The following is a 115,343-nucleotide window of genomic DNA, read 5'->3' as shown; positions in this document are numbered from 1 at the left end:
CTTGATTGTTTGCTCCATTATTTGTTTCATCTCTAATATTTAATAATCCATTAGTCTCTTCTTCTAACTCATCTTGTTCAGGGATATAATTTTCTCTATCAATTCGATCTTTTTTCATTTTAAACTCCACCTCCTAAAATCTAGTTTGTCATTAATCTCCAAAATAAATGTTAGTAATTTTTTATTATTTAAACTTATCTTACTTAAAATAAAGGAATTAAAGTCAAAATATCAAAATAAATAAAAGAGATTAATATAATTTTTTAGGAGGAATACAATGTCAGCTAAAATTTTTCTTAAATTAGTGGAGATTAAAACCAAAGTCGCCAGTATGATTCCCTTTCTATTAGGATCATTATACACCTTATATCATTTTAACAACTTTAATTTCAAAAACTTTATTTTTATGTTAATATCATTATTAACAATTGATATGGCTACAACAGCTATAAATAATTATTATGATTATAAAAGAGCTAATAAAACTCATGGGTACAATTATGAAAGTCATAATGCAATTGTTAAAAACAATTTAAAAGAAAGTACAGTTAGATTTATTATATTAGCTTTATTGATAATTGCAGTCTTATTTGGGATTATCCTCGTCTTAAATACAAACTTTGTAGTTCTTATTTTAGGTGTTCTTTCATTTTCAGTAGGCATTCTTTACTCTTTTGGCCCAATTCCTATTTCGCAAACACCACTAGGAGAAGCATTTTCGGGAGTATTTATGGGTTTTTTGATAACTTTTATATCAATCTATATTCACGTTTTTAATCAAAATATTGCTTTTTTACTTTATAACCAAGGGTTACTTAGTCTTCATTTAAATATTATTGAGATAACTTATATCTTTTTATTCTCTATACCATTAATAATTGGAATCGCAAATATTATGTTAGCAAACAATATTTGTGATATTAAAGATGATCTAGAAAACAATCGCTATACATTACCAACTTATATTGGTAAAAGTAATTCATTAAAACTCTTTAAAACACTTTATTACCTTGTTTATCTTGATCTAATTCTTTTATTAATTTTTAAAGTTACACCTTTAATTTGCCTAATTACTTTATTAACATTCATTCCTGTAAAAAAGAATATTGATTTATTTATGAAAAAACAGAGCAAAGCAGATACTTTTATATTATCTGTGAAAAATTTCATTATAATAAATGTAGTTCAATTATTAGCCCTAAGCTTAGTAATAATCTAATAAAAAAGTATACTCAATTGAGTATACTTTTTACCTTCTATATAATTTTAATTTCAAATATATCCTAAGTAGTATTACAGAATTTTATGGTGCCGAGAGTGGGAATTGAACCCACACAGACAAAATGTCTATAGCGCCCTCAACGCTACGCGTCTGCCAGTTCCGCCACCTCGGCATTTCCTTAATATTATATCAAATCACTTATAAAAGTCAAGACTAAACTACTAACTCACCTGGTAATACCAGTTGAACACTATTAGCATCAAAATAATAATTTTCGACTCCTACTGGTATTTTATCAATAAAAATTACTCTTTGACTTTTAACAATTGGCCCGTTCGCCTCTATATCAAGTTGACAAGATAAAAAACTATTAGCTCTTTCTACTTGGATAACATTATTTCTAAACTTTAAGTTATTAACCCCTTTACTACCAAATAACTCATATAATGAATTCAAATCACAAATTCTATCTTGATTGATATCAGAACTTAAATAAGTAATGATTTCTTGCAAGCCATAAGCTTTCTGATCTACCATTCGAACTTGCACTATTTTATATAATTCTTCTTCTGGATTAGTTGGAGCTAATTCACCAAACTCAAAATCATCAACTTGCTGTAATTGAACATCACCTGCAGCTATTTCTCCATCTTGTTTTAATAATTGAATAGTAGCTTTTTGCAAATCATCGTGTTTACCTTCTAAACGCTGCTCCATATTCCTAGCATATTTTTCCCTTAAGTCCATCAAAGAAATGTTAGCTTCTGATAAAATAGTTCTTACATATCTAGGAGTTGTCTCTACTCGCTCAGAAATATCACTAATCTTTAAAAATGGATCATGTCTAGCAAAATTAATAATTTGTTCTTTTTTAGTTAGTTCTTCTACTTGCATTCCACTCACTCCTTATATCTCTTATTTGCTAAGTAGTATCCCTAACTTATGCCATTTTATACATTTTAGATACAAAAAATAAAAAAGCAGCCAACTTAAATTGACTGCTTTAAATATTAATCTATTACTGATGACTTGGATCTAACCAAACATCTGTTAACTCTAATGGAGTTTGTGGCGTAAATGTATAACCATGAACAAATGGTTTAACTAGTACATGAGTACTATAATAGTACACTGGAATCCAAGGTGCATCATCCATAATTTTCTTTTCAATCTTTTGGTATAACTCAAGTCTCTCTTTTCCAGGCTTCATTCGTCGTGCTTTTTCTAATAACTTATCAACCGCTGGATTCTTATAGAAAGAGTAATTTCCACCTGATCCAGCATTATCAGAATGGAATAATACATATAAGAAATTGTCTGGATCTGGATAATCCGCGATCCAACCTAATCTGAATATTTGTGTATCTCCTTTATCTACCTTGTTAATATACGTACCCCAATCAGTATTAACTAACTTAACATCTACCCCAAGTTCTTTGAGGTTACGTTGTACTGCTACTGCAATTTTTTGGTGACTCTTGCTTGTATTATAAGCTAATTCGTAAGTTCCCGGTAAACCATTTGGATATCCTGCTTCAGCTAGTAACTTCTTAGCCTTTTTCATATTAAATGTATATCCTTCTAAATCAGGATTATATCCAGGCATTCCAGGTGGCAAGATACCTTGTGCAGGCTTTACAGTACCATGTCTAAGAACCTGAGCAATCACTTGTCTATTTACAGCATAATTAAGAGCTTTTCTTACCTTGGGATTATCAAATGGCGCTTTTTGAGTATTAAAACCAAGGTAATAAGTTCCTAATCGATTTACTAAACTATAATCATCAGCAAATTCTCCATTTGGATCCATAATTCTTTCTACCTGACCAGATGGAATATCTGAATCCATTTGGTAAATACTACCTTGCTCATAACTAGCAAAAGCAGTAGTATTGTCTGCAATTACTTTATACTCTACTTTATCTAAATATGGACGTCCATCAACATAGTAATCTTCAAATTTCTCTAATACAACCTTACTATCATGTTTCCAACTAGTAAACTTAAATGGTCCAGTTCCTACTGGATGTTGACTAAATTGGTCCCCATACTTTTTAACAGCTTCTTTAGAAACAATAGAAGCATTCTCCATTGCTAACACCTGTAAAAATGGAGTAAATGGTCTTTTTAGCTGAATCCTTACAGTATACTTATCAATCTTCTTAAAACCACTAACTTTATCAGCTTTTCCATTTTGATAAGCTTCTACCCCTTTTACATCTTCAAATAATCCAGCTCTTTCAGACATAGTATCTGGATCTACAATTCGAGTAAAGGAATAAATCACATCTTCAGCAGTTACTTTATTTCCATTATGGAATGTAACATCCTTTCTTAAATTGAAAGTCCAAGTTAAACCATCCTTACTCACATCCCAACTTTTAGCAATGGCTGGTACTATTTCTAAATCTTTATTATATTGTACTAAACCATCAAAGATATTTCTAATTACTCGACTAGAAGTAGTATCAGTTGCATGAGCCGGGTCTAATGTTGGTGGATCAGATGCTAATCTACCCTTAAATGTTCCACCGTACTTTTCTTTCTTAGTTATTTTCTGATCTTTCTCTTTTACTTGTTCTCCATTCTTAGCTTCTTTCTTATTTACATCATTACCACCACAACCAACGGCAGCAAATAAAACTACAAATAAAATTAATAATAAACTTATACTTTTCTTAAACATATTTCCTTCTACCTCCTCTAGTTTATATGAATATAAAATTAAAACCTATCACTACAAACATAAGTAACCTTAAAAAATCACAAATATATTGGTTAATAATCACTCTTTACTTCTAATTTAATCCCTTGATAAGAAATTGGATCTAGTACCAATTGGAATTTACTAAAATCACAATAAATCATATCAACCCCACACAATTTCTGATTAATAAAAATCTCTTTCCAGATAACTATTATAGGGGAATTCTCTTTTATATTTAATAATCTAGTTATTTTTTTCTGAGATAAAACAGAACTACATCTAATCTTTGAAAAATGAGCATTTGATTTCTCTTTTAGCTTTGATAAACTATCATATGCTTCCTTAGTAACTATTAAATTACTATTAATTAAACTAACATCATCCTTAAGCTGAAATAGTCTTGTCTTAGCTAATTGGTAATTATTATTCTCTTTAAGTTTATTATACTTATCAATGTTATTTAATATAGCCTCATCAGTCTCTAATTCTACTGTTAAATTATTTAATTGCTTTATATCTAATATATCTAATAACAGTCCATTTCTTTCATCTACCTCTGTATCACTACCTTGAGCATATTCTTTCCTTAATCGAGTTAAAGATAAATTAGCTTCTGAAAGAACTGTTCGTACATAATGAGAACTTGTTTCTGCTAATTGAGCTATCTTTTCAACCTTTAAAAAAGGATCACGTTTAGCCAAATAAACAACTTTCTCCTTTTTAGTCCAATCATAAGGGTTAAACTTATCTACTCTCCTACTTATATCTCTACTCATCTTATACCCTCCAAAAAAATTAATACTCTAAACTAATTAGTTTAGAGTAGCTAAATTCAACAAAAAATAATAAAGTATATGTAACTCACTTTATAATAATTTCTTGTTATATATTCTACTCTACTACTCGCTAATCTTCTAATTTACTCTGGCTTCTCAATTACCTACTATATTTTCTTAATTCTAATAGTCCTCTCCTCATAAAAATTGTATTATAAATAAAACTTATTGTCAAGAGTCTATTCTTTATTCTGCTAAATATTCTCCTTATACATATTACACATATTATAATACAAGTTACATTTAATATCAAGAAATATCCTAATTATCAAAAGAGTAGCTGCATAAGTGCAGCTACTCTTTTTACTCTACTAAATGACAAGCATAGAAATGTCCGTCACCGGTATCTTTAAATTGTGGGGTTTTCTTTTTACAAATTTCTTTAGCAAATGGACATCTGGTATGGAAACTACATCCACTTGGCGGATTAATAGGGCTAGGTACATCACCTTCTAGAAGAATCCTATCTTTATTTGCTTCTGGATTTGGAACTGGAATTGCAGATAATAAAGCCTTTGTATACGGATGTTTGGGATTTTCATATAATTCATCTTTATCTGCTAATTCTGCCATCTCACCTAGATACATTACTGCTACTCGATCACTAATATGGCGGACTACACTTAGATCATGAGCAATAAAGATATAAGTTAAACCTAATTCTTCTTGTAGTTCCTCTAATAAATTTATTACCTGGGCCTGAATAGAAACATCTAAAGCCGATACAGGTTCATCACAGACAATAATCTTAGGATTTACCGCTAATGCTCTAGCAATCCCTATTCTTTGTCTTTGTCCTCCACTAAATTCATGAGGATAACGATTAGCATAATTAGGTTGTAATCCTACTTTATCTAGTAATTCTCTAACTCTTTTTTCCTTTTCCTGACCGCTAGCTAAACCATGAATTTCTAATGGCTCCCCGATTATCTCTCCTACTGTCATCCGGGGATTTAAAGAAGCATATGGGTCTTGGAAAATCATCTGCATCTCTCGACGTAGACTACGCATCTCTTTTTTATCTAAATCATATATATTTTGGCCTTCAAAGACTACTTCACCTTCTGTTGCCTCTAATAAACGTAATAATACTTTTCCGGTTGTTGATTTCCCACAACCTGATTCTCCTACTAAACCTAATGTTTCTCCTCTTTTTACTTCAAAGTTTAATCCATCTACTGCTTTAACAGAATTTATTTGACGCTTGAAAATTCCACCTTTTATTGGAAAGTGTTTCTTTAGATTCTTTACTTCTAAAATAGCATCTTTCATTTTCTCACCTCCTACTTACTTCTTAAGCTCTAATTCATTCCATCTCCAACATCTAACTAGATGGTTATCTTTAATCTCTTCTAACTGAGGCTCCTGCTGCCAACATTTATCTGTTGCATAATCACATCTATTAGCAAACTTACAACCTTTAGGAAAACTAAATGGATCAGGTACTGTTCCTTCAATTGGATCCAATTGACCATTTCTACCTTCTACTTTAGGAATAGAATTAATTAATCCAGCTGTATATGGATGTTCTGGATCCTTAAATAGGGTCTTTACATCAGTCTGTTCTACAACCCGTCCGCCATACATGACTGCTACTTTATCTGCTATTTCTGCTACAACGCCTAAGTTATGAGTAATTAACATTGTAGCTGTATTAAAGTCATCTTTTAATTCTTGCATTAATTCTAAAATTTGAGCCTGAATTGTTACATCTAATGCAGTGGTTGGCTCATCTGCTATTAAAAGCTCTGGATTACAAGATAAAGCCATGGCAATCATTACTCTTTGTCTCATACCACCACTTAATTGATGAGGGTGTTCGTCTACTCTCTCTTCTGGAGAAGGAATCCCTACTTTTTCTAACATTTCAATTGATTTTTCTCGTGCTTGTTCTTTGTTTAAATTTTGGTGTAGCTGGAGTGCTTCGCCAATTTGACTACCAATCGTATATACTGGATTTAAGGCGGTCATTGGTTCTTGAAAGATCATTGAAATTTGGTTTCCTCTAATCTTTCGGATTTCTTTTTTAGATTTTTCTAAAAGATTCTCTCCTTTAAATAAAATCTCTCCATCAGCTATCTCTCCAGGAGGAGTTGGTACTAACTGCATTACTGAAGCAGCAGTTACACTCTTTCCTGAGCCTGATTCTCCTACTACTCCTAATGTTTCTCCTTCTTTTATCTCAAAACTAACCCCATCTACTGCTTTAACTGTTCCCCTATCTGTATTAAAATAAGTCTTTAAATCCTTTAATTTTAAAATTGCATTTTTCATCTTCTCACCTCCAATGCTACTCTTTCATCTTTGGATCTAGAGCATCTCTTAATCCATCTCCAAATAAATTAAATCCTAATACAGTCAATACAATTGCTATTCCTGGAACTAACATCATTCGTGGAGCAGTTCTCATATATTGTTTACCACTATTTAGCATTAATCCCCAACTTGGTTGTGGTGGTTGAGCTCCTAAACCTAAATAACTCAATCCAGCTTCAGCAAGAATAGCTCCTGCTATCCCCAAAGTAACTGTTACAATAATCGGGGCCAAGCAATTTGGAATTATATGCTTAAAGATAATTCGAAAATCATTAGCACCTAAAGATTCTACTGCTTCAACATATTCTTCCTCTTTTAGTGACATAACTTGTCCTCTTACTATTCTAGCAAGTCCTGGCCAACTAACCAATCCTAAAGCAATAAATACTTTATCTACACCTGGATCTTGGAAGACAGCCATAATTGCAATTGCAAATAATAAGAATGGAAAGGCTAAAAAGACATTAATTAAATAGGAAATAATATCATCAACTATCCCACCATAATAACCTGCTAAAGCTCCTAACGTAATCCCAATCACTAAGGATATAATCTGTGTAACAAATCCAACCATTAACGAAATTCGAGCTCCATAAACAATTCTACTAAATATATCACGACCTAACGTATCAGTTCCAAATGGATGAGCTAAACTTGGCCCTTGCATAGATAACTCCACTTTCCCTTCCTGCATAACAGGAGAATAAAAAGGATCATAAGGAGCTATTACAGGCGCAAAAATAGCTACTATCATTAAAATAGCAGTAATTCCTAAACCAAACATCGCCAGCTTATTTCTTTTTAATCTTCTCCAAGCAGCTCGCCAAGGACTATGAACTTCTACTTCTTTCGTTTCAGTAGTCTCTTTAGCATTCTGCTCTACTTTTGGTTGAGCCATATTAATCCCTCCTCTATACATCAATAATTATAAAATATGTCTTATTTAGACAATTTTTAATCAATCATAATTAATTCGTGGGTCTAAGAAGCCATAACTAATATCAACTAATAAATTAACTATAATAAATACCGATGCTAAAAATACTACTGTTCCCTGAATTAATGGGAAATCACGTTTCATTACAGCATCTACTGCTAAACGACCAAGTCCTGGCCAAGAAAAAGTAGTTTCAGTTAATACAGTTCCACCTAATAAATAACCCATTTGAGTTCCAATTACTGTTACAACAGGAATTAATGCATTACGCAGACCATGTTTAATAACTACTATTCTTTCAGCTACACCTTTAGCTCTAGCAGTCTTAATATAATCTTTACCAATTACCTCTAACATACTAGATCTTGTCATCCTAGCAATCTTAGCAGCTTGTCTACTTCCTAAAGCAATAGCTGGTAGAATTAAATGTTGCCAACTACCATATCCTGAAACTGGTAATAAATCTAAATTTAAAGAGAATATTAAAATTAAAACCAATCCTAGCCAATAAACAGGCATTGAAACACCTATCATAGCTAAGGTCATAAATAAATAATCCCAAATTGAGTTAGGCATTACTGCTGAAATAACTCCAGCTGTTACTCCTATTATAATAGCTACTAACATAGCTGAACCAGCTAATTGAGCTGTAGCTGGTAACCTTTCTAAAATAATATTAATTACGGGACGTTGAGAAGTAAAGGATTCACCTAAATCTCCTTGTACTAATCTACCAATAAACCTAAAATATTGAACATATAAAGGATCATTTAATCCCATCTCTTCTCTAATCATCTTAAGGGTCTCTGGGTCAGCACTTTGGCCCATAGCAATTCTAACTGGATCCCCAGGAACAAAAACAAAATTAAGCAAAAAAGTTATCGTAGCAATTCCTAATAAAATTGGTATCGCCATTAAACTTTTTCTTGCTATATACGTCAGCATATTATCACCTCTCTTTATTTTTTGCTTGTCACAGCCTAACTATAAATTATATTTAGATTACTTATTTAAGTCATCTTTAATTTTAAAACTTACTTGTCACCCCCCTAAATAATAAACAAACATCTACAAAAATCAACATTTATAGATATTAAAGCGCAACACAATAATTTTATCCTAGTTTTTATATTTTGTCAAACGATTCTCTAAATGTATCCTTTTTTAGTTCTAGAAGAAGCTATCTTCTCCTTCTTCTTTATAAATAAATTTATATCTATCATAAAATTTCATAACTCTATTAACATAATTTTTAGTCTGGGTAAAAGGAATCTGGTCTGCATTCTTATGCTTACCATCCCATCTATCATTCTCTAACCACTTATCAACATTACCTAATCCACCATTATAAGCTGCTAGTGTAACAGCTAATTTTCTATCAAATCTTTTGTATAACCAAGCTAAATACCAACATCCATATTCAATATTCTTTTTTACAGTATATAAATCACTAACTGAAAAATCATTATCACTCTTCATCTTAGCAATCCATTTTCCTGTTTTAGGCATAATCTGCATTAAGCCCTTGGCCCCTGTATTGGAGGTAGCATGAGGATCAAATTTACTCTCTGCATAAATAACAGCAGCTACTAAATAGGGATCTAACCCCTTATTAGCCGCCTCCCTAAAAATTAAATCTTTATAAACAAGTGGATAAATAACTTTTAAAAATATTTTATAATTGCTAATTAATAAACCTAATACTATTAGGACTAACAGGATAAAAAGAACCTTTTTTAAATCAAAGTTCACTAATAACACTCCTAAAAATATAATAATTTTTAATTGTTAACTACTTCTTTGATCTCTTTCCACACTCTTTTGACTTCATTCTCAAGTTCCGTTGGGGTTCCATTATTATTTATAATTCTATCTGCATATTGTTTTTTCTCATCTAATGGCATTTGAGATTCAATTCTTGTTAATGCTTCTTGATGATCAAAATTACCTCTAGCCATTAACCGTTCAATTTGAACTTCTCTAGATACATAAACTAACCAAATTCTATCAAATAAATCTAACATATCTGCTTCAATTAACAAAGGAACTTCTGCTACTATTAGATTATCCGGGCCAACCTCTCTCATTCTTTCTCTAAGCTCAGCAATAATAGCAGGATGAGTAATCTGATCAAGCTTCTTTTTAGCTTGGATATCATTAAATATTATCTCTCCTAACTTCTTTCTATCAATCTCATTACTGGATAATAAAATTTCTTTACCAAAATTATCTACAATTTTATTCCATACTTCCTTCTTAGGTTCCATTAATTGATGAGCAATCTGGTCTGTATCTATAACTTCAACCCCTAATTCCTCTAATAATTTTGTTACAGTACTTTTTCCACTAGCTATCCCACCTGTTAATCCAATCTTCACTCCCATCGCTCCTTTTAGAATAATTTTGTTAGCCCAAGTAAAATTAAAATTAATCCGGGAAGTAATCTCAACATAGAACTAAGTTTGTTACAAGTAACTTGTTTTCCTATTTGCAATCCACCATTTAACAAAATGAAATTACAACCAATTACTAAAAAAACAGTAGTTAAGGGTGGATAGCCTACCATTACAGCTCCAATTCCAGCTCCAAAAGCATCTAATGATAAAGCAATTCCTAAAAATAAAGCTTCCTGATTATTAATAGCTCCAGAATAATCAAAATCAGCCTTAACTGGTTCATGTAATATATTAACGATTAATCCTAAAGAATTAATCTTAAAAGTAAAGAGTTCTTTAGGAGTATCATCTTTTTCTATATCTTGATTCTTGACCAATAATTGATGGAGTGCATCATAAAATGACCAAATTCCCAGTCCAATTAATATAACTCCTCCTATTTTGCTAGTCCAGACTGAAGCTATAAACTTACTTAAAAAAGATCCTAAACTCATAGATAATAAAATAGCAATCCCGGAAGCAATACTAATAATTAAAGTCGAAAGATAACTTAATTCTATCTTTTTTAAGCCATAAGTTATTCCTACTACAAAACCATCCAGACTAATCGCTAAAGCTAAAACAAAAATAGCTATTAGATTCATAAGACCATCCCCTCTCATCTTATCTACAACTAACATATGAGAATAGGGATGTAGATGTTACTAAATTGCTTCTTCCCATAAACTATAATAGTCATTTAATTCTTCTTTTAATCTTTCGTACTTTTTAGTTAATTCAGCCACTTCTTCCTGGTCATCATATAAATCCTGTTGATTAAATTCTTCTTCTAATTCTTCTACTTTAGCTTCTAACTTCATGATTTCTGACTCTAACTCTTCTAAGTTAATCTGTTGGTCTTTAGGCTTGTTTTGTTCTACTTCTTGTTTTGGTTTTCCTTTTTTTTCTTCCTTTTGCTGGGCCAAGCTTTCTTGATACTGCTGATAATAATCCGAATAATCACCTGCATATTCAACTAGGTCATTATTTTCTAAAGCAAATACTTTACTAATTAACTTATCTAAAAAATAACGGTCATGTGAAATAACTAAGATTGTTCCTGGATAATTATCTAAAGCAGTTTCTAATATTTCTTTAGACTTAATATCTAAATGATTAGTTGGCTCATCTAATAATAATAAATTAAAATCCTGAATTGATAATTTGGCCAAAGATAACCGAGCCTGTTCACCACCACTTAAGGTAGCAACCTTCTTAAAAACTTCATCTCCTTTAAATAAAAAGCGAGCTAAGATATCCCTAGCTTGGCTATCATTAATCTTTTTTACTTTTTTTAATTCCTCAATTAAGTTGTACTCAGGATTTAAACTTTCGTGTTCTTGGTCATAATAACCTATCTTAACTCTAGCTCCTAGATTAACAGTTCCAGCTTCTGCATTTTCTTGACCTAATAGTAACTTAAATAAAGTAGACTTCCCACTACCATTAGGGCCAACCAAAGCTACCTTTTCCCCTCGATATAACTTAAAATCAATCCCTTCTAATACTTTTTCTTGCTGGTATGACTTAGTTAAACCTTTAATATCTAATACCTCTGCTCCACTAGTAGTCTCCATTTCAAATTCAATCTTAGGCTTTTCTAAACTAGGAGGAGGAGCAATCTCTTTCATCCTATCTAATTTTTTCTGTCTGCCTCGAGCCTGCTTCGCATCTACTCCTGCTTTATTCTTTCTAATATAGGCCTTAAGTTCTTTTATTTTCTCCTGTTGCTGTTCATATTCTCGCTGCCATGTTAATAATCTATGCTTTTTTTCCTCAAGGTAGAAGGAATAATCTCCTTTATACTTTTCAAATCTTCCTTTTTCTAACTCCCAAATTCTATTTACTACCTTATCTAAAAAATAACGATCATGTGAGATAATAACTATAGCACCAGGATAATCATTTAAATAATCCTCTAACCATTCTTTAGCAGCTAAATCAAGATGATTAGTGGGCTCATCTAGTAATAATAAATCAGGTTGTTGTAATAATAATTTAGCTAAAGCTGCTCTAGTCTTTTGACCTCCACTAAAATTAATCAGTTGCTCATTAAAATCAGCTTTACTAAATCCTAATCCCCGTAGAATACCTTTGATCTGACTTTCTACTTGATATCCATTCTGATCTTCATAATTTTGACGTAACCGACTGTAACGATTCATTACTTTCTCTAACTGATCACCAGTCAGTTGGCCCATTTTAGTCTCTAAACCTTTTATTTTCTCTTCTAAAGCAAATAAATCAGAAAAAACACTCAACATTTCTTCATACAGTGTTTTATCTAATTTTAAACCAAAATCTTGGGCCAAATATCCCATCTCTAAATCATTACTAGTTAAAATCTCACCTTTATCTAGATACTCTTGGCCCCTTAATATCTTAACTAGAGTTGATTTTCCAGTACCATTGGCCCCAATCAATCCTACCCGATCCTGCTTTTGTATCTGTAATGAAATATCTTGAAAAATAATTTGTTCTGGATACCTCTTACTTCCTTTTCGTAATTGTAACAAAGACATACCTTATTCCTCCTGTTGACAAGATGGACAAAAGTAAGAACTTCGTCCTCCTACTTTAATTCTGTCTAATTCACTTCCACATCTATTACATTCTTCTCCTTCTCGACCATAAGCTCGTAAATAATTTTGATATTCACCAGCTTGGCCACTAGCATCAACATAATCCCACTTAGTTGTGCCCCGATGTTTAATCCCTTCCCTCAACACCTGCTTAATTGCTTTATATAATCTTTCTATCTCTTCTAAGCTAAGTGTATCCGCAGTTCTTAAAGGATGAATTTGAGAAATATAAATAGCTTCATCTACATAAATATTACCTAAACCAGCTAAAAACTTCTGGTTTAATAATAAAGGCTTAATTCTACCTCGTCGAGTAGATAGCATCTCTTTAAAGAGTTCTAAAGTAAATTCATCCGATAAGGGTTCAGGCCCTAGCTTAGTTAAACTACCTGCATCCTCTAAATCTTTAACTAAATAAACTCTAGTAAACTGTCTTTTACTACCTAACCTTAATTCATCAGCACCTCTAAATTTAAAGAAAATATAATCATACTTATCATGCTCTTCGTCTTGTTTAGTATAAACAAATCTTCCTGTCATTCTTAAATGGGTCACTAAATAATATCGATTATCCAATTCAATAATAATATATTTGCCTCTTCTTCTTACTTCTTCTATCTTACTGCCAATTAAAATTTCCTTAAAATCTTCTGGTTTAGATTGAGCTATTAACCTTTCTTGCTTAATCTTAACATCTGTAATTTCTTTATTTAAAATAAACCCCTGTAATGTATCTACTACTGTCTGTACTTCGGGTAACTCAGGCATATTAGCTCCTCCGTTTCCTGTTTTTAATTATACTCGCTACTGAAGATTTCTTCCCATAATTGAGGTCTTTTTTTCTTTAAAAGAATAGATTGGTACTCAAAACTTATTTTAACCCATTTTAAATCTTTGATTTTGGTAATTATTGATATTTGGGCTCTTTTAACATTAAATTTTCTCCTTTAGACCAATCTTTAACAAAATACTCTCTCAGTCAAAGCAATCAGTCTATTATAATCTAGATTACAATCTTGTGAAACTAACTTACACTCCTTTAGATGTTCTTTGCGCCATGCTTCCCACTTTTTACATACACAATCGCCCTCTACTAAAACATTTATCTCTGATAGCTTGCTCATCCCTAACTTATGAAAGTTTGCTGAACCTAAGAAAAATTTCCTTCTATCTATACACATAAATTTGGAATGTACCATCCTATCTGATAAATAAACCTTAACATTTGATTCTTTAATAATTTTTTCTAAAACTTGCTGATTTAAAGCCTGCTGTACATTAGCATCTTTAGAGGTTAATATTGTGACATTAACACCTTTTCGAGAGATTTCAATAATTTTATTTGTTATATCTCGATCCCCAAAATAAGCCATCTCTATATCTACTCTGTATCTTGCTTGGTCTAATAATTCTAATACTTTCGGTTTAATTTGATATATTTTTTTATCTCTCATATTAAAATAGAAACTAACCCCTTGGTAAGCAAGAGGTTGGCCCTTAGCTAAGCTCTCTAAAAAGCAAGTTACCAAACCTTGGTCAGCCAATTTAATCATATAATCCCCGTATTGTGCTCCTAAGGCAGCAACCGTTTTATCACCAATATTCATGCCACCTAAAATCAATACTTGCTTATCAAAAATATAAAATTTAGAATGGTCATGTCGTTCTTTATTAAATTTAATCGTAATATTTTCATGCTCTAACATTCTATTTAATCTCTTATTTCTAAGTTGCTTTTTAGAAACTTTATTATCCCGATAATACAAAAAGGAGATAAACCACTCCTTAATACAACACTTAACCTCCCTTTGTTTGTGAAAAAAGCTTTGCTTTTGTTGTTCAACACGTTCAAATACAGAACCTGCTTTATCCTTTAAAATCTCAACCTTAACCCCTCTATCAGCAGCTTTAATTAATTCTTCAGCCACTAAATTCCCAATATTATCATCTCTCCAAATATACATACAGATATAAATCGACTCTTTAGCCTCTCTAATTTGCTGTAATATCTCAGAAAAGGCTTCTGTTTCATTAATTAATAACTCTTTTTCCATTGTAACTACAACCCCTTCTAATTTGTTAAATAATTATACTTTAACAAGTTTAATCATAACATTAATTCCCGCTAATCGCCAATTTCTTAACCTTAAAAGTGGGACTAGCAAAGGAACCAATCATTGGATTGAAGGTTAAATCTGTACCTAACTCTTCTATATCCTCTAAAAAGCCAATCAAATTACCAGCAATTGTTATTTCACTAACTGCCTTTTCAATTTCTCCATCTTTAATCCACTGCCCTGTAGCTCCAACTGAGAATTCACCTGAAATAGGATTAGCCCCTCCTGTTACTAAACCAGATACTTTGTGAACATAAAATCCATTATCTACATTACTAATAATTTCTTCTGGTTTTTTATTTCCAGGGGCCAAATAAAAATTACTAGCTGCAACTCCTGGCACGCCACGATAACCTCCTCTAGTTCCATTCCCTGTTGAATTAACTTTATCTTTATTAGCTGTATAGGTATCATATAGATAGTTAGTTAAAACTCCATCTTTAATTAATTCAGTTGCAGAGCAAGGAACCCCCTCATCATCAAAAGGAGCTGTAGCTAAACCTTCTTCTAAAGTACCATCATCAATGATATTAACTCTTTTAGCAGCTACAGATTCTTCTAATCTCCCTGCAAATAAAGACCTTCCCTTTTGGACTGCTTCAGCAGTTAATGCCTGGGCCAAGACATACATAAACATACTACCCACTTGAGGAGTAAAAACAACTGGAGCTTCTTGGGATTTTACAGGTTGACCACCTAATAACTTAATTGCATTCTCGACTGCTTGTTTAGCCTTCTTAATTGGCTTTAATTCATCTAAAGATTTACCATATGATAAAGCACGACCAGTCTGTTGTCTTGCTCCTTCTTTAGCTAATACATATAAATAAGCATAACAGCCATTACTCCGATAACTTTCATCTAATCCTTTAGAATTAACAATTCTAACTTCTGAATTATAATCACCATAATTTACACTCATTACCGTTTTAATTCTATCATCATATTCTAAAGCTGCTTCCTCCATCTGTAAAGCTAAATCAATTTTATCTTCAATACTACTCTCCTCTAATTTAACATTATAAATGTTAAGTTCTGGATAATCAAAAGAACCTTCTGGTAATTTTCTATATTGATCAGCAGTAGCTAATTTAGCATTAGCTATTGCTTCAGTAATTGTTTCTTCTAAAGCATCTGCAGTAAAGTTAGCAGTATAAGCAAAGCCCATTTTATCTCCTACAAAGGTTCGAACTCCTAATCCCTTTGCATTGGCTGATTCTAAAGAGTCAACTTCTCCTTGATATATCTCTAAATCATTATTCTTTGATCTTTGGTAATATAACTCAACTTCATCTGCACCTTTATCTTTAGCTTGGGCCAATAAACTAGTTAAATTTATATCTTCCATTATTCTCCTCTCCTTTCTGTACCACCAACAGTAATTTGATCTACTAACAGTGTCGGTTGACCAACTGCTGCTGGAATACTTTGATCACTTTTACCACATGCTCCCGCAGCCAATTTTAAATCATCTCCAACCATTGATATCTTATTAAGAACATCTATTCCTCTACCAACTAAGGTAGCTCCTCGAACTGGTTTATCAATCTGACCATCTTTAATCAAATAGCCTTCTGCTACAGTAAAGACAAATTCCCCAGTAGCCGGTTCAACTTGGCCCCCACTTAATTTCTTAGCATACAAACCATCATCAACAGCTGCAATAATATCCTCTGGCTTATCTTCTCCTGGAGCAATAAAAGTATTAGTCATTCTTGGAATCGGCAGACTACGAAAAGACTGTCTTCTTCCGTTCCCAGTTGATTCTCTAGCACCTTTTTTAGCTGCTTTACGATCATACATGTAATCCTGTAAGATGCCATCCTTAATTAGTACTGTCTCTTGTGCTATAACTCCTTCATCATCAATATTAAATGATCCCCAAGCATTCTTAACAGTTGCATCATCTATAGCCGTTACAACTGATGAAGCTACTTGTTCTCCAACCTTGTCAGCAAATACAGACGATTCCTTTTGAATAGCATCAGCTTCTAAACCATGGCCACAGGCTTCATGAAATAAAACACCACCAAATCCATTGTTAATTACTACTGGCATTTGTCCTGATGGTGCAGGGTCAGCCTGCAACATTGTAACTGCTTGTCTAGCAGCCTCTTCTCCTATCTCTTGTGGACTATACTGGTCAAATAACTCAAAACCAACATGTAAACCAGGGCCTTCACTTCCCGTTTGAATCTTCTCTCCATCACTAGCTATAGCATTAACCCTTAGTCTAGTTCGAATTCGCTCATCTTCTCTAAATAATCCTTCGGAATTAGCAATCATTACCTGTTGGATATAATCACCATAACTAATCTTTACTTGTTGGATACTTTCATCAAACTCTAAAGCAGCTTGATTAGCCTGTTTAATAAAATCAACTTTCTTCTGCTTAGAAACTTCATTTGGTCTAATCTTAATTGGATGCGCTTGCTTAACTTCTTTTGTAGTTAAATCGGTAATACTAACTTGCTTATCATTTTGGCTAGCAGCCCCTGCTACTTGAGCAGTACTTAATAATGAATCCTTACTTAAATCATCAGTATAAGCATAAGAAACTTGTTCTCCATTTAAAACCCTAATTCCAACTCCCAAGTCATAACCTGTCTTAACTTGCTCTAACTTAGAATTCTCTAAACTAAATGTATTACTCTTTTTATCTTCAAAAAATACCTCAGCAAAATCTCCACCTTTATCTAAAGCAGTGGCTAATATTTTTTTAATTAATTTTTTAGATAGCATTAACTTTGCTCCTTTCTCAATCTAATTATAAGTTGAAGATTAATACTCTTCCATTTCATTCCAATTATCTCCTACCTTAACATCAACCTCTAAAGGTACATCTAAATTAACTGTATCTTCCATTCTTTTCTTTACTAATTTAGCAACCTTCTTAACTTCATCCTTTGGAACCTCTAACACTAATTCATCGTGAACCTGTAATAAAATATCACTAGCTAACTCTTCTTTTTCTAAAGCTTTAGCTACATCAAGCATAGCTAACTTCATAATATCTGCAGCACTCCCTTGAATAGGAGTATTAATAGCTGTTCTTTCAGCAAATTGACGTTTATGATAATTTCTACTATTTATTTCTGGCAAATATCTCTTGCGATCAAAAATAGTTGTTACATAGCCTTGTTTTTTAGCTTGTCTAATCTTATCATCAATATACTCTTTAACTTTTGGATAACGACTAAAATAAAGATCAATATATTCTTTTGCTTCTCGTTTGTTAATTTTAAGCCGATCAGCTAATCCCCAATCACTAATTCCATAAGCTATCCCAAAGTTAACTGCTTTAGCTTTCCGGCGTGTCTGTTTTGTGGAGATACCAAACAGCTCTTTAGCAGTTTGAGTATGAATATCAAGCCCTTGTTGATAAGCCTTCTTTAATCTTTCGTCCTGAGAAATATGGGCCAAGACCCTCAATTCAACCTGAGAGTAATCTGCTGCTACTAACTTATATCCTTCTTGGGCCACAAATACCTGTCTGATTTTACGTCCTTCTTCTGTTCTAATCGGAATATTTTGCAGATTAGGTTCTCTACTACTTAATCTACCTGTCGCTGTAACTTGTTGCTTAAAGTTAGTATGTATCCGGCCTGTTTTCTCATTAATATAACTCTCTAAAGGATCAACATAAGTAGACTTTAATTTAGTTAAAGAACGATATTCAGAAATTAATGGAATAATCTCATGATTTCCTTCTAACTTTTCTAATACTTTAGCACTAGTAGAATAGTTACCGGTGCTAGTTTTTTTAATTACAGGTAAGTCTAATTTATCAAATAAAATGGTTCCTAACTGCTGAGGAGAATTAATATTGAATTCTTCTCCTGCTAAATTACAAATTTCTTTCTTTAGTTTAGATATTTTTGTAGATAACTCAGTAAATAAATTTTCTAATTGCTCTTGGCTAACCTTAATACCATTTAATTCTAATTGAGCTAAGATTCTAACCAAAGGTAGTTCCATATCTTGAAACAACTCTAATAAATCATTTTCTTTTAGTTCTTCCTCTAATTTAATTTGTAACTTAAACAAAATATTTGTTCTAACTGCTAATAGCTTTATCCCTGTTACTTCTGGTTCAGCCTGTTGTAGATACTTTTCTATTATTCCTGCTAAATCAATTGCATCTTCACTAGGTTGTAATAAATAAGCAGCCAATAGTGGATCAAAAGATAAATTAAACTCCTCGATTCCCTGCTGCAATAAATACCTCAATTGCCCTTTAGCCTGATACATTAATAATTTCTTATCTACTAAAGTATCTTCTAAGTAGGTGATTAACTCTTTTTCAGCTAAATTAATATAATATACTTGCTCAAGAGTAGCTATTATTATTCCCTCTAGCGTTTGTTTTAACCTTGGCCCGTTTAAATTAAGTTTAATAGCTATTGTGGAAGGAAGCTTAAGGCTTTGTAATTCTTCTAACTCATTAACTTCTTGGTAGTCTACTTTTTCTAAACCTTTATGCCCTCCTAAATAAGAAATCAAACTAGTAAATTCTAACCTATTAAATAAATCATAAGCTTGGTCAATATCCTCTAAATCAGCTAAAACTAACTTATCAAAATTGATCTCTAGTGGACAATCAACCTTAATAGTAGCTAGCCTTTTGCTAAGCTTGGCCCTAGCTCCTTGCTCTCTTAGCATTTGTTTTCTTTTTTTGCCACCAACTTGGTCAATATTATCTAATACTTCTTCTAACCCACCAAATTCTTTTAATAATTTAGTAGAAGTCTTATCTCCAATCCCATCAACACCAGGAATATTATCTGACTTATCCCCCATCAATGCTTTTTTATCTACTAATTGTTCTGGGTCCAATTCATAATCTTCTCTAAACTTGTCCACATCATATCTAATTATATTACTGATACCTCGCTTGGTATACATTATCTCGATATTATCACTAATTAACTGTAAAGCATCACGGTCTCCAGTTACAATCGTAACTTTATAATCTTCTTTCTCTGCTTCTATTGCTAGAGTTCCAATTAAATCATCTGCCTCTAAACTTTCTACCTCAAATCTAGGAATCTCTAAAGCATCTACCACCTCTTTTACTAAGTCAAACTGATGCTTTAACTTATCAGGAGTTTCTTTTCGATTAGCCTTATATTCTTCATACTCCTCGTGTCTAAATGTAGCCCCTTGGGCATCAAAAGCAATGCCAATTAAATCAGGCGCTTGATTATCGATTAAACTAAGTAACATTTTAGTAAAACCAAATACTGCATTAGTAACTGTCCCATCTGATGTAGTTAGTGTATCTGGTAAAGCATAAAAAGCTCTATAAACTAAACTATTCCCATCTAATAAATATAATCTCTGTTTCGACATCTTGCTGCCTCCTTAACCTCTCTTAAATTCTTTGGCCCTAACTTTTTTACTTCACTAGAAAAGATAAAATTCCTTCTCTACCTAGTTCTTAAGTTTCCAAATTATTAACTTAACTATTAGTCCTAATTAAATTTATCTAAAAACTAACAGCTTAAAACAGTTCCCATAAACTGTAAAAGTAATTTTATAGAAAAAACATCTATTATATGTTAAACTTTTATATGTATCACTTAGTAGACAAGCTAATATTCAATATAGAAAGGAGTAGTTATTATGAAGAAAAAAACTTTAATAACTCTTTTAACACTATTAATAGTATTTAGTTCAACCGTTCCTGTTTTGGCTTACCGACCACAAGATGTTAAATCTAATCACTGGGCATTAAAATACATTAGTCCCTTATTAGATAAAGGAATTATGTATGTTTATCAAAATGGAGCCTTTAAACCAGACCAACCGATTACTCGAGGAGAATTTGCTTACTCTTTAGCTAAAATATTGCAGTTACAACCAGCTGCAACTTCTAAAATGACTGATATATCTAATCATCCTGCTAAAGGATATATCTCTGCTTTAGTAAAAAAAGAAATTATTACTGGTTATCCTGATAATACTTTTAGGCCACACCGAAAAATCACTAGAGCAGAAATTATTACAATGTTAGGTAGAACATTACAATTAGATGATGAACAAAAGAAAATTACAGTTAACAGTATCTACTATTCAGATTTATCCAAAGATCACTGGGCTTATAATCTAATTGCTGTAAGTACTAAATTAGGGATCATTAATGGTTACCCAAATAATGAATTTAGACCTGATAACTATGTTACAAGAGCAGAAAGTGCTAAACTACTAGCCAAATTAGCAAGTTTAAAAACTGTTACAGGAAAAGTAGTGGCCACTTATCCAATCTCTAATTTTATTAAAATTAAGGTTAATAATAAAGTAAAAACAATTAAAGTTGCTGATAGTAGTTTAATTGGTAGAAACAATCGAAAAATAGGTCTAAAAGAAATGCTAGTTTCTGATAATATTTTTGTTATCATTAATCCACAAAATGAAATAATTTATCTTAAAGCTTACGGATTAATTAAAAAAGAGGATGTAGCTAAAAAAGTTAGTAATATGACTGATGGTCTCCTTAACACAGACCAAATCATAGCTATTTCTAATCAAAATTGGGATGCGGTAGTTCCTAGTCTGCGACAGAAATTAACAATGAGCTTATTAAATCAAGGTTTAACTGCTCAAGAAGTGCATACAATCTTAAATAAAGACTGGGATAAATTAGAGAAATTAGGTAAAGCAAGATTGATAGAAGCAATTGCTTTAAATACTAATATTTCTCCTAAACTTATTAAAGCAGCAGCTAATAAAAACTGGGATAAAGCTAAAAAGTTAGCTGAAGTTACTGCTATTAATGGCCTGCTTAATCAGTTTATGACTAATAGTAATCTATTTTCCTAAATAAAAGAAGCCCGTGTTTTAGATCTAAAACACGGGCTTCTTACATAATTATTTAATAGTTTGCCCTATCAATAGTTGGAAGCTCAAATCTTCCTTCAAACTTTATACACTGTTTATCTGATTCCTCATCTGTTATTATAGATATATCTGTAAGCACACCTTCTATATCACAAAAATCTAACTCTTCACAAGGATCTTCTATAAGCTCTGGGTCATCTACTGCAAATGCACCAACAACATTATCAACAAATGTAGTTCCTTCACAACATACATTAGCTTCCCTATCAGGTATTACTTCAATATCACCTTCTCCTCTACCATATTTATCTCCTCTTACAGCAGGGTAAGCATTTAAAATATACTCTATAGCACCTACTATCTTAACTACACAGACATCAACTTCAATATCCCCAATTCCTGGAATATTGCATTCTTCTGTTGTTTTATCTAAACAACAGTATAATTTATCTGTATTAAAAATAAATCTAATCTCTTCCAAAGATTCTATATCAACAGCAAAACTTTCTGGCACACAAGTTACACAAGTAAATTCCACTTCAGTATCTGTTTGAGCATTCCCATTACCACATTTATCATCACATTGTGCTTGAGCCTGTTTTCTAATTGCTTCTTTTATTATTTCTTGCTCATTATCAACCATCTTTTCACCTCCTTTCAATGATGGAGTTAAGACTTCATGGTTAGAATCCTGGGTAACCGCAACTTCTTCAGTTCCAGAAGTTAAATTTTCTGTTACCCACAATTCGTTTCTCCTTTTACTACTTCTTAACTCCTCTAAACATTCTGTTAGCATCTTTAGTTTTTCCTGTTCCATATTACACAACTCGATAATAAAGTTAAGCAATGTTATTAAATTCATTTGCAATCTCCTTTCTAATTAAAATTTAAGTATATATTAATAGATGTTGTTTAGAGGAGTATTAAGGCAAGATAGTATAGAATATAAGCTTTTCTTTGCTTTTATAATATGACTATAATTTAAAAATGTGAGTAGCAATTAAAAAACTTAAATTTAAACTTGCATAAAAAAAGATAGTATGTTATGATAGTAATTGCTGAATAAGAGAGCCGAAGTGGCGGAATTGGCAGACGCGTTGGATTCAAAATCCAATGGTCCTTGTGGCCTTGTGGGTTCGAGCCCCACCTTCGGTACCATTTATATCATAGGAATGAAAGCACCTGCCGTTAAGGCTGGATTTTTTATTTTTTTGTGAGGAAAACACTGGAAAGAGACAGCACTGGATTTTTAGCACTTTTTTTGCTAATCCAATGCTGCATGTTTGCTTAAATCCTGCCTTAGATTTTTAATTATTAAAATCTTTTTTTATCTCTTGAAGCTTACTTTGATAGTCTTCTTCAGACATATAACCTCTTTCATAAGCTTTATTTATCTTATCCTTTTTATCATGATATTGTTTTACCTTTTGATCCATCTCTTCTCTTTCCATGATCACAGAGTTAATATAATTGATTTCACTACTTAAATATCCTTCTATTTCTTTAAGTCTATTCAGTTCTTCAATGCGTTTTTCATCTGAAACTATCCCTTCTTCATTCAAAGCATCTAATTCTTCTTTTCTATAATTTATTAATTTTGGTATTTTGTTTTCTAATCTCCCTCGGGAAAATTTAAGTTTTCCTTTTTCATCTGAAGCTTTTTTTATTCCTTTTAATTTAATCTTCTTATATTCTTTTAAATCTTTTATATAACTATCTATTCGTGCTTTTCCACCCTGTCCACGCCATTTTGATCCATTAATAAGCTCTTTTACTCCTTCAGCTAATAAAGCTATTGGCCCAAAAATAACTGTTCCCATACCTGCTAATGATCTTGTATCTTTCCCTTCAGAAACAGCTATTTCTGCTTCAACCTCCAAAAAAGCAATTATTTGATCAATATCTTCTGTATTAATAACTTCAATAGCATCATCTAGGTTATCTTTTTTCCACTTTTCCTTTAAGTTTTTTCTTGAATCTGGTTTCTTATCTTCCTTTTTATTTATTAGTAAAGATATAATATAAATCGCTATAAAAACTCCTATCCAATACATTACTAAACTCCTCCTTTTGTTTACTTTAATAATGAAAGTATCTGTGATGGTTTTGCATTAGCTTGCATTAATACAGATTGAGCAGCACTCATTAAAATATCTCTTTTAGTCTTTTGCATATTCCTTTTGCCATATTAAGATCTGAAATCCTAGACTTTGATTTAGTTAAATTTTCATCATAATTATTTACATTATTTAAGGAATGTTCTAATCTATTCTGATAAGAACCTAAATTACTTTTTACACTAGAAACTTTTTTTATTGCCTTATCTAACTTATTTATTGCAGTTGAAGCACTTGAATGATCATTTACATCAATATCAGTTATATCTAAAGCACTTGTAGTCATACTAGAAATATTAATTTTCAGACTATCATTACTATTAGCACCTGTTTGCAACTCAATTCCTGCATCAGGATCTTCATATTCAACAGATAATTCTGCTAGACTTCCTGTGACATATCTTTGCCCCTGTATACCATTTGCTGGGTCATGTGTTCTAGTAAATGGATCCTCCGAAGTAAAAATTACTTTATTTCCTACTATATGCATGTCCATATTAGCAATTGTTAACTGTTCACTAGGAGCTCCCTCAGAACCAGACTTAATTGCATAAAATTTATTTTTTAGATTATCTAAGGATTTTTCTCGGGTACTAGCAATATCAACTTCTGACCACACCCCATCTTTATCAGCAGGTGTTACAAACTGAAACCTAATACCAGTTACTGTATTATTATTACTAACTCCTAAATTTCCTTCTGAGGTAGGATTAAAAGTTATTTCAAACTCTCCAATATAAGGAGCAGTAAAAGTTTCTTCTTTTGACTTAGACTGTGAACCGTCTATAAGATTAATATTATTAAATTGCGTATTATTAGCAATATTGTTTATTTCTTTTTTTATCTCAGTAATTTCCTTGTTTATATTATTCCTATCGTCTTTTGTTAAAGTATCATTTGCTGCCTGTACTGCTAACCCTCTAGCTCTTTGTAATAACTTATGAACTTCTTTACCTCCAGCCTCAGCAGTTTTGAAGCAATGATATACCATCTTGTATATTCTTTTGGGCTTGACCTAACCCTTTCATTTGAGACTTCATTTTTTCAGATACAGCTAATCCTGCTGCATCATCAGCTGCACTATTAATTCTTTTTCCAGAAGATAATTGTTCTATATTTTCTCTGCTTTTCTTATTATTCTTTTTTAAATTATTTAATGCATTAAGTGCAGGCAAATTACTATTTATAATCATCTTTTCTATTCTCCTTATAAACTGATTTATATTAAATATTGTAAACAAAGCACTATTATCCCTTTAAATTATTATTTATACTCTTTTTATACAAAATCCTTTATTTATTGTTAAATTTTTATTTTTCTATTTCTAAATAGTTCATTATCTCTCTCCCTTTAAAGAGAAAACCTGCTCCAAATTAGGAAGCAGGTTTTTGCACATCTTTTAATTTTTCTATTAGTTTCTTAGCTTGATTCAAATTCAATCTATTTACATTAGATAGATCTTTAGCATCTTTTATTCCAATTTCAGTTAGAAAAGTAGTGATAATTTCTCCTGAAGCACTTGGGTTCTTCTGATATAACTTTCTGATCTGATCAACATAATTCTCTTTTTGGGGTAGAAATTCTGCTGGTAGCTGAGGTTCATCTTTAATCACATAATTTTTACCTTGTTTCTTGATATCAGCCCAAATTGTCGGTAGTTCATATAAGTAACGCCCGATCCCCCAACTAACAGCAGCTCTTTTAAAAGCATCACTTAAACCACCTTTGATAGCTTCAAAATCAGTCTGCCCTGCTCCCCCTGATTTCCAAATCCAATTATCCTCTATCTTAATTCCAATTGCACAGATAATCTCACCATTATTACCAAAGCTATATTTCTTCTACCAATTCTCTACTCCACACACATTATCTAATCTTTCCATTACTACCCTGCTATCTACATAAGAAAGTGCTAATCCTCTTTTCTTATCATTAGTAGTAGCTCCTACTCTCCACTTAATCTTCTCTCAAGCAAATGGCTTTCTTAACTCTCTTAATTCCATAATATCAGTTCCTTTCATTAATATTGATCTTAAACTTTTCACCTCGATTAATCACTTGAATCCCTTCAATGATTTCTCCAGTAACAGCGTTTATTGCTTTACCCTCTTTAACCTCAATCTTCTTCTTTAGCTCTCTTTTATTAACTGTTTCTTTGATTTTCACTAACTCATCTAAACCCATTGCTTTTACTGATGCTAATAACTGTTCTTGGTCATACTTCCATTTAGCTCTCTGCTTCCTAAATTGTAATTCTCCAGCCGGCAAGGACTTAGTTTTGAACTCTTCATCTTTTTCTTTTAGATTTAAAGCATACTCTGTTAGTAATGATTGAAAGAAATCTATCTTATTATCTAAAGTTTTATTCTCTGCTGCTAACCATTCTTCTATTTCAGCTATCTCTTGTTCTGCAAAGTCCTTATTCTTAGCTTTCTCTTCTTCTAATTTACGAATCTTCTTTAATGTCCAGTTTGCCTTATGATCGTCATTCACTACAAACTTCTCATCTTTACTCATTTAGCTCAGCTCCTTCTTAATAAATCCTAATTCAATTAAAGTTTCTTGATCATCCTCTTCAATTGCTTGTCTAATCATCTCTTCTCTTTCAAAGCGTCTTCTTTATAATGATAGGTAAGCTTTTGAAAACATCTCCAGCTTTCCCCCATTCTACACCCTGCGTGAGATTTTCAAACTCACAAGGCGTGCCATGAAATAAAATGATTATTACTATTTATCATATATAGCTGAAAACTCTTCTCAGAATCCCATTGGGCAGCTAAAAGGTCTAAACCCTTCACTTTTATTAGTCTTACAAGAAACCAATGTACTATATTAATAACTTTTATTATCATTTTATTTCACTTGTGGCTATCCCTCCACCTCTTGTTATTAAGGCTTCAATGGTACTGTGCCACTACTTTCATCAGCATTAAGGTATATTATATTATTCTTTCTATACCACCAGTTCAAAGGTATTAAGACCTCCCTGTCGCTGACTTCCCTTGTTCCAAAAGACCTTACCCTTAACATATATCCGTAGATATTCCCTATGAGCCTGTATGTTTTATATACACCCTATAAGTGTATAAGGATTTTCATAATATAGAATCTTACTTACCCCACATACCCCAAACTTTGTTGGTATAACCATTTCTAGTTATTTGAATTCTAGACCCGTACGATTCAGGAATTCGTCAATACCTATATGGTATATTCTTATCTTAGATACTTTATGGGCGACCGAGCTATAAGTTGCATTATCCACCGCTGAATAATTTTCGTATGATTACGACAACTCTCACCCGACTTCACCGAGCTTACTACAATAAATTACTTAATCAATTTATTGCAGTTCGGAGTATCATCGTCAGCCCTTCAAGGTGTTAACCCTCTCATTTGACTGATAGGTCTTTTAGTTCTAGTATTATTACAATACTAGGCAATACTTTTCATATTGCAACAAGTCGCACCTATAAATTCATCAAATTTTTGATATTTTATATAAGCTCTATCAAAAAGATAAGTATAGCTAGGATTAAAAGTTAAATTATAAAATATTTCTTTATCATGAATTACAGCATCACTTATTATTATATTTTCTGGAGCATTAGTATTTAAATCATATAGAGTATGAAGCTTAATTCCACCTTTAGTACTTCTAAACTTAGCCCAAGGAAATAATGATAAACATAAGCTTACTGTTGAAGAATCTAAAATTTTTACAGAACCAATTTCTTTTAATGCTTTTTTTAGCCCTTTATTAGCTTTAAGCTTATCAAAGAGGTGTTGAAAAATCTCAAAGAAAATTTTATAAGTTCTATCTTCATTTTTTCGAGATAACTGAGACTTGCTTATCTTAGGCAATGCTTTATTTAGTTGTTTATTATTTTTTAAATCAGAAACAAAATCTTCTAAACTTTCTTTTTTAGTAAGATGAAAGTAAAGTAAATATAACAAATGAACTTCCGTTGTTAGCTTATGAACCTTATAATCTGCATTATATTTATTAATTAAACCTTTTAGAAAATTTTTATCAATAATATCTAGCAGTTTAGTTAAAAGTATGGTACAATAATTCATGATTTCAACTCCTTTGGTTTCATGGATTTTGTACTGTGGTGGGTACTTATCTATTTAATCAAAGGAGTTTTATTTTTTCAATGACTTTTTATAAAAAACGATGCAACGCTAGTGAGTATATTACTCTCCCCTCACTATATTATTTAAAACATTTTTCTGGTTCTGTAGGCTTAAAATGTGCTATTGATACTGGATAAGAATTTCCTGCTTCATAAATCATTGTAAATATATTACCTGAATCATTTCTTGCAGTTAGGAGAACTTCTTCCCCAATTATTTCAATGCCTCTAAAATCATTTAATGCTTTAGGCAAATAATAAAGCCCCTGCTCTTTTTTTAAAGTTTCTTTAGCAAACTCTTCATATGAAACTAATTTAAATATTAATATGGAATTAGGATATGATTCTCCCATTTCATATATTGTTGCTATTATATCACCTGACTCTCCTCTCGAAGTTAAACAAATTTCTGGCCCTTTTATTGCTAAATCCTTTACATCAGTAAATGATTCTGGTAGATAATATACCCCTTGCTCTCTTTTAAAATCTTTATCGACAATCTTATTAATCGGTTTTGGCTCAAAGACTGCCATATTTTTAGGAATAGACTTTCCCATTTCATAAATAATCGTCATTATTTTCCCTGATAAAGCTTTTGAAGTTAAAAATACTTCAGAATTTTTTATTTCCAAATCTCTAAGATCAGATAAACCATTTGGCAAATAATATTTACCTTTTTCATTTGGTAGATCATCTTTTAATATTTTATCAATTGAAGTTGATTCAAAACTAGCTATAGAAGTTGGATTAGAATTACCAAAACTATACAACAAGCTTATTACATCGCCAGTCATAAATTTTGTTTTAGAGGTTATCATAATTTCATCATCAAAAATTTTTACATCTTTTACATCAGTTAAAGTTTGAGGTAAATAATATTTCCCGTTTGCATCTGGTAAATCATTCTCTAATACTTTTTCATTATCTACTGCTTTAAAATACATGGATCCTGAAAGATGAGATTTGCCCATATTGTAAATTGCAATAAATACATCTCCTAACTCGCTTTTTGAAGTAATAATTATTTCACTATTTTTAAATTTTATATCTCTAACATCTGTTAAACCATTCGGTAAATAATATACTCCTTGCTTATTAGGCAAATTACTTGATAATACTAAATTAGTAGACAACATAGTCATAAAAATAATTAAAAGACAAATAAAAACCTTCTTCAATGCAACTCCCCCTTTTTTATTAGATTAATTATCAGATAAAACCTCTTATTAGGAAATCTTATTATTATATTACCACGAAAAGATAAATTTTCCTCTAAATATATAAAGATTGATCAAAAAATGTCAAAATAAAAACCGAAGGCAAAGCCCCCGGCTATATCTTTATTTCATCTGTATTGGATCATGATTATCTGCAACCTGATCAAGAGGATTAAACTTATCAAATTCTTTCTTCAGATCATCGCCAAACATATTTACATACTCTTTAACTACATCCATAGTAGAATGTCCTAAGATCTTCTGCAATCGAAATACATCGCCACCTGCTAATATCCACTTCTTAGCAAAGGTATGTCTGAATAAATGAATAGAAGTCTTATCAACTCCTCGTCTTAAATTGTATTTTCTAATAGCAGACTTCAAAGTACTCTCCTTTAACTTCTTGCCATAAATATTACAGAACAAATAATCTTCTAGCTCACCTTCTCTATACTCTAAATACTCCACTAAAATCTTAGCTAACTGCTTAGATAACGGAATAACTTGTTGTTTTTTATTCTTAGTCTTTTTTAGTGTGATATAACCACTATCAAAATCAATATCTTCTATCTTTACATTAACTAAGGTCTTTAATCTATTACCTGTTCCCACAAGATAATTTACTATTACCCAATTTCTATACTGAGCAAAACTACATTCTTTCTTATCAGGCTTCTCTAATAGCAGTTCTAGCTCACTATCACTATAAGTCTTCTTTAGCTTCTTCTCGGCTTTAATCATTTCAATCTTAAACTCTTCCATATAACCTAACCGCATAAAGTAATAGAGCATAGCTCTAACTCTTCTTAACCTGCTATTGACAGAGGTATTATTCATATCTCTTCCTTTGAGATAGAGTATAAAATCATTGACTAATGCTCTTGTAATTCCTTTAGTTGATTTATCTGCACCATAGAAATCAACAAAGTAACTATAACTAGTCTTATAATAACTAATTGTAGATTCTGATAAGCTCTTTACTTTACAATACTTAATAAATTCTTGAAAAGCTTCTTTAACTGTTTTATCCTCTTTTTCTTTCTGCATTTTTATCTTCATAACTATAAATGAGCAAAAACCGTTCCAATTTATGGAAGCAACTTGATATAGTTTTTCTATGCAACATTTAATAACTCTAAAGTGGTATTTAATGGTATGCCAGTTTGAGCACATTCATAAATCCATTCTATATATTCTCTTTTACTGTGCTTTCTGGCTTCTAGAACACCTCTGCCAAATTTCATTGGTTTATCTAAACCAATGGTACAAAATAAATAAACTAAATTTTGTAATACCCAGATTCTATCTATGGCTTTGATAGATCTGACTTGATATTTATCAAGACCTAATATACTTTTAGATTGTCTAAAATATACTTCAATAGACCAGCGTTTAGAATAGTATTCTAAAATAGTTTTTTCATCTAAAGAAACATTAGTGCAGAGGAATGCTCTTAAAGCCTTAGAATTCTTAAAAGCATCTACAGGCCAAGATAAAATTACAACCGCATTTTCTATATTATTCAGGTTTCCCTCATAACGGTGAACCCAATATTCAGAGCCGTTCACGGTCACAAGGTGAACATCACTCTTTTGAATATATTTTGCATAATCAGATATACCGATTCTAATACCTTTAGGGTAAATAATGCGGTTTCTTTTAAGAGCTCCAATGCAATGATAACCCTTTTTAGCATAAGCATTAATTATTTTAGGACAATTATACCATGAATCAAATAATGCATAAGCATTTGTAGGTGGTGTAGGCATAGATTCTGCAATATCACAAACAGTATCAATTTTACTTTTGCCTTCTCTATCATAGCGTTGAAGGTCATAAACTAAATTATGCTCACCAGATTGAATCATAGTAGTTAATAATTGATGTCCTAACACAGTTCTTCCAGTTAAATGAGAGTAGCAAAAATCAGTTTTCTCAATTGGTGACTTTGCCTGTGACGAAGGATTAGTCTTTTCAGAAACAGTGTCATCATGAAGAATAAAGATTGGTTCATCATTATTCTTTGCATAATCAAATGAAAACTCTAAACTTTGGTTTTTAATAATTTCTTTAATGAATTCTTCATTCCAGTTTCCTTTAGATAAGAAATGACCAATTGTAGTTCTATGATTTTCACTATACTCTGCAATATCAGTTGTTTTAGATGAAAACCTTTTAGAAATTCCTGCTAGAATGAATTCTTTTATATGCTTTAAAGCTGGTTTAGAATAATAAAGATTAAAATTATTTTCGTCAAAAAACTTGTCAATTAGCTTATTATCAGGTAGAATAAAGTTATTAGACATTTCCAACATCCTTTCTGGTGAGAGTTTGGTATGGTAACTTTATTCTACACCAAAATGTTGGGAATGTCTTGTTTTATTTTTTGACTTGGAATAATATGGGTTCAAATTTGCTCATTTATAGCTTCATAATATAAAAAACCTCCCTAATTTTACTTAGGCAGGATTTAAGTAATCCAATGCTTTATATTAAATTAATTCTTCAAGATCCCCGTCATTGAGCCGCTCATCCGGAACTGGCAGACGCGTTGAATTCAAAATCCAATGGTCCTTGTGGCCTTGTGGGTTCGAGCCCCACCTTCGGTACCAATTTACATATTAATGAAAACAAAGAACCCTGTCCTCCCTTAATACTACTGGGATTACAGGGCATTTATATTTTTTGGAGCTTTAAATTAATCTCGCCGACAAAGAAATAATGCTAAATAACTTTTAAAACTGGATAGGTTATAATCAATTAAGTTATTATTTTATTATTGTTTCAAGCGAGTAAAAAGAATATTATTTTCTAAATGTATATGTTGAAAAAGATCTGTTTCTAGTTCTTCTAATAGCTGATAAGTTCGTTCATAAGTTTTACATCCGTCATCAGGAACGTTATAATCTGCAGTAACTTCCCGTAACTCTTTTATAATATCTCCCGCCTGGTCATGCTCATGTTTCAATTCATCAACCCTTGAAAAACCATTAACCTGTTTCTCTTCTTTTGTGTTCTGTTCATATTTCTTAATCGCTGGAAATACAATTTCTTCTTCCTTCAGCAAATGCTGTTCTAAATCAATTTTTAAGTTATGAAATAAGCGGTGTACTTTAGTTAACTCTTCTTCATGGTTAATCCCGTGTACACGTAAAATCTTTATTACTAATTCACTAATTTCTGGTAGTTTATCCTTCAGAAAAGTATGGTGTTGACCGACAATATAATCAATTAAATCACTAGAGGAAGTCTCTTCCCAATTATCATTAATTTCTTCTAACTCAGCTTCTTTTTCTTGATAAACTGTATTAATCTCTTCCATTAATTGTTCTTTATCCAGCTCTTGTTCTTCAATTGCTTCTGCTAATGGCCGGTCACCACCACAGCAAAAATCTATCCCATATTTTTGAAATATAGACATAGCAGCCGGAAATTTAGTTGCAATCTCTCCAATTTTATCTTTCGCAGTAAACATATATTTTCATCTCCTTTAATATGCTAAATCACTATTTAGACTTATTAATTTTCTCTGCAATTTTTTCTCCTAATTGATAAGCTTCATCCAATTTTTCTTCATTCGGCACATATTTAAATTCAAATGGCTCACCAACTAAATTAATCTTAGCTTTTTCTAATCGGTCCGCAATTCTCTGCGCAGCTCCTCCAGCCCAACCTTTTGAACCAAAAGCAGCACCTAATTTATTTTTAAATCTTAAACCTTCTAGTTCTTCTAATATAGGAGTTACTGCTGGGATCATTACATTATTTATAGTTGGAGACCCAACAATAACAGCTTTTGCATCCAAAATTTCGGTAACTATATCATTCTTATCTGAAATGGATTTACGGTAAAAATTAACTTCTATTCCCGCATCTATAAGTCCTTCAACAATTTTCTGAGCTACTAATTCAGTGCTATCCCACATTGTTTCATAGATAACAACTGCTTTCTTTTTCGGTTTCATCTCTGCCCATTCAACGTATTTATTAATGATTTCTTCTGGGTTTTCCCGCCAGATTATCCCGTGGCTAGGGGCAATTATATCAATCTCAAGTCCCATTTCTTCTACTTCATTCAATTTCTTTAACACTAGGTCACTGAAAGGAGTCAAAATATTAGCAAAATATTTTTTAGCTTCCTTTATTAGCAGATTTTGATCATTCTGGTCATCGAATAAACTGGAAACACAAAGGTGCATTCCAAAAGCATCATTCGGTAGTAAAAGTTTATCTTCTGGAATATAGGTAAACATGCTGTCTGGCCAGTGGAGCATTGAGGCTTCCAGAAAAGATAAAGTTCTAGCTCCAATATCAATAGTATCACCACTATTAATCACCTGATAATTATAACTATCACCATAGTGTTCAAGTAAATTATTTTTGCCACTAGCAGTACAAACTACAGTAACATCATCCCGTAGTTTTTCCATTGTGGCCGGAAAAGAACCTGAGTGATCCGGTTCAGCGTGATTCACTATATAATAGTCTATATCTTCCCAATCAATAACTTCTTGAATATGCTCAAATAAAGTATCTGTAAATGGTTTATGAACTCCATCAACCAGTACATTCTTCTCATCTTTTATTAAATATGCATTATATGTGGTTCCATGAGGAGTGTTAAAGGCCGGCCCGTGGAAAGACCGCAGATTCCAATCCCTAGCTCCTACCCAATAAATATTTTCTTTTACCTTAAAGCTTCCCATAATTAATTTGACCTCCTCTTTTTACTCATTATTATTCCTAAAAAGTTAAAGAGTTATCCACTACTAGTTTGTAAAAAATCATTCGTGCTCAACAGTGGAATATCAAAAACCTGTAGTTCTCTAATAAGCTTATCTCGACCATAAGGACTTGCTACTGCATCGCGAAACACTTTGACCTTAATATCATTCATTAACAAACTTTTGGCATTAGGATAAACACATAGATCACCAGTTAGTAATACTTCAGTGATATTTAATTCACCTAATCTTTCAGCTAACTTAGGATTAGAAAACCCATTTTGTTCTCGCTTTTTAATTACAATATCATTTTTAGTTGGAGCAACTTTAGAAACTATCTTTGCGCCTGACGTATCAGCCATACAGTGTGGGCCAACTCTTTTTACCTCGGGATCAGCTTCGGTGTGCCAGTCACAAAGATAGAATATTGGAATTTCTTCTTTCCTAACTTCAGTTACTATTTTAGTTAAATTCTCTATAACTTCTTGCATCCGAGGCATATTCTCCTTTGTATCATTTTGGACATCAACAATCATCAAAGCTTGATTACCCAAATTATCTCCTCCTTTATTTAAATATCCTCTTATTCTAAATAATATTATACTAAATTTCTTAATTAAATATTTATTCAATCCAGTTTACTTAAATTTGATCATTGTTTAGCTTATTTATAAGTTATCTAAATTAGTTAAACAAATTGGATTATAGAAAAAGTAATACCCGAGCAAAAAGTTAGCCCGGGTATTAATTATATGAACAGGGATATATAAATGAAAAATAAAATTAGCAATACCTTATTTTATAAATTTTACTTAAGCACTCAAAAACTCATCAATATCTGTTTCTACTTCTTCAATTCCACTAATACCAAATTTATCAACTAATACACTAGCAACGTTCTCTGATAAAAAGGCGGGTAATGTTGGCCCTAGTTTAATATCCTTAACTCCTAAATATAATAAAGAAAGAAGTACAATTACTGCCTTTTGTTCATACCAAGCCACATTATAAGAAATTGGCAATTCGTTAATATCATCTAATTCAAATACTTCTTGTAATTTCATTGCAATTACTGCTAAAGAATAAGAATCATTACATTGCCCTGCATCTAATACTCGTGGAATACCATCAATATCTCCTAAATCCAGTTTGTTATACCTATACTTCGCACAACCAGCAGTTAAAATTACTGTATCTTCTGGTAACTCCTTTGCAAATTCAGTATAGTATTCTCGACTATTCATTCGACCATCACAACCAGCCATCACGAAAAATTCTTTAATAGCTCCTTCTTTAACTGCTTCTACTACTTTATCAGCTAATTCCATTACCTGATTGTGAGCAAATCCACCAACAATTGTACCTTCTTCAATCTGTTCAGGAGCGTCACATTCTTTAGCTAGCTCAATAATTTCCCGGAAATTTTTATCTCCATTTTCATCTGCTTCAATATGAGTTGCTCCTTCTAATCCAGCTGCACCAGTTGTAAAGATTTTATCTTTATAACTAGCATCAGATTTAGGTGGTACTATGCAGTTAGTAGTAAATAATATTGGCCCATTAAATTTCTCAAATTCTTCCTTTTGTTGCCACCAAGCATTACCATAATTACCTACAAAATGATCATACTTTTTAAAAGCTGGGTAATAATTTGCCGGTAACATTTCACTATGAGTATAAACATCTACCCCAGTGCCTGCTGTTTGTTTTAATAATTGTTCCATATCTTTTAAATCATGACCACTGATTAAAATTGCTGGATTATCTCTAGTACCAATCTCAACTTCAGTAATTTCTGGGTCACCATATCTTTCTGTATTGGCTTCATCAAGCTGCTTCATAGCTTCTACACCAAATTTACCTGTCTCTAATGTTAACTCCACTAATTCATCAGCACTTAAATTATCATCAGTAGTAGCAACCAAAGCTTCTTGCATAAAATCATAAAGCTCTTGCTTTTCATAACCTAAGTTATAAGCATGTTCAGTATAAGCAGCCATTCCCTTAATACCATAAGTAATTAATTCTCTTAATGACCTTACATCTTCATCTTCTGTCTGTAAAACTCCAACTTCATTTGCTTTAGTGATAAATTCAGCTTCCGTTTCTGCTCTCCAAGTTGCTCCCTCATATAATTTATTATCATCAAAGTTAGCACCAGCTTCTTCTGCTTTAGCTCTTATCTTATCTCTTAGATCTAAACCTTCTTTAATCTGCTCGATAAATGCAGTATCATCAAAATTAGCATTAGTAATCGTCATAAATAAAGATTCCATTACAAATTCATCTGCTTTTAGAGTCTTAACTTCTAATTCTTTAGCTTTAGTAGTATAAATGGAAATTCCTTTTAACAAATAAATTAATAAATCTTGTAAATTTGCTGTCTTTGGTTCCTTCCCACAGACTCCTTTAACTGTACATCCTTCATTCTTTGCAGTTTCTTGGCATTGATAACAAAACATATCCATACACTGTTCCCTCCTTATAGTTCTTTACTTTTCTCTAACAATTACAAGTATATCTCATTCGCTAGCATACTTCCGTAATCTATATCACAGAGAAACCCAATTTTTTAAACCTGCTCAATACAATCTACTGGACAAATAGACGCACAAGCACCACAGTCAATACAATCATCTTCAGCAATAACTCTTTTACCGTCATCCTGTTCAGAAATACAATCTACCGGACAAACCGCCTGGCATTGACCGCAAGCAATACAATCAGCTTCAGTAATTCTATGAGACATAATTTTTACCCCCTCCCCTAAATAAAATTAAACAATAAATGTTAAACTTCTTTGTTTTCATATTTTATCAGCCGATAAAAAAACTTTCTGTGAGCTATATCATAAACATTAAACGATAGTATAAATAATAAAGTAGGACCAGCCTCACGGCTGGGACCTCTTGTCAAACTGCACGTACGGTTCTCCCGTATACAGCTTTCGGTCATTGTTGCTCCTTAACAGAGAGTAAGTTATCGTCTTTGTGTTGCCACAAATGTATATTTTACTCTTGTCTAAAGCACATCGGTAAGCAGTGATTCTAGTCCTAAATCTCTTAATATTTTATTAGGAAGGCGATAATTCTGTCCTTTCGCCTTCTTTCCTTCTATAAAACAACGTACTCTCATTCTTATCCAACCATCTAACTTTTTATATAGTCCTTTAACATTTCCTAGTAGAAAGCTATTACCCCAACCTCTAATAATTAAATTAAGTTCATCAATCATTACAGCTACTCCTATTGATCTATTCCTTTTGGTTTTCTTTCTTACTTTATCCTTGAAACTTTTAATAGAGCTCTCTTTTGGCATTTTATAATCACCATTATAAAATCTAAATTCTAGAAATTTAAACCCATCATCAAAATTCGTAATTACTGTTTTCCGAGGATGTAGTCTTAAGTTTAATTCATTTTCTATAATCTGGCGAGTTACTTCCAAAGCACGTTCTGCTTTAGCTTTACTCTTAGCCATAATTATAAAGTCATCGGCAAATCTAACTATCTTATATCCTCGACGCGTCATTTTCTTATCAAAGTGATGTAGGTAGATATTTGCTAAAAGTGGAGAAATTACGCCTCCTTGTGGAGTTCCCTCCGTTGTTTCTTCTCTTCCTTGCTCAGTCATGACACCTATAGTAAGCCACGACCTAATAATATCTAATATCCAACCATCACTTACTTCCTCTGCTATCAGCTCCATTAAAATTTCATGGTCTATTGTATCAAAGTAAGATTTGACATCTGCGTCTAATACCCAATTATAACCTTGTTCTTTATATTCTTCTACTTTCTTAATTGCATCTTCGGTTGACCTATTAGGTCTAAAACCATAAGAACAGTCGCAGAATATTTCTTCAAAGTGTATCTCTAGAATCTGTTTCACTGCTTGTTGGGCAATTCGGTCTTTAATTACTGGAATACCTAGTGGTCTTTGTTCTCCATTTCCTTTTGAGATATACGTTCTTAGAACTGGTTGTGGCTCATATCTATCTTCTGTTAACTGGCGATATAAAGCACTCATATTCTTAGTGTAATTTTCTCTAAATTCTTCAACTTCTACACCGTCAATCCCTCCACAACCACCATTATTCAAAACTTTCTGAGCTGCACAATGTAAATGTCTTTTCTTAGTCACTAAATCTTTTATACTATATAGCGAACTAATTTTTTTTTTTCACCTATCCTACCTCACGACTTACCAGTTCTTCCTATCCTGTCTTAATATCTAAACCCCTATATTCGTAGCATTCCTAAGCACGTCTTCTAAGCTCTCGCCAATCGCACCTCTTAGTTTACTACTACTTAGGTCATGGTTTTTCTTAAATTCATCACGCTTCCAGTTATGATTTTCTGTCCGCTATTTCTTTTAAGACTTATTGTCTTTAACAATGTTTAAACCATTTTGATTTAAATACCATCAACACTCAATTCTAAACTTCAATAACCTGGCTATCCTTCACTGTAATCAACTTTCATTGATTTTTTTTTTTCACTACTATGATAGCTTCTGAACTCTAATATTTCATCGCTTTGACTTTCCCTATTCAGGTTATATCATCACTTATCTTTATAAATTTCTATAAAGACCATATTAGAGCATCCTCTGGTCACCTATGCTATATTCCAATCATTCCGACCATAATCACACTCATTAGCCTAACATATTCCTATGGTCTATAAGTTAGCCTTGGACTTCCCCATTATTTTGGTGAGTCGTCACTAATGAATGCCACCTTCGGTTCACATATTGTTCCGGACTGATTTTTCGCCTCAAACTCTTCAGATTACATCTCACAATGAACACCCTGTTACTGTTGGCTTCATATCCTGTTCTTTATTAACTTAGGTTGACGTTTGTTTTCTCCGTTTGCTCACCCATTTCGTCTGTGAGTGCCACAATATCTCAACCATATTATCCATTCTTCCAGAATAGGCAGGACTTACACCTACTATCATCATAGACTACAGAGCACACAAAAGGATTAACCCAATATTGGGTTAATCCTTTTTCCCTTCATTATACTATATTCTATATTATTTTACTTTGCTAACTCCAGTCACTTTACCTCCAGCTTCAGTAGTAAAGCTTGACTTATACTCCTCTTTAGCAAAGTATACATTTCCTTTTACTGTTGCATCATCAATTGTAAATCCTTTAGCCTTGACATATACATCACCTGCAAAAATTCCACCTTGGAATTTAGCATTTGGACTCTTAACAATAAACTTTGGTGCTGTTATTGTATATCTTTCTGTTACATTATAACTATCATCTTGAGTATATGGAGCTATCTTTCGATACACTTCATTACTAGCCTTACCTTTATCATGGAATGTACCTGCTATTACTAGCTCTTCATCAAATGTTAAATCATTTAATGCTGCTACTATCCAAGTCCCTTTCTCACTAACAGCTTTTCTAAAGACTGCTTCTTTTCCTGTTATTGAAGCTGCTGTTACTACATCTGCCTTCCCTTTAACCTTAGTAACTCCAGTCACTTTACCTCCGGCTTCAGTAGTAAAGCTGGACTTGTACTCCTCTTTAGCAAAGTATACATTTCCTTTTACTGTTGCATCATCAATTGTAAATCCTTTAGCCTTGACATATACGTCACCTGCAAAAATTCCACCTTGGAATTTAGTATTTGGACTCTTAACAATAAACTTTGGGGCTGTTATTGTATATCTTTCTGTTACATTATAACTATCATCTTGAGTATATGGAGCTATTTTTCGATACACTTCATTACTAGCCTTCCCTTTATCATGGAATGTACCTGCTATTACTAGCTCTTCATCAAATGTTAAATCATTTAATGCTGCTACTATCCAAGTCCCTTTCTCACTAACAGCTTTTCTAAAGACTGCTTCTTTTCCTGTTATTGAAGCTGCTGTTACTACATCTGCCTTCCCTTTAACCTTAGTAACTCCAGTCACTTTACCTCCAGCTTCAGTAGTAAAGCTTGACTTATACTCCTCTTTAGCAAAGTATACATTTCCTTTTACTGTTGCATCATCAATTGTAAATCCTTTAGCCTTGACATATACATCACCTGCAAAAATTCCACCTTGGAATTTAGCATTTGGACTCTTAACAATAAACTTTGGTGCTGTTATTGTATATCTTTCTGTTACATTATAACTATCATCTTGAGTATATGGAGCTATCTTTCGATACACTTCATTACTAGCCTTACCTTTATCATGGAATGTACCTGCTATTACTAGCTCTTCATCAAATGTTAAATCATTTAATGCTGCTACTATCCAAGTCCCTTTCTCACTAACAGCTTTTCTAAAGACTGCTTCTTTTCCTGTTATTGAAGCTGCTGTTACTGTATCAGCTTCTTTTTTAGGTTGTCCTTGATTTGTGGCGGGCTGATTTCCTCCACAGCCTGTTAATACTACAAGTGATAGTAAAAATACTAGACTTAAACTTAAAAATTTCTTCATATTTATCTTCCTCCTTTTATTTTTAATAATTTGATAAGTATATCAAAAGCTAACTTATTTATAAATTAGTGTTAAACACCTCCCTAAAAGTAATTATGTATTCTCTTAATTTGTTAATCCCAATAATCAAATGATAATTGATTTCATTATCAGTGTAGCATCTTATTGATAACGAGTCAATATTTTTATGATTTATTAACAATTTAAATTATAGAAATATAAAGACCTCTACTTAGTAGGGGTATTATATAACTATAAATACAGGTGCTTAGCATAAATTACCCCGTGAATGTTTTATCTTTCACTAAATTAAACATACCTCTATGAATATTAATAGAATACTTCCTTATAATTTAAAATAATTTAGAAGATTAAAAACTCATTATGTTCTAATAATACTATTTTTATATAAGTTTGTCAAACTTACTTATTCAAAAAATCCTAACTAAATAATAGCCCTGCTTTCCCTTAAACAATTGGGATTACAGGGCAGCTATCTTTTTATTATCCTAAAATATTATCTAGAAACATCATAATTACAAATCCAATTAAGATAGCATGAGTCGCTAAATTAGAATCATTATCTTTTTGTGTTTCAGGAATTATCTCATTATTAATTACAAATAACATAGCTCCTGCTGCAAAAGATAAAGCAAAAGGCAATAAAGGACGTGATACTTGTACTAATCCCACTCCTAATAATCCGCCAATTGGTTCTACTAATCCACTAGCTAAAGCAACTCCAAAAGCCTTCCAAACTCTTATTTTTTCATGAATAAATGGAAGAGCAATTGCTAAACCTTCTGGAATATTTTGCAATCCGATTGCTATAGCTAAACTTAATCCACTCACAATATCACCATCGCCAAATCCTACTCCCACAGCCAATCCCTCTGGAAAGTTATGTATAGTAATTGCTAAGGCAAAAAGCCAAACTTTTCTTAGATTAGCTTCCTCATTAGTCGAATTAGCTAACAAATTAGTATCTGGAAAAAATTTATCTACAATATCTAAAAATCCCCCTCCAGCTAAAATTCCAAATAAAGCTATTGTAGCTCCAGCAACTCCACCACCTCCTTTTTCAATAGCTGGAATAATCAAACTAAAGGAAGTAGCTGCTAACATAACCCCAGCTGCAAATCCTAAAGAAACGTTTAATACTTTTTCAGGGATTTTACGAGTGAAAAAGATAGGTAAAGCACCTACACCAGTAGCTAAACCAGCAGCTAAACTAGCTAATAAACCAAGAGTGATAATATTATAATTAGCTAAAGCTTCAACCACTTAGTCTCACCTCCTTCACTCTATACTATGCAAACCATTAATACCTGTGATAAAATGCCCCTAAACTAAAACAACCTCTGGATTAAATCCAGAGGTTACTAGTAATCATTTATTAAAATAACTCATTACAAAATTTTTAAGCCACCTAAATATTATTGTAAAGAAACCTGCTTTCTTTACTTCCTTGGTTGTTATTAGTTTTACTTCTCCTAATTTCTTACCTTGCTGAAGAAATAATACTTTTCCAACTACAGCTCCTTTTTTAACTGGAGCTATTAATTTTTCGTTAATTTTAAATTTCCTTTTAACTTGATCTTTAGTACCTAATTTAATAAGTGCTGAAAATTCACGAGCTGTTTCAACAGGTACCTTTAGCTTTTTACCTTTTTTTACTTTAACTTGATTAACTTCCACTCCAGCATTAATCAATCTAACCGTATGAAAGGCATTAAATCCATAATCTAATAACTTAGCTGTTTCAGCTACTCTAGCCTTATCACTCTTAGTTCCCATTACAACTGCAATCAAAGTAGTTTCTCCCCTAGTAGCTGTTCCTGCTAAACAATATCCAGCTTCTTCTGTCCAACCAGTCTTTAATCCATTAGCATCAGGATAATACCCAATTAAATCATTAGTAGTATATAAAGGAATGGTTCCATTCTTAATATAATCCACGCGCTTACTTGTCCACTTTAAAACTTTTTTATGTTTTGTAATTAATTCCCGGGCCATTAATGCAATATCATAAGCACTAGAATAGTGTTTACCATGATCAACAGGTAATCCTGTAGAATTAATAAAATTAGTGTGCTTTAATCCTAATTCTTTAGCTTTTTGATTCATCATCCGCACAAAATTTCTTTCTGTTCCCCCGATATATTCTGCTAATGCTACACAAGCATCATTAGCTGAAGGAATAATTACTGCTTTTAAGAGCTCTTTTAATGTCAACTTTTCTCCTGCTGCCAACCAAATTTGCGAACCTCCCATTGATTCTGCTAAACTACTTACAGTTACTTTATCATCTAAGCTAACTCTATTTGCATCAACTGCTTCCATAGTTAATAAAATCGTCATAATTTTAGTTATACTAGCTGGTGGTAATTCTAAATTCTTATTTTTACTAAATAAAACTTGTCCAGTCTGAGCATCCATTAAAACAGCTGATTTAGCATTAATCTTAACGCCTTGTGCATAAGCCGGTAAAGATGACAATACTACAATTAAAATCAGAATCACTACCTTTTTTAAATCAAACACACCTTTCCCTCCTTGTAGAATATTCATTATAGACAAGAATCAATTATTTCACTTGCCTTATTTAATCCAGGGCCTCCTAACAATAGTAATAAGTCATTACTAGTAACCTTATCTAACCCTAATTTAAGAGCATCTTCTAGTTCTTTCATATTAATAATCCGAATATTATGTTCACTAATAATATCAGTAAATACTTCTTCTTCTTTAAATAACACCTTATTTTTCTCAGTTACTCTTTTAGCACATTTTGTTGTAATAATTTCTTTTAAATCCAATTCCTTACTCCAATCAGCTATTAATTGAGCATTAAGCCTGTTTATTTTGGTCCCTCTTTGGCCTTTTAAAAAATGAATAATAACTAAATTATTATACTCTAATTCCTTTATAGTCTCAAAATTAGCAGTTAAACTAGCTGGATTATGAGCAAAATCATCAATAATAGTAAACTCTTCATCATAAATCAATTCCATTCTTCTCTTAACTCCTGTAAAACCCTCTAATCCTTTCTTAATATCTTCTAGACTAATTCCTAAAACTACACCTGCTATAAAAGCTGCCAAAGCATTGTAAATATTATGATAACCTAAAATTGGTAATTTTATTTTAATTATTTGTGGTTTAATAATCTTTTTATTTAAAGTTACTAATTCCTGATTGATTTCTATGTCAAATGTAATCCCTTGTCTAGTTAACTTTATCTTTTGAGCTACAACATCTGCTTCTTTCTCAATTCCATAAGTATAATAATTGTTAGATACTAAATCGCTAATTAGTGATTTAGTATAGTCATCATCTAAGTTAAAAATAGCAACTCCTTCTGACTTTAAATTAGAAAATAATTTAGCTTTACTTTGATAATAATCATCTAAAGTTGGATGGAAATCCAAATGGTCATAAGATAAATTAGTGAAAATACCAATATTAAATTCTAAACCATAAACTCTATCCAACTTTAGAGCATGAGAAGAAACCTCCATACTAGCATAATCAATTTTTTCTCTTTTCATACGGGCCAATCTCTCATATAGTGTTACAGCATCAGGAGTTGTACACTGGTGTGGATTAGAATAGCATTTATCACCTATCTTAGTATGTAATGTTCCAATCAATCCAGTTTGTTTAACTACTTGATTAATTATACTATCAACCATTGAAGCAGTTGTTGTCTTACCTGCTGTACCAGTTACTCCAATTAATCTCATCTGCTGATAAGGATAATTATAAAACTTAGCAGCTAATTTTGCTAAAGCTTTCCTACTATTACTAACTCTAATATATAACATATCAGCTGGAGGAGTCATATTTTTCTCACCAATAATAGCTACTGCTCCATTTTCTCTTGCTTCAAAAATATAATCATGTCCATCTACATTAAATCCTTCTATAGCTACAAAAATTGAACCCTCTGTAACTTCCTTTGAATTATTCGTTATATTATTTATTTTATAATTTTTAAAATTAATTTTTTCTTTTACTTTTAAATCCTTAATTAAATCAGCTAAAACCCAACTATTCTCCTTGGCTACAGAATTTATCAACATCTATATCCCCCATCTTTATATCAAAATATTTTATTACTCTCTATTTAAAATTATAAACATTTTATAAACAAAATGCAAAAAATAATCTAATTTTTTAGCTGGTATTAAATGGAGTCTATTGAATTTGGCCCTAATATAAAACTAAAAGTAGTTCCTTCACCAAGTTTACTTTCTAACTTTACTTCTCCACCATGCTTAGATATTATATCTTTAACGATAGCTAAGCCCAATCCACTACCTTCTTTCTCCTTTCTGGTTCGGGCAGTATCGATCTTATAAAATCTCTGCCAAACTTTTTCTTTTTCTTTTTGAGAAATTCCAGGTCCCTGGTCAGTTACAGAAAATTTAATAACATCTTGATCGGGTTTGTATTGCTGGACAGAAATTATTATTTGACCATTAAAAGGGGAATAGGTTATAGCATTCTCTAATAAATTAATTAAAACCTGATGAATGCGATTTGAATCTACATAAAGATTGGGCAAATCATCTGCTAATTCCACTTTAATATCTAAATTCTTTTTCTTTAGTTTGTTTTGGGAAGACTTGACCGCCCTGTTAATTAATTGATTAGGGGTAACATACTCTTTATTTAATGACAAACTCTTTGAATCACACTTACTTAGGATAAGTAAGTCCTCTAACAAATGTTCTAGATACTCTGTATCTTTATACATAATCTGACTATATTGCTTAATTTCAGATTTATCTAAATCATGCTCTAATAACAACTCTAAAAAGCCCTTAATCGAAGTTAAAGGGGCTCTAAATTCATGAGAGACATTAGCTACAAACTCCCTTCGCATTCTCTCTAAATGTTTTTTCTCTTGTAATGTTTCATCAATTTGATCTACTGCATAATTAAATGAATTCACTAAATTTTCAATTTCTTCACTACTATTTGAAGGAGGTTTTACTTTCTTAAAATTGCCTTCAGTAAGATTCATAGCAGCATTATTAATAGCCATAAGTGGTTTTGTTACCCGACGAGCAAAAAAATAACTTAAAAAGATAGCTGCAATCATTGCTATTAGAAAAGAGTATAAAATCAACTTGGTAATTTCATTAATAGTTTCTGTTACACTACCCATTGGTGTCCGTAAGACTATTCCGCCGATAATTTTACTATTCCACTCTTTTGACTCTAGTATAATAGAATTATTATTATTTGTTTTAAACAAAGGAAAAATCATTAGTAGACTTTTATTATCTGGACCCATTATTTTTTTACTTATTCTATTGCCTGCTAGAACTCTCTGAATCTCATTATTCTTAATAGTTAAATTAAACTCCTGAGCAATAGAGTCAAAAATAATTTCGCCTTGTCTATTTACAATAGCAATATCCATATTTGATGAGCGGGAGATTGTATTAATTTTATCTTTGAATTTTTTTATTTCAATAGCCTTTAGTTTGTTTTCTGATACATTTCTACTAACTAATTTAGCAATCCGTTGGCCCTTTCTAGTCACTTTCCATTCCTTTAATCCAAAATAATAGTTTTGAATTAAATAACCAAATATAATTCCAATTACAAGTAAAGAAATTAAGATAATAATTAAATGAGATAACATTAGCCTACCGAAGAAACTTTTAATATCAAACTTCATTCTTTTTTTCATCCTCTATTTCAAATTTATATCCAATCCCCCACACAGTTTCTAAAGGAATATCCTTTAATCCCGCAGCAGTAAGTTTTTTTCTTAATCTTTTAATATGTTCATCAACTGTTCTTGTCTGTTTGCTATTATTATCCCAAATTTGGTCTAATAAATCCTCTCTACTAAATGCCTCATTTGGATGGCTAGCTAAAAAAGATAATAACTCAAACTCTTTAGGAGCAACCATTACTTTACTCCCTTTTACATACACATCATAACTTTTAAGATTAATTTCTAAATTAATTTTAGGAAATTGCAATCTAGTTTCAGTTTTTACTTTCTTTGTTTTTTCAAATCTTCGCAAGACTGCCTTTATTCTAGCTATTAATTCCCTAGGACTAAATGGTTTAGTTACATAATCATCAGCCCCCATCTCTAAACCTAAAACTTTATCTGCCTCTTCTACTTTAGCAGTTAGCATTATTATTGGCGTATCAATTCCGGAATTCTTTAATTGCCGACATACCTCCCAGCCATCTTTTTTAGGAAGCATAATATCCAATAAAATCAAATGGTAATTATTAAATAATGCCATTTCTAAACCCTTCATACCATCTTTCTCAAAAGTTAAATTAACATCATATGGTTTTAACATTGCTTCAATTAAAGAAAAAATATGTTGATCATCTTCAATTAATAATATTTCTTTTCCGTGTAAATTCAACAGTAACTCCCCTTTCTAAAAAATATATTATAAAGTACTATTAAGCTTCTCTTTTTATTATAACAAATATAGTATCTATTACTAAATTAAAAATTCCTAGAAGGATAATTCCTTCTAGGATAGGGGGCACAAATTTTATTTATACAAACTAGCATAACCATTACCATATAAAGTTCTTTTAGCTAAATTTGATTTAACAGTTATCTTATCTTGATATCTTCTATACGTCCCAGCCCATTTTTGATCAACAGCTAGGTTATATGGTTTGTTAAGTTGAGAAGGATTCATAGCTATAAATGCATAAATCTTTTCTCCTACTTCTAGCTCTTTCAGAGTTATTATTGCTTCTTGCTTCTTTTTATTATAACTAACTTCTGCCTCAGTATATCCCCAACCAGGTTCTGATACTCCTATCTGAGTAATTTCTATAGCAGCTTTATCTTTAATCTTAACTTCTTTGGCTTTCTTTCCACCAGTATTCTTAACTATGATTGTACTCCATAAGTACTGATTCGTCTCTATCTTTTTATCAGTATCTTCAAGGTAATTCTTAAACTCTTCTTTAAATCGCTTTGGCCCACCTGCTACATAAGATATTTTATACTTAGGTTTTTGTACAATTTTTTTATTTTCAATAGCCAACTGTTGCGCTCCATTAGCTATAGAGAAAATCCAAAAAACTATAGCAATCACTACACCAACTTTTGCATAATCTTTAAACTTATCTTGCCACCCACTCTTTTTGTTTCTTTTAGTTTTAGTCATTAATAACACCCTCCTCTTTTTTAGTAGTCTTATTAAATTACCTTAACTAATCTTCTTTAGTATAATTATAAACATTATGTAAACAAAATGCAAACGTATATTAAATTAAATTTTAATCTTTCAATATAATAAAGTAGGACCAGCCTCACGGCTGGGACCTCTTGTCAAACTGCACGTACGGTTCTCCCGTATACAGCTTTCGGTCATTGTTGCTCCTTAACAGAGAGTAAGTTATCGTCTTTGTGTTGCCACAAATGTATATTTTACTCTTGTCTAAAGCACATCGGTAAGCAGTGATTCTAGTCCTAAATCTCTTAATATTTTATTAGGAAGGCGATAATTCTGCCCTTTCGCCTTCTTTCCTTCTATAAAACAACGTACTCTCATTCTTATCCAACCATCTAACTTTTTATATAGTCCTTTAATATTTCCTAGTAGAAAACTATTACCCCAACCTCTAATAATTAAATTAAGCTCATCAATCATTACAGCTACTCCTATTGACCTATTCCTTTTGGTTTTCTTTCTTACTTTATCCTTGAAACTTTTAATAGAGCTCTCTTTTGGCTTTTTATAATCACAATTATAAAATTTAAATTCTAGAAATTTAAATCCATCATTAAAATTCGTAATTACTGTTTTCCGAGGATGTAGTCTTAAGTTTAATTCATTTTCTATAATCTGGCGAGTTACTTCCAAAGCACGTTCTGCTTTAGCTTTACTCTTAGCCATAATTATAAAGTCATCGGCAAATCTAACTATCTTATATCCTCGACGCGTCATTTTCTTATCAAAGTGATGTAGGTAGATATTTGCTAAAAGTGGAGAAATTACGCCTCCTTGTGGAGTTCCCTCCGTTGTTTCTTCTTTTCCTTTCTCAGTCATGACACCTATAGTAAGCCACGACCTAATAATATCTAATATCCAACCATCACTTACTTCCTCTGCTATCAGCTCCATTAAAATTTCATGGTCTATTGTATCAAAGTAAGATTTGACATCTGTGTCTAATACCCAATTATAACCTTGTTCTTTATATTCTTCTACTTTCTTAATTGCATCTTCGGTTGACCTATTAGGTCTAAAACCATAAGAACAGTCGCAGAATATTTCTTCAAAGTGTATCTCTAGAATCTGTTTCACTGCTTGTTGGGCAATTCGGTCTTTAATTACTGGAATACCTAGTGGTCTTTGTTCTCCATTTCCTTTTGAGATATACGTTCTTAGAACTGGTTGTGGCTCATATCTATCTTCTGTTAACTGGCGATATAAAGCACTCATATTCTTAGTGTAATTTTCTCTAAATTCTTCAACTTCTACACCGTCAATCCCTCCACAACCACCATTATTCAAAACTTTCTGAGCTGCACAATGTAAATGTCTTTTCTTAGTCACTAAATCTTTTATACTATATAGCGAACTAATTTTTTTTTCTACCTATCCTACCTCACGACTTACCAGTTCTTCCTATCCTGTCTTAATATCTAAACCCCTATATTCGTAGCATTCCTAAGCACGTCTTCTAAGCTCTCGCCAATCGCACCTCTTAGTTTACTACTACTTAGGTCATGGTTTTTCTTAAATTCATCACGCTTCCAGTTATGATTTTCTGTCCGCTATTTCTTTTAAGACTTATTGTCTTTAACAATGTTTAAACCATTTTGATTTAAATACCATCAACACTCAATTCTAAACTTCAATAACCTGGCTATCCTTCACTGTAATCAACTTTCATTGATTTTTTTTTTTTTTTTTTTCACTACTATGATAGCTTCTGAACTCTAATATTTCATCGCTTTGACTTTCCCTATTCAGGTTATATCATCACTTATCTTTATAGATTTCTATAAAGACCATATTAGAGCATCCTCTGGTCACCTATGCTATATTCCAATCATTCCGACCATAATCACACTCATTAATCTAACATACTCCAATGGTCTGTAAGTCAGCTTTGGACTTCTCCATCCTTTTGGTAGATCGTCACTAATGAATGCCACCTTCGGTTCACATATTGTTCCGGACTGATTTTTCGCCTCAAACTCTTCAGATTACATCTCACAATGAACACCCTGTTACTGTTGACTTCATATCCTGTTCTTTATTAACTTAGGTTGACGTTTGTTTTCTCCGTTTGCTCACCCATTTCGTCTGTGAGTGCCACAATATCTCAACCATATTATCCATTCTTCCAGAATAGGCAGGACTTACACCTACTATCATCATAGACTACAGAGCACACAAAAAGACTATAGCTATTAGCCATAGTCCTCTCATATTCCTTAATAAATATATTCTATTTTTAATCTTCATCTATTTCTTCATAATCCTCTATATCAATTATATCATCTTCTTCTGTTTTATTCTTCTGAGATTGATTTATATCATCCCGCTTTGTTCTATGAGTATAGCTTTTCATAACTACTTTATCTTTAATTTGATTCTTAACTACTTGTCTGATTACTTTTCTAGTTACTGGAATTATTAAAGAAAAGCCCATTATATCTGTTATTAATCCAGGGGTTAAAAGTAGCACCCCACCTACTAAAATTAATCCACCATCTAATAGACTATCTTTAGGCAATTTACCACTACTTAGGTTCTGCCTTACTTCATTAATTACAGCTAAACCTTGCTGCTTAGCCAATGATACTCCTACTATACCTGTTCCAGCTACTAAAATAATAGTTGCCGGTAGACCAAAGTAACCTCCTATTCTAATCAACAAAGCTAATTCAATTAAAGGGACCACAGAAAAAATTAAAAATAAACGTAACATATCTATCACCTTCTTTTATAAAGTAAAAATGCGTAGCTTGAGCTACGCATTTTTAGCATTCCTACATTTATATTATAAAATCTTAGCTTCACCTTTATAGATTAATCCTCTAATACTATCTATTGTAACAACTTCATCATCTTCTAAATTATCAGTGGCATTAGAAACTCCTACTATTACAGGAATATCAAGTTTTAATCCTTTAATAGCAGTATAAGAAGTTAAACCAGGATTTTCTGTAATTACCCCTGCTGCTTTCTCTAAAGCAGGTAAGTAATCATCATTTGTTTCTGGTACCACTAAAATATCTCCTTGTTTAACCTTTTCTTTTGCATCATTGGCATTGTAAGCTATAGAAACTCTCCCACTAGCGGATTTATTACCAACTCCTACACCACGTAAAGCAACTTCTCCAACTATTTCTACTCTTAATAAATTAGTAGTTCCTGGAACACCAGCTGGAGCACCAGCAGTCATAACTACTAAATCACCTTGTTCTACATAGCCATCTTTTCTAGCAGCAGCTATTGATTCATCAATCATCTCATCTGTAGATTCAGTAATATCTGCTAATACAGGCTTAACCCCCCAAGATAAGATTAATTTATTAAAGACTCTTTTGTTAGGAGTAACAGCTACTACAGGAGCATATGGTCTATGCTTAGAAACCATTCTAGCTGTATATCCAGAACGAGTAGAAGTAATAATTGCAGAAGCTCCTAATTCATAAGCAGTCTTACATGTATCATAACTAATTGAATCAGTAATTGTTCTAGCTGGATTTAGTGCTTCTCTATCTAATAGTTGTCGATACTTTAATGATTTTTCAGTCTCTGTTGCAATGTTAGCCATTGTTTTAACTGACTCTTGTGGATAATCACCTTTTGCAGTCTCACCAGATAACATTGTTGCATCAGTACCATCATAAATAGCATTAGCTACATCACTAGCTTCTGCTCTTGTAGGCCGTGGATTGTGAATCATTGACTCTAACATTTGAGTAGCTGTAATAACTGGTTTACCTGCTCTATTACACTTATTTATCATCATCTTTTGAGCAGCTGGTACCTTCTCTGGTGGAATCTCTACACCTAAATCACCACGAGCTACCATTAATCCGTCAGCTACTTCTAAGATTTCATCAACATTTTCTACTCCCTCTTGATTCTCAATTTTAGCAATTATATGTATATCAGCATTATGCTCTTCTAAAATTTCTCTAATAGCTAAAACATCAGCTGCTTTACGAACAAAAGAAGCAGCAATAAAGTCTACACCTTGTTCTATACCAAACTTAATATCATTTTTATCCTTATCAGTAATAGCTGGTAATTGTACAGACACACCAGGTAAGTTAACACCTTTTGTAGAACCTAATTCTCCACCATTAACTACCGTACAAATAACATCTGTTTTATTGACTTCCTTTACTTCTAAACCAATTAATCCATCATCAATTAAAATTGTCTTACCAACAGACATATCTTCCGGTAAATTCTTATAGGAAACAGATACTTTTTCATTATTTCCTACAATATCTTCTGTAGTTAAAGTAAAATCTTGCCCAGCTTCTAAAACTACATCTTCATCATTCTCTAAGTCACCAGTTCTAATTTCTGGCCCCTTAGTATCTAATAATAAAGCTACAGGCTTTTCCTTTTCAGCAGATAATTCTCTAATCTTGTCTATCTTTGCTCCATGCTCCTCAAAATCACCATGGGAAAAGTTAAGTCGTGCTACATTCATACCTGCATCAATCAATTCAGATAATGTTTCCTTATCATCACTAGCAGGGCCAATAGTACAAACAATTTTAGTCTTTCTCATTTTAACAATTCCTCCTTATTTATAAATAATATTTAATTAGCTAATTTATATATTTTTTATTTAAGTTAGTATATTAGCTAATTTATATACCTCTTCATTCAACTCTTTATTACTTTCAATAGCTTCTTCAATTGGAGCTACCTTTACTGTATTATGAATTAAACCAACCATTTTATTACTTTTACCAGCTAATAATTGATCCACAGCAGAAGCTCCTAATCTACTAGCTAATAGTCTATCACGCCCAGTTGGAGCACCACCCCGCTGAATATGACCTAAGATAGTAACTCGAGTCTCAAATCCTGTTCTTTCATTAATTTCTCGACCAATTAAAAATGCAGGACTTTCATCAGGGTTTCTATTAGTTTCAAATTCTACATTTCCAAGCTCTACGCCTTCTGCTACTAAAACAATACTATGTATTTTACCTTCTTCATAATCATGTTGGATTTTTTCACAAACTTCATCCATCTCAAAATCTATCTCTGGAACTAAAATGGACTCTGCTCCGCCAGCTAACCCAGCAGCTAAAGTTAAAAATCCAGCGTGACGACCCATAGCTTCAATTACAAATGCTCTTTCATGTGAACTAGCAGTATCTCTGATTTTAGTGATAGCATCAATAATAGTATTCATAGCAGTATCATAACCAATAGAATCATCTGTACATGCAATATCATTATCAATAGTAGCAGGTACACCAATAGTCTTAATTCCTGTTTCTTCATTTAATAATTTAGCGCCAGTAAAAGAGCCATCACCACCAATTACTACTAAGCCTTCAATTCCCTCTTCTCTTAGTTTCTTAGCAGCTCTTTTTCTTCCTTCTTTAGTTCTAAACTCTTCACAACGAGCAGAACGTAAAAATGTGCCTCCTCGTTGGATAATATCACTTACTGAACTACGATCTAAAGTAATGAAGTCTCCTTCAATCACTCCAGAATAACCTCGTTTAATACCTACTACTTCTAAACCTTCGTGAAGGGCTTTTCGAACAACTGCTCTAACAGCAGCATTCATCCCTGGAGCATCTCCCCCACTAGTTAAAACTCCTATTTTATTCATTCTATTTCCTCCTTGTTTTAACTTATCTGAAACTAACTAAATATTATTATAGTTACCTAGTGGGTATGGTTTCCCACTAGGATTTGTGGTTCTCTCGAACCAATCTCCCTTGCGGGGTAATTCCCTTCTATGTCGCAGAATCATATAGATTCTTGCTCTTAGAGTACATTGGTGAACATAACCATTGGCTATAGTTCCCAGATGTAGTCAATAGCGAGGGTATGTAAATACCCTGCTATAGGCAATGTCAAATGGGGCTTATGCACTTTCGGTGTTAGCCTTTCATATCCAGAAGAACTAGACTTAGACGAGGTTTCTTCCTTAGTGCCACAGGGTAGTTTACAGAGCAAGGCTCTGCCTGCGATTTGGAACTGATGGATACATTCCAAAGTGTGATAACCTTGTTGAGTTTAATAAAAACTCTTTAACCAAATAACGTAGGAAACGCCTTTTGTTACGAAGTGTCCACAGGACACGAAGGCATTGTGCTAAAAACTTTTCAGTTCTCTACACTCCCTTTGCCTTGAGAGCAACGATCAACTTTACCTAGTTTTAACTAGGAATTTATAAGCTGTATCATAGCTCCTTAATTAGCTTGTTTCTCCTCAACAACTTCTTCAAACTTGTTTTTAATATACCCCATTTTTCTGAATTTATTGTACCTATTATCTAACAAAGTAGCTGTATCAAGTTCTTGCAGTTCACTGATTTCTTGCATAATTGTCTCCTTTAATAATTGAGCGCTACGCTCATAATTTTTATGAGCTCCTCCAGGAGGTTCAGCAATTGTACTATCTATGATGCCTAATTCTAATAAGTCTTGCGCAGTTATATTTAATGCTTTGGCTGCGGTTTCAGCCTCATTAGCATCCTTCCATAAAATAGCTGCACATGCTTCAGGAGAACAAACAGAATAGTAAGTATATTCTAACATTAGAACTCTATCACCTACACCAATACCTAATGCTCCACCACTACCTCCTTCTCCTGTAATAACTACAATGATTGGAACAGAGATTCCTGACATCTCCATCATATTCTTAGCAATAGCTTCGGCTTGTCCCCTCTCTTCAGCTCCAATTCCAGGGTAAGCTCCTGGCGTATTGATTAAAGATATAATTGGTCTACCAAATTTTTCTGCTTGCTCCATTAATCGTAAGGCCTTACGATAACCTTCAGGATGGGCCATACCAAAGTTACGATTAATATTATCTTTAGTAGTCTTTCCTTTTTGATGCCCGATAATAGTTACAGGCATGTTATCTATCTTAGCAATTCCTCCTACTAAAGCTTGATCATCTCCATAAGTTCTATCACCATGCAATTCAACAAATTCATCACAAATTAGATCGATATAATCTAAAGTAGTAGGTCTCTCACCATGTCGGGCAATCTTTAAAATTTCCCAAGGCTTTAATTCAGAGAATATTTCTTCTCGTAAATTATTAGCTCGCTTCTCTAAGCGCTTAACCTCATCTGTTAAGTCAATATCCTTATCTTGCATAAAACTATTCAATTCATTAATCTTTTCTTCTAATTCAATCAGAGGTTTTTCAAACTCTAAATATTCACTCATTTTTGTTCACCTCTAGGATAATGTATCTCTAGTATTGTTTTCAATACATCTTTAAGTTCTGATCTGTTAACAACTTTATCTAACATTCCATGCTCCTCTAAAAAATTAGCCGTCTGAAAGTCCTCAGGTAAATCCCGATTAATAGTCTGTTTAATTACCCTTGGCCCAGCAAAGCCAATTTTAGCATCAGTTTCACCAATATTAATATCACCTAATGAAGCAAAACTAGCTGAAATCCCACCATAAGTAGGGTCAGTTAAAATAGATACATATAATTGTCCTGCTTGGTCTAATCTCTTTAGGGCAGCACTTGTCTTAGCCATTTGCATTAAAGATAACATACCTTCATACATTCTAGCACCACCACCGCCCCCTGCTACTATTATTAGCGGTAATTTTTTATCTAAAGCCCGTTCAATTGCACGAGTCAACTTTTCTCCTACAACTGAATTCATACTTCCCATTAAAAATCTTGCATCAAGAGCTGCTAAAGAAACTTGGTAGCCATTTACCTCACCAATACCAGCAACTACAGCATCCTTAAGCCCAGTTTTATTTTGGTACTTATCAATCTTTTTTTCATAATCAGGGAAATTTAATGGATTTCCTGCTTCTAAATTAGCATCATATTCCTCAAATTCGCCTTCATCTACCAATAAAGATATTCTTTCTGTAGCAGTTAATCTAAAATGATAGCCACATTCGGGACAAACTTTTAAATTTTCAGCCAATTTTTTATTAAAAATTATCTCTTCACATTCTTGACATTTAGTCCATAAATCATCTGGCATTTCTTTTTTATCTGTTTCCTCATCTTGATGACGAGGTCTCTTTTTTTGTTCTACAGTTACATACTTAGATTTACTGCCAAATAAATCTTTTAGCAAATCTAGCACCCCACCTTCTCTATCCTTTTAATTTAATTAGCTATAAATATTATTAACCAAATCATTAATAAAAACACATTACAATAAAAAAATGACCAACTCAATCACACTGTTGGTCATATTATAACACAAAAAATTCAAAATGCAACTCACTTAACATTATTTTCAAAGTTTTATAGACAAATATATTTTTGTTACTCGTTACTTATTAATGGTTCTTTTAATTGAGCAATAAAGTGGCCTACCTTATTAATTAGATTATTCTCTTTTTCCGGTAATAAGTTTAAATTTGCCTCTATTTGCTTTATAATTGCACTCCCTACAATTATACCATCAGCAAATTTAGCTATTTCTCTAACATGTTCTTGCTTTGCAATCCCAAACCCAACAGCTACAGGGGTTGTAGTCAATTCCTTAACTTGACTAACTACCTCTTCTACTTGGTTTGATATCTCTGTTCTAGTTCCAGTAGTTCCCAAAGTGGATACTGCATAAATAAAACCTTGCGAAGCATTAGCTGCTTGTTTAATTCTTTTGCGATTACTAGTTGGAGCTACTAATAAAATAATATCTAAATCTGTACTATATTTTCTTAACTCTTGACCTTCCCCTAACGGTAAGTCAGGAATAATAACTCCATCAACACCTACTGTTTCACACTTAGCTACAAACTCTTTTAATCCATAATTAAAGATAGAATTATAATATCCCATCAAGACAATAGGAATTTGACTATCCTCTCTAATCTGGGCTACTAATTGAAATATATCTTCTAGATTAGTATCATGCTTTAAACTTCTCTGTCCTGCCTGTTGAACGGTTGGCCCGTCAGCTAAGGGAGTAGCATAAGGAATTCCTAATTCAACTATATCTGCCCCTTGTTTCTCAGCCTCTAAAACAATTTTTTTGGTTAAATCTAAAGTAGGATCTCCAGCCATTAAAAAAGGAATAAAGGGTTTTTCTCCTTCATTCCTTAAAGCCATAAAAGTCTCCTTAATATTACCCATCAATACTAACTCCTAATTTATCCGCAACTGTATAAACATCTTTATCTCCTCGACCAGATAAATTAACAATAATTACTTGATCTTGATCTAACTGTGGGGCCAATTTCTTAGCATAAGCTACTGCATGAGAACTTTCTAATGCTGGAATAATTCCCTCAACCTCAGATAATAGTTGAAAAGCCTCTACAGCTTCATCATCAGTTACTGCCTGATAATCAGCTCGTCCTATAGCCTTTAAATAACTATGCTCTGGGCCAACTCCTGGATAATCTAAACCAGCTGAGATAGAATGAGCCGGTTGTATTTGACCATTTTCATCCTGTAAGACATAACTTTTAAACCCATGTAAGATTCCCTTAGTTCCTTTAGACATAGTTGCAGCATGTTTATCAGTATTTAATCCTGTTCCAGCTGCTTCTACTCCTATCATCTCAACATCTTCATCATCAAGGAAAGGATGAAATAAGCCAATTGCATTACTTCCTCCTCCAACACAAGCAACTAAATAATCAGGTAAGTCTCCTTCAACATCTAAAATCTGTTCTCTAGCTTCTTCTCCAATTACTGAATGAAAATCACGTACCATAGTTGGATAGGGATGAGGGCCCACAACTGAGCCAATGATATAATGTGTATCTTCTACAGTTTCTACCCAATTTCTAATCGCTGCATCTACAGCATCACTTAAAGTAGCAGTCCCTTGAGTAACAGGAGTAACTTTAGCTCCTAATAATCTCATTCTAAAGACATTTAATTGCTGTCGTTCAATATCTTCTGCCCCCATAAAAATCTCACAATCCATACCAAACATAGCTGCTGCTGTTGCCGTTGCTACTCCATGTTGACCTGCTCCAGTTTCAGCAATAATTCTTTCTTTTCCCATTCTCTCAGCTAATAAAATCTGTCCAATAGTATTATTGATCTTATGAGCACCCATATGATTTAAATCTTCTCGTTTTAAATAAATCTTAGCTCCACCTAATTTCTCAGTTAGTCTTTCAGCATAATATAAAGGATTAGGCCGCCCTACATATTCTTTTAGATAATATTTGAATTCTTTTTGAAACTCAGGATCATCCTTTAATTCAAAATATGTTTTTTCTAACTCCTCTAAAGCTGGAATCAATAACTCTGGAACATACTTCCCACCAAATTCACCAAATTTACCATTCTCTTTAATATCTGTTACCATCTTAATTAGCCTCCTTTTAATGTTACAGTTTTACTCACTACCCACTACTCATTATCCAGTACTCTCGACACTCTCAACAAACTCTTTAACTTGTTCATAATCTTTCTTGCCAGGTTTAACTTCAACCCCACTACTAACATCTACAGCCCAGGGACTTACTTTTTTTACTGCTAATTTTACATTACTGGCTTCCAACCCACCAGCCATAATTATAGAACCATATTTTTTTGCTTGAATAGCTAACTCCCAATTAAAAGTCTTCCCGGTACCACCTAACTTATCAGGCACATAAGTATCCAATAAGTATTTATCTACTTCATACTCTCTTAATTGACTTAAAGAAGTTTTATCTTTAACTCTAAAAGCTTTAATTACTGGTAGCCTAAACTGTTTACAAAACTTAGGTGATTCACTACCATGTAACTGAATATAATCAAGATCACACTTAGTAATTGTCTCTTTAATTTCTGCTTTTGACTGATTAGCAAAAACCCCTACCTTCTTTACACCAGCTGGTAGTTCTTTACTAATCTTAGCAACTTCTCTATTGGTCACTTGTCTAGGACTTTTTGCAAAGATAAAACCTAATAAGTCAGCTCCAACTTCTGCTGCTTGTTTAGCATCCTCTAGATTAGTCAAACCACAAACTTTAATTTTGCTCATTAGCCAATAAGCTCCTTTACTTTAGCACTAATATCATCACTCTTCATTAAAGACTCTCCTACCAAAACCCCATCAATATTATGTTTAGCTAATAAATTAATATCAGATTTAGTTTTAATTCCACTTTCACTAATAATCACTTTATCATTTGGAACTAGCCTTTGCAATCCTAGTGTAGTTGCTAGATCAACTTCAAACACCTTTAAATTACGATTGTTAATTCCAATTAGATCAGCATCAACTTCTAAAGCTTGATATAATTCTTCTCTATTATGAACTTCTAGTAATACATCTAAATCTAACTTATTAGCTAAAATTAGATAGTCTCTTAATTGCTGAGTAGTTAAAATAGCTGCTATTAACAAAATAGCATCTGCTCTATAAGCTCTAGCCTGATAAATCTGATAGGGATCAATGATAAAGTCTTTCCTTAAAATGGGAAGTTTAACTTTTTCTTTAACTAACCGTAAATAATCTAATTGCCCCTGAAAAAATTTCTGATCAGTTAAAACAGAGACTGCTCTAGCACCTGCTGTTTGATACTCTTTTACTATTTCCTCTGGATTAAATTCTGCTTTAATTACACCTTTTGAAGGAGAAGCTTTTTTTACTTCAGCAATTAAGCTAACCCCTGGTTTTTTTAAAGCAGCTTTAAAGTCTCTTGTACCAGGCAAGTCATTAATACGTAATTTTAATTCTTTTAAACTTTCCTTACTCTTTTCTTCTTTAACTTCTTCTTTCTTATGCTTTACTATCCGGTCTAAAATCATTTGTTTCACCTCCATCACTACTAAAAGTTGAAATAATATTGATATAAAATTTAACTTTAAAATTGATTAGTGACTGCAATAAGTTGCTCTAACTTCTCTAAGGCTAAGCCCTCATCAATTACTTTAGTAGCTAAATTAACACCGGCTGATAAATCAATTGCTTTGCCTGCTGCCACTAAAGCTGCAGCAGCATTTAACAAAACAATATCACGCTTAGGGCCAAGTTCTCCAGCCAAAATCTGACGAGTGATCTCAGCATTCTCCGCTGGCCCTCCACCTGCTAATTGCTCAGCAGTTGCTTCTTTTAAACCAATATCTTCAGGAGCTAATTGATAAGTCTCTACCTCTCCCTCTTGCAGTTGACTAACCTTTGTTTTACCAACTGTTGATAATTCATCTAAGCCCACTAAACCATGAACTACAAAAGCAGCCTTGACACCTAAGTTATTTAAAGCATGGGCAATTGGTTCAGTTAATTGAGGATCATAAACTCCTAACAATTGAACCTGAGCACTAGCTGGATTTGTTAATGGGCCTAACATATTAAAGATTGTTCTAACCCCTATTTCTTTTCTAGGGCCAATCGCATGTTTCATAGCCTGATGAAATGTTGGAGCATATAAAAAACCAATCCCGATTTTGTCAATACATTGGCCCACCTGAGCAGGTGTTAAGTTAAGGTTGACACCTAAGTTCTCTAATACATCTGCACTTCCACTTTTACTAGACACAGAACGATTTCCATGTTTAGCAACTGCTATATCTGCTCCTGCCACTACAAAAGCAGTAGTTGTAGAAATATTAAAAGTATCTAAATTATCACCACCAGTCCCACATACATCAACTAATAAATCTTGATTTGTAGCAATTGGAGCAGCCTTTTGTCGCATTACTTGAGCAGCCCCAGTAATTTCTTCAATTGTTTCTCCTTTAGTTCGTAAAGCAGTAATGAAACTTCCAATTTGAGCATCTGTTGCCTTGCCACCCATAATTGCACTCATGGTTTCTTTGCTTTCCTCTATATCTAAATTTTGACCATTTACTACTTTTTTGATTACTCTTCTCATCTCTTCTCAACCTCCCAAAATTATAATTTACAGTCTTAATCCTTAATTATCAATTGATCTGTACAAAGTTGTTAAGGATCTCCTGGCCAGCCTCTGTCATAATAGACTCAGGGTGAAACTGTAGTCCATATAACTTACTCTTCTTATCTCGAATTCCCATAATTAGATCATCTTCTGTCTTAGCTGTTACTTCAAATCTAGCAGATAAAGTAGCAGGATCAATGATTAATGAATGATATCTTGTGGCTTCAAAATCATCTATTCCTTCTAAAATACTATCCTTTAATCCATAATTGATAACTTTAGTAGTCTTTCCATGAACTAATTTAGGTGCTTGAATAATTTCAGCTCCAAAAGCGGCCCCAATGGTTTGATGTCCTAAACAAATTCCTAATATCGGAATTTGACCTGAAAATTCTTTAACCACCTTTAGAGAGACTCCAGCATCTTCCGGGCGTCCTGGACCAGGCGAGATAATAATCTGACTAGGATTTAAATCTTTAATCTCATTCACGGTTATTTCATCATTACGCCTAACTACTATCTCACAACCTAGCTGGCCAATTAATTGAACTAAATTATAAGTAAATGAATCATAATTATCAATTACTAATACCATCAGAGTCTCCTCCTTCTGCTAACTGAACTGCTTCTAATAGACCTTGAGCTTTATTTAATGTTTCTTGATACTCAGTTTCTGGGTCTGAATCAGCTACAATTCCAGCTCCTGCTTGCACATAGGCTTTGTCATCTTGAATTAAGATTGTTCTAATTGTAATACAACTATCTAAATTACCAGAATAACTAAAATAACCTATACTACCTGCGTAAGGCCCCCGCCTAGTCGGCTCTAGCTGATCTATTAACTCCATAGCCCTAATTTTGGGAGCTCCAGATACAGTTCCAGCAGGAAAACAGGCTTCTAGAGCAGAGTAGATATCTTCATCTTCTTTTAACTTACCTGTTACATTAGAAACTAAATGCATTACATGAGAGTAGTACTCAACCTCCATTAACTCAGTAACATCTACTGTACCATATTTACTAACCCTTCCTACATCATTTCGCCCTAGATCAACCAACATAGTATGTTCCGCTCTTTCCTTTTCATCATTTAATAAATCTTGGGCCAAGCTTTCATCCTCACTACTATTAATTCCTCTTCTTCTCGTACCAGCAATTGGTCTATTCTCCACTCTTCCATCTTGAACCCTAACTAACAGTTCAGGTGATGAACCAACTAATTGAAAACCACCTAGATTAAGATAATACATATAAGGAGATGGATTCAGTCTTCTTAATTGCCGATAAATAGCAAAGGAATCAGTGGTAATTGGCATCTCCAACCTTTGGGATAGGACTATTTGAAAAATATCCCCTGTGGTAATATAATCTTTGGCATCTTGGACACTATTAATAAATTCCTCTTTAGTAAAGTTTGAAGTGTATTCTAATTCTTGACTGGTGTGATTAGTTTGCTGGCTGTATTCTGTCAATGGTTGTTGCAATTTAGCTACTATCTTATCTATCTTCTCTTGGGCTTTTTTATAATCTACTTGTGGCTGTTTACCAACTTTAACATTAGCTACTATCTTCAAGTTATGATGAAGATGATCAAAGACTAAGACTGTATCACTAACTACAAATAACATCTCGGGTAATTTAAGATCATCTGTAGTCTTTTGAGGTATATCTTCAAAATACTTTATAACATCATAGCCTAAGTAACCAACTGCTCCTCCATAAAACATTGGTAAGTCATCTACTTGATAACCTTGATAATCTTTTAGTAAACTCTTTAAATCATCTAAAGGATTATCAGTCTTTTCTGCGCTGACTATTTTACCTACTCGATCTTTGGTCCTTATTACTCCATCTTTACAGCTAATTAGTGCGTGATAATCAAGTCCAATAAAAGAATAACGCCCTAAGTTTTGGCCCTGCTCTACACTCTCTAATAAATATGAATATTCCCCTTGCTTTAACTTCTTAAAGGCAGATACAGGAGTCTCCATATCACCACTAACTTCTTTATAAACAGGGATCAATTTCCCTTCTTCCGCCTGCTTAATAAAGTCATCTTGTTTAGGAAAATACATTAGCAACCTCCTTCTATTAACTAATCCAAAAAAGAAACAGGGCCAACAGACTCGAGTCTGTTGGCCCTGAAAAATAGGTATACTACTCCCTAAATTAGATATACCTATCCCTAAGCTCGGCTCAACTTATCTCAACTCAACTCTGCTCTCCTCAACTAAAATATATTCTTTTACTCAATCTGTTCTACTCTCATCTAAAGTCTCTCATCTAACGCTCTTATCTATTCTGACTCTACCTTACCGTGACTAGTGATCAATTTTGCTTTACCTCTAATTTTAATTGCTGAAGTATGTTTGGTAAATTGGGCAATCATTACTTCTCCAGCATCTAACTTTTCTGTGTGATGAAATTTAGTCTGCTCACCACGTGTTAAACCAATTATTGTAACTCCATCTTCTAGAGCTTTAACAATAATATGGTCTTCACTTGCTGGCATCTCCATTTATATCCACCTCATTAATATTCTACTTTGTATTAATAATAAACTATTTTCCTTTTCCTGTCAAGTTGAAATTAATCTTCTATCCCTGATATAGCATAAATAACTCCTACTCCTAAAAGAAAACCTAGAATCTCTTCTACTCCTAAGTTAAATGACATTACACTCCTCATTGACCCTAAAATTAAGCCAGTTAAAAAGGACATTAATAATGATCTATAATTATCTAATAAATAGGATAATACAAAAGAAAAACTTAATAGACCACTACCAACTCCTAGTCCAAAAACAATCATTACAGGAAAATTAAAATTAACAATTGCCTCTAATACCCCTTGATAAAGACCAAGCATAATTAATATTGTACCACCACTAACTCCTGGTAAAATCATAGCTACACTACCAACAGCTCCACCTAAAAATAATCTAGTCCACGATAAAGTAGTTACATCTCCAGCTCCTCCTAGTTCTACTGAAAATATAAAAGCGACTACTAACCCTATAATACCTAAGATTATTGTTTTTAAATTTACTTGTTTTACTTGGTCATATGTTACTTTACTAGAAGCTATAATTAAACCTAACAAAAATGCTTTAACTACACTAGGATTGGTTTCTAATAAAGAAGTAACTATCTTAGAGCCACTTAAAACACCTGTTACTGCTCCTAAGAAAATAGGGATTAAAACCTGAAGCCTAATCTTTTTAATTCCATTAACTAACTGGTCATAAATACCTAAGACTAAAGCTAAAGTCCCCCCACTAATTCCTGGTAGTGTATTAGAAAGACCAATTGGAATTCCTTTTAAAAACAATTCACCAAAACCTGTTAGTTTATTTGTTGTATTCTTTTCTTCCACTAAAAACCCTCCACTTTAAGAAATCTCTGCCTCATCCAGTTCCTTATTTTTATTTTGATGTGCAATCTTCGCTGAAGCTGCTGAAGCAACTCCAGCTACTAAATCATCTAAAAAAGTATTAACCTGTTCTTTAGTTGTATCTAATTCTTTCATAATTCCCATTTTATCTTTATCTAAATAACCAAAACTAGTAAATCCAACACTTCCATAGATATTAGCGATAGCTAAAGCTAAACTTTCATCTACTCCATATAACGGTTCATCTTCTCTAATAATCTTAGCTAAAGCACCCTCTACTTTTTCCTCTTCTACCAATATATCTAAAGCTATCCCAGTTAATACAGTATACTGGACTTCTCTTTTCTCTAACACATGCTTTACAGCAACTAAGCAGTCTTCTAATTTTAAATCTTTACTATAAGGCTTTTGTAAATGATATGCTACCTCAGCTATATCTGATAACTCTACTCCCCGAGCTTGTAACTTATTGATTATTTCTTCTTTTAATTTCATAATTTTCCCTCCTCAATTACATCTCTATTATATAGTATATGCTTATTAATTAAAAGAAGTGCTTAGCACCTATACTTTTCAACTCTTTACTTAATTCATTAGTTGCTTGTACCCAGTACTTACTATCTAATTTTATACTAATTCTTTGCTCTTTAATAACTAAGTGTAGATATACTTTCTTTTCTCCAGAATAATTAACTAGTATATCTTTTAAATTATCTATTGTAGTTAAAGTCGGATCTTCTAATTGTAGATGGACTACCTTAACTTCATCTGCTACTGAATCAGTTACATCTATTATTTGCTGCGCAATTAATTTTTCTTCTTGATTTACTTGGCCCTTAATTAACACCCCTTGATCTTCAATCACTAATTCTTGGTACTTTTGATAAACATCTGGAAAAATAATTGCATCTAATTTATCTGTTTCATCTTTTAGTGATATAAAAGCCATCTGGCGCTGATTCTTAGTTATTACCTCTTTCTTTTTAGTAATTATTCCTCCTGTAACCACTTCTTGCTCTCCAATTTCTAAGCTTTGAATTGTACTATCTCTTCTTTCTTTTAATTGGGGTAAAATATCTTCTAAAGGATTACCAGACAGATATAAACCTAACATTTCCTTCTCTAAAGATAATAACTTCTGGTTAGCAAACTCCTTAATCTCTGGTAACTGAATATCAGTAGCTACAAACTCTTTATCCTCTGTAAATAAATCTGAAAAGCTAGTTTGACCATTACTTTGTTCCTTTTGCATTTTATGAGCTTGGCTAAAAACTTCAGGTAATACATTGAGCAATTGAGAACGATAATCACCTAAAGAATCAAAAGCTCCTGCTTTAATCAAACTCTCTACTACACGTTGATTGACCTTGCTTAAATCAACCTTTTGGCAAAAGTCAGATAAACTTTTAAACTTCTCTTCTTTACGAGCTGTAATAATTTCTTCAATAGCCTTGGCCCCTACATGCTTGACTCCTTGTAAGCCAAATCTAATCTGTCCAGAATCAACTGTAAAACCAAAGTAACTAGCATTTATATTAGGAGGTAGTACTTCAAAGCCCATCCTTCTTACTTCATTGATATATTTAGCTACCTTATCACTATTTTCTATCTGACTAGTTAATAACGCAGCCATAAATTCAACTGGATAATGAGCTTTTAAGTAAGCAGTATAATATGAAACATGAGCATAAGCTGCACTATGAGCCTTATTAAAGCCATAACCTCCAAAGTGTTCAATCAGTTCAAATAACTCTTTAGCTAACTCTTTGCTATAACCATTGTTTACTGCTCCAGCAATATCATCATTACCATTAATAAAAATATCTCGGTGTTTCTTCATAACCTCAGGTTTTTTCTTTCCCATTGATCGACGCAAAATATCAGCTTGACCAAGAGAATACCCTGCAATTTTTTGCACAATCTGCATTACTTGCTCCTGGTATAAAATTACACCATAAGTTGGCCCTAGAATTTCTTTTAAATCTGGATGAGGATACTCTACTTCCTGTTCATCATGCCTTCTAGCAATATAATCCTCTACCATTCCACTTCCTAAAGGCCCTGGTCGATATAAAGCTAGTAAAGCAATAATATCTTCTATGTCTTCTGGCTTTAACTTAGCAATTAAACGTCTCATACCAGTACTTTCTAATTGAAATACTCCTAAACTATTCCCACTACTTAATAAATCATATACTTTCTGGTCAGTAAAAGAAATCTGAGCTAACTCAATTTCTTCTCCTTGAGTCTCTTTTATTAAATCTAGTGTCTTATTAATTACTGTTAGAGTTCTTAAACCTAAAAAATCCATCTTTAATAAGCCTAATGACTCCAAATCATCCATAGCATACTGGGTAGTAACTTCACCACCATTCTGATATAGTGGAGTATAATTAGTCAATTCTTCTTTAGTAATTACTACTCCTGCAGCATGAGTAGAAGCATGGCGAGGTAATCCCTCAATACCATGAGCATAATCAACAATTTCTTTAACTTCTTTATCTGATTGATATAACTCTTCTAATTCTTCTGATTTAGACAAAGCCCCTTTAATATCAATCCCTAAATTATCAGGAATTGCTTTAGCTACCTTATCGGTCTTATTATAACTGACTCCTAAGACTCGTCCTACATCTCTGACTGCTGCCTTAGCAGCCATTGTTCCAAAAGTAATAATCTGGGCTACCTTATCTGGGCCATACTTCTTAGTTACATAATCTATTACTTCATCCCGCCGCTCATAACAGAAATCAATATCTATGTCCGGCATTGTTACTCGGGCCGGATTTAAAAATCGTTCAAATAATAAATCATACTCTAAAGGATCTATATTTGTAATATCTAACGCATAAGAAACTAAACTAGAAGCAGCACTACCTCGCCCTGGGCCAACTATAATATCATTCTCTTTAGCATATCTAACAAAATCCCGCACAATTAAAAAATAAGCAGGATAGCCCATTTGATTGATAATTTCTAACTCATACTCTAATCTTTCTTCTATTTCAGGAGTTATTTGCTCATACTTCTCTGCTAAACCCTGGTAAGCTACCTTACGTAAATAAGACTCAAGTGTATCCCCCTGGGGTACTTGATAATCAGGCAGTAGAGTTTGTTCAAAATCTAACTCAAGATTGCAACGCTGAGCAATCTTAACTGTATTTTCAATTGCTTGTGGGTAGTCAGAAAATAAATCTTGCATTTCTTGTGGAGACTTAAAATAAAATTCTTGATTAGGAAATTGTAATCTATCTTCATCCGTTACATCCTTACCAGTTTGAATACATAGCAGGATATCATGTACTGTAGCATCATCTTGCTTTAAATAATGAACATCATTGGTCACTACCAATGGTATATCTAACTCTCGACTTAATTTAACTAACTCTGTATTAACTTGCTTTTCTTCGGCTAAACCATGATCTTGCATCTCTAAAAAGAAGTTATTTGGCCCAAATATATTTTGATAATCTAATGCAACTTCCTTAGCTTGTTCAAATTGTCGGTTTTGAATTAAAGTTGCTACTTCACCAGCTAAACAACTACTTAAACAAATTAAACCCTCACTATACTTAGCTAATAATTCTTTATCAACTCGTGGTTTATAATAAAACCCTTCTAAAAAACTTTGTGAAACTAACTTTAACAAATTTTTATACCCTTGCTTATTTTCAGCTAATAATACTAAGTGATTTAATTTTCTATTACGAGGTTGTTTTTGTTGATAATCTTCAGTCACATATACCTCACAACCAATGATAGGTTTAATCCCTGCTTCTTTAAGTTGTTGATAAAAATCAATTGCACCATACAGTACCCCATGGTCAGTAATTGCTACCGCTGGCATATCATACTCTTTTGCTTGTTGAACCAAGTCATCTATTCTAATTGCCCCATCTAGCAGACTATATTCAGTATGAGTATGAAGATGAACAAAGTTAGACATATATTTCACCTCCTTTTTTAATTGGATAACTTACAATTAAAATTATCTACATAAATTATTATAACATTCTTTCCGAGCAAAGCATAATTTACACTAAATTTTAATAAATATATGCTATATTCTTTACAAACGGTAACTACTAATTTCATAAATCAGATTTAGTAGGTGATATAATGCAACGTTTATTAATTGTTTTTTTTATCTCCTTAGGGATCATCCTCGGAGGGTCATTAATTGGAAGTATTGGAGCTACTTTAGCTAAAGAATCACCTCTAAAATCTATGAGGGAATTATCGAAAGAACTCAAATTATGGGCTGTTGTAATCTCTATTGGTGGTACATTCTCTAACTTAAAGCTCTTTGAAGGGGGATTATTAGAAGGAGAAATTTTACTAGTGGTAAAACAATTTATACTTTTAATCACTGGCTTTTTAGGAGCTCAATTAGGGATTTGGATCATTACAATCCTTACTGGAGGAAACTAAAATGGAATTTAGATTTCTAGCTTTAACTAAAAAAGAATTTGCTCGTATACTAGCTAGTTTTATTTTAGGAATAATTATTGGTGGCTGTTTAATTAACCTCTGGATAGGCAGAGAACTTGACCAATTAATCTATGAAAAAAAACAATTGGTTGCTACAATAAATACCCAAGAAACTGAATTAAAAAAACTAAAAAAGAGTCTAAAAGAAGAAAAAAGAACAATAATCCAAGAGCTAGAAATAAATGTTCAAACAAAAGGAGATAAACATCTTAAACAAGAATTAAAAGAAAGAACTTTTAAATTATTAGATAGCTTAATTGGACGTAATATTGCAAAAATTGATGGCCAATTAATAGCTAACACCATTAATGAAAGGATTATTATTATTGAAGAAAAGAACTATCAACTTAAGCTCGTCTGGTTAATTATTCAACCTAAGGCAGTAGTTAAAGTTGAATTTACAGAGGTGGATAATTAAAAGTAAGGCGGCTTAAGCCGCCTTACTTTTAAGCAAGAAAATCTTTTATCTTATTTATAGCAGTTTTAATTTCTGATTCACTAGTAGCATAAGACATCCTTAAATATCCATCTTTGCCAAAGAAAGAACCTGGAATTGTAGCTACTCCTGCTTCTTGTAATAATAGATTAGCTAATTTTTGATCATTAGTTATCTTCTCTCCATTTATTTTTTGACCTAAAGCATCCTTAACATTAACAAAGAGATAAAAAGCTCCAGCTGGTTTTTTAGCTTTAAAACTAGGAATTTGATTTATTTGCTCTACTATCAAATCTCTTCTCTGCTTAAATGCTTTTTTCATCTTTTCTGTGGGGGCATGCGTTCCAGATAAAGCAGCTACACTTGCCTTTTGTGCAATTGAGTTAGCACTAGATGTACTATGACTTTGTAGACAAGCCATTGCAGCAATAACTTCTTGCGGGCCAACCGCAAAACCAATCCGCCATCCTGTCATAGCATAAGCTTTAGAAACACCATCAATAATAACTGTCTGCTCTTTAATTTCTTCTCCTAAAGAGGCAATACTCACTGCTTCTTTATCATAACTAATTTGTTGATAAATCTCATCAGCAATAATCATAATATCCTCTTTAATGGCTATCTCAGCAATCTTAGCTAACTCTTCTTGACTATAAATAGCTCCTGTAGGATTACTAGGAGTATTTAAGATTAAAACTTTAGTTTGAGGCGTAATAGAGTCTTTTAATTCTTGACTGGTTAACTTAAAATCATTCTCTTCTTTAGTTTCTACTGCTTTCATTTTACCACCAGCAAATTTAACCTGTTGGGGATAACTAACCCAATAAGGGGCTGGTAGAATAACCTCATCACCTTCATCAACTAGCACCTGCAATGTTAAAAATAAAGCATACTTGGCCCCTGGAGAAACAATTACCTGCTCACTGCTATATTCAATCTTCTTTTGCTTGTTAAATCTATCTGTAACAGCAGTTCTTAATTCTTTAGTCCCCACTGTAGCAGTATAGTTTGTAAACCCTGCTGCCATAGCTTCTTTTGCTGCCTCTTTAATATGTAAAGGAGTATTAAAATCTGGCTCTCCCGCTCCTAAACTAATCACATTCTTTCCTTGTTGGCATAATTCCTTTGCTTGAGCACTAATCGCTAATGTAGGCGAAGCATCAATCTGACTGACTCTCGACGATATCTCCATCTTGACTTCTCCTTTCTTTTTTAGTTATCAGGGTGAGCACTTTTTTCTACCCCATTCTCACTCATCCTGATGCTATTAATTGCTTTTTTGTGCCTTAACCCTTGTCTTTTTATTTAAAATTTTCTTTCTTAACCTAATATTTTTAGGTGTAATCTCTACTAATTCATCGCTAGTTATATACTCTAAAGACTCTTCTAAACTAAGCTCAGTGGCTGGTGTTAGAATCATAGCCTCATCTGAGCCAGCAGATCTCATATTATCTAACTTTTTATTTTTACAAATATTAATATTCAAATCTTGTTCTCGAGCATTGGACCCTACAATCATTCCTTCATACACTCTAGTCCCCGGCTCTACAAATATATCGCCTCTTTCTTGAGCAGTAAAGATACCATATCTAGTTACTTCACCCTCTCTATCTGCTACTATAGAACCAGTATCAGTCTCAGAAATTTGACCACGATGATTATCATAATGAGAAAAACTACAATTTAGTACCCCTTCCCCTTTGGTCTTAGTTAAAAACTCAGACCTAAAACCAATTAATCCTCGCGAAGGAACCTCAAAAGTTAATCTTAATCTACTCTGACTTAAGTGAACCATATTCTTCATTTCACCTTTTCTGGCACCTAATAATTCCATTACGGTTCCCATGTGTTCTTCTGGTATATCAATAATTGCTTCTTCAATGGGCTCTAATTTTTGGCCCTCTTCTTCTTTCATAATTACCTCTGGTTTAGAAACCTGGAATTCATAACCTTCCCGGCGCATAGTTTCAATTAAAATAGATAAGTGTAATTCTCCCCTTCCTGAAACCTTGAAGGTATCAGGATTTATTTCCTTAACTCGTAAAGCTACATTCTTTTCTAATTCCTTTAGTAATCTATCTTTTAAATTTCTAGAAGTAACAAAATCACCTTCTTGACCTGCAAAAGGACTATCATTGGTAGTAAAAGTCATACTAACAGTTGGTTCCTCAATTTCAATAAAAGGTAAGGCTTCAGGGTTATCTTTATCAGCTATTGTTTCACCAATATTAATTCCTTCCATTCCAGCTATAGCTACAATATCTCCAACTTTAGCCTCTTTAATTTCCTTTCTACCTAATCCTTGGTACGCATACAGTTTACTAATTCTTTTTTTATCAACTGTACCATCCCTTTTACAAATAGCTACTTCTTCTCCTTCACTAACTTGACCACGATTAATCTTTCCTAAAGCCATTCGCCCCACATAATCATTATATTCAATTGTAGTTACAATTGTTTGTAGTGGTTTATTTATTTCACCTTCAGGAGCTGGAATATGCTTAATAACTGCTTTAAATAAAGGCTCTAAATCATCATTAGTAGCAGATAATTCTTCTTGGGCATATCCTTCTAGAGCAGAAGCATAAATCACTGGAAAATCTATCTGTTCATCAGTGGCCCCTAAATCAATAAATAAATCTAATACCTTATCAACAACTTCCTCTGGTCGTGCATCTTCTCGATCAATTTTATTTAAAACTACTACAGGCTTTAAATCTAACTCTAATGCTTTAGTTAACACAAACTTAGTCTGAGGCATTGGCCCTTCAAAAGCATCAACAACTAATAAAACACCATCTACCATCTTTAAAATTCGTTCAACCTCACCACCAAAATCAGCGTGACCTGGTGTATCAACAATATTTATTTTAGTCTCCTTATAATTAACTGCTGTATTTTTAGATAAAATAGTAATTCCTCGTTCTCGTTCTAAATCATTATCATCCATTACTCTCTCTTGTACTTCTTGTTTAGAATGAAAGATGCCACTTTGTTTTAACATCCCATCTACTAAAGTTGTCTTTCCATGGTCTACGTGGGCAATAATTGCTATATTGCGAATATCATCTCTAACTATCATATACTTCCTCCTTAGTTTATAACAAAATTCCAAGTTAAGATTATAACATATTATCTTTATTGTCAATTATGATTCCAGAAAGAATTTGTTCTAACTTATAAAACCTAACATCATCTTAGCTAATCCTAGAAAAATAAAGAAACCAAAAACATCAGTAGCAGTAGTCACAAAGATAGCCGAAGCTAAAGCAGGGTCTACTCCTATCAACTCTAAAAATAAAGGTATTAAAAATCCAGCTAAACCTGCTATAAGCAAATTACCAATCATTGCTAAAAAGATAATTAAACCTAAATAAGGATTACCATACTGAAAATAAAGAATAATTCCTGTCAACAAACCTGTAACCGCTCCATTAATTAAACCTAGCCCTATCTCTTTAAAAACAAACCGCCAGTTTTCTCTTAAATCAATCTCTCCTAATGCAATTCCTCTAATTACAACAGATAAAGTCTGAGTCCCTGCATTACCACCCATCCCTGCTACGATAGGCATAGCTGCTGCTAAAGCAACTACTTGAGCAATTATATCTTCAAATAATCCAACAGTAAAAGAGGCTAAAAAAGCCGTTGCTAAATTAATGATTAACCAGGGTAATCTCTTCTTAATAGAATTTTTTAAAGAGCTATGTACACTTTCCTCTTCACTTACACCAACCATTCTAAACATATCCTCAGTATTTTCTGTCTCAATAACATCAATAATATCATCAACTGTAATTATTCCTAACAATTGGTCTTTACGATTAACTACAGGAATTGCAGTTAAATCATACTTAGCTACCAACAACGAGATTTCTTCTTGGTCATCATTTGGTAGTACAGAAACAACATTATAGTCAGTCACATCCCGTAATAAACTTTTTTCATCTGCTGCCAAAATATTACGCAAATCAGCAATCCCAACTAACTTATTATCATTTAGAACATAAATAGTATCAATTACTTCTGTTGTGATACCGATAGTCTTTATCTTATTAAGCACCTGAGCAATAGTTAATCCTTCATTAAGAGCAATATATTCTGTAGTCATCAATCCGCCAGCACTTTCTGTATCATAACCTAATAAATTACTAACAGGGCCTGACTTATTATTTTTCATTCTATTTAATAATTCCTTTCGCTCTTTAAAAGGAAGATTGCCCATTATATCTGTTAGATTATCAGTTGACATCTGAGAAAATAATTTAGTTTCATCTTCTAACTCGATTAATCTTAAAAGCCTAACCTGGGTTTTTTCTTCAGCTTGCTCAAGAATAATAGCCATATTTTCATAATTAGTTAACTCATAAAATTGAAGTAACTCTTTATCACTCAATTCAGATAAAACTTCTGCGATATCAATCGAATGAAATTCTTCAAGCCAAGCATTAAATTTTTTAGTCTCTTTAGTAGTTAGATTTTTTACTAACTTTTGGTATAATTTGCCTGTCACAGTTAATCCTCCTTAGCGTCTTATAACTGAATCATCTTTCTTTTCTTATTCTTAAAAGTAGCAATCTTAGTATAACCGATATCTGCTAGCAATTTCTTAACCATAGCAAAGTTTTCTCCTACTCTCCCTGCACAATGGGCATCAGAACCTAAGGTTACTTTAACTTCTAAATCATAAGCTTGTTCCAATATTTCTCGACTGGGATACATTTCACTAACTGGCTTATTAAATCCATTAGTATTAATCTCAATTACTACATCTTCTTGAGCAATTATTTCTAAAACAGGAGTAACAATCTTTAGTATATCAGCTTCCGGTTTGTACCCAAATACCTTAATTAAATCTAAGTGACCTAAAATTTGAAATAAACCTGATTTAGCAGCCTGTTTAACATAAGAAAAATACTCTTTATATAATTCAATTACATCCCAATTTTGATATTCATCTTGATAATCAGGATGATCAAACATCCAATCATCAAGATAATGAATAGATCCAATAGCATAATCTAGATTAAATTGATCTAAAAAATTATTAATTTGCTCTTCTTCTCCTGGTGTAAAATCCATTTCTAATCCCTTTCTTACCTTTAGCTGAGGAAACTCTTGGGCTACTTCCCCAATTAAATCAAAATTAAATTCCTTATAATAACGATTATGATCAGTAAATCCTATCTCTGCTATATTATTTTTTACTGCCTGCTCCAAAAACTCTCTAATTTCTTGGGCTGTCCCGGCTCGGTCTTGATGGCCTAACAAATGAGTATGATAATCTACTAACATCTTCTCACTCCTTCTTATTTCAATTGACAATTTACAGTTAAATTCAAATAATAATTAATAAAGAATAAATTATAAATTTTTTAATCCTTATTAACCATTAATTTCAAAGCTGGTACTCTATTAAATCATTTATCCGTTATCTATTATTTTATTCTTTAACTATCAACTACCCACTAATTTAACTTGTACTTTTCTAGTTCTTGGCCCGTCAAATTCTGCTAAATAAATCCCTTGCCAAGTACCTAATTCTAATTTGCCATTTTCAATAATAATTTGTTCTGAACTACCAACTAAACTAGCCTTTAAATGAGCTGCTGAATTTCCTTCTAAGTGTTTATAGTTATCATTCCAAGGGATTAAATTCTCTAACTTAGTTAGTATATCTCCTTTAACAGTTGGGTCTGCATTCTCATTAATTGTTACTGCTGCTGTTGTATGAGGAATAAAAACAACACATATTCCCTCATTGACTTGCGTTTGGTCGATAACCTCTTGAATTTGTAGCGTTATATCAACTAATTGAGAATGTTGATTAGTCTGAACTGTAAAAGAATTAATCATTTTATCACCTCTTTACCTTTAGATAGTAATTCTAACTTCAATAAGTAATCCCTGCACTAGAATATTAACTTTTTATAATTAACACTAATGAAACAACTAGTGCTACTACTAATAGTGATATAGCTAAGTACATTTTTGCCCCTCCTAAAAACTTTATGGTTAAGGCTAGAGTGAATTTTAGCTCTCACCCTAACCCAATTGATTTTTTAAACTATACTATGTTTGTTCCCCTTCTCTACAGTCTGGAATAGCTTCTTCATTACATTCCTTCACTCCATACAACCTATCTCTAGTATATTTTTTACGATTAACATATTTAGTGTGTAATAGATCTTGAGATTTATCCCCATGAGGTTTACCTAAAAATTCATCATATAGTTTCTTAACATAAGGATTAGTATGAGCTGTCCTATGCTCTTTTTGTTGGTCAGCTTTAAACAGTCCCTCAGCTCGTTTAACATAATGCTCTCCCATCTTAGTCCATCTATCATATCCGGAATAAACTGGTTGACCACCTCCACCAACGCAACCTCCGTTAGGACAAGCCATTACTTCTATAAAGTCATAGTCTTTTTCTCCTGACTGAATTTGATCTAGTAACTTTCTGGCATTACCTGTTCCTCTAACAACTGCTGCCCTAATTTCTCTTCCATCACCTAAATCAACAATTCCTTCCTTAAGTTCTTTTCCTCTTACTTGTTCAAGCTCTACATCCTCTAGTTCTTCTCCAGTCATCTTTTCATAGACTGTCCGTAAAGTAGCTTCACAAACACCTCCAGTTGAACCAAAAATAACCCCTGCTCCAGAAGCATAACCCATTGGATGATCATACTCTTCTTCTGGCAAGGTCTTTAGATCCAATCCAGCTTCTTTAATCAATTCTCCCAATTCTCTAGTGGTTAAATTTACATCTACATCTCGATCTTGACCACTATCATTCATTTCTGGTCGAGATGCTTCATATTTTTTAGCTACACAAGGCATTACTGAAACAGAAAAAATATTTTCTGGATCTATACCTGCTTGTTCTGCATAATAGGTCTTAACTAAAGAACCAAAGACTTGTTGAGGAGACTTACATGATGATAAATTATCTAAAAAGTCAGAATAAAAGTTCTCACAAAATTTTACCCACCCTGGACAGCAAGAAGTAAATTGTGGTAGATCCTTTCCACTTTCCAATCGTTCCATTAACTCATGTCCTTCTTCCATAACTACTACATCTGCCCCAAAACAATCATCAAATACTTTATCAAACCCTAATCTTTTTAAAGCAGCTACTAATTGACCTGTTACTAGACTTCCTACATCCATATCAAATATTTCTCCAATTGTTACTCGAATAGCAGGAGCAGTTTGAATTACCACATGCTTATCAGGATCTTTTAAGGCTTCCCAAACTTGTTGTTTATCATTTTTAGTATGTAAAGCACCAGTTGGGCAAACCAAAATACACTGTCCACAAGTAATACATGGGGTATCTAATAAACTATCACTAAATGCTGGACCAGCAACAGAAGGAAAACCTCTTTCTAAAACATCATAAATATGAACTTCTTGGATATTATCACAGACTCTAATACATCTTCTACACATAATACATTTACTAGGCTCTCTAACTAAAGCAGGTGATAAATCATCTATTGGATATTCATTTTTCTCACCTTGATACGGTATTTGCCTAACACCAAACTGGTCAGCTAAAGATTGTAACTCACAATTTAAATTAGCTTCACAAGTTAAACAATCAAAGGGATGATCTGATAATAATAATTCTAAAACTGTTTTTCTAGCATCTAATACTTCTGGGGTGTTAGTTCGAACTACCATCCCTTCTTTAACCTTATATTCACAAGCTGGCTGTAAATCCTGTTCTCCTTCTATCTCTACTACACAAACCCGACACGCTGCTGGTTCATTCACTCCCTCTAAATAACAAAGGGTCGGGATATCTATATCAACTTTATTAGCAGCATCAAGTATATTTAAACCTTCTTCTACTTTAACTTCTTGGCCATCAACTGTCATCGTTATCATTGCTCAACCCTCCTTCTAAAATTAACCTTTAGAAATAGCATCTACGGGACATTCTTCTGCACATTTGCCACAGGAAATACAAATTTCTGGATCTATTACGTAGGCTTCCCCATCTTCTCCACTAATAGCATCAACGGGACAGACTTCTGCACATTTGCCACAGGAGACACAAATTTCTGGGTCTATCTCATACTTAGCTAATTCATCACAAATACCTGCAGGACAATATTTATCTTCTGTATGGGCCAAGTACTCATCCCTAAAATGCTCAAGAGTACTTAAAACTGGATTAGGAGCTGATTTACACAGACCACATAAGGCAGTATCTTTAATATCAGTAGCTAACCTTTCTAATAAATCTAAGTCATCCTTACTTCCATCACCTTCTACAATCTTATTTAAAACTTCTAACATTCTTTTAGTACCAATTCTACCAGGAGCACATTTTCCACAAGCTTCATCTTGGGTGAAATCTAAATAAAACCTAGCCACATCAACCATACAGCTAGTCTCATCTAAAATAATTAAACCACCTGATCCCATCATTGAATTTGCTTCTAATAAAGCATCATACTCTAAAGAGATATCTAAATTATCTTGGGGTATAAAACCTCCTGATGGCCCACCAGTTTGAGCTGCCTTAACTTCTTTACCTTCAGGAATTCCTCCTCCTAAATCAAAAATTACTTCACGTAAACTAGTTCCCATTGGCACCTCAATTAAACCAGTGTTGTTAATATCTCCTGCTAAAGCAAATACTTTAGTTCCTGCACTATCTTCTGTACCTATTTTGTTATACCAATCACCACCATTATGAATAATAATTGGAATATTAGCTAGTGTTTCTACATTATTAATCAATGTTGGTTGATCATACAAACCATTTTGAGCTGGATAAGGTGGTTTAGATTGCGGATCACCTCGATATCCTTCAACTGAAGTTATTAGTGCTGTTTCCTCACCACAAACAAAAGCTCCCGCTCCAATCTTAATTTCTACATCAAAATCAAATCCACTACCAAAGATATCTGCACCTAACATTCCTGCTGCTCTAGCATTCTCAATTGCACCTTGTAACCTTTCAACAGCTAAAGGATATTCAGCTCTAACATAAACAAACCCTTGGTTGGCCCCTATCGCATATGCACCTATGGTCATTCCTTCAATTACACTATACGGATCCCCTTCTAAAATACTCCGATCCATAAAAGCACCAGGATCACCTTCATCAGCATTACATATAATATATTTAGGAGTTTCTTCACTTTTAGCAGTTAATTCCCATTTAACACCTGTAGGAAAACCTCCCCCGCCACGACCACGTAATTTAGATTCCTTTACTTCCTGAATTACTTCTTCTGGAGTCATCTGATTTAACACTTTATCTAAAGATTTATACCCATCATTAGCTTTATAATCAGCTATCTCAAAAGGATCTATTTGTCCACAGTTTCTTAAGGCAATTCGTTGTTGATATTCATAAAAGTCAATATCTTTATATTCAGGAACCTTTTCTTCAGTCTTTGGGTTTACATATAATAAATCATCTATTATACGTCCTTTAATTAAATGTTCTTTTACAATCTGCTCTGCATCTTCTGATTTTACCTGACAATAAAAAATTCCATCTTTAGATTCTTCTGAATAAACCACAACAATTGGCCCTTGATCACAGAATCCAAAACATCCTGTTTCTACTACTCTAGTCTTATCATCGAGGCCATTTTCTTGTAATTTTTCTAATAACTCACGATAAATCTCTGGTCCCTCTGAAGAATCACAACTTGTTCCTGCACAAACTAATATCTTATTCTTAGCTTCCATACTCCACCACCTCATTGATATTGATCTAATATTTTAGACACTCCATCAACATCTAATCCACCATGTATATCTTCTCCAGCAACAATTACTGGTGCTCTACCACATGCTCCTATACAACGAGTACTCTCTAAACCGAATTTCCCATCCTCTGTTACTTCACCTGGCTCAATCTTTAATTCGTCAGAAAATTCATCTAAGATATCTTGACTACCTTTTACATAACAAGCTGTTCCCATACAAACTTCGATTGTATTTTCTGCTCGTGGAGTAGTAGAAAATAAAGAATAAAAACTAACAACACTATATATCTCACTTAGTGGAATTCCTACTCCTTCAGCTAGCTTAACTTGTATATCACGAGAAACATGTCCATATATATCTTGAGCTTGATTAACAATTTTAACTATATTTATTTCATCACTTTCTTTAGCTTCTTGAATTACTTCCTTTAATTTAGCTTTTTTTTCTTTTTCTTCTTGCTTCATTTGGTAGTATGCCACCTCCTAGTTATCAATATTATTTGTTTAATTTCTCATATTTATCCCCTATAAAATTAAAAAAGATGGGAGTTTAATCCCATCGGTAGTCTAATTCCTCTCTTAATTTAAATAATGCCTGGTCTTTATTCTTGCACTCTAACATAATATCAAAATCTTCATCTGTTATATTTGTAATTAAGTCAATAAATTTCTTAAAATCTTGAGCATTAATATTATCAGCATGGCTAGCATATTTATCTTCATTCTTAGGAGATGAAAAATGCATCTTCGGCTTTTCACTACCCCAAGTTGCAAATATAGCTGGGATTAGTTCTTCTAACTTTTCATCTGCGCTATGATTACAATTAAAATGATGATTATCAAAAACCATAGGAATATCTAATTCTTGAGCTATCTTTAATACCTCTCTAGCCTGATATGATTTATCATCATTTTCAATAACTAATCGTCCTTTAATATCAGTAGATAACCGACAAAAATTCTCCTTAAATCTAGTTATAGCTGCTTTTTTATCACCATAAACTCCGCCAATATGTAAAATTAATTTATGGCTTGTATCAAGTCTCATAGTTTGTAAAACTTGAGAATGATATTCTAAATCTGCAATAGCTCTATCTACTACATCATCTTTATTACTATTAAGAACAGTATACTGTCCTGGATGCATACTTACTCTTAAATTATTATTTTTAATAAACTCTCCAATCTCTAAAAATTGCTCTTTACCAGCAGTAATATAATCCCAACCCTCAGTAACTGGATGAGTAGCTAAAGGAACAATATCAGACGACAAGCGGTAGAAATTTATATCATGAGCGACATTAAACCTTAGGATTCGCAAAGTATTAGCTAAGTTTTCAAATAATAAAGAATTTAATTTTGTAATTTGGCCCTCTGAATTTAATTTTTTTAGATAACCTACAGTTGTTCTACGGTTAGGTTTACAATCTTTTAGGCTACAATTTAAACAAGCATATCCTAGTTCCATATAATCTTCCTTTCTTTTTAAAATTAATAATAAAAACCTCCCTGTTGGGAGGTCTTTATCTATTCCTTACATTTACTACAATACCCAAAAAACTCAGTTCGATGATATTTAACTTCTCCCTCTACTAAATCAGCAACCTGTTGATTCATCTCTTGGACTACTTCTAACTCTACATCAATTACCTCATCACATTTTAAACAAGTAAAGTGATAATGATTCTTTGGGTTTCCATCAAATCGACTATAATCACTACCATAATTTAATTCTTGAATCTTCCCCATTTCTTGCAACACATTTAAATTTCTGTAAATAGTTCCTAAACTAACATTAGGTATTTCTTTTTTTACCTGTTCATAAACCCAATCTGCTGTTGGATGACAAGTAGTTCCTTGCAAGACTTTTAAAATTTTCTTTCTTTGTTTAGTCATTCTACGTTGTTTTTTAGTCAATTTCCCCATCCCTTTTTAATAATTATTATTAAATTTAAGTCTTATTTATAGTATAACCTATAAATGAGCAAAAACCGTTCCAATTTATGGAAGCAACTTGATATAGTTTTTCTATGCAACATTTAATAACTCTAAAGTGGTATTTAATGGTATGCCAGTTTGAGCACATTCATAAATCCATTCTATATATTCTCTTTTACTGTGCTTTCTGGCTTCTAGAACACCTCTGCCAAATTTCATTGGTTTATCTAAACCAATGGTACAAAATAAATAAACTAAATTTTGTAATACCCAGATTCTATCTATGGCTTTGATAGATCTGACTTGATATTTATCAAGACCTAATATCCTTTTAGATTGTCTAAAATATACTTCAATAGACCAGCGTTTAGAATAGTATTCTAAAATAGTTTTTTCATCTAAAGAAACATTAGTGCAGAGGAATGCTCTTAAAGCCTTAGAATTCTTAAAAGCATCTACAGGCCAAGATAAAATTACAACCGCATTTTCTATATTATTCAGGTTTCCCTCATAACGGTGAACCCAATATTCAGAGCCGTTCACGGTCACAAGGTGAACATCACTCTTTTGAATATATTTTGCATAATCAGATATACCGATTCTAATACCTTTAGGGTAAATAATGCGGTTTCTTTTAAGAGCTCCAATGCAATGATAACCCTTTTTAGCATAAGCATTAATTATTTTAGGACAATTATACCATGAATCAAATAATGCATAAGCATTTGTAGGTGGGGTAGGCATAGATTCTGCAATATCACAAACAGTATCAATTTTACTTTGCCTTTCTCTATCATAGCGTTGAAGGTCATAAACTAAATTATGCTCACCAGATTGAATCATAGTAGTTAATAATTGATGTCCTAACACAGTTCTTCCAGTTAAATGAGAGTAGCAAAAATCAGTTTTCTCAATTGGTGACTTTGCCTGTGACGAAGGCTTAGTCTTTTCAGAAACAGTGTCATCATGAAGAATAAAGATTGGTTCATCATTATTCTTTGCATAATCAAATGAAAACTCTAAACTTTGGTTTTTAATAATTTCTTTAATGAATTCTTCATTCCAGTTTCCTTTAGATAAGAAATGACCAATTGTAGTTCTATGATTTTCACTATACTCTGCAATATCAGTTGTTTTAGATGAAAACCCTTTAGAAATTCCTGCTAGAATGAATTCTTTTATATGCTTTAAAGCTGGTTTAGAATAATAAAGATTAAAATTATTTTCGTCAAAAAACTTGTCAATTAGCTTATTATCAGGTAGAATAAAGTTATTAGACATTTCCAACATCCTTTCTGGTGAGAGTTTGGTATGGTAACTTTATTCTACACCAAAATGTTGGGAATGTCTTGTTTTATTTTTTGACTTGGAATAATATGGGTTCAAATTTGCTCATTTATAGGTATAACAATAATTAATGATGGTTTCAATCTGATATAGATAATAATTATCATTACTAATAAAATTAAATTAATAATTAAACCTCTCTTTAGTCAATAATATATCTTAGGAGGAATGATAAATGCAACCAAAAAAAGAATTTGACAAAATAGCTATTATTGGAGCTGGTGGTGTAGGAGCTACTACAGCTTACGCTTTAATGATTGAAGGGATCGCTTCAGAAATAGCATTAATTGATATTGATGCCGAAAAAGCAGAAGGAGAGGCTATGGATATTACCCATGGAGCATCCTTTGTTCAACCAGTTGAAATTTATGCAGGAGATTATTCCGATTGTAAAAAAGCTGACATTATTATTATTACTGCCGGTGCTAAGCAAAAACCTGGTGAAAACAGATTAGACTTAGTTAAAAAAAATACAGAAATTTTTAAAGAGATTATTCCATCTATCATTGAATATAACAAAGAAGCTATCTTATTAGTAGTAACTAATCCCGTTGATATTTTAACCTATGTAACTCTTAAACTAGCTAATTTCCCTCAAAACAGAGTTATTGGATCCGGAACAGTATTAGATAGTTCACGCTTTAGGACTTTAATTGGTGAAAATTGTAATGTAGCAGCTAATAATGTTCACGGCTATATTATCGGTGAGCATGGAGATAGTGAAGTTCCGGTTTGGAGCTTAACCAACATTGCTGGAACTCAAATAGAAAATTATTGTCCAATTTGTACGAAAGAATGTAATTACAATAAAGAAAAAATAGCTGATAAAGTTAAAAATGCTGCTTATAAAATTATAGAAAAGAAAGGGGCAACCTATTATGCCATTGCTCTAGCTATAGCTAGAATTACTCGTAGTATTTTAAGAAATGAAAATTCTATTCTAACAGTTTCTAGTCTATTAGAAGATAAATATGAGGTTAACGACGTTTGTCTTAGTCTGCCAACTATAGTTAATGGCTCCGGAATAAAACGAGTCCTTAGACTACCTTTAAATAAAAAGGAAAAGCAGGCCTTCCAAAAATCAGCTATTAAATTACAAAACACAATAAAAAAATTAAATCTATAAAAATTTATTGACAAAAAGAAAAACTAATGTTATATTAATAGACGTCGCAGCAAAATAAGCGACAAAAAACAAGGGAAATTATTTTAATATTTTTCCTTGACATTTAGCAATAGTTTAAATATAATAGTAAACGTTGCAAATAAAGAAAATACATCGGAGCATGGCTCAGCTTGGCAGAGCACCTGGTTTGGGACCAGGGGGTCGCAGGTTCAAATCCTGCTGCTCCGACCATTATATGCGCCCGTAGCTCAACTGGATAGAGTTACAGACTTCGAATCTGGAGGTTGGAGGTTCGACTCCTCCCGGGCGCGCCAATAATTATTACCAAGGGCCATTAGCTCAGCTGGAAGAGCACCAGACTTTTAATCTGGGTGTCGGAGGTTCGAGTCCTCCATGGCTCACCATTAGGCCCCCATCGTCTAGTGGCCTAGGATACCAGGTTTTCATCCTGGCGGCAGGGGTTCGAATCCCCTTGGGGGTACCACTATTTAACAATAAAAATAGAATTATTTAAAACATGGGGATGTGGTGTAGCTGGTTAACACGCCGGCCTGTCACGCCGGAGATCGCGAGTTCGAATCTCGTCGTCCCCGCCATAATGCTGACGTAGCTCAATTGGCAGAGCAGCTGACTTGTAATCAGCAGGTTACCGGTTCAACTCCGGTCGTCAGCTCCACTAATTCAATAATGCGGAGGGGTTCCCGAGTCTGGTCAAAGGGAGCAGACTGTAAATCTGCCGGCGATGCCTTCAGAGGTTCGAATCCTCTCCCCTCCACCATTTTAGTTCTGGCTATTAGCCAGAACTTTTAATTTATTTAGATTAACATATTTATAATAAAAATAGAACAGATAACTAGTTATCTGTTCTATAAAAATGAACTCAATTGATAATATAAATCATTACTCTCTCGTACCCCAAAACCAGTATAGACTACTTTTCCTTCTTTAAAAAGTTTAAAAACTGGTACACTAGTGATTTTATACTTCTCTCTAATTTCTGGTACTTCTGAAATCAAACATTCATAGACTTGTAATTTAGACAATTGATCAATAATCTCTCTTAAATTTCTCTTTGCTAACTGGCAATACCCACAATCTTGACTAGAAAATATCATTAATACAACTTCATGTTCTCTAATAATTTCTGGAAAATTATCATCACTAACTTGAGGGAACCCTTTCATTATTCTACTCCCTTCTTTTTTAATCTGCTGTTTAATTCTTCTTAAATTTTGCTATATATTCCTTATAATCCTTATGTAATTTAGTTGTTACCCTTCCTATTTGTCCGCCATTAATCTCTTTATCATCTACTTTAGTAACCCCTAATACTTCTTTAGTTGTACTAGTAATAAATACTTCCTCTGCCTGATATAGATCACACGCAGTAAATGGCTTCTCTTTTACTTTAAATCTATTTCTAGCTAACTTTAATACTACTTGTCTTGTAATACCACCTAAAATATTTTCATTAGCAGGATGGGTTAAAATCATTCCATTTTTAACGATAAAAATATTACTACTAGTGCCCTCAGTTACTTTATTATCGTCAACAAAAACTGCCTCATAAACCCCTGCTTTTTTAGCCTGTTGTTTCCCTAAAATATTAGGTAATAAATTAATAGTTTTTATATTACAGTAGCCCCATCTTTTATCTGGAATAGTAATCACACTAACTCCTTTTTCTCTTAATTGGTTAGAAATTGATTTAGCAGGAAGTAAATATGCAATTAGAGTGGTCTCTATTCCATCATGATAACTATGGCTTCTAGGAGCTTCGCCTCTAGTTACTTGAAGATACAAACTACCTGACTTACTTCTTGGATTAGTTCGATTACAGGATAATACTTCTTGACATAATTCTTTTAACTCATTTACAGTATAATCTAAATTTAGATTAATGCTTGTAGCACTAGTTAATAACCTCTCCAAATGCTCTTCTAATTTAAACAATCTCCCTTGGTATAATTTGATTACTTCATAAATTCCATCACCAAATTGAAAACCACGGTCTTCAATTGAGATCTTTGCCTGACGCAACTCCATAAACTCTCCATTAACATAAGCTAAATTCTCCATTCTCAACCTCCTAAATTAGTTCTGGAAAATCAACCTGTCGCAAAGCTTCATATAAAACGATACTTACTGAATTAGATAAATTAAGCGATCTAATATTATCCCTCATTGGTATTCTAATACACTGTTGAGGATATTCCTCTAAAATATAATCTGGCAACCCTGCTGTTTCTTTCCCGAAGACTAAAAAGTCATCAACTTGATAACTAACTTCTGTATGATGATTATCAGCAAAATTAGTAGAGAAATAAAAATTATGCTCTGGATATTTTTCAAATAATTCTTTAAGACTATCATAATAATGAATATCTAATTTATCCCAATAATCTAGCCCAGCTCTCCTAACAGCTTTCTCGTCAGTTGAAAAACCTAACGGTCTAATCAAATGTAAACTAGCTCCAGTACAAGCACAAGTCCGGGCTATATTTCCAGTATTTGGAGGAATTTCTGGTTGATATAATACAATATTCACTATCAATCACTCCTCTAGTTTATTTAATTCTTCTTCATTAATTATTTTAATTCCTTCTTGGGCCAATAAAGCAGCTGTAATACCTTGTCCTTTCTTCTTCTCACCTACAAAACTACCATCATAAATTTTTTGACTACCACAAGAGGGACTCCTAGCTTTTAAAATAGCTAATTTACAATCATTTTGCTTAGCTATCTTTAGTGTTTTCTGGGCTCCTTTAATAAATTCTTGTGTAATATCTGCTCCTAATTTATTAACTACCTTAGCTTGACCTCTTAATACATCTTCTCCTCTGCCACCTTTAATTTCAGCTGGAGGCCTAGGAATAGCTAACCCTCCTAGCTTCTCTGGACAAACAGGAATTATTTCTTCTTGTTTAAATAACTTCTGTAATTTAGGGTTATTATTATTGCCACCATTATACTTACAATTTTGACCTAATAAACATGCACTCACTAAAATCATATCAGTTCTCCTTTATTCCAAAGTACTAATCCATTCTTTTGCTGACTCTAAAGTGGTAAATTGTTTAAGTAATGCATATTTTTTATATCTCCGCCTCCACAAGCGAAATTTAAAGCTAGAAACTGGGTCATTCAATATCAAGGCAATTCTTTTTAAGTCCAACTTTGTTAAACTCTGAATAAAAATATCAAAATTACTCTCTGCCAAGTTCACCTGCTTAAGATTTAATAATAAACCATCAATTCTTGACTGCTCAGTTAGTATCTCTACTACCTTGTTACATAAATTCTGAGCTTCTCGTTCATCTATTATATTATTCCCTTTAATTATTATAAATTCCTTTTTTATCTTTAAATCATACACACTATCCCCTCCTTCATACTATATTATTCATATTAAACGGAAGTGTGCATTAGAAAAGAGCAGTATCAAAAACTGCTCCTTAAACTCTTATTTTGTTCTACTTCTTAAATGTAATGGCTTTAATTTCTTTTTATCTACTACTATCTGATAATCATAAGCAGCTTTACTAAATTTCTTTTCAGCTTGATTAAGTGGCATCCCCAGCAAATTCATATTATTTAATTCTCCTTCTCCAACTTGCTCTCTAATTAAAGTATGCAAATACTGAATTGCTTGCTGTCTAAATCCTAATAACCTAGCCCCTACCACATCAGTTGCTACTGGGTCAGTCCCTGTTACTACTAAATCTGCATTAACTGGCTTCCCATTTGATGGCCCAGTACCTACCATACCTTGATCTCCACTTAAAATAGTTAAATCAATGGGAATCAGTTTACCCATTTCTGTAATGAATTGATGTAAATACTCATGAATTCCTAGACCAGCCTTAGGAAAACCATGAATTTCTGCTGGGGGCCAAGAGAGAGCTATATTCTTAATTCCTAAAGAAACAGTTGCTTCTTCATGATGTTTAATTTGAGTATATGAAATCATAAAGTCAGTCTCAGTTAATAATTGATTAAGCTTTATTTTCTTTATAATAGGATGATCAATTTCAAACTCTTTATAGGGCCCATAATTTAAATCAATGAATTCAACTCCTTCTTCCTTAATAATTTTTTGGTATCCAGTCTGTTGAAATACTTTTGTAGTCTCTGTACCTCCGGATCCTGCTGCAACTACAATCTTAGCTGGGGATAAAGCTTTAATATACTGAATTAACTGGCGTAAAGATTCTGGGCCAACTACTGTACCTGTCTCTGGAGCATTATTATTTACCCAGTTAGGTATAATCGTAACTTGATCTTGATTTCCTATTGTTTGATTAATAGATAACTGATCTAGTGACCATTGGATTACCTCTCCTTCTAATCCTTCCCCTACTACTACATTTGAATCCTTAATCCTTCTTTCTCGTAACATCTTATCCCTCCATATATTAGTGTATAATTTATGTTTTACAATCAAAACTATGATTTTTTAATCTCAACTATAAATTGTGCATTATACACTGTTAACTAATATTATATCCAAACCAGAGGAATAAATTCTGATAGAAACCACTCTAACACCACTTTATAATCCCACAAGCTAGTCTCTTACCTGCATCTCCAGCAGGTTGAGTCCTAAAATCATCTGGATTTTGATGAATAATTACTGCTCTGCCAATTATGTCCTCTGGTTGAAATTCATTAGTAAAAACCTGCATTCTAGCTACTCCATTATTAGAGAATAAATTAGGTAGATCACCTGCATGATTACCATGTGGCTCACCATGAGGATTATAATGTCCTCCAGCAGCCTGAAAAGGATCTTCTGGATCACCAACTTCACAATTACCACGCTCATGAACATGAAAACCATGCGGCCCAATAGGATCTTTACCTCCTTCTCCTGGCTGATAAGAAGGTAGCCCCGATATCCTAACTGTAACAATAGTTCCTTTAGAAACTTCTCTAAAATAAACTCTTCCCTCTATCTTAGGTGCTAGTGGTCCTCCTATGACTTTAGCACATGCTACTTTACTTAATCCTAGAAATAATCTTTTCAATAAATTCATGTTATCCCCCTTTCTACAACAATCGAATTCTAATAATATTTATATGATATTTTCTTAGCTAATGTGTTTAGCCTTAGTTTTCTTGTAAAAAAATTAATTTTTTTATTGACATCTACCCTTTTTTCATATACAATAATAAACGTCGCAGATAAGGGAACAGCACAAAACACTTACATGGACCTGTAGCTCAGTTGGCTAGAGCAATCGGCTCATAACCGATCGGTCGGGGGTTCAAATCCTCCCAGGTCCACCATACATACTTATTAAAACAGACTGCCTTAAGGCAGTCTGTTTTATTTTAATAAATTTTAACCTAATACCTATTCATAGATACCATCTAAGCTCCCCGCTCCATAAAACTTTTCGTAAGTAGATATTGCATATTTATCCATCATTCCTGCAATATAATCAATGATTAATCTCTTTCTCTTTTTAACATCTTTGGCCCTAAACTCAACTGGTAAAAAACGGCTATCTGCATTAAAATCTTGGTCACTAAATACCTTATATAGACCTCTAATTACTTTCTCCCCCAATTTTTCATACTTTTTAATTAAATCAGTACGATTAATACACTCAAAAGTTATATCTTTAAGTCCCTGGGCCAAGTTTGCTAGCTTTTTAAAGCCTAATTCATACTTATGTTCTGTCCCTGTCTTTTGCTTATGTTTTTTATTAACTTTTACTAAATCAAGATCACAAATCAATTCATTAACTAAATTAGAGGTTAACTCCTTGTTAAATAAGAAGTTATATTCTTCAGATGAATTATAAATTTCTCCTTGTTTAGCTACTTCTCTTGCTTGCTTAACAGCCTTTGTCAGCTTTTGATATGCTATACTTTCTCTGCCATACTTTATTTGAAACTCATATAAAACTTCATCAATATTAAATAATTTCATACTTAATGTATCCTCCAAATCATGAGCAGCATAAGCTATTTCATCTGCTAAATCCATAATTTGAACATCTAAAGTTCTTTGGGTGAGATCATATTTAGTTAAGATTTCTTTTAATTGATCATAATTTTGATCATAAATAAATTTTTTAGTCTGACCATCATACTTTTTAAAATACTTTACTACTCCTAATAAAGTACGATAAGTTAAATTTAACCCTTTTTCATCTGGCCTTTTTTTCTCTAAATTCATTAGCACCCTTAAATTTTGGGCATTGCCTTCAAATCCTCCAATTCCTTGGCTTAATTCATTTAAAATTTCCTCTCCATAATGCCCAAAAGGAGATATGCCAATATCATGGGCCAAAGCACAACTCTCTACAACATAGATCTCTTCTTTTTTATACCCCAATCTCTCAGCAATAGCTCTTGAAATCTGAGCAACCTCTAGACTATGAGTTAACCTATTTCTAAAAAACTTATCATCTCGAACCCCTAATAATTGCCTCTTACCTTGTAATCTTCTAAAGGATGAAGAATATAATATCCGGGCATAATCTCTTTGAAATGGATTTCTTGCTCTACGATCCATTGGCCCGTGAAATCTCTCTGCTAAAGCTTCATTATTTAGTTCTTCTTTATAATGCTTTACTTTTTCTTGTAATCTTATCTTAGATTCCATAATCTTACCTCCTTAAATTATTACAATAAAAAAAGGTACTATGCTTTATTACATAGTACCTTCTCGTAATTAAACTATAAAACCAGCTACTAAAAAGAATACTGAAGCAATTGATGCTACAGTTAGAGCATACGGAAGTTGTGTATTTACATGGTCCATATGTTCACAACCAGCTCCAATAGAAGACATTACAGTAGTATCAGAGATTGGTGAACAATGATCACCAAAAGTTCCTCCAGATAGAACTGCTGCTACTGCTAAAAATGGATTCACACCAGCTGTTAGAGCAATTGGCATTATTAAAGGCATCATAATACCCCAAGTCCCAAAAGAAGTACCTAAAGAGAAACTCATAGCCCCACAAATAAAGAACGTAGCAAACGGAAGTATCGAAGGATAAATATTACCTTTTGCTATAGCTGCTATATACTTAGCTCCTCCTAATCCCTCTGGTGCTGCTACCTGAACCATATCACCTAAAGTAACAGCTAATATAATAATTATACCACCTGTAATTGCTGATTTGGTACCATCTATTGCCTCGTCCAAAAATTCTTCAGCACTCATTAAACCACTAAATACATATTTAATAAATGCTACAATTAAACCTAAACTAAAACTAATTAGTAACATATCCCGACTTCCTAGTGGAATTGATGGTACTCCTAATTTACTAAAGAAAGGAACACTAGCTAAAGTATAGTTCCAAGAGCCTAAAATAACCAAAGAAATTACTGATGCAGCTAGAGGCCATAACATATCAGATGCATTACCATCTTTTGTATCTTTTACAGAATCAGTTTCGTTATCATTATAGTCTATCTCTCCTCGAGCATACTTTTCTTCTATCTTCTTCATTGGCCCGTAATCTTTAATTATATTATTAGCTAATAAAAATACAAAAATTATCATAAAAATATTATAGAAATTATATGGGATTGTCTTTACTAAACCTGCAATTCCATTTTCTACACTCGGCAGATTCTCCTCTACTAAGATTGTCATATACGCTACCCAACCTGAAACTGGTACTAAAACATTGATCGGAGCTGCAGTAGCATCTAAGAAAAATGATAATTTTTCACGAGAAATTTTAATTCGATCATAAATTGGCCTAAAGACTGTACCTGTTGCTAAAGAACTAAAATAAGAACTTGTAAACAATGAACAACCCATAATTCCGGTTGCAGTTTGAGCTCCTTGCTTAGTTTTTACTTTCTTAGCCAACCAATCACCAAATGCAAGAGCCCCACCTGATTTCTCTAATACAGTAATAAAAGAACCCAACATTAAAACTACTATAAAGATTTTAGGTAAACTTGTACCACTTAAGATTCCTATTCCTTGTAAACCTGCTTCCTGATTAGCAGGATGACCTACAATCACATCAAATAGATTGGGGATAGCAAATAAAATAGAGTGGCCCAATCCATTAACCATAGTATCCATAATTAATACTCCTGTTAACAACCCAGCTAATAATGATTCGATTACTCGTTTAGACCAAATAGCCAAGCCTAAAGCTACAATAGTCGGCAATAAAGATAATAAACCATAATGTTCCATATTCTCTCCTCCTCAAATTCTATAACTTTTATAAGTCTTACATTAAATCTTTGACATTATCAACAAAATAATCAAATAATTTGCTCTGCTCTGCTACTTTCTCAAACATCATTTCTGGATGCCATTGAACTGCCAATAAAAACTGTTTGCTCTTATCCTCAATAGCTTCAACAATCCCATCATTAGCTCTAGCAGTTACTTCTAGACCCTCTCCCACCTCCTTTAGTACTTGATGATGTAAACTATTAGTCTTAATCTCAGTCTTACCAAAAGCTTGGGCAATCTGAGAATTATCCTCTAATTTAACCTCATGAATCTGATACCACTTAGGAAATTTTAATCCTCTATGATGGTTTGTCTGATCATTATAAGCTGTCAAATCCTGATAAAGTGTTCCTTGGTAATATATATTAATCAATTGCATTCCTCGACAGATACCAAAGGTTGGTTTATCCTCCTTAAGCACCTTAGCTAACAGTTTTATTTCAAAACTATCTCTTTTAGGGGTAATTGCTCCACATTCCTTAATCGGTTCTTCACCATATAATTGTGGGTCAACATCAGCCCCACCACTAAATAAAAAACCATCACATCTTTGCACAATATTATCCAAATACTCTTCATCATCTATATGACTTAACATAATAGGAATACCACCTGCTTGTCTTATCCCCCGTAGATAATCCATTGTGCACATTGCCATATCTTGTCCTGTAAATCCTCGAGTCCTATCTTCTAAAGCCCCTAATTCATTACTATCAACATAATAGTTAGTTACTCCTATTAAAGGTCTCATCTACTACATCCTCTCCTTAAATTCGACATCTTTTGCTTAAGCTAACTAAAATTATAATACATTTATAATACATATTCAAGATTATCAGTAAATATGATAGCATCAATTTTTTATAGGTTAATAGTTAAAAATTATTTTCCCAATCAAACAATTGCCTTTAAAGCTCTAGTTAAACCTGTTCTTCTTCCTATATTTATGCTAGGTATATTCTTCTTAGATTGAGCAAACTTCTTTTTTAACTTACTATTTATCGTTTTAGATTCAATCTCTGTTAAAGTTTCTTCTTTTTTTATTTTTTCTTCCTTTCTCAAAAACAATTCTTTCAGTTTTTCTTTATTTCCACCATTAAACTTAAATGCTTGTAATCTAGACATTTGATCAACACCAGTCTTTGACCAAGCCATTGGTCTTGAACTTAATCTATCTGCCAATATATGGCTTATATGTCCCTCAGCACTACAACCAATTGCATCTTTATCCTGGGTATAATTCACTATTCCATCCCAATTATTGTAAATATAATGACGTGATTTTCTAATTAAACTCTTTCTTTTCTCATTTTCTTCATTAGATATCAATTCACTAAAAGCTTCTTTAACTAACTCTTGGTCTGGTTCTTCTAATCCACTCCACAGTTTTTCTTTAACTTCTTTTCTTCCATATCTACTAGCTCTCCTAAAATACTTAATTAAATGATATCTATCTAATATGTATTTAGACTTAGGAAGCCACTTTAAGCCGCTTTTAATCCATGGTGCTCCATCCCCTAGTAAAAAGATCTTTTCCACTTTCTCTAACTTATAATTTTCATCTATATAATCCAGTACTTCTAACCACAGCTCTTCTGAATCTTTATATACTCCAGAAAAATAGTATTTATTCTTTAATTCTCTCTTATCTCCAACTTCACTTATTCCTTCATGAATATAAACTAATCTAGGCATTGATTTCTTCCCATTTTGTAAAGCTACATGATCTTCATCTGCTTCTATATACAAACAGTTTACTTCCCGTTTTTCTGTTACTTCATTTAATTCATTGTTTTCTATTTGCCCTAGCTTTCTTACCTTATTCATCACTGTTTGGTCACTTATTTCTAAATCGTCTACTGCCTCTTTACCTACCTTATTATAAGCATTTTCCGATGCTAAATCTACTAATTCAGCTTCTAACGAACTATCCATCCTTTGATATTTCTTTATTCCTAATCTTTCTTCTGCTAAATATTTATACTTATCACTGCTTTTAGAACGATAATATCTTCTTTTATACTTCACTTCCCCAAACTTAGTCATTAATTTTCTTTGTTTCTTTTTTACTATCTTCCATTCTTTTTTTCTTTTAGTACTTTCCTTTATTGTTTCATCTACTATTTCTATAACCCATTTAGAAAGCTTTCTACCTAACTCATCAAGATTACTTTTGATTAAATTTATTACTTCTGATATATCCCTTCCTGAATCTAATAGCACCTCTTTTAATATTTTTTCTAATTCAATGCTGATATTTTCCTCAAATTGTTGTATAATATTGTCCATAAGAGCCATCTCCTTTCTTTGGTTTTGTTGTGGTTAACAATACCTTATCAAAAGGAGTGGCTCTTTTCTAATTTTTTGGATAAATTCACCTATACTTTTTTTACGCTATCAGTAAATATTAAATGATAAGTAAAATTTTTATTTTTTAATTATTATCACTATCGTTGCATTTTTAAAAACTATAAATTGACTAATTCAATGAAATTAAATTAGTACTCAAAAACTTAATAATAGTTAAATTTTTCATCAGATGATAACACTTCATAAGCACTCCAACCATAATTTGCGTAAAAAACAGGATCGCTTGGAATCAAACCTTCAAAAGATGACATGGTGAACAACCTCCGAGATAAACAACGGAGGCTTCTTACTACTTCACATATACTAAGATAGCTATATGTTACTAGGTGAGTTTGAAAGATGTTTGGTGTTTAAGTTTCCTCCTAGTTAAAACCTAGGATACCCTTAATCTTTCGGGAGTGTCCACAAGTCCCATATCCCTAATCTGTTTTACCATTTTGGGAGTACCATTCTTTAAATATTTTCTCATTATATTTAAGCTACCATTTATATCAGCATTGATTATTTTATTACCAGACTTGAAAAGACCTCTAGTTATTCGTCTAGATTTATCATAGTCAGCTCTACTTAATCTTTCTTCATCTATCGCAGAACAACCAGAAGTGTAGGCTTCATTAAGAAAAATAACTTTAATACCTTCTAATTTTGCTTTATATTCTATTAAATCTTTGAACCTTTGAATTGGGATAGCTACAAAATGTTTATTTTGCTTATTATTTTGCTTAATACCTGATATATCTCCAATTACAATAGTAGATACCTTATTCTTAATTGCTAGATTAACTATCTTTCTACTAGCTTTGTGAAGATAATCAGCAACAAAATTTCTTCTTTTTAATCTAAAATTTTTAATTTGTTTGGTGTCTTTAAATTTTTTACTACCTACTTGTTTCATTCTGATTTTTTGAAGTTTAGAAATTCTTCTATTGTAATATCTGTTTTCTGATTTAATCTTCTTACCATCAATAATATAACCTTTAGGATTATCTTTAAAGGTTAAGGTAGCTAAATTATCAAGGCCTAAATCAATAGCCATTATATTGTTGCCCTGGGGTTTATCTTTAGGTTCAACTTTATAGATCACTAACAAATACCAGTCTTTAGAAAGATTATCTCGTTTTATCCTTACCTGTTGAAGATTATTTAAATTACTAATGCTTTGAACTGCTGGTGGCAATTCAAATTTAAAACTTTTTACATTATAATTTGATTTCATCTCTTTAGATAAGGATAGTAACAAGTTTCCATCTCTAACTCTGGTAGCTAAATTAGTAAAAATAATTTCACTTGGATTGCTATTTAGATATTTAAAATTGGGTGGTTTAGGTTGACCTTGGTATTTATTAGGGTTGTTATTGTAATCTTTTATAGAATTAAAGTAACTTTTCCAATCTTGGGCTAATTGTTTAAAAAGCTGTTGTCTATTATGAGAATGCAGATAGTCTGTGTGCCAGTTAGGCTTAAACTGTTTTTCTAATCGAGTATAGATAGGTTTAACTTCTTCATTGTTTTTAATTTGATAGTTTACAGTATTATATAGTTTACTTGTATGCCAACTTAACTATAGAGATAGGTAAGCCTTTGAGGTTATCTCTGGCTTTTCCCCCTCTTCACACCGTACGTGAGACTTTCACCTCATACGGCGTTCCATCATAGTTTAAGATAGTTCGATACAATCATTTCCTGCCTTAGTTCGGAATTTATTGAGCTTACTTAGGATTTCTTCATCAAAGTAACCTTTCACCTTATCATAATAACGTTTAATTGTTTCAGATTTAGTTGAGTGTATCAATTTGTGGACATTTTTTGTTACTAAACATAAATTTCTGTATGTGTCCTTACCACCCATACTGCGTGGCTTTTTGTGATGACACTCAATATTACCTATTGTCAGAGGTTTACCAGTTACAAAGCAACAACCATTCTGCCCTGAATATCTAGCAATTCGATTGTCATTATACTCAACTGACTGACCCTGTACAGGGTTTTCAACCAAATATCTTTGTACAACTGGTGATACACTTTTTAGTTTCTTGTGTATCTTTTCTCTACCTTTTGGTGTATAATCACATATGTCCTGACTAAAATTCATTGGAGGACTTGTGGTTACACCTGCTATTGGGAATATTTTGATACCTGTCACACAATAAGGTTTATAGTTATAACTTCCATAGAGTTTCTTGAAAGCTTTTGACTCAGTTCCCTTTCTATTCGGACTAAGACGATTCTCTAAGGTTCTATTGACTAAAAAGGCAATCTCTGAAAAATCAATATTCACGTGTGTAGCCATAGAGTAGTAATTGTGCATACCAAGTATCATTGAATTTAACTTAGACACTTGTTGTGGTGTTGTTTCTTGTTTTATATTATTAATCTGACGCTTGAGTTTATCAGCAAGTTTCTTTTTAACTCCATTGGCTATTCTAGATTTGCATACATATTTATTGCCTTTTTCAACAACTTTCAATTTAATACCCAAAAATTTTGTGTAACTTCTCTTAAGGTTGGTGATTTTAGTTTTCTTTTTACTCACATCAAGGTTTAATCTTTCTTTTAGCCATTGAATAGTGGCTACTTTAATCTTACTAGCAATTTCATAATCTCTACACATTATCTTGAAATCATCGGCATACCTTACAATGTATACTTCCTTAAGGTTTGACCTTTTCTTCAATGCTTGATACTTATTAGATTTTTGGTTGTATTTGAAGTCAGTCTCAAATGTCTCCCATTGATTTGATACCCACCAGTCTAATTCGTTTAATACTATATTAGACAGTAAAGGTGAGATAATTCCACCTTGTGGTGTGCCTTTATCTGGGATGCCTTCACCTTCAATTTCTGCTCTGAGCATATTACCTATTATAGAGATTAACTTTTTATCTTTTATACCCATAGACCACATTTGTTTCTTTAGTTTGGCGTGGTCAACATTATCGAAAAACCCTTTTATATCAACATCTACTACATAATGTAACTTGCTTTGGTTTATTAAACGCATTGTTCTAGCAATGGCATGTTTGGTTGACCTGTTAGGTCTGAAACCGTATGAGTGATTATGAAACTTTGCCTCACAAATAGGTTCTAAAACCTGTTTAATACATTGTTGTATTAATCTATCTTCGATTGTGGGTATTCCTAGCGGTCTTTTCCTACCGTCTGGCTTTGGAATATAAACTCTCCTTACAGATTGTGGGATGTAATACTCAAGTCTATTTCTTACATAGTCTACAAGTTTCTGTGTGGTTAGTTCTTCCAAATCCTTAATAGTCTTATTATTAGTACCTCTAGTCTTACTACCAGTATTTTTCTTGATGTTACGGTAAGCCAGTAGGATATTATCCTTTGACTTTATATGGTGCATTAGATTCTTAAAATCATAACCTTTTTTGCTATACCTATATAGCATATCTTGAATATCTTGGGTATTGTAATACTCATTATTTCTTAATTTTTGTTTCTTAGGATTCTCAACTTGTTCCTTCCTTAACGCAGTCATAAGTCGGCTAAAACCCCCTTGCAGAGACTTCACCTTTTTTAGTCTCACGAGAACCTTATGTTGTAAACGATATATCTTGTATCTTGAACTATTGACTATTGGCTATCCCTCCACTCCATGTTATCAGAGTTTCAACGGTACTATGCCAACACTATCACTAACATTAAGGTATGTTATGATTTTCATACCACTACTTCATAGGTATTAAGACCTCCATATCGTTAGCTTCCCTTGTTCCAAAAGACCTTACCTGTACATTTACCCTTAGATTTCTCCTATAAGCCTGTATGTTTTATATATACCCTATAAGTGTATAAGGACTTTCATATCAAAGAATTTTACTAATCCCACATACCTCAAACTTTGTTGATATAATCATTTCTAATTATTGATAGTTTAGACCCGTACATTCAGAGATTCGTCAGTACTTTATTCAAGTACCTTCTAATCATAGGTATTTTTATAGGCGACCGAGCTATCCTAACCTTACCTACCTCTAGGTACATTTCCTTTCAATCAGAAGATTGAATTAGGAGTTAATCTCACCCGACTTCACCGAGCTTATTACATTAAATTACTTAATTAATTTAATGCAATTCGGAGTATTATCGACAGCCCTTCAAGGCGTTACCCTCTCATTTGACTGTTTAGGTCTTTTAGTTCTAATTATCCTCCGATAACTAGACTAAACTTTTAATTTAACAACAAGTCGCACCTTTAACTATCTCTAGTTGCTTATGGCTAAAATTAGGTTTGAATTTAAATGCTAATCTCATAGTTTCACCTCCTTTTTATGTTGTTAACTATATTATAACATAATGTTGATATGTTGTCAACTATATGATATACTTGGTTTAGAGGTGATGGAAATGAGAAGAAAAGCTGTTAATACTACATTAGATGAAGATTTATACAAAAAAATTAAAGTGTTGGCTATTAAGTTAGACAAGAACGCTAATGATTTGATTGAAGAAGGTATGGAATATATTATTGATAAGTACGAAAATCAAAAGAATGTTTAATTTTAAGGTATCGAACCTTAAAATTAAAGGCTCATTCAGCCCCTAAGACAAGCATAGGGGTTTTCTGAGCCTAACTTATAAACCCTTTGACCATTTGCTGCAGCTTTAGCATTTATATGAAATCCTAAATCCTTAGATTCATACACACCAAAACCTAAATCAGTAAAATAATAATAATCTGGAGAATCTTCTTCTACATGTAATTCAGTATCTAATCCATTTGGATCAACATATTTCAACGGATTATTTCTACAATACGTATACCAATTCCACCCATCCTGTACTGGATCTTCTGTAATAAACCTCCCAATTGTCGGATCATAATATCTTGCACCATAATAGTATAATCCTGTCATCCCATCAAACTCTTTACCTGTAAACCGATAACTGTCTTCAGTATTACCTTTACTTTTAATCAAATTACCAAAGGGACTGTACTTATATCTCATAACTTCATTTCCTTCTTCATCGGTAATTACAGAGGTACTACCTAATTGATCACTGATTATATACTTTAATTCTCCCTCTCCATTTACACTAGCAATCCTGCCATTCTGACCATAAATAAAGAACCTATTTAACTGATTAGTTCTATCTCTTTCTTCCAATACTTGCTGTCCTTTACCATACAAATAATAAGTTGTCCTAATTCCATTATCCTTTTTAATCCGCCAACCTTTAGTATTATACTTAAAGTTAATCTGATGATCATTGATATTTATCTGCCTTAGTTGATTCCGTAAGTCATACTTATAAGTAGTCTCTTGCAAAGGGTCTCCTGCAGATATTAATTCTCCATTATCACCAATCTTACCGTGGACTAATTTTTTACTTGTTACACTTCCATTTTCATTATAGGTGTAATTATAATGAGAGTATTTACTTAGTGAATAATTTTTTAGTTGATTATTATTTTTATTATAGGTATATTTGTATTGATAATAATCATCCTCACCAGAACCATGTTGGTAAATTAACTTCTTCCTAGCCTTTTTTACTAACTGCAACTACTTCATTAAAATCTTCTTTATCTCCATCAAGATTAATCAATAAAGGTGAAGTCACTGCATATCCTTTTAAATCTTTAGGAAAATTATTAACATTACTTCTATCTAAGTTCCAAAGATACAGTCTTCCATCTGGAGAACTAACTGCTACTTCCTTACCAGGTAATCCCCCTGTCTCACCAACAGCAGGTTTGAAATTCATTGCCATACCTACTAATGTAAGTAGGGGATTAAATATCATTAAGAATGATAACACTAATATTAGTAATTTGTTATTTATACCAGACATTTCTCTACCTCCTCTTTACAAACTAATCACTATTTTCATTCCCCCAATAGTAAGTTAATCCAATACTTGGTGCAAATTTTGCTTTTTCTATATACTCACCATTCTCTTTCTCCATTCTATTAACTAAACCATAAAAACCTCGTATTCCTACTTTACCCTAAATATATTCCATTCCTAATCCCAACCAATAGTTAGATAATTCTATTCCAAGAAAATTAGGTTTTTCACTATTTGTAAATACATAGCCACCAGTCAGTGAATAACGTGATTTACCATTATTAGTTTTCTTAAAGACATAACTTTCTCAAATAGGCATCATTATCTCTAAATCATCATAATAACCCGCCGAAATAAACCAACCATATTCCAAATTATCACTTTTCCAATTTCTAACCAAAAGTTTTCCTGGGCCAAAAACTTCTATACCATTCTTTCCAGTCATATCAACTGCTAAGGTAGTTGATGTACTCCATGTTATTACTGCTATAAATATAAGTCCATATATAAGTGTTTTTTTCATTTCAATTCCTCCCTGATTATGATTTGTCATTAGTTACTGAATTTCTAGTAACCATGCATCCAGCTATTACATTATGAAGAGCTTGTCCTTTAGAAGTAAAAACAATCATTAAATAACCTAAATCAAATATTACTCCAGTGATGAGTTTAGAAATATTACGTATAAACGCATGCCAAAAAGATAATCTATTATCATTAATATCTACAACCATTAAATTAAATATATTCTTACCAATCGTTCCCCTTAAAGGGCTACTCTCCATTATAAGGAAATAAAGAATGTTTGTAAGAAATACAACTATAAATGACTAGTAAATAATTTAAAAATTGATTACTAATTATTTTATGTAAAAAAATAATTTACTTATTTAATTAATAAAGTAGTAAACAGTCATAGCTATTCCTATTATAAGTAAAATTACATTTACAACTATAGCTTGTTTCTTTCTATTATATCCAGTTCTAAATAACATTCTATCAGCTAACAATCCTAAGCTTCCTCCAATTATAAGAAAAACTCCTGCTGCAGTAAATTTATAATTTAAAAAATAGCTTTCAACAATCTCAAAATAAAAAATGCAAAAAATACCAAGGAGAATTCTCTTTAACATTATTACTCCTCCTTGATTATAATTTATCATTCCTTGATATTACTCAATATTATTAATTATAGAAACTACAAGATGATTAAAATTTAACTCAACTCTTTTTTAATACGTTTAAAATCATCTAATGATGTAAAAAATCTAATGTAAAATCCAGTTGCTAAAACAATTGGAGAATCAACTATTTTAGAATTATGTTCTATTTCTAATTTATCAGCTATTCTCTCTTGCTTAATATTAATATTAGTTATCTCTTCTAAAAAGATAGGGATAGGTTGTTTAAATCCCATTACTTTAATAATTAATCCTCTTGGATAAATCATTACTTTGAATCCTGGACCATGATAGTTCATTCTAGAAATATTACCACTACATCTTCTAGACATTATTAATTGCCCCGATTTTTTTATAATTTTTTCTCTCTCCAAATACACTTCTTTATCAGTTTTATACATAAATATAGATAAAATCTTCATTCCAAGATATTGAAGGCTCAAAACAACCAATCCAAAATATAAAAACTCAATAATAGACATTGGATCTTCTGAAGAAACATTAATAAAAAAATTAATTATACCAACTATTATAAAAACCACACATAAAAAAACTACAACATACTGCTTCATATTTTCTTAGCTCCTTTTTAGATAATAGATTTAGTAGGAAATCACAAGAAATAATATATTTTCAAAATGTTTATTCCAATTATTTCTCATGATTTCCTTAGAAATAGTGTTATAATACTAGCCTTAAATTGATTCAGATTTTAAAAGCAATTCAAAGTTTATATTCAGTTTGATATTATTCATAGTCATAATTAACTGTCCAATCAGAAGGAGTTAATGAAGGTAAATCATTCTCAATCCAAAAGTTGGCCAGCATATTAGCTATTTTATCATCAAAAGCTCTAGCCATATCAAATATATTGAATTCTTGTCTAGTCTGAGTCCCAGAATAACCTGTAGAGGCTGAAATAGGAATCGGCATTCCTGCTAATGATTGAGCTGGAGGAGTTGGTCCCAAATCTATACCTCCAGTGAAGATAGAAGGAGCATTAGGGGGAGTTCCTTTTTCCCATCCACCTTCTAAATCCAAAAGTCCCATGTCAAATGCCCCATCACCATATATTGCTGTTCCCTTGAAATCTTCTACATCTCCAAATGGACTAAATTTGAAAGTCAAATCTACTTCTGCTCCTATTTCATTTCCCGCTCCTGCTGATTCTGCTGTATATGCTATAACATCTCCCTTAAGATCTATTACAAGTCCTAAACCTAATTGTCCCTCTGCAAATGCCTGACCAGCACCTGCTAATTCTACTGCAAATGCAGTTAACCCATCTAGATCAACATACCTCAAAGGATTATTTCTACAATACACATACCAATTCCATCCATCCTGAATCGGGTCTTCCGTAATAAATCTCCCAATCGTAGGATCATAATACCTCGCACCATAATAGTATAATCCTGTCATCCCATCAAACTCTTTACCTGTAAACCGATAACTATCTTCAGTATTACCTTTACTTTTAATTAAGTTACCAAAGGGACTATACTTATACCTCATCACTTCGTTCCCTTCTTCATCTGTAATTACAGAGGTACTACCTAACTGATCACTTACTACATAATTTATACTACCTTCCTTATCTAAAGTAGCCACTTTACCATTTGCTCCATAGATAAAGATTCTCTCTACTTCACTATTTTCATTTCTCTCTTCTAGAACTTGCTGTCCTTTACCATACAAATAATAGGTTGTCCTAATTTCATTATCCTTTTTAATCCGCCAACCTTTAGTATTATACTTAAAGTTAATCTGATGACCATTAATATTTATCTGCCTTAGTTGATTCCGTAAGTCATACTTATAAGTAGTCTCTTGCAAAGGGTCTCCTTCAGATATTAATCTTCCCTTGTCATCAATCTTACCGTAGACTAATTTTTTACTTGTTACACTTCCATTTTCATTATAGGTGTAATTATAATGAGAGTATTTACTTAGTGAATAATTTTTTAGTTGATTATTATTTTTATTATAGGTATATTTGTATTGATAATAATCATCTTCACCAGAACCATGTTGGTAAATTAACTTCTTCCTAGTCTTTTTTACTAACTACGACCACTTCATTAAAATCTTCCTTGTCTCCATCAAGATTAATCAATAAAGGTGAAGTTACTGCATATCCTTTTAAATCTTTAGGAAAATTCCGCACATTACTTTTATCTAAGTTCCAAATGTATAATCTCCCACCTGGAGAGCTAACTGCTATTTCTTCACCTGGTAATCCACCTGTTTCACCAACAGCAGGTTTGAAATTCATTGCCATACCTACTGAGGTAAGTAGGGGATTGAATATTAAAAAAATACTAATACCATTACTAAATATTTTTTAATCTTAGCACATTTACCCCTCCTAATCCATACATTAACCCTCAATAAGTATATACTTAATCACTAATTTCCTTATCTTCTTTTAATAATTCAATAATAACTCCAATTCCATAGTAAAAAATTCCCTTCATAACATAAGATAAAGTTGCACTTAACGTCTGAAATATTCTAAAAAATAAAGGAATTTCAAAAGAAGTTTTAGTCATAAAATATTTAGGAAACATAAACAAGATCCCAAAAAATGCAAATCCTATTCCTCCCCATTTAAGCCAATTTTCTATAGATAAATTAACATCATTATTTTTAGAATTCGACTTTAAAACTTTAGATTTACTATTTTCTTTCTTTTCAATTAACTCTGTTCCACAATCACTGCATACTTTAATTTCATCTCGATATTCGTACCCACATTTCGGACAATACATAATATTCCTCCCTCTATAAATTAAATTAGTAATACTTACTAATAATCTTTTTAAATTTTTTATCCAAATTTAAAATAACTAATTTTGAATCAAATTCAGATTCCAGTTCAAAAAAATCATCTAAAAATTCACCACTTTTGATTATTAATTGGTTTGTATTCAATAAATACTTAAATTCTATAGTACTCCACCTATTTTTAACCTCAAATCCTAATGAGTGAATTAATTTAGGATATTCTACAGATGCGATATCTTTAACTTCAGGTTTAGACTTTTAATTAAATTTAAAATACTATCAATTTTTCTTTATACTTTCTTTAAATTTACTGTCTAATTTAAATATAATCATCTTACCAAATAACCCTGACTTATCAATATCATCAGGAAATTCCTCATCAAGTATTAATAATTGATTTGTTTCTAGTGAATATCTAGCAAATATGGTATTCATTCTACCCTCAATAGTAAAATTTAACTGATGTGTAATTGGAGGATATGCTTTGAAGGTATGATTTTTTATTTCAATTTTAGCATGTCTAATAAACTTTAAAATATTTTCAATTTTTTTCTTATCTTTTATGGCATAATTTTTTTTCATTTTTTCATTATTTCTATAAAACAAATTTCCAATATAAATCCCATTACATTTGTCTAACTTTAACTTGCTATATATCTTTTTATTATTCATACTTGTAGTTTTGTTAATAGAATAATTTAAAGTTAAATAAATTGTTAAACTTATCATAACAATTAATACTAAAACTATTATTTGTTTTTTATTCATAAAATCATCCTTTCTCACTAGCGTTGCATCGTTTTTTATAAAAAGTTATTGAAAAAATAAAACTCCTTTGATTAAATGGATAAGTACCTGCACAGTACAAAATCCATGAAACCAAAGGAGCTGAAATCATGAATTATTGTACCATACTTTTAACTAAACTGCTAGATGTTATTGATAAAAATTTTCTAAAAGGTTTAATTAATAAATATAATGCAGATTATAAGGTTCATAAACTAACAACAGACAGAAGTTCATTTGTTATATTTACTTTACTTTCATCTTACTAAAAAAGAAAGTCTAGAAGATTTTGTTTCGGATCTAAAGAATAATAAGCAACTAAATAAAGTATTACCTAAGATAAGTAAGTCTCAGTTATCTCGAAAAAATAAAGATAGAACTTATAAAATTTTCTTTGAGATTTTTCAACACCTCTTTGATAAGCTTAAAGCTAATAAAGGGCTAAAAAAGCATTAAAAGAAATTGGTTCTGTAAAAATTTTAGATTCTTCAACAGTAAGCTTATGTTTATCATTATTTCCTTGGGCTAATTTTAGAAGTACTAAAGGTGGAATTAAGCTTCATACTCTATATGATTTAAATACTAATGCTCCAGAAAATATAATAATAAGTGATGCTGTAATTCATGATAAAGAAATATTTGATGAATTTATAGAAAATGATATTTACTTTGTAACTAGAGCAAAATCTAACACTAAAATTGAACTCATCAGATCGTTAGATCTAACTTCTAAGGATAAAGAAGCAGATGTTATATTAGACGCTGATGTAATGCTAGGCGACCATACTTCAGAGACTAGAATGAAACATGAGACAAGACTAGTTAGAGTAAAAACTACTGATCGAAATGGAAAAGATAAAATCATAGATATTCTAACTAATCGTTTTGATTTGGAAGCTCATGTAATAGCCTATTTGTATAAAAAGAGATGGCAAATAGAATTATTTTTTAAATGGATTAAGCAACATTTAAAGATAAAAAGATTTTTTGGGCAAAATAGAAATGCTGTCTTAACCCAAATTTATAGTGCTGTTATTTTATTTTTAATTCTAAAATTACTTAAGAAAGAGTCTAGATTCCAAGGAACATTACTTAAACTTACTAGAAAGATAAAATATTCTATTTTGTCAGTTGTAAAAAGCGATTTCCATTGGAATAAATGGATTAATAGTACTTGATAAAATTTATTGCTTAAAACCTAAGGTAAAATAGAATCTTGTTCAGAAATATATCCTATATTTTACTTTTAATACAAGATAAAAGTTTTATTTTGAAATGAAATTGTTTTTTAAAAATTTAACTATCATTAAGTTTTTGAGTACTAATTTAATTTCATTGAATTAGTCAATTTATAGTTTTTAACAATGCAACGATAGTGCAAAAGCATAAAAAAATCATCAAAAAACAATTGAGAGAAGAAAGCGACTAAATAGAAAATCTCATTACAAGCTGCTTAACTGGAGACTATGAAATTATTTTCAAAAAATACTTGATTGTTCAGAAACAATGCACTCTAACTTATATCTGAATAAATTATTTTGAATTTTTTATTTTATCTAATTTATTTTCATCCTCAATAAAAACCAAAAAATACTTTAAAAAACCAAAATTATCATTAATTAATATAATTACATCTTTATTAAAAAATTTAGTTAACTTTATTAAAGTATCACACTCTTTTAATTCATAAGTTTTAATTATGGATTTAAAAACAATATTTCCATTAATAAATTTTACTTTATCTGCTACTCGAGAAAATATAGAATAAAATATAGTTAATGAAAAGATAACCCCAACTATAATTAATGTAATCATTTTAAAGTAAAAGTTAACTATAAAATAAGGCAAACTAGCTATAAAATATAAAATTATTATCTTATAAGCCATTTTATTATTTAACTCTAAATCTAAACTTGATATATTTTTTAAATCATTGTTATTACTGTTTATAGTTTTGATGTTTTTCGTTAATTTAGTTATTTCCTCTTTAAGTTTCTTATAATTTTTTTCACTATAACATTTAACCAAAATTCTATATTTTATCATCTTTCCTTTTACCTTTATTAGAAACCTTATATCCTCACCTAAAAAATTCTTCGAAAAACTACATTTATGAATATCTTCTTTATCAAATTCCTTACCCCACCCAAATAAAAGATTAAACTTTATTTTATCTTCTTTGATTAAAATTGAAATTGGTACCTTAAAAATATAATAAAAACCAATAACATGAACAATAAATGATATTATCGCTCCTTCAATAAAAACAAAAATACTATTATCTAAATTAGGTTCTCCTGTCAGAACAATAAACCACACAACTGATAACACAAATAAAATCCATATCTTAAGAAAATAATGAAACAATTTATAAAAACGACCCATTTCATATTTTTTAAAACCCATTTTCTTCTCCCCCCATCTAATAATTATTGTAGCTACTATATTCATAATCATATCTAGAATTAGGATAGTTATATCTATATTCTGTATTTCCTTGTCTCTTTAAAAGAAAAAATTCTTTATCTTCTTACCTATATTTTTAGCTTCTTCCTTTAAATTTTTAGACCATAATATATGAGTTTTCCCAACAAATGTATGTGTTTCAAAAGATGCAGGTAATACTGTTGTATCTCCTCCAATACCGAGAGAAAAATTATGTGTAATACTACCATTCTTTGGTGAAATAGTAGTATCATATCCTCCCGAAAATTTAGTTACTCCTACTCCAAACCCAGTATTAATAGATGTTCCTTCATGGTCAAAAACCGTATCAGCATTGGCAGAAAAAGAACCTTGTAATCCTAGATTAAAAAATCCCCCAGTAGCTGCTGATGGACTAATAGAAGTTCCAGCACTTTTTTCATACATAAAAGCTAAATTCCAATTATCATCTACTGCAAACATAAAATCAAGGTTACCACCAGCTATCCTTCCATAAAACGCATTAAATCCTAATCTCATAGTCCACAACCCATCAGGATCAACATATTTCAACGGATTATTTCTACAATACACATACCAATTCCATCCATCTTGAATCGGATCCTCACTAATAAATCTCCCAATTGTCGGGTCATAATATCTTGCACCATAATAGTATAATCCTGTCATCCTATCAAACTCTTTACCTGTAAACCGATAACTGTCTTCAGTATTACCTTTACTTTTAATTAAATTACCAAAGGGACTGTACTTATATCTCATAACTTCATTTCCTTCTTCATCGGTAATTACAGAGGTACTACCTAATTGATCACTGATTATATACTTTAATTCTCCCTCTCCATTTACACTAGCAATCCTGCCATTCTGACCATAAATAAAGAGTCTATTTAACTGATTAGTTCTATCTCTTTCTTCCAATACTTGCTGTCCTTTACCATACAAATAATAAGTTGTCCTAATTCCATTATCCTTTTTAATCCGCCAACCTTTAGTATTATACTTAAAGTTAATCTGATGACCATTAATATTTATCTGTCGTAGTTGATTCCGTAAGTCATACTTATAAGTAGTCTCTTGCAAAGGGTCTCCTGCAGATATTAATTCTCCATTATCACCAATCTTACCGTGGACTAATTTTTTACTTGTTACACTTCCATTTTCATTATAGGTGTAATTATAATGAGAGTATTTACTTAGTGAATAATTTTTTAGTTGATTATTATTTTTATTATAGATATCTTTGTATTGGTAATAATCATCTTCACCAGAACCATGTTGGTAAATTAACTTCTTCCTATTACCTATCTTATCATAATCAAACAATTTTCTCTTGTTACCAGGATAATCAATTGCCTTCAATCGACCTACTTCATCATATTGGTACCCCATTTCTCCTCCATAAGTTCCAGTCTCCTTGGTAACATTACCTAAATTATCATAATTATAGGTCTGTTCAAAAATTTTCTGTCCAGTACTATTTTGTTTAGCATAAATATTAGTTAATCTTTGTCTATTATCATAAGTGAAATCATTTGTTATAGTTTCATGACCATAAGCTATACTATCAATCGCTCCATTTTTATTATAATCATAATTAGCAACCTCTGTTCCATTATAAATTACTTTGTCCATTAACCCTCTTAATGTATAAGTATAATCTACTACATTATCAGAAGGATAAATTATACTTTTTAATTCACCATAGTGATTATAATCATAATGAGTATTCCAAGCTTGTCCTACTTCATCTAAATTTCGAGTAATATCTACTACTCGATTCATTTCATCATAACTATAATTAACTGTAACATCTCCATCACTTACAGTAGTTTAACAATTATATCATTAATTTCATGTCGTAGAGTCAACCTTTGTAGCTCTATTTTTCAATAAGTGTACCAATTCAATAAATAAACTTACAATCTTCAACCAAAATCCAAATTTATCTATAAAAACAAAAATTACTATTCTAAAAATAGCGTAAAATTTTTATTTTTTAATTATTATTTAATTTATGATATAATTAAAATTGACTAATTAAAAGAAGGTGAATTATATGAAATCACTTTGCTCTATCTGTTCTATAGATATGGCGATCACTATTTCACAGCTTAATAAAACTTTAACTAGAGAAATAAAAAAAGAGTGCAAAAGAAATAAAATTGCTGACTTGCATCCTACTCAAGGAAAAGCTTTATTTCTATTAAAAGAAAAAGGGTGCCTGCGTTTGAGTGATCTAGCTAATGAATTGTCTCTAACTAAACCAACAGTAACTGTTTTAGTAAAAAAATTAGAGACAGAAGATTATATAACTAGAAAAACTTGCTCTGATGATAAAAGATGTAATCGCATTGAGTTGACTGATACAGGTAAGGAAATATTAAATACTTTTTTAGAGGTAGGAGATAAAATTAACCGTCAGTTATTCCAGGGATTAAGTAAAGAGGAAAAAATAAATTGTATTGATACTCTACAAAAAATGATAGATAATTATTAAAACCTTAGCTTAAAGATTAACTCCCTAAGCTAAGGTTTTTTCTTCTACTCATTATCTGTATAGCAAGTCACAATTTCACCAAAATAAAGAGTATGATAACCTTCCTGAGCATACCACTCTTCATCAACTACTTGATCTAAATTTTCTTTATCCATTGGTTGTTTGAATTTTATCTTACATTCATAATGTAGATCACAACCATCAATTACTGGAGTATCTACTTCTTTTCCTTCTAAAGCAGTTAAATCACACTCTGCGAATTTATCATAATCTCTACCGGATTTACTACCACAGAAACTTAGTTCTTCTTTCATCTTTCCTTGTAAAGGAATACTAACCGTAAATTCATCACTATTTTCAATTAATTGATAAGTATAGCGGGAACCTCTGACCATAACCATAAAAACAGGTTGGCCCCAAATATAGCCAATACTTCCCCAACCAATGGTCATTGTATTAACTTCATCATTTGCTTGCACAGTTAAAAAAGCACCCTTAGCTAAAGCTTCAGTAGCTTCTTGCATATACTGATCATAAGATACCTCTTTCATACTCTCCCTCCTTTTAATAATTTACAACTGCTAATTGACAATTTAAATCAAATAGTAGATATCTAACCACTTAGTTTAAGTCTAGCCTTAAGTAAACCATTACAATTATATGGTCTAGATATCAATTTTATAACTCACAACTCATAACTACTATACTTCAATTAAATTATATTCTCTAGTTCCTAAACCTATTTTTTCTCCATGCACCAATTGTGCTTCCCAATCAACATCTGGATGAACCCCTCTAAACTTATCTTCACCTGGTTCATAATTGCACTCTAAAGCACTATGTTTATTACCAGGCTGTTGATTAACTAAATCAGCACAAGCTTGATCTAAAGCAACAGGATCTTTAGAAGCTAAAATACCTATATCACTTACAATTGGTTGGTCAGACCATGGCGTACAATCACAAAGAGGAGATACATCCATTACAAAATTTATATATCCCATTTTTTCCTCTTTACCTTTAATTGCCCCTAAAGTAAACTCTGCCATTCTCTCTTGAACTCCAACAGGAGCATCCTTTTTACCTGCAGTAGAAATAACATTAACAGGACAACTAACCAAACATTCACCACAGCCAACACATTCGTCTAAGTTAATCTCACTAAATTCTTCAACAACAATAGCATCATGAGCACACCACTCTGCACACTTACCACAAGCAATACAATCTTCAATATTAACCTGCGGTTCTACTACCGTATGCATCATTTGTTTACCACTACGACTACCAAGTCCCATACCTACATTTTTAATAGCTCCACCAAAACCAGTTAATTCATGTCCTTTAAAGTGGGCCATACTAATCATTCCATCAGCCTGCATAGCTTCAGAGCCAATTTTAACAAAATCAAAATGTTCTCCATCAATCTCAACTTCAGTAAAGTTTTTACCATTAAGTCCATCAGCAATAACCAATGGGGCTAATACTGTAGAATAACCAAAGCCATTAGCAATAGCTGTATTTAAATGATCAACAGCATTAGATCGAGCTCCAGAATATAAAGTATTAGCATCAGTTAGAAATGGACTTCCTGCTTGCTCTTTAATTTCTTTAACCATCCTTCGGGCAAACATAGGACGAATAAAGGCATTGCCTCCTTTTTCACCAAAATGAATCTTAATTGCCCATAAATCATCCTTATCGATCATTCCCTCAAATCCAGCTTTCTTAAATAATCTTGATAACTTATTAACCAGATTATTCTTTTTATCTCTAGTCCTCATATTAGAATAATATACATCACTAGTCATTACTTAATCCCCCTTATATGGCTTAAAATTATTTATCAAGGTGAAGATTAAGACTAAGGCCTAGACCAAACTCTCTAGACTTTATAGTTGACCTTAGCCTCAACCTAAAAGTTACTTATCTTCTTTTTCTGATAATAGTTCTCCTCCGACTCCAACATTTTCAGGTGGCATCTCATTAATTTCAACTATAATAGCTTCTTCAGGAAGCTCTATTACTTCACTAGCTACCTCAGTGAACCTTTTGACTAGCTCCTTCTTTTTGGCTGTGCTTAACTTTGGCCCGTTAAGATTAATAATTGGCATTTAAACCCCTCCAGTTTTAATATAATTTAAAATTGACAATTCACAATGTACAATTAAAGTTCAAAACCTATTAATCCAGTAGTTTAAAACAAATTCTTACATAATTTTTAATCAATTTACTCATAACTCACACTCACTACTCAAAACTCAAAACTGATTTCTATGTACTTTCTCTTCTAAATATCTATCATTGACTTCTTTCTCTTCATTAGTATGCCCAATAACTACTAGAGAAATAGGTACAACCTTATCTGGTAAGTTTAGCAACTTCTTTACATCTTTTCGTCTCTTTTTTCGAGGATAAACTCCTAACCAAACAGAACCTAATCCCTGTTCTTCAGCAGCTAATAAAATATTTTGCGTAGCTGCCGAGCAATCTTGTAACATATAATTTTTAGCTGCTTCTGGATCATCAAACTTTAAATCTTCCTGATTACCACAGACAGCAATTACCACTGGAGCTTCTTTAACCATCTGGGCATAGTCATGAAACTCTGGGATTTGATCTAAAACTTCCCTATCATCAATTACTACAAACTCCCATGGTTGCTGATTCATAGCTGATGGAGCAGCCATTCCTGCTTGTAATAAATACTTTATCTCTTCTTCAGAAACTGGCTCTGAAGTATAACTTCTAATACTTCTTCTATCAAAGATAATACTCATTCTATACCTCCTTTGATTTAATTAGATATCTAATTAAATAATAACATATTTAGCTTTAAACTACAACATCAACCAATTAAAATCTTTACTTTTTTAATTTGCACAAAAAAACCCTTTGCTACTCAGCAAAAGGAAAAAATAATCTTTATTCTTCTGTCAATCCTAGATCATGAATCATCTGAATATCTTCTTCTACAGCTCTACCTTCAGTAGTTAAATAGTTACCAGTTAATAATCCATTGATCCCTGACAGTAGACTTAAGGATTGCAAGTCACGTAAGTTATCTTCTCTTCCCCCGCATAATTTAATTACCTTATTAGGTAAAGTAAATCTAAAAATAGCCGCTGTCTTTAGAACCTCCCTCGGCGGTACCGATTCATTATCCTCTACAGGAGTTCCTGCTACTGGATTTAGGATATTAATTGGTACTGAATCAACATCTAATTCTCGTAAAGTAAAAGCTAATTCTACTCTATCTGCAAAGTCTTCACCTAATCCTATAATTCCACCACAACAGACCTCTATATCTCTATCCTTTAAAAATCTAACAGTCTTAACTCTATCTTCATAACTATGTGTAGTACAGACCTCAGGAAAATGACTTTTGGAAGTTTCTAAATTATGATTATACCTCTTTAAACCTATGCCTGATAACTTTTCAACCCGCTTTTGATCTAAAGTTCCCAAAGAAGCACAGACTTCTAACTCTGTTTCTTCCTTAATTGTCTTCATAGTCTCTAAAATCTGCTCAAATTCTTGGTCACTAACTACTCCTCGACCACTAGTTACAATGCCAAAGTGCTCTGCTCCACTATCTCCTATTTCTTTGGCCCTAGCTAGAATATCTTTTCTATCTAACAAATCATAACTACTTACTCCTGTATCATAATGAATAGATTGAGCACAAAAGGTACAGTCTTCTGAACAGCTTCCTGATTTAGCATTTACAATTGAACATAAATCTACTTTCTTACCAATAAACTGGTTCTTAATCTGATTTGCTGCTGCTAATAACTCCATAGTTCTACTTTCCTCTAACTCAACTAACTTTATTGCTTCTTCTTTAGTAATCTTTTCACCTGCTAATACTTTTTTCTTTAATTTAGTTAACATAATCCGCCTCCATTCCTCTTTTTCTATTTATGTAAACGAATAAATATTAAGGTTTACAATAAATTGTAGTTTAAATTGTATAATACTCTTGGAGTACTGTCAACCTCTAACTTAAATTGTTAACAATTGTTTTATAAAAGTAAAATATTATTGATACATAGTTGCGCTTCTCAATCAGGCATTGTGTAGCTTTTTCCTTTAATAGTTTTTGTTCATTTCATTCCAGGTAAAATGAGATAAACCAAATCATAGATTTGCTTATTCATATCTATTTTACCTTTCATTCAAAGCATATGAACAAAAACTATAAGACAGTCCAAAAGCCCCACAATACCTTTAGTAATTGCTGGAGAGAGTTTCGCAACGACTCCTAAATTTTTCATTAATGAGTCTTATTGAACTGGAATAAAAATAAGGTTTGGGTTAGCTAATCACCTATTTTGATTAGCTTAACCTTATTTTTATGGAAGTAAGCTTAGACGAATTTTGAGAAATTTATTTAGTGAGAAATCCTCTCTCAGCAATCTAAAAGTACAACTATATATTAAAATTGATTAATAGCTTCTTGTACCTCCTCTTTTACCCTCTCCTCCTTTTCTTTAACTAAAACCTTTTTTAAATCATCTACTACGCTACCATCTCCTATCTCTGCCAAAGCCCAAGCAGCATGAGCACGTACAATTGGTTTTGGATCTTCTAAGGCTTCAATTAAATAGGGAACAGCTTCCTTATCACCTAGATTACCTAAGATAATAGCTGCATTACGTTGAATTGGTCTTTTTCCTCTCCAATTCATAGGAGTTGGCCCGAATTTATCTCTATACTCACTTTTAGTTAAACTTAATAATTGTGGTAACTTAGGATAAGCAGCCAATTTTTGAGGTCTAAATTCTTTATGATCTCCAATCTCTACTTCTTGATTAGAAGGACAGACTTCTTGGCACGTATCACAACCCCATAATCTAGTTCCAAACTTCTTACGATTATCTCGATCTATATAACCTCGCTTGAGAGTAAGATAGCCTAAGCACTTTCTACTATCTAATGTATAAGGAGCCTTTAAAGCACCTGTAGGACAAGCATCTAAGCATTTTCTACAATCACCACATTGATCTTCTATAGGTTGATCAATCTCTAAATCTAAATTAGTAATAATTCCACCTATAAAAATCCAAGAGCCATACTCAGGATTAATAATACTACAATTTTTACCCTGCCAGCCTATTCCAGCTCTCCTAGCTAAAGCACGATCTATTGTTGGCCCAGTATCAACAAAAGTTTTAGCTTTTAAATTTTCTTCTTCTCTTTGTAAAAATTGAACTAACTTATCTAGTTTTTTTCCTAATACATGGTGATAGTCTTGGCCCCAAGCAAATCTAGATAACTTCCCCCTTAATTCTTTTGTTGTTTTTTCTTTACTTTCAGTTATATAAACATCATCTACTTGATAAGAAATAGCACAGACTATTACTGATTTAGCATTTGATAGTACTTCTTTAGGATCAGTAATCAGTTCTAAATCTTTCTTTACAAATTTAGATAAAAACTCTTTCTCTCTCATCTTATATAAAAAATCTCTAAGTCTACTAAAATCATCAGTAGTTGTTATCCCTATCTTATCTATTCCTAATTTAGTAGCGTATTGGTTAATTTTAGATTTTAATTTCATTATACTACTCCTTTCTATCTTTAATACTAAAACAAAATACCAAAAATTTAGACAAACCTAATTAATTATGATACAATAATCTTGCTAAAATCAAGATATATGGAGGGAAAATTATGTCTAAAGTAGGTAGAAACGAACCATGTCCTTGTGGAAGTGAACAAAAGTATAAAAAATGTTGCTTGCCTCAAGAAAAAACTCAACGCTTATATAATAATGCTAAACAAAATGTTATTAATAAAGCAATTAATTTTTCTGAAAAATTCCGGTCAGAAACTAGAGAATTAAAAAAAGACTATCGTAAATTAATGAACTATGGTCATAGTAGGGAGTTGGCCCAAGGGGAAGCCGCCAATTTAACTAATATTATTTTATTTGACTATCCAATTAAAGAGAACCAAACATTAATCAAATTATTTGCAGAAAAATATAGTAATCAATTAAACAGAAGAGAAAAAAGAGTCCTTAAACGATTAATAGATTTAAATTTAGGAGTTTACGAAGTAAAAAAAATAGACAAAG

Annotated in this window: 107 protein-coding genes, 10 tRNA genes and 3 pseudogenes (2 of these 120 only partly in view); 19 read left to right on the top strand and 101 right to left on the bottom strand. The window is 32.2% G+C overall.

The genetic code is table 11. From position 1 onward, the window contains the following. Positions 1–118, bottom strand: the beginning of a protein-coding gene (locus tag HALHA_RS02225; protein WP_015326163.1) for a hypothetical protein. The gene continues 284 nt to the left of window position 1, outside the view; the window shows 118 of its 402 coding nt (coding positions 1–118); it begins with the start codon at positions 116–118; the stop codon falls past the left edge of the window. Between the two features lie 159 nt (positions 119–277). Between HALHA_RS02225 and menA the strand changes: the two genes are divergently transcribed. After that, positions 278–1,219 carry a 1,4-dihydroxy-2-naphthoate polyprenyltransferase gene (menA, locus tag HALHA_RS02220; protein ID WP_015326162.1) on the top strand — a complete coding sequence of 314 codons (942 nt, stop codon included), beginning with the start codon at positions 278–280 and terminating at the stop codon, positions 1,217–1,219. A gap of 87 nt (positions 1,220–1,306) precedes the next feature. Here menA and HALHA_RS02215 read toward each other — a convergent pair. From HALHA_RS02215 to polA, 17 genes are all read right to left on the bottom strand, one after another. Further along, positions 1,307–1,394: transfer RNA gene (locus HALHA_RS02215), tRNA-Leu, on the bottom strand. Positions 1,395–1,435: 41 nt separating this feature from the next. Beyond that, a complete protein-coding gene (locus HALHA_RS02210) occupies positions 1,436–2,116 on the bottom strand; it encodes a hypothetical protein (RefSeq protein ID WP_015326161.1) in 681 nt (226 codons plus the stop codon). Positions 2,117–2,240: 124 nt separating this feature from the next. After that, entirely contained in the window at positions 2,241–3,908 is a 1,668-nt protein-coding gene (locus tag HALHA_RS02205; RefSeq protein WP_015326160.1) for an ABC transporter substrate-binding protein, read from the bottom strand. Positions 3,909–4,000: 92 nt separating this feature from the next. Next, positions 4,001–4,705 carry a hypothetical protein gene (locus tag HALHA_RS02200; protein WP_015326159.1) on the bottom strand — a complete coding sequence of 235 codons (705 nt, stop codon included), beginning with the start codon at positions 4,703–4,705 and terminating at the stop codon, positions 4,001–4,003. 363 nt (positions 4,706–5,068) lie between these two features. Then, positions 5,069–6,037 (bottom strand): ABC transporter ATP-binding protein, encoded by a 969-nt coding sequence (locus HALHA_RS02195; protein WP_015326158.1) that lies wholly within the window; start codon positions 6,035–6,037, stop codon positions 5,069–5,071. Between the two features lie 15 nt (positions 6,038–6,052). Further along, entirely contained in the window at positions 6,053–7,039 is a 987-nt protein-coding gene (locus HALHA_RS02190; protein WP_015326157.1) for an ABC transporter ATP-binding protein, read from the bottom strand. Between the two features lie 16 nt (positions 7,040–7,055). Continuing rightward, positions 7,056–7,979, bottom strand: coding sequence for an ABC transporter permease (locus HALHA_RS02185; protein WP_015326156.1), 924 nt, complete (start codon positions 7,977–7,979; stop codon positions 7,056–7,058). A 60-nt stretch (positions 7,980–8,039) separates the two neighbouring features. Then, positions 8,040–8,963, bottom strand: a complete 924-nt coding sequence (gene nikB, locus HALHA_RS02180) for a nickel ABC transporter permease (protein WP_015326155.1) — start codon at positions 8,961–8,963, stop codon at positions 8,040–8,042. 225 nt (positions 8,964–9,188) lie between these two features. Beyond that, positions 9,189–9,770: a lytic transglycosylase domain-containing protein gene (locus HALHA_RS02175; protein ID WP_015326154.1), complete on the bottom strand. Its 582-nt coding sequence runs from the start codon at positions 9,768–9,770 to the stop codon at positions 9,189–9,191. 29 nt (positions 9,771–9,799) lie between these two features. Next, the gene (coaE, locus tag HALHA_RS02170) at positions 9,800–10,402 is read right to left on the bottom strand and encodes a dephospho-CoA kinase (RefSeq protein ID WP_041607615.1); all 603 of its coding nucleotides are present in this window, start codon (positions 10,400–10,402) and stop codon (positions 9,800–9,802) included. Positions 10,403–10,410: 8 nt separating this feature from the next. Beyond that, a complete protein-coding gene (gene ytaF / locus HALHA_RS02165) occupies positions 10,411–11,058 on the bottom strand; it encodes a sporulation membrane protein YtaF (RefSeq protein WP_015326152.1) in 648 nt (215 codons plus the stop codon). A 60-nt stretch (positions 11,059–11,118) separates the two neighbouring features. Further along, a complete protein-coding gene (locus HALHA_RS02160) occupies positions 11,119–12,975 on the bottom strand; it encodes an ABC-F family ATP-binding cassette domain-containing protein (protein WP_015326151.1) in 1,857 nt (618 codons plus the stop codon). A gap of 3 nt (positions 12,976–12,978) precedes the next feature. After that, positions 12,979–13,803 (bottom strand): DNA-formamidopyrimidine glycosylase, encoded by an 825-nt coding sequence (gene mutM / locus HALHA_RS02155; protein ID WP_015326150.1) that lies wholly within the window; start codon positions 13,801–13,803, stop codon positions 12,979–12,981. A 191-nt stretch (positions 13,804–13,994) separates the two neighbouring features. Then, positions 13,995–15,089, bottom strand: coding sequence for a phospholipase D-like domain-containing protein (locus tag HALHA_RS02150; RefSeq protein WP_015326149.1), 1,095 nt, complete (start codon positions 15,087–15,089; stop codon positions 13,995–13,997). Positions 15,090–15,150: 61 nt separating this feature from the next. Continuing rightward, positions 15,151–16,500 (bottom strand): TldD/PmbA family protein, encoded by a 1,350-nt coding sequence (locus HALHA_RS02145; RefSeq protein WP_015326148.1) that lies wholly within the window; start codon positions 16,498–16,500, stop codon positions 15,151–15,153. Further along, the gene (locus tag HALHA_RS02140) at positions 16,500–17,894 is read right to left on the bottom strand and encodes a TldD/PmbA family protein (RefSeq protein WP_015326147.1); all 1,395 of its coding nucleotides are present in this window, start codon (positions 17,892–17,894) and stop codon (positions 16,500–16,502) included. The genes HALHA_RS02145 and HALHA_RS02140 overlap by 1 nt, the downstream gene beginning before the upstream one ends. 39 nt (positions 17,895–17,933) lie before the next feature. After that, positions 17,934–20,504 carry a DNA polymerase I gene (polA, locus tag HALHA_RS02135; protein WP_015326146.1) on the bottom strand — a complete coding sequence of 857 codons (2,571 nt, stop codon included), beginning with the start codon at positions 20,502–20,504 and terminating at the stop codon, positions 17,934–17,936. A 273-nt stretch (positions 20,505–20,777) separates the two neighbouring features. Here polA and HALHA_RS02130 point away from each other — a divergent pair, with 273 nt between their 5' ends. Continuing rightward, entirely contained in the window at positions 20,778–21,974 is a 1,197-nt protein-coding gene (locus HALHA_RS02130; protein ID WP_015326145.1) for an S-layer homology domain-containing protein, read from the top strand. Positions 21,975–22,026: 52 nt separating this feature from the next. Here the strand turns inward: HALHA_RS02130 and HALHA_RS02125 are convergent, their stop codons facing one another. Next, on the bottom strand, positions 22,027–22,854 hold the full coding sequence (locus tag HALHA_RS02125; RefSeq protein ID WP_015326144.1) for a hypothetical protein: 828 nt from the start codon (positions 22,852–22,854) through the stop codon (positions 22,027–22,029). Between the two features lie 208 nt (positions 22,855–23,062). Here HALHA_RS02125 and HALHA_RS02120 point away from each other — a divergent pair. After that, positions 23,063–23,150, top strand: a tRNA-Leu gene (locus HALHA_RS02120). A 149-nt stretch (positions 23,151–23,299) separates the two neighbouring features. Here HALHA_RS02120 and HALHA_RS02115 read toward each other — a convergent pair. The 40 genes and pseudogenes from HALHA_RS02115 to HALHA_RS01925 all read right to left on the bottom strand — a co-directional run bounded on the left by HALHA_RS02115 (position 23,300) and on the right by HALHA_RS01925 (position 68,022). Further along, positions 23,300–24,046 carry a hypothetical protein gene (locus HALHA_RS02115; protein ID WP_015326143.1) on the bottom strand — a complete coding sequence of 249 codons (747 nt, stop codon included), beginning with the start codon at positions 24,044–24,046 and terminating at the stop codon, positions 23,300–23,302. A 91-nt stretch (positions 24,047–24,137) separates the two neighbouring features. Continuing rightward, positions 24,138–25,100 (bottom strand): flagellin N-terminal helical domain-containing protein, encoded by a 963-nt coding sequence (locus HALHA_RS13600; RefSeq protein WP_015326142.1) that lies wholly within the window; start codon positions 25,098–25,100, stop codon positions 24,138–24,140. Beyond that, positions 25,072–25,302 carry a flagellin N-terminal helical domain-containing protein gene (locus HALHA_RS13595; RefSeq protein WP_015326141.1) on the bottom strand — a complete coding sequence of 77 codons (231 nt, stop codon included), beginning with the start codon at positions 25,300–25,302 and terminating at the stop codon, positions 25,072–25,074. The genes HALHA_RS13600 and HALHA_RS13595 overlap by 29 nt, the downstream gene beginning before the upstream one ends. Positions 25,303–25,483: 181 nt before the next feature. Continuing rightward, complete coding sequence (locus tag HALHA_RS13650; protein ID WP_041607613.1) at positions 25,484–25,723, bottom strand: hypothetical protein; 240 nt, start codon at positions 25,721–25,723, stop codon at positions 25,484–25,486. A 21-nt stretch (positions 25,724–25,744) separates the two neighbouring features. After that, a pseudogene (locus HALHA_RS13910) lies at positions 25,745–26,071 on the bottom strand (Rad52/Rad22 family DNA repair protein); the annotation flags it as partial. Between the two features lie 46 nt (positions 26,072–26,117). Next, entirely contained in the window at positions 26,118–26,627 is a 510-nt protein-coding gene (locus HALHA_RS02100) for a host-nuclease inhibitor Gam family protein (protein ID WP_015326140.1), read from the bottom strand. A 918-nt stretch (positions 26,628–27,545) separates the two neighbouring features. Then, on the bottom strand, positions 27,546–28,190 hold the full coding sequence (locus tag HALHA_RS02095) for an IS4 family transposase (protein WP_015326139.1): 645 nt from the start codon (positions 28,188–28,190) through the stop codon (positions 27,546–27,548). Positions 28,191–28,329: 139 nt separating this feature from the next. Further along, positions 28,330–29,427 carry a hypothetical protein gene (locus HALHA_RS02090; protein ID WP_015326138.1) on the bottom strand — a complete coding sequence of 366 codons (1,098 nt, stop codon included), beginning with the start codon at positions 29,425–29,427 and terminating at the stop codon, positions 28,330–28,332. A gap of 162 nt (positions 29,428–29,589) precedes the next feature. After that, positions 29,590–30,513: a tyrosine-type recombinase/integrase gene (locus tag HALHA_RS02085; protein ID WP_211205041.1), complete on the bottom strand. Its 924-nt coding sequence runs from the start codon at positions 30,511–30,513 to the stop codon at positions 29,590–29,592. Positions 30,514–30,581: 68 nt separating this feature from the next. Further along, the gene (locus HALHA_RS02080) at positions 30,582–31,772 is read right to left on the bottom strand and encodes an IS701 family transposase (RefSeq protein WP_015326136.1); all 1,191 of its coding nucleotides are present in this window, start codon (positions 31,770–31,772) and stop codon (positions 30,582–30,584) included. A 470-nt stretch (positions 31,773–32,242) separates the two neighbouring features. Next, the gene (ric, locus tag HALHA_RS02070) at positions 32,243–32,941 is read right to left on the bottom strand and encodes an iron-sulfur cluster repair di-iron protein (protein WP_015326135.1); all 699 of its coding nucleotides are present in this window, start codon (positions 32,939–32,941) and stop codon (positions 32,243–32,245) included. Between the two features lie 31 nt (positions 32,942–32,972). Beyond that, positions 32,973–34,172, bottom strand: coding sequence for an FprA family A-type flavoprotein (locus HALHA_RS02065; protein WP_015326134.1), 1,200 nt, complete (start codon positions 34,170–34,172; stop codon positions 32,973–32,975). Between the two features lie 53 nt (positions 34,173–34,225). Then, the gene (locus HALHA_RS02060) at positions 34,226–34,744 is read right to left on the bottom strand and encodes a cysteine hydrolase family protein (protein ID WP_015326133.1); all 519 of its coding nucleotides are present in this window, start codon (positions 34,742–34,744) and stop codon (positions 34,226–34,228) included. Positions 34,745–35,002: 258 nt separating this feature from the next. Beyond that, positions 35,003–36,658, bottom strand: coding sequence for a hydroxylamine reductase (hcp, locus tag HALHA_RS02055; protein WP_015326132.1), 1,656 nt, complete (start codon positions 36,656–36,658; stop codon positions 35,003–35,005). A gap of 104 nt (positions 36,659–36,762) precedes the next feature. Then, positions 36,763–36,939: a 4Fe-4S binding protein gene (locus HALHA_RS02050; protein WP_015326131.1), complete on the bottom strand. Its 177-nt coding sequence runs from the start codon at positions 36,937–36,939 to the stop codon at positions 36,763–36,765. 272 nt (positions 36,940–37,211) lie between these two features. Next, positions 37,212–38,363: a group II intron reverse transcriptase/maturase gene (gene ltrA / locus HALHA_RS02045; protein ID WP_015326130.1), complete on the bottom strand. Its 1,152-nt coding sequence runs from the start codon at positions 38,361–38,363 to the stop codon at positions 37,212–37,214. 869 nt (positions 38,364–39,232) lie between these two features. Continuing rightward, positions 39,233–40,651 (bottom strand): hypothetical protein, encoded by a 1,419-nt coding sequence (locus tag HALHA_RS13590; RefSeq protein WP_015326129.1) that lies wholly within the window; start codon positions 40,649–40,651, stop codon positions 39,233–39,235. 504 nt (positions 40,652–41,155) lie between these two features. After that, a complete protein-coding gene (locus HALHA_RS02035) occupies positions 41,156–41,935 on the bottom strand; it encodes a ZIP family metal transporter (protein WP_015326128.1) in 780 nt (259 codons plus the stop codon). Between the two features lie 105 nt (positions 41,936–42,040). Next, positions 42,041–43,195, bottom strand: a complete 1,155-nt coding sequence (locus tag HALHA_RS02030) for a D-alanyl-D-alanine carboxypeptidase family protein (protein ID WP_041607609.1) — start codon at positions 43,193–43,195, stop codon at positions 42,041–42,043. Positions 43,196–43,221: 26 nt separating this feature from the next. Beyond that, complete coding sequence (locus tag HALHA_RS02025) at positions 43,222–44,736, bottom strand: UDP-N-acetylmuramoyl-L-alanyl-D-glutamate--2,6-diaminopimelate ligase (RefSeq protein ID WP_015326126.1); 1,515 nt, start codon at positions 44,734–44,736, stop codon at positions 43,222–43,224. A gap of 104 nt (positions 44,737–44,840) precedes the next feature. Continuing rightward, entirely contained in the window at positions 44,841–46,346 is a 1,506-nt protein-coding gene (locus tag HALHA_RS02020; RefSeq protein ID WP_015326125.1) for a sensor histidine kinase, read from the bottom strand. Further along, positions 46,336–47,061: a response regulator transcription factor gene (locus tag HALHA_RS02015; protein WP_015326124.1), complete on the bottom strand. Its 726-nt coding sequence runs from the start codon at positions 47,059–47,061 to the stop codon at positions 46,336–46,338. The genes HALHA_RS02020 and HALHA_RS02015 overlap by 11 nt, the downstream gene beginning before the upstream one ends. A gap of 135 nt (positions 47,062–47,196) precedes the next feature. Beyond that, positions 47,197–47,826, bottom strand: coding sequence for a hypothetical protein (locus tag HALHA_RS02010; protein WP_015326123.1), 630 nt, complete (start codon positions 47,824–47,826; stop codon positions 47,197–47,199). A gap of 273 nt (positions 47,827–48,099) precedes the next feature. Then, positions 48,100–49,251: a group II intron reverse transcriptase/maturase gene (ltrA, locus tag HALHA_RS02005; protein WP_015326122.1), complete on the bottom strand. Its 1,152-nt coding sequence runs from the start codon at positions 49,249–49,251 to the stop codon at positions 48,100–48,102. A gap of 877 nt (positions 49,252–50,128) precedes the next feature. After that, entirely contained in the window at positions 50,129–50,605 is a 477-nt protein-coding gene (locus HALHA_RS02000; protein WP_015326121.1) for an FxsA family protein, read from the bottom strand. 72 nt (positions 50,606–50,677) lie between these two features. Then, complete coding sequence (gene pyk / locus HALHA_RS01995; protein WP_015326120.1) at positions 50,678–52,432, bottom strand: pyruvate kinase; 1,755 nt, start codon at positions 52,430–52,432, stop codon at positions 50,678–50,680. A gap of 60 nt (positions 52,433–52,492) precedes the next feature. Further along, positions 52,493–53,497 (bottom strand): 6-phosphofructokinase, encoded by a 1,005-nt coding sequence (gene pfkA / locus HALHA_RS01990; protein ID WP_015326119.1) that lies wholly within the window; start codon positions 53,495–53,497, stop codon positions 52,493–52,495. 586 nt (positions 53,498–54,083) lie between these two features. Further along, positions 54,084–55,073 (bottom strand): acetyl-CoA carboxylase carboxyl transferase subunit alpha, encoded by a 990-nt coding sequence (gene accA / locus HALHA_RS01985; protein ID WP_015326118.1) that lies wholly within the window; start codon positions 55,071–55,073, stop codon positions 54,084–54,086. Continuing rightward, positions 55,070–55,960: an acetyl-CoA carboxylase, carboxyltransferase subunit beta gene (gene accD, locus HALHA_RS01980; RefSeq protein WP_015326117.1), complete on the bottom strand. Its 891-nt coding sequence runs from the start codon at positions 55,958–55,960 to the stop codon at positions 55,070–55,072. The genes accA and accD overlap by 4 nt, the downstream gene beginning before the upstream one ends. Before the next feature lie 194 nt (positions 55,961–56,154). Then, on the bottom strand, positions 56,155–56,967 hold the full coding sequence (gene trpA / locus HALHA_RS01975) for a tryptophan synthase subunit alpha (protein ID WP_015326116.1): 813 nt from the start codon (positions 56,965–56,967) through the stop codon (positions 56,155–56,157). Then, entirely contained in the window at positions 56,960–58,159 is a 1,200-nt protein-coding gene (trpB, locus tag HALHA_RS01970; protein WP_015326115.1) for a tryptophan synthase subunit beta, read from the bottom strand. The genes trpA and trpB overlap by 8 nt, the downstream gene beginning before the upstream one ends. A gap of 51 nt (positions 58,160–58,210) precedes the next feature. Then, a complete protein-coding gene (locus HALHA_RS01965) occupies positions 58,211–58,822 on the bottom strand; it encodes a phosphoribosylanthranilate isomerase (RefSeq protein WP_015326114.1) in 612 nt (203 codons plus the stop codon). Continuing rightward, positions 58,822–59,592 carry an indole-3-glycerol phosphate synthase TrpC gene (gene trpC, locus HALHA_RS01960; RefSeq protein ID WP_015326113.1) on the bottom strand — a complete coding sequence of 257 codons (771 nt, stop codon included), beginning with the start codon at positions 59,590–59,592 and terminating at the stop codon, positions 58,822–58,824. The genes HALHA_RS01965 and trpC overlap by 1 nt, the downstream gene beginning before the upstream one ends. 56 nt (positions 59,593–59,648) lie before the next feature. Next, positions 59,649–60,659 (bottom strand): anthranilate phosphoribosyltransferase, encoded by a 1,011-nt coding sequence (gene trpD, locus HALHA_RS01955; protein WP_015326112.1) that lies wholly within the window; start codon positions 60,657–60,659, stop codon positions 59,649–59,651. Positions 60,660–60,708: 49 nt separating this feature from the next. Beyond that, on the bottom strand, positions 60,709–61,278 hold the full coding sequence (locus tag HALHA_RS01950; protein WP_015326111.1) for an anthranilate synthase component II: 570 nt from the start codon (positions 61,276–61,278) through the stop codon (positions 60,709–60,711). Beyond that, on the bottom strand, positions 61,262–62,758 hold the full coding sequence (gene trpE / locus HALHA_RS01945; protein ID WP_015326110.1) for an anthranilate synthase component I: 1,497 nt from the start codon (positions 62,756–62,758) through the stop codon (positions 61,262–61,264). Before trpE ends, HALHA_RS01950 begins: the two co-directional genes overlap by 17 nt. Positions 62,759–62,979: 221 nt before the next feature. Then, positions 62,980–63,201, bottom strand: a complete 222-nt coding sequence (mtrB, locus tag HALHA_RS01940; RefSeq protein WP_015326109.1) for a trp RNA-binding attenuation protein MtrB — start codon at positions 63,199–63,201, stop codon at positions 62,980–62,982. Positions 63,202–63,272: 71 nt separating this feature from the next. After that, complete coding sequence (locus HALHA_RS01935; RefSeq protein WP_015326108.1) at positions 63,273–64,058, bottom strand: DUF368 domain-containing protein; 786 nt, start codon at positions 64,056–64,058, stop codon at positions 63,273–63,275. 15 nt (positions 64,059–64,073) lie between these two features. After that, a complete protein-coding gene (locus tag HALHA_RS01930) occupies positions 64,074–64,571 on the bottom strand; it encodes a phosphatidylglycerophosphatase A family protein (RefSeq protein ID WP_015326107.1) in 498 nt (165 codons plus the stop codon). Between the two features lie 49 nt (positions 64,572–64,620). Continuing rightward, entirely contained in the window at positions 64,621–68,022 is a 3,402-nt protein-coding gene (locus HALHA_RS01925; protein WP_015326106.1) for a DNA polymerase III subunit alpha, read from the bottom strand. A 173-nt stretch (positions 68,023–68,195) separates the two neighbouring features. Between HALHA_RS01925 and HALHA_RS01920 the strand changes: the two genes are divergently transcribed. After that, positions 68,196–68,507 (top strand): YtrH family sporulation protein, encoded by a 312-nt coding sequence (locus tag HALHA_RS01920; RefSeq protein ID WP_015326105.1) that lies wholly within the window; start codon positions 68,196–68,198, stop codon positions 68,505–68,507. 1 nt (position 68,508) lies between these two features. Then, positions 68,509–68,985: a sporulation membrane protein YtrI gene (locus HALHA_RS01915; RefSeq protein WP_015326104.1), complete on the top strand. Its 477-nt coding sequence runs from the start codon at positions 68,509–68,511 to the stop codon at positions 68,983–68,985. Positions 68,986–69,013: 28 nt separating this feature from the next. On the opposite strand, the gene HALHA_RS01910 is transcribed toward HALHA_RS01915, so the two are convergent. The 11 genes from HALHA_RS01910 to HALHA_RS01860 form a co-directional block, all read right to left on the bottom strand. Further along, positions 69,014–70,195 carry a pyridoxal phosphate-dependent aminotransferase gene (locus tag HALHA_RS01910; protein WP_015326103.1) on the bottom strand — a complete coding sequence of 394 codons (1,182 nt, stop codon included), beginning with the start codon at positions 70,193–70,195 and terminating at the stop codon, positions 69,014–69,016. A gap of 75 nt (positions 70,196–70,270) precedes the next feature. Further along, positions 70,271–72,085 carry a translational GTPase TypA gene (gene typA / locus HALHA_RS01905; protein ID WP_015326102.1) on the bottom strand — a complete coding sequence of 605 codons (1,815 nt, stop codon included), beginning with the start codon at positions 72,083–72,085 and terminating at the stop codon, positions 70,271–70,273. 90 nt (positions 72,086–72,175) lie between these two features. Next, on the bottom strand, positions 72,176–73,516 hold the full coding sequence (mgtE, locus tag HALHA_RS01900) for a magnesium transporter (RefSeq protein WP_015326101.1): 1,341 nt from the start codon (positions 73,514–73,516) through the stop codon (positions 72,176–72,178). A 20-nt stretch (positions 73,517–73,536) separates the two neighbouring features. Continuing rightward, a complete protein-coding gene (locus HALHA_RS01895) occupies positions 73,537–74,298 on the bottom strand; it encodes a histidinol-phosphatase HisJ family protein (RefSeq protein WP_015326100.1) in 762 nt (253 codons plus the stop codon). A 162-nt stretch (positions 74,299–74,460) separates the two neighbouring features. Next, positions 74,461–74,859, bottom strand: coding sequence for a secondary thiamine-phosphate synthase enzyme YjbQ (locus tag HALHA_RS01890; RefSeq protein WP_015326099.1), 399 nt, complete (start codon positions 74,857–74,859; stop codon positions 74,461–74,463). Between the two features lie 216 nt (positions 74,860–75,075). Next, positions 75,076–76,896 carry an NADH-dependent [FeFe] hydrogenase, group A6 gene (locus tag HALHA_RS01885; RefSeq protein WP_015326098.1) on the bottom strand — a complete coding sequence of 607 codons (1,821 nt, stop codon included), beginning with the start codon at positions 76,894–76,896 and terminating at the stop codon, positions 75,076–75,078. A gap of 21 nt (positions 76,897–76,917) precedes the next feature. Beyond that, complete coding sequence (locus HALHA_RS01880; RefSeq protein WP_015326097.1) at positions 76,918–78,720, bottom strand: NADH-ubiquinone oxidoreductase-F iron-sulfur binding region domain-containing protein; 1,803 nt, start codon at positions 78,718–78,720, stop codon at positions 76,918–76,920. Between the two features lie 11 nt (positions 78,721–78,731). Further along, positions 78,732–79,205: an NADH-quinone oxidoreductase subunit NuoE family protein gene (locus HALHA_RS01875; protein WP_015326096.1), complete on the bottom strand. Its 474-nt coding sequence runs from the start codon at positions 79,203–79,205 to the stop codon at positions 78,732–78,734. A gap of 85 nt (positions 79,206–79,290) precedes the next feature. Next, the gene (uvsE, locus tag HALHA_RS01870; protein WP_015326095.1) at positions 79,291–80,208 is read right to left on the bottom strand and encodes a UV DNA damage repair endonuclease UvsE; all 918 of its coding nucleotides are present in this window, start codon (positions 80,206–80,208) and stop codon (positions 79,291–79,293) included. Between the two features lie 59 nt (positions 80,209–80,267). After that, positions 80,268–80,666 (bottom strand): Fur family transcriptional regulator, encoded by a 399-nt coding sequence (locus HALHA_RS01865; RefSeq protein ID WP_015326094.1) that lies wholly within the window; start codon positions 80,664–80,666, stop codon positions 80,268–80,270. Between the two features lie 102 nt (positions 80,667–80,768). After that, complete coding sequence (locus tag HALHA_RS01860) at positions 80,769–81,959, bottom strand: IS701 family transposase (protein ID WP_015326093.1); 1,191 nt, start codon at positions 81,957–81,959, stop codon at positions 80,769–80,771. A 241-nt stretch (positions 81,960–82,200) separates the two neighbouring features. Here HALHA_RS01860 and HALHA_RS01855 point away from each other — a divergent pair, with 241 nt between their 5' ends. From HALHA_RS01855 to HALHA_RS01820, 8 genes are all read left to right on the top strand, one after another. Next, the gene (locus HALHA_RS01855) at positions 82,201–83,151 is read left to right on the top strand and encodes an L-lactate dehydrogenase (protein WP_015326092.1); all 951 of its coding nucleotides are present in this window, start codon (positions 82,201–82,203) and stop codon (positions 83,149–83,151) included. Positions 83,152–83,305: 154 nt separating this feature from the next. Continuing rightward, positions 83,306–83,382, top strand: a tRNA-Pro gene (locus tag HALHA_RS01850). A gap of 6 nt (positions 83,383–83,388) precedes the next feature. Continuing rightward, positions 83,389–83,465 (top strand) — tRNA-Arg (locus tag HALHA_RS01845). 14 nt (positions 83,466–83,479) lie between these two features. Beyond that, positions 83,480–83,555: transfer RNA gene (locus HALHA_RS01840), tRNA-Lys, on the top strand. 4 nt (positions 83,556–83,559) lie between these two features. Further along, positions 83,560–83,635 (top strand) — tRNA-Glu (locus tag HALHA_RS01835). Between the two features lie 35 nt (positions 83,636–83,670). Next, positions 83,671–83,747, top strand: a tRNA-Asp gene (locus HALHA_RS01830). Between the two features lie 4 nt (positions 83,748–83,751). Beyond that, positions 83,752–83,827: transfer RNA gene (locus tag HALHA_RS01825), tRNA-Thr, on the top strand. Positions 83,828–83,842: 15 nt separating this feature from the next. After that, positions 83,843–83,929, top strand: a tRNA-Tyr gene (locus HALHA_RS01820). An 88-nt stretch (positions 83,930–84,017) separates the two neighbouring features. Here the strand turns inward: HALHA_RS01820 and HALHA_RS01815 are convergent. The 7 genes from HALHA_RS01815 to HALHA_RS01785 form a co-directional block, all read right to left on the bottom strand. Next, positions 84,018–84,335: a thioredoxin family protein gene (locus tag HALHA_RS01815; RefSeq protein WP_015326091.1), complete on the bottom strand. Its 318-nt coding sequence runs from the start codon at positions 84,333–84,335 to the stop codon at positions 84,018–84,020. 31 nt (positions 84,336–84,366) lie between these two features. Next, complete coding sequence (dat, locus tag HALHA_RS01810) at positions 84,367–85,230, bottom strand: D-amino-acid transaminase (RefSeq protein WP_015326090.1); 864 nt, start codon at positions 85,228–85,230, stop codon at positions 84,367–84,369. 10 nt (positions 85,231–85,240) lie between these two features. Beyond that, positions 85,241–85,705 carry a tRNA (uridine(34)/cytosine(34)/5-carboxymethylaminomethyluridine(34)-2'-O)-methyltransferase TrmL gene (gene trmL, locus HALHA_RS01805; protein ID WP_156801196.1) on the bottom strand — a complete coding sequence of 155 codons (465 nt, stop codon included), beginning with the start codon at positions 85,703–85,705 and terminating at the stop codon, positions 85,241–85,243. After that, entirely contained in the window at positions 85,706–86,164 is a 459-nt protein-coding gene (locus tag HALHA_RS01800) for a 2-thiouracil desulfurase family protein (protein ID WP_015326088.1), read from the bottom strand. A 12-nt stretch (positions 86,165–86,176) separates the two neighbouring features. Next, a complete protein-coding gene (locus HALHA_RS01795; protein WP_015326087.1) occupies positions 86,177–86,527 on the bottom strand; it encodes a hypothetical protein in 351 nt (116 codons plus the stop codon). Positions 86,528–86,614: 87 nt separating this feature from the next. Then, positions 86,615–87,550, bottom strand: a complete 936-nt coding sequence (locus tag HALHA_RS01790; RefSeq protein WP_015326086.1) for a DUF362 domain-containing protein — start codon at positions 87,548–87,550, stop codon at positions 86,615–86,617. Between the two features lie 142 nt (positions 87,551–87,692). Next, positions 87,693–88,187, bottom strand: a complete 495-nt coding sequence (locus HALHA_RS01785; RefSeq protein ID WP_015326085.1) for a superoxide dismutase family protein — start codon at positions 88,185–88,187, stop codon at positions 87,693–87,695. Positions 88,188–88,363: 176 nt separating this feature from the next. Between HALHA_RS01785 and HALHA_RS01780 the strand changes: the two genes are divergently transcribed. Then, positions 88,364–88,440: transfer RNA gene (locus HALHA_RS01780), tRNA-Ile, on the top strand. 67 nt (positions 88,441–88,507) lie between these two features. Here the strand turns inward: HALHA_RS01780 and HALHA_RS01775 are convergent. The 6 genes and pseudogenes from HALHA_RS01775 to ltrA (HALHA_RS01750) all read right to left on the bottom strand — a co-directional run bounded on the left by HALHA_RS01775 (position 88,508) and on the right by ltrA (HALHA_RS01750) (position 97,247). Next, a complete protein-coding gene (locus tag HALHA_RS01775; protein WP_015326084.1) occupies positions 88,508–89,767 on the bottom strand; it encodes a deoxyguanosinetriphosphate triphosphohydrolase family protein in 1,260 nt (419 codons plus the stop codon). 69 nt (positions 89,768–89,836) lie between these two features. Further along, complete coding sequence (locus HALHA_RS01770) at positions 89,837–91,333, bottom strand: Na+/H+ antiporter NhaC family protein (protein ID WP_015326083.1); 1,497 nt, start codon at positions 91,331–91,333, stop codon at positions 89,837–89,839. Positions 91,334–91,370: 37 nt separating this feature from the next. Beyond that, the gene (locus tag HALHA_RS01765) at positions 91,371–92,129 is read right to left on the bottom strand and encodes a gamma-glutamyl-gamma-aminobutyrate hydrolase family protein (protein ID WP_015326082.1); all 759 of its coding nucleotides are present in this window, start codon (positions 92,127–92,129) and stop codon (positions 91,371–91,373) included. A 143-nt stretch (positions 92,130–92,272) separates the two neighbouring features. Continuing rightward, positions 92,273–93,667, bottom strand: coding sequence for an ISLre2 family transposase (locus HALHA_RS01760; protein ID WP_015326081.1), 1,395 nt, complete (start codon positions 93,665–93,667; stop codon positions 92,273–92,275). Positions 93,668–94,121: 454 nt separating this feature from the next. Beyond that, positions 94,122–95,309: pseudogene (locus HALHA_RS01755) on the bottom strand (RNA-guided endonuclease InsQ/TnpB family protein); the annotation flags it as partial. Between the two features lie 96 nt (positions 95,310–95,405). After that, the gene (ltrA, locus tag HALHA_RS01750; protein ID WP_015326080.1) at positions 95,406–97,247 is read right to left on the bottom strand and encodes a group II intron reverse transcriptase/maturase; all 1,842 of its coding nucleotides are present in this window, start codon (positions 97,245–97,247) and stop codon (positions 95,406–95,408) included. An 869-nt stretch (positions 97,248–98,116) separates the two neighbouring features. Between ltrA (HALHA_RS01750) and HALHA_RS13535 the strand changes: the two genes are divergently transcribed. Further along, positions 98,117–98,269, top strand: a complete 153-nt coding sequence (locus HALHA_RS13535; RefSeq protein WP_015326079.1) for a hypothetical protein — start codon at positions 98,117–98,119, stop codon at positions 98,267–98,269. Between the two features lie 35 nt (positions 98,270–98,304). Here HALHA_RS13535 and HALHA_RS01745 read toward each other — a convergent pair whose 3' ends face one another. The 10 genes from HALHA_RS01745 to HALHA_RS01700 form a co-directional block, all read right to left on the bottom strand. Beyond that, positions 98,305–99,276: an RHS repeat-associated core domain-containing protein gene (locus tag HALHA_RS01745; protein ID WP_015326078.1), complete on the bottom strand. Its 972-nt coding sequence runs from the start codon at positions 99,274–99,276 to the stop codon at positions 98,305–98,307. Beyond that, positions 99,254–99,565 carry a hypothetical protein gene (locus HALHA_RS01740; protein ID WP_015326077.1) on the bottom strand — a complete coding sequence of 104 codons (312 nt, stop codon included), beginning with the start codon at positions 99,563–99,565 and terminating at the stop codon, positions 99,254–99,256. Before HALHA_RS01740 ends, HALHA_RS01745 begins: the two co-directional genes overlap by 23 nt. Positions 99,566–99,869: 304 nt before the next feature. Further along, a complete protein-coding gene (locus HALHA_RS01735; RefSeq protein WP_015326076.1) occupies positions 99,870–100,085 on the bottom strand; it encodes a hypothetical protein in 216 nt (71 codons plus the stop codon). Positions 100,086–100,101: 16 nt separating this feature from the next. Next, on the bottom strand, positions 100,102–100,386 hold the full coding sequence (locus HALHA_RS12920) for an RDD family protein (RefSeq protein WP_281098768.1): 285 nt from the start codon (positions 100,384–100,386) through the stop codon (positions 100,102–100,104). Between the two features lie 66 nt (positions 100,387–100,452). Then, a complete protein-coding gene (locus tag HALHA_RS01725; protein WP_015326075.1) occupies positions 100,453–100,695 on the bottom strand; it encodes a hypothetical protein in 243 nt (80 codons plus the stop codon). 83 nt (positions 100,696–100,778) lie between these two features. Next, positions 100,779–101,315 (bottom strand): hypothetical protein, encoded by a 537-nt coding sequence (locus tag HALHA_RS01720; protein ID WP_015326074.1) that lies wholly within the window; start codon positions 101,313–101,315, stop codon positions 100,779–100,781. Between the two features lie 175 nt (positions 101,316–101,490). Continuing rightward, entirely contained in the window at positions 101,491–102,783 is a 1,293-nt protein-coding gene (locus tag HALHA_RS01715; protein ID WP_483788249.1) for an RHS repeat domain-containing protein, read from the bottom strand. Between the two features lie 10 nt (positions 102,784–102,793). Next, entirely contained in the window at positions 102,794–103,018 is a 225-nt protein-coding gene (locus HALHA_RS01710; protein ID WP_015326073.1) for a hypothetical protein, read from the bottom strand. 127 nt (positions 103,019–103,145) lie between these two features. Further along, entirely contained in the window at positions 103,146–103,514 is a 369-nt protein-coding gene (locus HALHA_RS01705; protein ID WP_015326072.1) for a zinc-ribbon domain-containing protein, read from the bottom strand. A 295-nt stretch (positions 103,515–103,809) separates the two neighbouring features. After that, positions 103,810–104,298, bottom strand: a complete 489-nt coding sequence (locus HALHA_RS01700; RefSeq protein ID WP_015326071.1) for a hypothetical protein — start codon at positions 104,296–104,298, stop codon at positions 103,810–103,812. Between the two features lie 255 nt (positions 104,299–104,553). On the opposite strand from HALHA_RS01700, the gene HALHA_RS13645 reads away from it, so the two are divergent. Together HALHA_RS13645 and HALHA_RS01695 are read left to right on the top strand one after the other, a co-directional pair. Continuing rightward, a complete protein-coding gene (locus HALHA_RS13645) occupies positions 104,554–104,772 on the top strand; it encodes a hypothetical protein (RefSeq protein ID WP_245547376.1) in 219 nt (72 codons plus the stop codon). A 20-nt stretch (positions 104,773–104,792) separates the two neighbouring features. Beyond that, positions 104,793–105,351, top strand: a pseudogene (locus HALHA_RS01695) (transposase); the annotation flags it as partial. 498 nt (positions 105,352–105,849) lie between these two features. Here the strand turns inward: HALHA_RS01695 and HALHA_RS01690 are convergent. Then, positions 105,850–106,722 carry a hypothetical protein gene (locus HALHA_RS01690; RefSeq protein WP_015326070.1) on the bottom strand — a complete coding sequence of 291 codons (873 nt, stop codon included), beginning with the start codon at positions 106,720–106,722 and terminating at the stop codon, positions 105,850–105,852. A gap of 99 nt (positions 106,723–106,821) precedes the next feature. Next, entirely contained in the window at positions 106,822–108,546 is a 1,725-nt protein-coding gene (locus HALHA_RS01685) for an RHS repeat domain-containing protein (RefSeq protein ID WP_015326069.1), read from the bottom strand. A gap of 274 nt (positions 108,547–108,820) precedes the next feature. Between HALHA_RS01685 and HALHA_RS01680 the strand changes: the two genes are divergently transcribed. Further along, positions 108,821–109,261, top strand: a complete 441-nt coding sequence (locus HALHA_RS01680; protein WP_015326068.1) for a MarR family winged helix-turn-helix transcriptional regulator — start codon at positions 108,821–108,823, stop codon at positions 109,259–109,261. Positions 109,262–109,305: 44 nt separating this feature from the next. On the opposite strand, the gene HALHA_RS01675 is transcribed toward HALHA_RS01680, so the two are convergent. From HALHA_RS01675 to queG, 6 genes are all read right to left on the bottom strand, one after another. Further along, a complete protein-coding gene (locus tag HALHA_RS01675; protein ID WP_015326067.1) occupies positions 109,306–109,812 on the bottom strand; it encodes a flavin reductase family protein in 507 nt (168 codons plus the stop codon). Positions 109,813–109,962: 150 nt separating this feature from the next. Continuing rightward, positions 109,963–111,072: a DUF362 domain-containing protein gene (locus HALHA_RS01670; RefSeq protein ID WP_015326066.1), complete on the bottom strand. Its 1,110-nt coding sequence runs from the start codon at positions 111,070–111,072 to the stop codon at positions 109,963–109,965. Positions 111,073–111,183: 111 nt separating this feature from the next. Beyond that, positions 111,184–111,375 carry a 4-oxalocrotonate tautomerase DmpI gene (gene dmpI, locus HALHA_RS01665; RefSeq protein WP_015326065.1) on the bottom strand — a complete coding sequence of 64 codons (192 nt, stop codon included), beginning with the start codon at positions 111,373–111,375 and terminating at the stop codon, positions 111,184–111,186. 147 nt (positions 111,376–111,522) lie between these two features. Beyond that, positions 111,523–112,041, bottom strand: a complete 519-nt coding sequence (locus HALHA_RS01660; protein WP_015326064.1) for a nitroreductase family protein — start codon at positions 112,039–112,041, stop codon at positions 111,523–111,525. A 145-nt stretch (positions 112,042–112,186) separates the two neighbouring features. Then, a complete protein-coding gene (gene bioB / locus HALHA_RS01655) occupies positions 112,187–113,155 on the bottom strand; it encodes a biotin synthase BioB (protein WP_015326063.1) in 969 nt (322 codons plus the stop codon). A gap of 544 nt (positions 113,156–113,699) precedes the next feature. Next, positions 113,700–114,824, bottom strand: coding sequence for a tRNA epoxyqueuosine(34) reductase QueG (gene queG / locus HALHA_RS01650; protein WP_015326062.1), 1,125 nt, complete (start codon positions 114,822–114,824; stop codon positions 113,700–113,702). Positions 114,825–114,937: 113 nt separating this feature from the next. Here queG and HALHA_RS01645 point away from each other — a divergent pair, with 113 nt between their 5' ends. Then, positions 114,938–115,343: the 5' end (the start) of a YecA family protein gene (locus tag HALHA_RS01645; RefSeq protein ID WP_015326061.1), read on the top strand. The gene runs 758 nt beyond the window's last position; only the first 406 of its 1,164 coding nucleotides appear in the window; its start codon is at positions 114,938–114,940; the stop codon falls past the right edge of the window.

This window comes from Halobacteroides halobius DSM 5150, assembly GCF_000328625.1.
In the GTDB taxonomy this organism is placed as follows: domain Bacteria; phylum Bacillota; class Halanaerobiia; order Halobacteroidales; family Halobacteroidaceae; genus Halobacteroides; species Halobacteroides halobius.
The sequence above is the reverse complement of the archived record's forward strand: the minus strand, read 5'-3'. Positions and strand labels throughout refer to the sequence as shown.

What these genes read in the sequence shown, in the direction of transcription:
- HALHA_RS02190 (WP_015326157.1), bottom strand. Translation starts at nt 7,039, where the DNA reads ATGAAAAATGCAATTTTAAAATTAAAGGATTTAAAGACTTATTTTAAT.
- HALHA_RS01685 (WP_015326069.1), bottom strand. Translation starts at nt 108,546, where the DNA reads ATGAATCGAGTAGTAGATATTACTCGAAATTTAGATGAAGTAGGACAA.
- HALHA_RS02130 (WP_015326145.1), top strand. Translation starts at nt 20,778, where the DNA reads ATGAAGAAAAAAACTTTAATAACTCTTTTAACACTATTAATAGTATTT.
- HALHA_RS01690 (WP_015326070.1), bottom strand. Translation starts at nt 106,722, where the DNA reads ATGGGTTTTAAAAAATATGAAATGGGTCGTTTTTATAAATTGTTTCAT.
- HALHA_RS02145 (WP_015326148.1), bottom strand. Translation starts at nt 16,500, where the DNA reads ATGGAAGATATAAATTTAACTAGTTTATTGGCCCAAGCTAAAGATAAA.
- HALHA_RS13595 (WP_015326141.1), bottom strand. Translation starts at nt 25,302, where the DNA reads ATGATTATAAATAGTAATTTGCCTGCACTTAATGCATTAAATAATTTA.
- HALHA_RS01815 (WP_015326091.1), bottom strand. Translation starts at nt 84,335, where the DNA reads ATGAAAGGGTTCCCTCAAGTTAGTGATGATAATTTTCCAGAAATTATT.
- bioB (WP_015326063.1), bottom strand. Translation starts at nt 113,155, where the DNA reads ATGTTAACTAAATTAAAGAAAAAAGTATTAGCAGGTGAAAAGATTACT.
- HALHA_RS01680 (WP_015326068.1), top strand. Translation starts at nt 108,821, where the DNA reads ATGAAATCACTTTGCTCTATCTGTTCTATAGATATGGCGATCACTATT.
- HALHA_RS02020 (WP_015326125.1), bottom strand. Translation starts at nt 46,346, where the DNA reads ATGAAGTTTGATATTAAAAGTTTCTTCGGTAGGCTAATGTTATCTCAT.
- HALHA_RS01675 (WP_015326067.1), bottom strand. Translation starts at nt 109,812, where the DNA reads ATGAAAGAGGTATCTTATGATCAGTATATGCAAGAAGCTACTGAAGCT.
- HALHA_RS01860 (WP_015326093.1), bottom strand. Translation starts at nt 81,959, where the DNA reads ATGTCTAATAACTTTATTCTACCTGATAATAAGCTAATTGACAAGTTT.
- HALHA_RS01735 (WP_015326076.1), bottom strand. Translation starts at nt 100,085, where the DNA reads ATGAAAAAAACACTTATATATGGACTTATATTTATAGCAGTAATAACA.
- HALHA_RS01765 (WP_015326082.1), bottom strand. Translation starts at nt 92,129, where the DNA reads ATGAGACCTTTAATAGGAGTAACTAACTATTATGTTGATAGTAATGAA.
- hcp (WP_015326132.1), bottom strand. Translation starts at nt 36,658, where the DNA reads ATGGATATGTTTTGTTATCAATGCCAAGAAACTGCAAAGAATGAAGGA.
- ytaF (WP_015326152.1), bottom strand. Translation starts at nt 11,058, where the DNA reads ATGAATCTAATAGCTATTTTTGTTTTAGCTTTAGCGATTAGTCTGGAT.
- HALHA_RS02080 (WP_015326136.1), bottom strand. Translation starts at nt 31,772, where the DNA reads ATGTCTAATAACTTTATTCTACCTGATAATAAGCTAATTGACAAGTTT.
- HALHA_RS02010 (WP_015326123.1), bottom strand. Translation starts at nt 47,826, where the DNA reads ATGACTAAAACTAAAAGAAACAAAAAGAGTGGGTGGCAAGATAAGTTT.
- trpD (WP_015326112.1), bottom strand. Translation starts at nt 60,659, where the DNA reads ATGAGAAGAGTAATCAAAAAAGTAGTAAATGGTCAAAATTTAGATATA.
- HALHA_RS01855 (WP_015326092.1), top strand. Translation starts at nt 82,201, where the DNA reads ATGCAACCAAAAAAAGAATTTGACAAAATAGCTATTATTGGAGCTGGT.
- pyk (WP_015326120.1), bottom strand. Translation starts at nt 52,432, where the DNA reads ATGAGAAAGACTAAAATTGTTTGTACTATTGGCCCTGCTAGTGATGAT.
- HALHA_RS01660 (WP_015326064.1), bottom strand. Translation starts at nt 112,041, where the DNA reads ATGAGTATTATCTTTGATAGAAGAAGTATTAGAAGTTATACTTCAGAG.
- HALHA_RS02210 (WP_015326161.1), bottom strand. Translation starts at nt 2,116, where the DNA reads ATGCAAGTAGAAGAACTAACTAAAAAAGAACAAATTATTAATTTTGCT.
- HALHA_RS02065 (WP_015326134.1), bottom strand. Translation starts at nt 34,172, where the DNA reads ATGGGAAGCTTTAAGGTAAAAGAAAATATTTATTGGGTAGGAGCTAGG.
- HALHA_RS01865 (WP_015326094.1), bottom strand. Translation starts at nt 80,666, where the DNA reads ATGGGGAAATTGACTAAAAAACAACGTAGAATGACTAAACAAAGAAAG.
- HALHA_RS02100 (WP_015326140.1), bottom strand. Translation starts at nt 26,627, where the DNA reads ATGAGTAAAGATGAGAAGTTTGTAGTGAATGACGATCATAAGGCAAAC.
- HALHA_RS13600 (WP_015326142.1), bottom strand. Translation starts at nt 25,100, where the DNA reads ATGGTATATCATTGCTTCAAAACTGCTGAGGCTGGAGGTAAAGAAGTT.
- HALHA_RS01880 (WP_015326097.1), bottom strand. Translation starts at nt 78,720, where the DNA reads ATGGAAGCTAAGAATAAGATATTAGTTTGTGCAGGAACAAGTTGTGAT.
- HALHA_RS01785 (WP_015326085.1), bottom strand. Translation starts at nt 88,187, where the DNA reads ATGAATTTATTGAAAAGATTATTTCTAGGATTAAGTAAAGTAGCATGT.
- HALHA_RS02025 (WP_015326126.1), bottom strand. Translation starts at nt 44,736, where the DNA reads ATGTTGATAAATTCTGTAGCCAAGGAGAATAGTTGGGTTTTAGCTGAT.
- dmpI (WP_015326065.1), bottom strand. Translation starts at nt 111,375, where the DNA reads ATGCCAATTATTAATCTTAACGGGCCAAAGTTAAGCACAGCCAAAAAG.
- trpB (WP_015326115.1), bottom strand. Translation starts at nt 58,159, where the DNA reads ATGGTAACAGATATTAAAGAGAATGGTAAATTTGGTGAATTTGGTGGG.
- HALHA_RS13535 (WP_015326079.1), top strand. Translation starts at nt 98,117, where the DNA reads ATGAGAAGAAAAGCTGTTAATACTACATTAGATGAAGATTTATACAAA.
- HALHA_RS01710 (WP_015326073.1), bottom strand. Translation starts at nt 103,018, where the DNA reads ATGAATTTCAAACCTGCTGTTGGTGAAACAGGTGGATTACCAGGTGAA.
- HALHA_RS01895 (WP_015326100.1), bottom strand. Translation starts at nt 74,298, where the DNA reads ATGTTAGTAGATTATCATACTCATTTGTTAGGCCATCAAGACCGAGCC.
- accA (WP_015326118.1), bottom strand. Translation starts at nt 55,073, where the DNA reads ATGAGTGAATATTTAGAGTTTGAAAAACCTCTGATTGAATTAGAAGAA.
- typA (WP_015326102.1), bottom strand. Translation starts at nt 72,085, where the DNA reads ATGATAGTTAGAGATGATATTCGCAATATAGCAATTATTGCCCACGTA.
- HALHA_RS01965 (WP_015326114.1), bottom strand. Translation starts at nt 58,822, where the DNA reads ATGAGCAAAATTAAAGTTTGTGGTTTGACTAATCTAGAGGATGCTAAA.
- HALHA_RS01760 (WP_015326081.1), bottom strand. Translation starts at nt 93,667, where the DNA reads ATGGACAATATTATACAACAATTTGAGGAAAATATCAGCATTGAATTA.
- HALHA_RS01720 (WP_015326074.1), bottom strand. Translation starts at nt 101,315, where the DNA reads ATGAAGCAGTATGTTGTAGTTTTTTTATGTGTGGTTTTTATAATAGTT.
- HALHA_RS01775 (WP_015326084.1), bottom strand. Translation starts at nt 89,767, where the DNA reads ATGGAATCTAAGATAAGATTACAAGAAAAAGTAAAGCATTATAAAGAA.
- HALHA_RS01725 (WP_015326075.1), bottom strand. Translation starts at nt 100,695, where the DNA reads ATGTTAAAGAGAATTCTCCTTGGTATTTTTTGCATTTTTTATTTTGAG.
- HALHA_RS02000 (WP_015326121.1), bottom strand. Translation starts at nt 50,605, where the DNA reads ATGTTACGTTTATTTTTAATTTTTTCTGTGGTCCCTTTAATTGAATTA.
- HALHA_RS02140 (WP_015326147.1), bottom strand. Translation starts at nt 17,894, where the DNA reads ATGCTATCTAAAAAATTAATTAAAAAAATATTAGCCACTGCTTTAGAT.
- HALHA_RS01790 (WP_015326086.1), bottom strand. Translation starts at nt 87,550, where the DNA reads ATGTTACGAGAAAGAAGGATTAAGGATTCAAATGTAGTAGTAGGGGAA.
- HALHA_RS01915 (WP_015326104.1), top strand. Translation starts at nt 68,509, where the DNA reads ATGGAATTTAGATTTCTAGCTTTAACTAAAAAAGAATTTGCTCGTATA.
- HALHA_RS01950 (WP_015326111.1), bottom strand. Translation starts at nt 61,278, where the DNA reads ATGGTATTAGTAATTGATAATTATGATTCATTTACTTATAATTTAGTT.
- HALHA_RS02095 (WP_015326139.1), bottom strand. Translation starts at nt 28,190, where the DNA reads ATGAATTATTGTACCATACTTTTAACTAAACTGCTAGATATTATTGAT.
- HALHA_RS01705 (WP_015326072.1), bottom strand. Translation starts at nt 103,514, where the DNA reads ATGTATTGTCCGAAATGTGGGTACGAATATCGAGATGAAATTAAAGTA.
- HALHA_RS02125 (WP_015326144.1), bottom strand. Translation starts at nt 22,854, where the DNA reads ATGAATTTAATAACATTGCTTAACTTTATTATCGAGTTGTGTAATATG.
- mutM (WP_015326150.1), bottom strand. Translation starts at nt 13,803, where the DNA reads ATGCCTGAGTTACCCGAAGTACAGACAGTAGTAGATACATTACAGGGG.
- HALHA_RS01920 (WP_015326105.1), top strand. Translation starts at nt 68,196, where the DNA reads ATGCAACGTTTATTAATTGTTTTTTTTATCTCCTTAGGGATCATCCTC.
- trpC (WP_015326113.1), bottom strand. Translation starts at nt 59,592, where the DNA reads ATGATTTTAGACCGGATAGTAAAGCATAAGAAAGAAGAAGTTAAAGAA.
- HALHA_RS01890 (WP_015326099.1), bottom strand. Translation starts at nt 74,859, where the DNA reads ATGATTAATTCTTTTACAGTTCAGACTAATCAACATTCTCAATTAGTT.
- HALHA_RS02115 (WP_015326143.1), bottom strand. Translation starts at nt 24,046, where the DNA reads ATGTATTGGATAGGAGTTTTTATAGCGATTTATATTATATCTTTACTA.
- HALHA_RS02085 (WP_211205041.1), bottom strand. Translation starts at nt 30,513, where the DNA reads ATGCAGAAAGAAAAAGAGGATAAAACAGTTAAAGAAGCTTTTCAAGAA.
- dat (WP_015326090.1), bottom strand. Translation starts at nt 85,230, where the DNA reads ATGGAGAATTTAGCTTATGTTAATGGAGAGTTTATGGAGTTGCGTCAG.
- pfkA (WP_015326119.1), bottom strand. Translation starts at nt 53,497, where the DNA reads ATGAATAAAATAGGAGTTTTAACTAGTGGGGGAGATGCTCCAGGGATG.
- HALHA_RS02185 (WP_015326156.1), bottom strand. Translation starts at nt 7,979, where the DNA reads ATGGCTCAACCAAAAGTAGAGCAGAATGCTAAAGAGACTACTGAAACG.
- HALHA_RS01700 (WP_015326071.1), bottom strand. Translation starts at nt 104,298, where the DNA reads ATGAATAAAAAACAAATAATAGTTTTAGTATTAATTGTTATGATAAGT.
- coaE (WP_041607615.1), bottom strand. Translation starts at nt 10,402, where the DNA reads ATGGGAGTGAAGATTGGATTAACAGGTGGGATAGCTAGTGGAAAAAGT.
- HALHA_RS02195 (WP_015326158.1), bottom strand. Translation starts at nt 6,037, where the DNA reads ATGAAAGATGCTATTTTAGAAGTAAAGAATCTAAAGAAACACTTTCCA.
- ric (WP_015326135.1), bottom strand. Translation starts at nt 32,941, where the DNA reads ATGTTTACTGCGAAAGATAAAATTGGAGAGATTGCAACTAAATTTCCG.
- trpE (WP_015326110.1), bottom strand. Translation starts at nt 62,758, where the DNA reads ATGTATTTTCCTAAACAAGATGACTTTATTAAGCAGGCGGAAGAAGGG.
- HALHA_RS02160 (WP_015326151.1), bottom strand. Translation starts at nt 12,975, where the DNA reads ATGTCTTTGTTACAATTACGAAAAGGAAGTAAGAGGTATCCAGAACAA.
- HALHA_RS01875 (WP_015326096.1), bottom strand. Translation starts at nt 79,205, where the DNA reads ATGAAGCAAGAAGAAAAAGAAAAAAAAGCTAAATTAAAGGAAGTAATT.
- HALHA_RS01740 (WP_015326077.1), bottom strand. Translation starts at nt 99,565, where the DNA reads ATGTCTGGTATAAATAACAAATTACTAATATTAGTGTTATCATTCTTA.
- polA (WP_015326146.1), bottom strand. Translation starts at nt 20,504, where the DNA reads ATGTCGAAACAGAGATTATATTTATTAGATGGGAATAGTTTAGTTTAT.
- HALHA_RS02150 (WP_015326149.1), bottom strand. Translation starts at nt 15,089, where the DNA reads ATGGAAAAAGAGTTATTAATTAATGAAACAGAAGCCTTTTCTGAGATA.
- ltrA (WP_015326080.1), bottom strand. Translation starts at nt 97,247, where the DNA reads ATGACTGCGTTAAGGAAGGAACAAGTTGAGAATCCTAAGAAACAAAAA.
- HALHA_RS02205 (WP_015326160.1), bottom strand. Translation starts at nt 3,908, where the DNA reads ATGTTTAAGAAAAGTATAAGTTTATTATTAATTTTATTTGTAGTTTTA.
- HALHA_RS13590 (WP_015326129.1), bottom strand. Translation starts at nt 40,651, where the DNA reads ATGAAGAAATTTTTAAGTTTAAGTCTAGTATTTTTACTATCACTTGTA.
- HALHA_RS02200 (WP_015326159.1), bottom strand. Translation starts at nt 4,705, where the DNA reads ATGAGTAGAGATATAAGTAGGAGAGTAGATAAGTTTAACCCTTATGAT.
- mtrB (WP_015326109.1), bottom strand. Translation starts at nt 63,201, where the DNA reads ATGGAGATGCCAGCAAGTGAAGACCATATTATTGTTAAAGCTCTAGAA.
- queG (WP_015326062.1), bottom strand. Translation starts at nt 114,824, where the DNA reads ATGAAATTAAAATCTAAAATTAACCAATACGCTACTAAATTAGGAATA.
- HALHA_RS01910 (WP_015326103.1), bottom strand. Translation starts at nt 70,195, where the DNA reads ATGGAGATATCGTCGAGAGTCAGTCAGATTGATGCTTCGCCTACATTA.
- menA (WP_015326162.1), top strand. Translation starts at nt 278, where the DNA reads ATGTCAGCTAAAATTTTTCTTAAATTAGTGGAGATTAAAACCAAAGTC.
- uvsE (WP_015326095.1), bottom strand. Translation starts at nt 80,208, where the DNA reads ATGGAACTAGGATATGCTTGTTTAAATTGTAGCCTAAAAGATTGTAAA.
- HALHA_RS01925 (WP_015326106.1), bottom strand. Translation starts at nt 68,022, where the DNA reads ATGTCTAACTTTGTTCATCTTCATACTCATACTGAATATAGTCTGCTA.
- HALHA_RS01800 (WP_015326088.1), bottom strand. Translation starts at nt 86,164, where the DNA reads ATGATTTTAGTGAGTGCATGTTTATTAGGTCAAAATTGTAAGTATAAT.
- nikB (WP_015326155.1), bottom strand. Translation starts at nt 8,963, where the DNA reads ATGCTGACGTATATAGCAAGAAAAAGTTTAATGGCGATACCAATTTTA.
- HALHA_RS01770 (WP_015326083.1), bottom strand. Translation starts at nt 91,333, where the DNA reads ATGGAACATTATGGTTTATTATCTTTATTGCCGACTATTGTAGCTTTA.
- trpA (WP_015326116.1), bottom strand. Translation starts at nt 56,967, where the DNA reads ATGGGTAATATTAAGGAGACTTTTATGGCTTTAAGGAATGAAGGAGAA.
- HALHA_RS01670 (WP_015326066.1), bottom strand. Translation starts at nt 111,072, where the DNA reads ATGACTAGTGATGTATATTATTCTAATATGAGGACTAGAGATAAAAAG.
- HALHA_RS01885 (WP_015326098.1), bottom strand. Translation starts at nt 76,896, where the DNA reads ATGATAACGATGACAGTTGATGGCCAAGAAGTTAAAGTAGAAGAAGGT.
- HALHA_RS02050 (WP_015326131.1), bottom strand. Translation starts at nt 36,939, where the DNA reads ATGTCTCATAGAATTACTGAAGCTGATTGTATTGCTTGCGGTCAATGC.
- HALHA_RS01930 (WP_015326107.1), bottom strand. Translation starts at nt 64,571, where the DNA reads ATGAAATTAAAAGAAGAAATAATCAATAAGTTACAAGCTCGGGGAGTA.